The following is a 105,462-nucleotide window of genomic DNA, read 5'->3' as shown; positions in this document are numbered from 1 at the left end:
TCGTGAAACTCCAACGCTCCATCGTCAAGCACCGGGCCGCGATCCTTGCATCGATCGAGCACGGCCTCTCCAACGGCCGCATCGAATCCGTCAATACCAAGATCCGACTCATTACCCGCATCGCGTTCGGCTTCAAATCACCCGACGCCCTCATCGCCCTCGCCATGCTCAGCCTCGGCGGCCACAAACCCGCACTCCCCGGCCGGGTTTAACCCACAGAAGCAGCAGGAGAGCCAAAATCTCCGTCGAATCGGTTCGACGACGGGAGCCAAACGGGGCGCGGCGCGAGCGGGGGACCGGTGCGGCTAGTTGCCGGTCCAGGTCTCCACGAGGAAGATCTCGACGGCGATTTCCTTGCCGGTGGGCGTCACGTACGACGTTGTCGCTCCGACGGCGAGGCCGATGATCGCGGTGCCGAGCGGGCTCTGCTCGCTGAAGACGTCGAGGTCGCTGTCCCCGGCGATCTCGCGGCTGCCGATCAGGAAGCGGGTCTCATCGCCGGCGATCGTGGCCGTGATCACGGTTCCCGGCTCGACGACCCCCCGGCTTTTCGGCGCATGGCCGACCTCGGCGTTGCGCAGCAGTAGAACGAGGGTGCGGATGCGGGCCTCCATCTTCCCCTGCTCATCCTTGGCCGCGTGGTAGCCCGAGTTCTCCTTGAGGTCGCCCTCCTCGCGAGCCGATTCGATCTTCTTCGCGATCTCGACGCGCCCGACGGTGCTGAGCGTGTTCAGCTCCGCGGCGAGGCGGTCGTGGGCCTCCTGCGTCAGCCAGGTGACCGTGGTTTCGGTAGTCATGGGTGGAATCTCCTCATGCTTGTTCGTGCTCGTTCGATGCCCGTGCGGGTGAACCCGCAGATATACAACGGACGCCCCGACGATCACGTCAGGGCGAAGTCATCAGTCTAGGTCAGCCAGCAGCGGTAAATCAATCCGGTGTTGCTCTGCTCGGTGGTGCGCACATCCGTCGTCGTCGACCGCGAATACACGATGCTCGCGGGCAGGTTGACGACTTTCCAGCCAACCACCGTGAAACTCTCGTTGAGCGCCTGAACCGCGCAGCTGGCGGTGCGGCCGACCGGGATGGACGCCTCGAACGTGACGCTCACAGTGTTCTCGTCGATGATGCTGTGACGGATGTCCCGGGTCTCGATCAAAGGCTGCGACGCCCCCAGTCCCACCCAGACCACGAAGCCCAGGAGGATTGCCGCGAGGGAGCCGGCTGAGACGAACAGAACGCGGCGGTCTCTCGTGCCCCGGTTCGGGGCGCGCCCGTACCGGGTGTCGAGGTTGCTGCTCAGGGCCACTCAGACTCCATACTCACGGATCAACGATTAGTCTTGGTATCAAGGTTATCTGGCATTTCTGAGGAGTTTCATGGCGCTGCGACTCTTGGCTGTGCACGCCCATCCCGACGACGAGTCGAGCAAGGGCGCTGCGACCTATGCCCACTACCGGGGTCTCGGCGCCGAAGTGATGATCCTGAGCTGCACGGGCGGCGAGCGGGGGAGCATCCTGAATGAGGCTCTGCTCGGCCATCCGCTGGCCGAGCGCGACCTGCCGGGACTGCGCCGTCTGGAAATGGCCGAGGCCCAGCGGGCCCTCGGCGTGCAGCACCGCTGGCTCGGCTACGAGGACTCCGGCATGAACGAAGACGGTTCGGTGCCCCCGAACTCGTTCGCGGACATCCCGGTGGCGATCTCCGCCGAACCGGTCGTCCGGCTGATCCGCGAATTTCGGCCGCAGGTCCTGGTGACCTACGACGAGAAGGGCGGCTACCCGCATCCCGACCACATCCGCTGCCACGACGTGTCGATGGAGGCCTACCGTGCGGCCGCCGACCCGACCCGGTACCCGGATGCCGGTGAGCCCTGGCAGGTCGAGAAGCTCTATTACGATCGGATTTTCAACCTTGAACGCGTCGACGCCATGTTCCTGGAACTGAGCGTCACGGAGCCGGACTCGCCCCTGCTGGAGCCGCTCGGAGCGGCCAGGGAATGGATGAAAGACTACCCGAAGCTGGCCACGACCCATGTGCCCGTCGGTGACTTCCTCGAGGTGCGGGACGCGGCGCTTCGAGCCCACGCGAGTCAGGTTGCTCCCACCAGCAGTTTCTTCTTCTGGCCGAACGACCTCATCCGCGAAGCGTGGCCCTATGAAGACTTCCAGCTCGTCGAATCGAAAGTGGACACCGTGATACCTGAATCCGACCTCTTTACCGGAATCCGGGACGACTCGTGAGCGGCCTAATCCTGGCTCCCCTCGTGAGCATCGTCTTGGCCGCCACCCCACCGCCGGAGTTCGACCCGAACACGGTGACGCCGGGCCCGGAAGGCTTTGTGGCGATTGCTCTGGTCGCCGTGGGAGCGGTGCTGCTGGCGATGGACATGGCCCGCCGAGTGCGCCGCAACACCTACCGCGCCGAGATTCAGGAACGTCTGCAGGCGGAGATGGCCGCACAGAAGACCGCAGAGGCCGGAATCGCCGACAAGGACTAGCGAACTACGGTTGGATCGGGTTCGTCGCGATGATCATGATCGCCGCCCAGTGGCAGAGGAAGGCCACCACGGTCAGGGTATGGAAGATCTCGTGGAAGCCGAATACGCCCGGCAGCGGGTTCGGCCGCTTCATGCCGTAGATGACGGCGCCGACCGAGTAGCAGAGCCCGCCGACCATGATCAGTGTCATCATCGCTGCGTTGGCCTGGAAGAATTCCACGATGAACATCAGCGCTCCCCAGCCGAGTGCCAGGTACAGCGGAACGTAGAGCCAGCGTGGGGCGTGGATCCAGAACACCCGGAATGCGATTCCGAGGATGGCGCCGCCCCAGACCAGCGACAGAAGCAGCGTGGACTTGGCGGGCGGCAGGGCCAGCACGGCGATGGGCGTGTAAGAGCCCGCGATCAGCAGGAAGATGTTGGCGTGGTCGATCCGTTTGAGGATGACCTTCGTGCGCGGACTCCAGTCGAACCGGTGGTACAGCGCCGAATTGCCGAACAGCAGCATCGAGCTGAGCACGAACACGAGCGAACTCAACCGGGCCGCGCTGCCCTCGGCCGACAGGAGCAGCACGATCCCGGCCACGATCGTGACCGGGAACGTGCCGGCGTGGATCCATCCTCGCCAGGTGGGCTTGACGTCCACCTGCGGGGGCAGGTCGTCCTCGAACAACGGCAGGTTGGGGATGTCATCCGCTGAGGCCATGCTGCAAGAATAGGACAGTGTGCATGCCGCGCGCGGTACGCGACGCTCCCGAGTGGGCTAGCGTAACTGTGTGCAGAAACGGGAAGTTCCTTGGGCGCGCGGCATTCTCTACGGGGTTTATCAGCGTCGGCTTCGTCGCGGGCTGACGCCGGATGTGCTTCCAAACCACGTCGCCATGATCATCGACGGCAACCGGCGCTGGGCCAAACAGCTCGGGTTCGACTCCGCCGCCCACGGGCATCGGGCCGGTGCCGCCAAGATGCGGGAGTTTCTCAAGTGGTGTGACGACCTCGGCATCTCCGTCGTCACGCTCTACCTGTTGTCGTCCGACAACCTCACCAACCGGCCCAGCGAAGAACTCGCGGAGCTCACGAAGATCATCGCCAAGCTCGCGGAGGAGTTGTCCCGGTACCGCGACTGGCGGGTGCAGCAGGTCGGCTCGAAGACCGGACTGCCCGAGCCGCTGGTGGCCGCACTGAACGCCGCGGAAGCGCGCACGGCCCGCAAGAAGGGGCTGCACGTCAACCTTGCCGTCGGCTACGGCGGGCGCACCGAGATCACCGACGCCATGCGCAGCATCGTGGGAGCACACCTTGCCAGCGGCGGCGTGCTCGAGGACCTTGCGGAGACGCTGACCCCGGATCTGATCGGCGCGCACCTGTACACGGGCGGCCAGCCCGATCCGGACCTGGTCATCCGCACGTCGGGGGAGCAGCGCATCAGCGATTTCATGCTCTGGCAGAGCGCACACAGCGAGTTTTACTTCGTGGAGGCGCTCGGGCCTGACCTCCGCCAGGTCGATTTTCTGCGCGCCCTGCGCGATTTTGCTCGGCGCCAGCGCCGCTTCGGAGGGTAGGGGCACCTCATGACGGCTCTCGAACGGTTCCTTGACGGGTTCATCGCGGAACCCGGTTACCTCGACTATGCCCGGATCGGCCCGCTGTCGGCGGGTGTGGTCGCCGAAACCCTCGGCCAGACCGAGGTGCTCTCGCGGGCCCGGTTCGGCAGCCTGGACCACTTCCAAGCCCAGGACGAGCGGCTGCGCACCGCCGTGGCCCGAGCGACCGGATTCCGCGCCGACCAGGTCGTTTCCGAGCCCAACACCACCACCGGCGTGATGCAGGCCATGTTCGGCCTGACGGGGGCGGTGCTGCTGTCGTCGGGCGACTTTCCCACGGTCCCGTTCGCGGCCGTGCGCGCCGCGGAAGCGCTGCAGGTAGTCACCCCGCTCTGGCTGGCGACCGACCACGGCCGCGTCACCCCTGGTCAGATCCGGGAGCAGCTCACCCCGGCCACTGCCGCAGTGGCGGTCTGCCTCGTCGATTCCCGCACCGGCCATCGCGTGGACCTCGAGGGCATCCGTCAGGTCATCGGCGACCGTTTGCTCATCGTCGACGCCATCCAGGGTTTCGGCGCAGTGGATGTCCCCTACGAGGTGGCAGACGTCGTCGCGTCGGGCGGGCAGAAATGGTCCAGGGCCGGCTGGGGCACCGGGTTCCTGGCTCTCAGCGACCGTGCGGTGGAACGCCTGGTCCCCGTGTTCTCCGGTTTCGCCGGCACCGACGTCCCCGAGCCGTGGGACGAAGTGTTGCCGCCGAGCCGCAGCGCAAACGCGTTCCGGGTGAGCAATGGCGACGCCATCGCCCAGGCCCGGTTCGCGGCCGCCCTCGAGGAGGTGGCCGAGGTCGGTATCCGTGCCATTGAAGATGCGATCGCCGTGAACGTGTCGCTTCTGATCGATCTGGCGGACGAGTTCGCTGTGCCCGTGGTTTCCTCCCGAGACGACCGGGAGCGGGCCGGCATCCTGGTGCTCGAGCCACCGGCGAGCCAGCTCACGCTGCTGAGCATCGCGCTGCACAACCACGGGGTGACGGCGACGACCCGCAGCGGGACCGTGCGGCTGAGCACCCATGCTGCGCTCAGCCCGGACACGGTCGACATGCTGCGCGGGGCGTTCACCTCGTATGCGACCGCCGTGACCTACTGACGACGGCTCGGTGAACATTGTTTCGAATGGGCGTGTCGCTCTTCCCCTGGAGCGTGCGGGTAAGTAGCGTCATGCTTATCAGGTATGGCGCCTGATCGAGACGGCCACATAAGTACGGCTCGAGAACCCTGTGGCCGCTCGCCAACACAATCTGTGCCTCACGGGGCACGGGGTGGGAGTGGTTGTGACCGCTAATCAGATCGATAACAAGGGTTCTAACCAGAGTGCGTCGGCGACGGGGCAGACCGAATGCACGTACGTTCTTGACACCTCGGTTCTGCTCTCCGATCCCAAAGCGATCTTCCGTTTCGCGGAGCACGCCGTCGTGCTCCCCGTCGTGGTGATTGCGGAGCTCGAGGCCAAACGCAACGACCCGGAGATCGGCTACTTCGCTCGCCAGTCACTGCGGTTCCTTGACGAACTGCGGGTGAAGCACGAACGGTTGGACTTCCCGATCCCGGTCGGTGACGGCGGCAGCCTCCGCGTGGAGCTCAACCACTCGAACATGTCGGTGCTTCCGTCCGGACTGCAACTCGGTGACAACGACTCCCGCATCCTGGCCGTGGCCCTGAATCTCGCCCACGACGGCTTGAATGTGACCGTCGTCTCCAAGGACCTGCCCCTGCGGGTCAAGGCGGCCTCGCTCGGCCTCACCGCAGAAGAGTACCGTCATGAACTTGCCGTGGATTCCGGCTGGACCGGCATCGACGAGATCACCCTGGGCTCGAACCTGATCGACGAGCTCTACGACAAGGAGGTCGTGCACACCCGTCTCGTGCAGGACATGCCCGTGAACACGGGCCTGGTCATCCACTCCGACCGCGGTTCGGCGCTCGGCCGGGTGACCGGCAACGGCGCGATGAAGCTCGTGCGCGGCGACCGGGACGTCTTCGGGCTGAAGGGACGCTCGGCGGAGCAGCGGCTCGCCATCGACCTGCTGCTCGACCCGGAGATCGGTATCCTGTCACTGGGAGGTCGGGCCGGCACGGGGAAGTCGGCGCTCGCCCTCTGCGCCGGGCTCGAGGCCGTGCTGGAACGCCAGCAGCACCGCAAGATCATGGTCTTCCGACCGCTCTACGCGGTCGGCGGCCAGGAGCTGGGGTACCTGCCCGGCGACGCCGCCGAGAAGATGAGCCCGTGGGCCCAGGCGGTCTTCGACACACTCGGGGCCATCGTCTCCGAGAACGTGCTGGAGGAGGTCATCGAGCGCGGCATCCTCGAAGTCCTGCCGCTGACGCACATCCGCGGCCGGTCCCTGCACGACGCTTTCGTGATCGTCGATGAGGCTCAGTCGCTCGAACGCAACGTGCTACTCACGGTGCTCAGCCGGATCGGGCAGAACTCGCGGGTGGTCCTCACCCACGATGTGGCGCAGCGGGACAACCTGCGGGTCGGCCGCTTCGACGGGGTGGCGTCGGTGATCGAGACGCTCAAGGGACATCCGCTCTTCGCCCACATGACGCTCACCCGCTCGGAGCGGAGCGCGATCGCCGCCCTCGTGACCGAGATGCTCGAGGGCAACGAGGTGCGCTAGCGCCCTGACGAATTCGACGGAGATTTTGCCCCAGAAGCCGCTTTCGGTACGAAAACAGGCAACTGGGAGCAAAATCTCCGTCGAATTGGTGAGCGCTGAACGGACAAGGAGCTGCGCAAGTGAGAAAGCGCGGGGCTACTTCGCCTGAGGCGGGCGGGTCATGCTCAGCACGTCGAGGGCGGTGTCGAGCAGTTCGAGGGTGACCTCGCCGCGCTCAACGAAACCGAGCGCGATGACGGAATCGCGCACGGTCATCCCTTCGGCCACCGAGTACTTTGCCACCCTGGCCGCGGCCTCGTAGCCGATGACCCGGTTTAGAGGAGTGACGATGGCGGGGGAGGACTCGGCCAGCGCGCGCGCGCGCTCGACATTCGCTGTGAGGCCGTCGACGGTCTTGTCTGCGAGCACGCGGGCCGCGTTCGAGAGCAGGCGGATCGACTCGAGCAGGGCGGTGCCCATCACCGGGATCGCGACGTTGAGCTCGAACGAGCCCGACGCGCCCGACCAGGCGATGGTGGCGTCGTTGCCGATCACGCGGGAGCAGACCATCAGCACGGCCTCGGGGATCACCGGGTTCACCTTGCCCGGCATGATCGAGGAGCCCGGCTGCAGGTCGGGGATGTTCAGCTCTCCGAAGCCCGTGTTGGGTCCCGAGCCCATCCAGCGCAGGTCATTGCAGATCTTGGTGAGGCTCACCGCGATGGTGCGAAGGGCGCCGGATGCGTCCACCAGGCCGTCCCGGTTGGCCTGCGCCTCGAAGTGGTCGCGTGCCTCGGTGACCGGCAGTTCGGTCTCCTCGACGAGCAGCTCGATCACGAGCTGCGGGAACCCTGCGGGCGTGTTGATGCCGGTTCCGACCGCAGTGCCGCCGAGGGGGACCTCCGCGACGCGGGGAAGCGCGGTGCGCACGCGCTCGATGCCGAGGCGCATCTGCCGCGCGTATCCGCCGAACTCCTGGCCGAGGGTGACCGGGGTGGCATCCATCAGGTGGGTGCGGCCGGCCTTGACCGCGCCGGCCCACAGCTCGGCCTTGGCTTCTAAGGCCACAGCCAGGTGGTCGAGTGCGGGGACGAGCTCGTCGATGAGCGCGCTCGTCACGGCGAGGTGCACGGATGTCGGGAACACGTCGTTGGAGGACTGAGACGCGTTCACGTGGTCGTTCGGGTGCACCGGGCGCCCGAGGCTGCGGGTCGCCAGGGTCGCGAGGACCTCGTTCATGTTCATGTTCGAGGAGGTGCCGCTGCCGGTTTGGTAGACGTCGATCGGGAACTCGGAGTCGTAGCGACCGGTGGAGACCTCGTCGGCGGCGGTGGCGATCGCGTTGGCGATGTCGACGTCTAGTACCCCTAGTTTCGCGTTCGCCAGGGCGGCGGACTTTTTGATGCGTGCCAGGGCGGCGATCTGGGCGGGCTCCAGTACCGAGCCGGAGATCGGGAAATTCTCGACGGCCCGCTGCGTCTGCGCCCCGTAGAGGGCGGCGACCGGAACCCGGACCTCGCCCATCGTGTCGTGTTCGATCCGGTACTCGGCTTCAGCGGTCTTGTCCACCACGGTGTGTATTACCTTTCGGTTGGGAATCTCTTCGGTACGGGAACGCGCGGCGACGGCCTGGGCGGCTCGCCGCGTGCGGGCTGCTCGGCTAAACCACGCCGACAACGATGTCGGGCACGGCACGGCCTTCGAGCAGCCGGTAGTTCGCCCCGACGATAGCCAATGTACCTTCTGCCACGGCCGCCCTGATCATCTCAGAGCGCTCGAGCAGTTCGGACACCGTGTCGCGAAGGTGTTCGCGGCCGACGGCGAGGGCGTCGACCAGCTCGGGATCGATCGACGTCGCATCCTTGGACTCCGCCACCCGGCGGACGGCCGGCACGATCTTCTCGATGATCCGGCTGATGTGCGCGGGCAGAGGTTGCGCGTCGGCGGCCTGGGAATCGATGGCGGCGCGCACGGCCCCGCAGCCGTCGTGGCCGAGCACCAGGATGAGCGGCACACGGAGCACGGCGACCGCGTATTCGAGTGAGCCGAGCACCGAATCGGAGATGACCTGACCGGCATTGCGCACGACGAAGAGGTCGCCGAGGCCCTTGTCGAAGATGATCTCGGCGGCCAGCCGCGAGTCGCTGCAGCCGAACAGGGCCGCGTCGGGGGTCTGTACGAAGGCGAGTTCGGCTCGGCGGTCCACATCCTGCCGCGGATGCCGCGGCTCGCCGCTCACGAAGCGGTCGTTTCCGCGCTGCAGGTCGGTCCAGACGTCTGCCGGTGTTGCTGCCTCGCCCATTACTGTCCCTCGGTGCTGTTGGAACTGATCTGTTCGGCCAGCACTGCGGCCAGGACGGCGAGTTCCTCGTCATCGGCGGTGCCGACGAGGAGGTAGGTACTGTCGCCGGCCGTGGTCACCAGAGCGGATTCGAAATTGCCGCGGTCATCTTCCGGTGCGGTGTTGCGGTAGACGTCCCAGGTGACTCCGGCGATCATGACGGTGCCGGCGACCGGAGCATCCTGCAGCTCGTCGGCGAGCCAGCTCGGGTTGGCGCCGAGCGCTTGGGTGAGGCCGATGAACTCGGTCTTGGCCGTGATCAGACCGATGTACCAGGACGGGATCTTGTCGCTTCCGCCCAGGCGCCACTGCGCGGCGTTGGCCGTCCACCCACTCGGCAACTCCGGAACCAGCAGGGGATCGGTGAGGCCGGGTTGCACCTGCGCGGCGACGGCGGCGAAATCGACGTCGCGGTTCTGCGGGGCGTCGCTGCGCGGCACCAGCAGCACGAGCACCAGGACTGTGCCCAGTGTGGCCAGCAGGGACAGGACCAGATTGTTCACGGTCTTGTGGGAGCGGTACTTGCGGGAGTTCTCGGCCAGCCGGGTGCGGGTTTCATCCGGCGTCTCCGGGCGACCCAGCTCTGCGACGATTCGGGGCGCGCGCTTGGCGGGGCTCATCCGGCTGTCGCGGCGGAGTCGACTTGGCCTGCCCTGGCGGCATCCAGCCTGGCTTTCGCGCCGATCAGCCACTCTTCGCAGCGGCGGGCGAGAGCCTCACCTCGTTCCCACAGCGCGAGCGATTCCTCCAGCGACGAGGCTCCCTGCTCGAGGGCGTTCACCACGCGCACGAGTTCATCCCGGGCCTGTTCGTAGCTCAGTGCGTTGATTTCGTCTGGTGCCGAGGTCATGGTGTCCATTCTAATTTCTCATTCGACGGTGTCGGGTCGGAGGTTGCCACGTCCGCGGTGGCCGCCAGAGCGCCCTCGGCGAGCGTGATCAGGAGTTTCGTTTGCGACGGTGCCTGCCCGGGCGAGCGCACCACCTGGCCGCCCTGCAACTGCACGATCGAGTAGCCGCGGTCGAGGGTGCCCTGGGGGGAGAGGGCGCGCAACTGGGAACGCAGGTCGACGATCACCGCTCCGGCCCGCTCGACCGCCCGGTCGATTAGCTCGGCGCCGCGGGCGACGTAGCGGGTGAGGTCCTCGGATCGGGAATCGATGATCCACTCGGGGGTGCTCAACACCGGGCGTGAGCGAAGCTGACCGATCCGGTCGACCTCGTGCGCGAGGATACCGGTCAGCCGGTTGCTGAGGCGGGCCCGGGCCTGCTGTACCCGGTTGAGTTCGTCGGAGACGTCCGGCACGACGCGTTTGGCGGCATCCGTCGGCGTCGACGCGCGAAGGTCGGCCACGTCGTCGAGCAGCGGCCGGTCGGCCTCGTGGCCGATCGCGCTGACCAGCGGGGTCGTGCAGGCCGCCGCAGCCCGGATCAGCGTCTCGTCGCTGAAGCCGAGCAGGTTCTGGAAGTCGCCGCCGCCGCGGGCGACGATGATCACGTCGACCTCCGGGTCGGCGTCCAGCCGCTGGATGGCCGCGGTCACCTCGGACACCATGCGATCACCCTGCACGGCGGCGTAGGCCAGGTCGAAAGTGACGGCCGGCCAGCGCAGCTGGGCGTTGCGGATGACGTCTTTCTCAGCGTCGGAGTCTTTGCCGGTGACCAGGCCGATGCAATGGGGGAGGAAGGGCAGCGGCTTCTTGCGGGACGCGTCGAACAGACCCTCGCTGGCCAGCCGATTGCGCAGTCGTTCGAGCCGTTCCAGCATGTCGCCGAGGCCCACGTGGCGCATCTCGAGCATCTGCATGGTGAGAGTGCCACCCTTGACCCAGTAGTTGGGTTTGACGAGGGCGATGACCCGGTCGCCCTGCTTGAAGTCGTTGGTCAGCTTCGCGCGCACCGACGACCAGATCGTGAAGCCGACCGTGGCGTCTTCGGTGAGGTCCTTGAGCTTGCCGTAAACGTTGCCGCCGCTGGCGCCCCACTGGGTGATCTCGCCCTCGACCCAGGCCGTGCCGAGGCGCTCGATGTAGCCGCGGATCTTGTTGGCCAGCAGCCCGACCGGCCAGGGGGTCTCGAGGGTGGGTGGTGCGTCCGTCATCAATCGTTCCTCCCACGGACTGCACAGTCGGCCCCCATAAGATGAGGAGGTGACTATCAGTACGGATTCGCCTGTGATCGGCCTTGGCATGCCACGGATTCCCCGCGCACGCAACAGGCTCAAGGATACCCCGGTGCTCGGACGCAAACGGGTGCTGCTGGCCGCCCCGCGAGGCTACTGCGCCGGCGTGGACCGTGCCGTCATCGCCGTCGAGAAGGCCCTCGAACTGTATGGCTCCCCCGTGTATGTGCGCAAGCAGATCGTGCACAACATCCACGTGGTCTCCGAGCTGGAGAAGAAGGGGGCGATCTTCGTCGAGGAAGTAGACGAGGTGCCCACCGGCTCCCACATCGTTTTCAGCGCCCACGGCGTGTCACCGGCCGTCGTCACTGCGGCGGCGGACCGCGGCCTGCTGGCAATCGACGCCACCTGCCCACTGGTCACGAAGGTGCACCGTGAGGCCGTGCGCTTCGCCCGGGACGACTTCCAGATCCTGCTGATCGGCCACGAAGGCCACGAAGAGGTCGAGGGAACCGCGGGGGAGGCACCCGAGCACACCACGCTCGTCGGGAGCCCTGACGACGCCGACACCATCGAGGTGCGCGACCCCGACAAGGTGGTCTGGCTGTCCCAGACCACGCTGAGCGTGGACGAGACCATGGAAACCGTGCGTCGCCTGCGTGCCCGTTTTCCAAATCTGCAGGATCCCCCCAGCGACGACATCTGCTACGCCACCCAGAATCGCCAGGTGGCGATCAAGAAGGTGGCCCGTGATTCGGACCTCGTCATTGTGGTCGGCTCGGCGAACTCGTCCAACTCGGTGCGACTGGTCGAGGTGGCGCTGGAGTACGGTGCCCGGGCTGCCTACCGCGTGGACTTCGCCAGCGAGATCCAGCAGGAGTGGCTCGACGGGGTTGTCACCGTGGGCGTGACCAGCGGGGCATCCGTGCCCGACGAACTCGTGCATGAGGTGCTCGCCGATCTGGCCGAGGCCGGCTACGGCGACATCGAAGAGATCAAGACGGCCGAGGAGGACCTGTTGTTCTCGCTGCCGAAGGAACTGCGCAAGGACCTGGCCGGCAACGCGGATGCCCGCGGTCTCGGCGGACGGGTCAGCAGCTAGGAACCGGCCAACTGCGTTCACCACGAAGGCCCCCGTCGATCAGATCCAGGATCTGACCGACGGGGGCCTTCGTGCACGCCGGACCCGGCAGAATGGCGTCGTCTACAGCTGGCCGTAGACGTCCATCAGGTTCGGGTCGTTGAGAAGCGTCGGGTCGGTGGCCAAAACCGCGGTGGTGAAGGCGATGAACACGAACGCGGACAGGACCACACCGATCAGCGGCACGTAGAACGCGCGCTTGCCTCGGACCAGCAACAGGATCACGCCTGCCGCCGTGGCCAGCCAGACCAGGGACACACCGATGATCCCGGCCGTGACCAGCCCGGCCGCGGAGGGATCTGGCTCATACGCGGCGAGATCCAGCTGGGTATGGAGCAACTGAATGGACTCGGTGATCATCGTGAGCATGCTGACCGCGAAGAACGTGGACAGGAGCCCGAGGACGAGCAGGCTCAGAGTCACCGGCCGGTCCCAGGCCGGCGCGGTTCCGGCCGGGCGCACAGCCCGCTCGGGGGCCGCGGACGGCCCCGGAGCCGGCGGTGTGGCGAGCCTGGGCTCATCCGTGCTAGGAGCCCAGCTCCAACCCTCGGGCGCAAGCTCACCGTACTGGGGACGGGGCCGGGAATCCTCCGGAGGGGTTCCCGAAGGAGTCGACGAAGAATTCTCGGCCATCGTCATCCGGTGCTAGCTGTTCGAGTGGCCGGCGGAGCCGAGCTGGCGGGTGGCGTCGGCGACGCGAGCGGCCATGCCCGTCTCGGCAACCTTGCCCCAGGCGCGCGGGTCGTAGACCTTCTTGTTGCCGACTTCGCCGTCAACCTTGAGCACGCTGTCATAGTTGCTCAGCATGTAGCCGGCGACCGCGCGGGTGAACGCGTACTGGGTGTCGGTGTCGATGTTCATTTTGACGACACCGTTCGCGACGGCCTCGGCGATCTCGGCGTCGGTCGAGCCTGACCCACCGTGGAAGACCAGGTCGAGCGGCTTCGGGCCGGTACCCAGCTTGGCGGCGACGCCGTCCTGGATCTCCTTGAGGAGCTCCGGGCGCAGCTTGACGTTGCCGGGCTTGTACACGCCGTGCACGTTGCCGAAGGTGAGGGCAGCCATGTAGCGGCCGTTCTCGCCCATGCCGAGGGAATCGATCATCGAGAGCGCGTCGTCGAGTGTCGTGTACAGGTTCTCGTTGATGTCGCCCTCGACGCCGTCTTCTTCGCCGCCGACGGCGCCGATCTCGACCTCGAGGATGGTGTTGATCGCCTGGGTGCGCTTCAAAATGTCCTTGGCGATGTCCAGGTTCTCTGCCAGCGGGATTGCGGAGCCGTCCCACATGTGCGACTGGAAGATCGGGTTGCGGCCGGCCTTCACCTCGTCTTCGGAAGCGGAGATGAGCGGGAGGACGAAGTCCTCGAGCGCGCCCTTGGGGCAGTGGTCCGTGTGAAGCGCAACGGTAATGGGGTAATTGTCGGCGACGGACTGCACGAAGCGCGCCATCGCGACCGCACCGGATGCGCGGTTCTTGACCGTGTGGCCGGCGAAGTAATCTGCGCCACCAGTGGTGACCTGGATGATGCCGTCAGAGCCGGCTTCGGTCAGGCCCTGAAGAACGGCATTAATGCTTTGAGAAGACGAAACGTTGAACGCCGGGTAGGCGAACCCCTTCGTCTTGGCCTTGTTGAGCATCTCGGCGTACTGGTCTGGGGTTGCGATGGGCATTGTTGAGTCTCCTCGATTGAACCGTTTCGGTCTTCTCATCCTACCGAGGTGGGTCTCCGGCCGTGCCAGCGAGCGAACGCCCCCGCGACGAAGAGCGGGCGCTAGGCTGAACGAGGCAGCACCGACACCGGTGCCGGCCCAAAGATGGGTCTTGCCACTGCCGCACTCTTCGTCCGGGAAGGACCATCTGTGAACAGCCCCGAAGTCGCCCCCAATTTCATGCACCCCGACCGCAACCTTGCGATGGAATTGGTGCGGGCCACCGAGGCCGCAGCGATTCGTGCGGTCCCGTTCATCGGCCGCGGCGACAAGAATGCCGCAGACAAGGCAGCCGTCGACGCCATGCGCGTCTTCCTCGGCACCGTGAACTTCGACGGACTCATCGTCATCGGTGAGGGTGAGAAAGACGAAGCCCCGATGCTCTTCAACGGTGAGCGCGTCGGCAACGGAACCGGACCCGCCTGCGACATCGCGGTCGACCCGATCGACGGCACCAGCCTCACCGCCGCCGGACGCCAGAATGCCCTCTCCGTGATCGCGGTCTCCTCCCGCGGCACCATGCTCGACGCGTCATCCGTGTTCTACATGGACAAGATCGTCACGGGCGCCGCCGGGCGCGGAGTCGTCAGCCTCGACGCCCCGATCGGCGACAACATCCGTGAGCTGTCGAAGGCGACGGGCAAGCCGGTCGGCGAAATGGTCCTCGCCGTGCTCGACCGTCCCCGCCACGCCGAACTTATCGACGCCATTCGCAGCGCCGGAGCGGGCACGCGGCTGATGAGCGACGGCGACGTCGCCGGCGGCATCAACGCGGCCCGCTGGGAAACGCGCATCGACATGTGCGTCGGCACGGGTGGCAGCCCGGAAGGCATCACCACGGCCTGCGCGCTCAAGGCCATCGGCGGCTACATGCAGGGACGCCTGGCACCGAAGGACGACGCCGAGCGTGCGGGTGCCGTCGCGGCCGGCCTCGACGTCGACAAGCTGCTCGAGCTGGACGACATGGTCAGCGGCGACAACACCTTCTTCGTCGCCACGGGCGTGACGGATGGCGGACTCGTCGACGGCGTGCGCCGCCAGGGCCCGATCATCCGCACCGAGAGCATCGTGCTGCGCTCGAAGTCCGGCACCACGCGTCGGGTGATCGCCGAGCACCTCGCCTCGAAGTGGCTCTAGGCGCTCGGCTTTAGCTGCCTGTAAGGCCGAAAATCGCTGCTCCGACGGCGATTTTCGGCGTTATCGGCGATTCTCGGAGTCAGTCAGTGCGGCGGCCTCGAGTGCGGCGGCATCGAGTGCGGCGGCATCGAGTGCGGCGCTTTCGAGTACCGCGGCCTCCAGCTCCGACACGAACTCCCAGGCGGCCAGTTCGCGCGGTGTGTCCTCGATGCCCGCCAGCGGCGCCAGCACCTTGGACTCGTCGAGGGCATTGAGCTTGCGTGCGGTGGGCAGTACCTGGCGTTCCATCGAGCCGACGAAGCCGTTGTAGTCCTTCACCGTGCGCTCGATCGACCGGCCCAGTTTCTCGATGTGCGTGGCCGTGGTGGCCAAACGGCCGTATAGCTCCCGACTGAGGTCGAACAAGACTTTTGCGTCATGCGTGAGCACGTCCTGCTGCCAGGTGAAGGCCACCGTCTTGAGCACTGACCACAGGGTCACCGGGGAGGCGAGGGCCACCCGTTTCGAGAACGCGAATTCCATGATCGAGGGGTCGGCCTCCAGCGCCGAGGAGACCAGGGACTCGCTCGGGATGAAGGCGATCACGATCTCCGGGGAGGCCTCCAAGCCCTGCCAGTAGGCCTTGCTGCCGAGGGCGGTGATGTGGTCGCGCACGGCCTTGACGTGAGCTTTCATGTAGACGGCCCGCTGGGCTTCCAGGGCACCGGTGGCGGTGACCGGGATCTGGCTGGCTTCGAGGAACGCCGTGAACGGCACCTTCGCGTCGACGGCGATGTTCTTGCCGCCGGGCAGGTGCACGACCATGTCGGGGCGGCCGGCGCCGGCGTCGGAGGTGATGCTCGACTGCACATCGAAGTCGACCCGCTCGATCAGGCCGGCGGCCTCGACCACGCTGCGCAGCTGGGTTTCGCCCCAGACCCCGCGCGTGTTGTTGGCGCGCAGGGCCGACGCGAGCGACTCGGCGGTGCTCCGTAGGCGCTCCTCCGACTCGGTCGCCGACCGCAGCTGCTGGCTGAGCTCGCCGTGTTGCAGGCTGCGCTGGGCCTCGAGCTCGGCGACCTTCTGCTGCATGTCCTGCAGGCTCTCCTTGACCGGAGCGAGGGCCTGGAGCACCTTGCTTTCCTGATTCTGTTGCTCGGTGCGCGCGTCCTGGTCGTTGCGCTGGCGGTCGCTCAGTTCGCGGTATTGCCGCCCCGCGTCGACGACCTGTCCGCGCAGGGCGTCGGCGGTGGCCTGGACTGAGGCCAGCTCTTCGCGCAGGATGGACTGGATGCCGGCCTCCCGGGCATACACCTCGGCCAAGGCCACCTGGTGCCGGGCCTCGATGACGAGGGGATCGGTGCCGGACGAGCCTTCGTTGCGGCGCTCGGCGGAACGCGCCGTGAGGACCACCGTGAGCAGGGTGCCGAGCAGGGCGCCGACGACAAGGCCGAGAAGAAGACTGAACCAGGAATCCATGGTTCTACTCTGCCAGTGGCCACCGACATTGCCCGAGCCGGTGCCCCAAGGATGCCTAGTTCAGCGCCATCGGGCCGTGCGTGGCGGACTTCTCCTTCGTGGCGAACGGCCCGATGGCGCCGATCTTTACGCCGGTGATCTGCGCCAGCTCCTCGAGAGTGTCGGCCCCGTGCCGGTCGGCGGCGTGGATCATGATGGCCGCGCAGGCCTCCGCGTCGGCCAGGGCGTCGTGGTGGGCGAAACCCTCGAAGCCCGCGGCCATCGCGGCCACCGGGAGCCGGTACGAGTCGAGGTGGTAGGTGCGGCGGGCCACCTGGAGGCTGCAGACGTAGTTGAAGTCGGGCACGACCAGCCCGGCGACCGTGGAGGACGTCTTGATGACCCCCAGGTCGAACCCGGCGTTGTGCGCCACGAGGTGGTCGTCGCCGGCGAAGGCGACCAGGTCGGGAAGCTGCTGCGCCCAGGTGGCCGCACCGGCGACATCCGTCGGCCGGATGCCGTGGATCTTGATGTTCCAGGCCAGGAAGACGTCGTGCCCGACGGCCGGCTTGATGAACCAGGCGATGCGGTCGACGACCTTGCCGTCACGGACCTTCACCAGCCCCACCGAGCAGGCCGAAGCGCTGGAGGAGTTGGCGGTCTCGAAGTCGATGGCGGTGAAGTTGACTGGCACCGCTTCATCCTGTCACGGGCCGCCGACAGCGCGTCGCCGCTGTGCCGACCGGCCTCGGGTCGCAGACGGTACGATTGACTTTCGTGGCTCTTACTATTGCAATCGTCGGACTGCCCAATGTTGGCAAGTCCACCCTCTTCAACGCGTTGACCAAGAACAACGTGCTCGCGGCGAACTACCCGTTCGCCACCATCGAGCCCAACGTCGGCATCGTCAACCTGCCCGACCACCGCCTGGCCAAGCTGGCCGCGGTCTTCGGTAGCGAGCGTCTGCTGCCTGCCCCGGTGTCGTTCGTCGACATCGCCGGCATCGTGCGCGGCGCCAGCGAGGGGGAGGGGCTCGGCAACAAGTTCCTTGCCAACATTCGGGAGGCCGACGCCATCGCGCAGGTCATCCGCGGCTTCGCCGACCCCGACGTGGTGCATGTCGACGGCGCCGTCGACCCGGCCGGCGACATGGAGACGATCAACACCGAACTCATCCTCGCCGACCTGCAGACCCTCGAGAAGGCGGTCTCCCGCTTCGAGAAAGAGGTCAAAGGGCGCAAGCTTCCCCCCATCGTGCTGGAGACCGCGCTCAAGGCGCAGGCCATCCTCGACGCCGGAGCGCCGCTGTCATCGGCCACGCTCGACATCGAGCCCATCCGCGAGCTGGGCCTGCTGACGGCCAAGCCGTTCATCTACGTGTTCAACGTCGACGAGGCGGTGCTGCAGGATGCCGGGAAGCTCGCTGTTCTGGCCGCGCTGGTGGCCCCGGCCAACGCCGTGTTCCTCGACGCGAAGCTCGAATCCGAGCTCAGTGAACTCGACGCCGAGGACGCCGCCGAGATGCTGGCCTCCACCGGCCAGGCCGAGAGCGGACTCGACCAGCTCGCCCGCATCGGCTTCGACACCCTCGGCCTGCAGACCTACCTCACGGCCGGCCCCAAGGAAACACGCGCCTGGACCATCCGAAAGGGCTGGACCGCTCCGCAGGCCGCCGGCGTCATTCACACCGACTTTCAGAAGGGCTTCATCAAGGCGGAGATCTTCTCCTTCGACGACCTGATGGAGGCCGGTTCCGTGGCGGAGGCCCGCTCCAGGGGCAAGGCCCGCATCGAGGGCAAGGAATACATCATGCAGGACGGCGACGTGGTGGAGTTTAGGTTCAATGTATAGGCTCTAGCTCCTCGCGTTAGTCATCGAAGCAGCAGCAATCGAAGGAGACCATCGTGCCTGTCATCGCCATCATCGGAGCCGGACCGGGACTCGGAGCAGCAGTTGCGCGAAGGTTCGGGCGCGAGGGCTTCTCAATTGCCCTGATCGCCAGAAACCAGTCGAAAATAGACGCTATGGCAGCCGAGCTCACCGCTGCCGGCTTCACCGCGAGTGCTTACGCTGCTGATGTCCGCACGCCGGCGTCGCTCGAAGCTGCCCTTAAGCGCGCCGCGGCAGAGCTCGGGCCCATCACCGCGCTGCAGTACAGTCCGCTCCCATCGCGCGACTACCTGAAGCCGGTGCTTGAGATGACTCCCGAGCTGGCGCTAGAGGCCCTGCAGTTCTCGACCCTCGGGCTCATCCACGCGGTGCGTGCAGTGCTCCCGGCGATGCGGCAGGCAGGAAGCGGCAGCATTATCATGATCAACGGCGGAACCTCGGTGAAGGCCCGCGCTGACTTCGCAGGTACATCGGTCGCCTTCCCGGCTGAGAGCGCCTACGGCGAGATGCTCCACGATGCCCTCGCGGGTGAGGGCGTCCGTGTCAACCAACTCGTGATCCCAGGAGGCATTCCTCAGCTTCAGCTTGCCAACGGCATCGACGGCGTCGCCGATCGGATTTGGGACTTCCACGACGTTGTCGGACCATTTCGAACGATGCTCATCCCGCTTGAGGAAGGCAGAGAGTAGGGGGCACTACGCTGCTGGCAGCGACGATGCGGAGATAGCCAGGAGGGCGCGAAACGTGGCTCTAAAGGTTGCTCCGCGATGCCACTCCGTGGATTTCGCTTCAACGTGTAGCCCGCTCCGGGTTGGGCATGACAACGGTCGAGAGTCTGTATCCGTCCGACCTGGTGCGGGAAGTGGGACACAACGTCATGTCTGCGGCGTGCGTCGAGGACGAGGCAGGTGAGTTGATCCAGCTCGTTCCGACGTTTGAGGGCGCGGCTATGTTAGCGAGAACAAGTCGGTGGGGGCGAGGATTTTTTCGATGATGCCGGTGTCTCGGCCGGTGAAACCGATCACGCCGTAGGTCATTGGCAGTCCGTAATCCGGAATCGCGCCTGAGAATGACGACGGCATGTCGAGGGTGACAGAGTCGATCCCGAAGGTTTCGTCATAATGCACTTGATCGGCAGGCTTGCCGTCAGCTGTTGACTCGAAGTCCTGCCCGGTCTGGTTGCCGTTGACATCCTCAATGGCGACACCGTTGGTGGCCATGGTTCCGGATGCCCTGACCTGAAAGGCGGGGATGTACGGGCCCGGCGCGGATTGAAGTCTGCGTCAGGACGGTTCACCCCAATCGTGAAGCAGTCCCATTCCGTGAGTTCGGCCCTTGGGTAGTGGGAGGACTCCTGCACCGATTCTGACGTCGGCTCGCCGAGAAGGCCCCTGAGTACGGCCACAGCTGCATCCCCATCGCTCTGATAGTTCAGCGATGCGAGGACCGTGCCGTCGGCTGTGACGATATCGGTGGCTTCGGCGCCGATGATTATGGTTGCCGGCAGCGCGGCAGGTGTCGCCGATGGAGTGGGTTCCGGTGTGGGTGTTACCGTGGCGGTCGCGACCGGTGTCGGTGACGATGCGGCGACATCGCCGTCGACCTGGTCGGTGCTGCATGCGGTAAGGGTGAGCAAAGCGGCGGCCACAATGGCGGTCAGAGCCAGCGGCCGGCGCATTACAAAGTCCTCCAGGTGTTGATGTTGGGGCCTGGTCGGAGCCTACTTCTTACCCGCGCGGCTTCGGTCGATTCAGGGCTCCGGGGCATAGCCTCCGTTCATTCACGCTTCCCCAGAAGAGGTCACTCGCAGTGGCCGGAACGTTTCATACAGAGTCTCTGGCTCCCGGATCCTCACCGCGAGATACTGTGTCCTCTCACCAAGAGTGAAAACCTCACACGCCCCAGTTAGGTGAGGGAGAGCGGAATTCGGTGATAGGGCCGAGTGGGTCGGCGGCGATGAGCCAGACTGAAAACGTCAGTTCTGACAGGGAGTCCAAGGGTGGGAGCGGTACGAGTCCAACGAAGATGTCGCGTCTGCTGCCTTGTGGGCGCGCGGTGTCGGGGTGTCGTGCCGCGATCTCGGCGGCATCATCTCCAACAGCGATTCCGTCGACGGTGCTGATCTGAACACCGTTCACGGCGGACGAGGAAACCTTCACCCAGGTGTTCGGTTCATGTGGTGACGTCCCGCCTGGCACACCATCCACGAGGACGAAATCGCCGTCCCATGGAGTAGGCGACTCAGAGCCCTTAGGCAGGATATCGCCCCAGATGTAATTGGTTCCCGGAGGCACCTCGCTGCCGCCCTCGAAGTGCTTTGAGGTAGGTGCGCTTCCGAAAGCCGTGGACAGACCGGCAACCAACTCGCCGGCAGGTTGAAAATAATCGAACGTGGACAGGGTCGTGCCGGACGCGTCTCGAAGTTCGATCGACGTTGCAGTGATGAGGAGGTCCGTCACAGGGGCCGGAGCTGACGGATGCGCCGCTTCAGTGCGGCCCGGCGTTGGCGTTGCTGTCGCCGTCGGCGTTGCTGTTGCCGTCGGGCTTGCGCCGCCGAGGACGGGACCCGGTGGGCCGGAACATCCGGTCAGAAACAGAGCTGCAATCAGAAACAGAGCTGCCAGCGCTCTGTCGAACTTATCCGGCACCCCGTAAACGATCATACTTCCCCCGATGTCGCCTTGGATCTGACTGCAGTCGGGACATCGTTGCACAGATTACGTGTCGGCGGCCTTCGTGGGCGGGGCCATGTCTATCGGTGACGGAACGTGGTGAAGTTCCGCTTCAACGTCTAGCCGAGTTCCGGCCGCAACTGTTTCCGTTTCGGACAATTGTGGCCGGTGCACGGGGCGCAGTTGTCCGTTCCGGCATCAGTTGCGATGGCGAAGCTCGCGGCACTCGAGCGAGTCGTGATGGTCTTCCTTGGCTTGGCCGGCTGAGTTATCTGGTACTCGTAATGTGTTTTCGTGCGGTGATGCGGTGGAGTTCCGCTTCAACGTCCAGCGCGTTGCATGTGGCGTGTCGATCGACCGTGCCCGCGGTCGCGGTCGCCGAGACCGACAGGTCCGGTCGAGTTTCCCCGGTGTTGTGGGGCGATCTCGACCGCAGCCGACGAACTCCGCTGCCAGCGCTCTCAGCGGGGCATCCGGCGCGTGAGAATTCGCGGTAGGCCTCGCTCGACGGAGCCGGCACGGTGGGGTGTGGCTAAATCAGGAGATCTGTCGCCCGGGGATGCCCCAGACTGGTCTTTCAATGTGGATACAGCCGCGGGCCGGACAATTCTCCTGAATTAGCCACCGCGCGGGGCTCCCCGCTTCAGCAAATCGTGTTGCAGGGAACGGGGAGATCCCTCGGCCGACACCTCGACTTCTCCGCGGACGAGCAACAGAATCGGGATCGGGGCCACGCTCGATGAACTCAAAACCGCGTACCCCGACGCTCACGGACCAGAGCGACTGCTTCCGTCCCCTCAACCTTCCGCCCCCTCAACCGCCCGCGACGCACAGGATGACGTTGCCTTTCTTATGGCCGGCCTCGACGAAACGGTGCGCCAGAGCGATGTCGGTCAGGTCGTACGTCCAATCGATGACCGCCAGGAACAGACCCGACTCGGCAAGGTCGACTGGGTGCGCGAGGGCATCCGCGGTGCTGTCGATGTTGCCCGCGACGACCCTACTCCCGCTCCTCCTGGTGTGCCAGGCGGCCAGAGGCAGCCCCCGGAGATCGGAAACGACGAGCAACAGGGCGCCGCCCGGAGTGAGGCACGCCGCAGCGCGTTCAAAGGAGGCGTTCCCGACGCAATCCATGATGACGTCGTAGGTTTGCCCCTCGAGCAGGAAATCCTCCGTTGTATAGTCGATCACCCGGTCGGCGCCGAGCGCGGTGACCAGCTCGCGGTTGGCGCCGCTGCACACACCGGTGACTCGCGCGCTTATCTGCTTGGCGAGCTGCACCGCCGCCGTGCACACGGCACCGGATGCGCCGTTCACGAGCACGGTGCTGCCCAATTTGATCGCGGTGCGACTGAAAAAAGCATGGGCGGTGGTCCCGCCGAAGACGAGAGTCACGGCATCCGTGAAGGTCATGTTCCGTGGCTTCGCCGTGATCGCGCCATCCTGCGGGATGCAGACGTATTCCGCGTGCCCGCCGAATCGGCTGCCGAGCATCGCGATCGCCTCCCACCCGGCAACCTGCCCGGCAGAGGCGCCGAACTCGCTTGCAGTCGTCGAACTCGGCGCACAGACCCGCTGCACCCGACCGGGTGACTGCGCTCACACGGCAGTTGGCAACGGGAACGTAGCGAGCACCGTGCGGCCGCTCGCCGCCGATCGGGGCGCCATGTCCACGAGGGCGATCTGGGTGAGAGCGAGCCGCTGGCCCTCGTGCACCCGGGCGCCGTTCTTGATCGTGATGTGGGCCCGGAAGCCGGGACCCGTGAACGCGGGCTCGTCGGGGATGGAGGCAAGCGGCCGCACAGCCTCGATGAGGGCGCGGTGCAACCGGGTCAGGCGTGGATCGTCCCCGACGAGCGTCACCGGCACGTCCTCGCGCCGGCCGAAGAGCGCGTCGGCACCCGCGACCGCCGTGAGGGCGGTGCGGCCGGATGCCGTGGCGGCGACGACGCCGGAAATGACATCCGCGATGACGGATGCCGCGACATCCGTGTGAAAAGGGGGCAGCACGGTGATGTGCAATGGCCATTCCGACACCGGGAAGCTGTCGCCGGTGCTGAGCGCCGTGAGCGGGAGGACGACGACGAGGCGGGACATCCGCCGAGTCTAGGGGAGTCCCGCCGGCGCGCCGCCGGTGGCACAATGGGCGCATGATTCTGTACCTCACCGGCGACGACGCCGCCGACGCCCTGCTCAGTGATGACCCCTTCGCGCTCCTCCTCGGGATGCTGCTGGATCAGCAGATCGCGATGGAGACCGCGTTCGCCGGTCCGGCCAAGATCCGCGACCGGATCGGCACGCTCAATCCGGCGACCATCGCCGGCTTCGACGCCGACGCACTCGTCGAGGTGTTCCGGGCCACGCCGGCCGTGCACCGCTATCCGGGCTCGATGGCCGCTCGCACGCAGACCCTCGCGGGTGTGATCGCCTCAGACTGGAGGGGTGATGCGTCCGCCCTGTGGACCGCCGACTCCCCGGACGGCGCCGAGATCCTGCGGCGCCTGAAAGCGCTCCCGGGATTCGGCGAGCAGAAGGCGAAGATCTTCCTTGCCCTGCTCGGCAAGCGTCAGGGGCTCGTCGCGGAGGGCTGGCGCGAGGCCTCCGAGCCCTATGGCGAGAACGGCTCGTTCCGGTCCGTCGCCGACATTGTCGACCCCGAATCGCTGACCCGGGTGCGGGAAACCAAGCGCGCGGCAAAGGCCGCGGTCAAGAAGGGGTAGTCATGGTGCGTCTGCTGATTCGCACGGCCATCTTCATCGGCTTGGGCGCGGCCGGCCTGGTGTCGACCAGGTCACCGAGCGTGTAGCGGCTGCGCGCCCTCCGCAACCACCTGCTCAAGCACCACGCTGTCAGGCGAGGGGTGTTCACCGACGTGGCGCGTACCGGATCGGCCGACCCCCTGCCGGAGAACCCGCTCTTCCGTGCTCCGAGGGGCCGTCATCTGTCTTCCTGCTATTGACCTTTTGACTGGGGGCATACTCTATGCAAAGATTCAGGAAACTCGTACTAAATTTTTAGACAGCAGTCAGCTAGGCAGTTAAATGACTGATCAATCAATAAACACAGCAAAGCTCTACAGCACGGCTCTTTCCTGTTCTTTCTCGCTTATTCGGAGGACAACGTGATTCCCGATTCCCTCACCCAGATTCAATACGACACCGTCTACAACGTGTTCTCGCTCGTCATCGCGTCACAGCTGTTCACGTCGATCTTCATCATCATCTCGCTCAAGCGGGTCCTGCCCCGGTACCGTCAGGCGATGACCGTCGCGGCCATCGTCTGTGCGATTGCCGCCTACCACTACTTCCGCATTTTCGACTCCTTCAAGGCGGCCTTCGTCACCGAGGCCATCGGCGGGGCGGGCAACTATGTGCAGGTCGCCGGGGAGTCCTTCAATGAGGGCTACCGCTACGTCGACTGGCTGCTCACGGTTCCCCTGCTGCTGCTCGAACTGATCGCGGTTCTCGCCCTGGCCCGCAAGGTGCAGACCAGTCTCCTGTACCGGCTCATTCCGGCTTCGGCCCTGATGATCATCCTCGGGTACCCCGGCGAGCTCAGCGGGGACAACGGGGTGCGCGGAATCTTCGGTCTGCTCTCCACCATCCCGTTCGCATACATCCTCTATGTTCTCTTCATCGAACTGACCAAGTCCCTCGACCGCCAGCCGCGGAGTGTGCGCCGCACGATCAGCCAGCTGCGTCTGCTTCTGCTGCTGACCTGGGGTGTCTACCCGATCGCCTACCTACTGCCCATGCTTGGTATCGACGGCTCGGATGCCTGGGTCGGCAAACAGATCGGATACTCGGTCGCCGACATCCTCGCCAAAGCCCTCTACGGTCTGATCATCTACCGGATCGCGCGGATGAAATCGTTCGCGGATGACCCGGCGTTCGCACACCTCGAACTATCGGTCGATGAGGCCGAGGAGATCGCCGCCCCGGTGCACGTGCGGAACAAGTAGGCCTACCCGGCCACCTGCTCACCGCCAGCGGGCCTGGGCCGATCGCGATCATTTTGATCGTGACCGGCCCAGGCCCGTTTCGCTTTCTGCTGCCCCTCAGGCAGGGTCTAAAATCAAGTGTGCTCATCGCTCTGAATGACGGAACCGCGGATGCCGTGGTGCGGCGCCATCTGCACCACCTGGTCGACGACGAGGTGCGGGCGAGCCCGAGCATCCGGGGTGGCCAGACCAGCGCCGACCGTGCCCTCGCGGCATTCTCGGTCGCGGGCTATGCGGCCAGGCGCAGCCAGGTGCTGCCGGAAATCGATCGCGGGGCATCCCGGCTATCACCGTACATTCGGCACTCCCTGGTGCCGCTTAGCCGGGCTTGGGAGCACGTCGCAGACGGACCTGCCCGAGATACCCGCAAATTCCGGGACGAGTTGCTCTGGCAGGAATACGCCCGACATCTCTATGCGCGTGTGGGTGTGGCCCTGCACCGAAACCTGCGCTTTGCGGCACCCTGGGCCGGAGAATTCGAACCCCAGGCCTGGCCGCACCGGATGCACTGCATCGACTCGGTCGTGTCGGAACTGGAAACCGACGGCTGGCTGGTCAACCAGACCCGGATGTGGCTGGCCTCCCAGTACACGGTCCGGTCTGGCGCGGGGTGGCATGCCGGCCAGGAAGAATTCTACCGGCACCTGCTCGACGGCTCCCGCGCGGCCAACCTCCTGGGCTGGCAGTGGACCGTGGGTGCCGGCACCGGCTCCGCCTACGGCTTCGCCCGCTGGCAGGTTGAGAAACGAGCGCCGCAGCTCTGCCGGGACTGTCCGCTCGCCCGGGCCTGCCCGATCGAGCAGTTTCCGGTGGGGGCAGCGCCAGTGCCGGTGACGGATGCGCCGGCGAACCTCACGCACGATCCGCACCTGTCCGACACGCAGGGGCCTACCGACGTCGTGCGCCGCCGCGCACCCCGGTCGGTGCTGCTGACGGTGGATTCCCTGGGCGACGCCGATCCGGCCCTTGCGGCGCATCCCGCACTCCCGGCCGCCTTCGTCTTCGACGAGCCGGCCCTGGCCAGGCTGCGGCTCTCAAGCAAAAGACTGATCTTCACCGTGGAAACCCTTCAGGATCTGGCCCGGCGTCGCGAGGTGGTCGTGTACCTGGGTGACCCGCGAGTGATCGTTCCGGACCTCGACGCAGCAGTCACGTTTGCGCCGGTACCCAGCTTTGCGCGGTACGCGGAGGGCGCGGCCGTGCTGCATCCGTGGCCGTGGCTGGTGCCGCCGCATAGCGGATCGGTGGCCAGTTTCTCGGCCTGGCGCCGTGCCTCGGCCGGCGTCTAGAGTCCGAAGTCGAGCGTGCGGGCTAGCGGCCCTGGCGGCGCTTGCCGGGACGCGGCTGGCCCTTCACCTCGGGCGCGCGGCCCTTGCCCTTCGCCGCCTTGGCCTTTCCGCCCGCCGGAAGCGGCGGCTTCCAGGACTCATCCGAGGCGGCCAGCTCGGTGCGGGCATCCGTGAGAAATAGGTTGCCCGCCGCGGTCAGCCGGGTGGTCTCCGTGGTGCGGTCGATCAGCACGACGCCGATGTTCGCCTCGAGTTTTGCGATCGAGGAGCGCAATTTCGGGGTGGAGATATTGAGGTTCATCGCGGCGCGCGGGAAGTGCAACTCCTCGGCGACGGCGATGAAATGCCGGAGGAGTGTGATGTCCACGGAACGCCTTTCTGTGTGGGCCGCACGAATCGCGGGCGAAGTGACAAGGGTACGCGTTCCCGCTGGAGGTGTCGCCGGGAGGCAACGGAAGCGGCCGCACCGCGCTGCCGGGCCCGCACGCGCTAGGCTCGGAGCGCACACCCTCAAGTGAATATAGGGCCATCAAGGTCGATGCGGGAGAGTTCGGCGCCCTCAGGCAGTCGAACACCGAAGGAGCAATCCTCCCCGACAATCTCTCAGGTACTCGTACCGCATCGAACTGGCCACTCTGAAAAGTAGTCGCGGCTCTACAGCGGCTCGCCCACGGTGAAAATCGCGCCCGACGAACGGCTGCGGTGAAGCTCTCAGGCCTGACGACAGAGGGGGAGTTCCCAGGGGTACGATCGATCGATCGCGCCCCGGAGATTCTTGCTCGGCCCCCAACCGGCGACAACCTGGAGAACTCATGACCTCGGACACTGAAGCCCACACCGATTCAACCCCCACGGTGGAGCGGTTCTCCCCGCTGCACCTGGCGCACGTGGATGCCGGCGCCAGTTTCACGGACTTCGCCGGGTGGCAGATGCCGGTGCGCTACTCGAGCGATCTCGCCGAGCACCACGCCGTGCGCACCAGCGCGGGCATTTTCGACCTCTCGCACATGGCCGAGATCCTGGTGGCCGGGCCGGACGCCGGAGCGTTCCTCGACTATGCCCTCGCCGGCCAACTCTCCACGATCGACCTGCTGCAGGCCAAGTACAGCCTCATCCTCAACCGCGCCGGCGGCATCATCGACGACATCGTCGTCTACCGCACGGCCGAGAACGAGTACCTCGTCATCGCCAACGCGGGCAACCGTTTCCCGGCGGTCAAGGCGCTCACGGCCCGGGCCACCCGCTTCGACGTCACCGTCACCGATCAGAGTGACGACGTCGCCCTGATCGCCGTGCAGGGGCCGAATTCGCGCGCCATCCTCGAGGCCACGGCGGACCTCACGGTCGACGGCGACCTGTCAGCGCTGAAGTACTACCGCGCCTTGGGTGGTACCTTCCAGGCCGGCCGCGTTCTCATTGCCCGCACCGGCTACACCGGTGAAGACGGCTTCGAACTCTATGTCGATGTGCCGGATGCCGCGGCGCTCTGGGACGCGCTCCGCGCGGCGGGCGCCTCTTTCCACCTCGTGCCGGCGGGGCTCGCCAGCCGCGACACCCTCCGTCTTGAGGCCGGCATGCCGCTCTACGGCCACGAACTGAGCACCTCGACCTACCCGGCGCAGGCCGGACTCGGCCGCGTTGTGAACCTCGCCAAGGAGGTCGATTTCATCGGTCGCGAGGCCAGCGAAGAGGGTCCCAGCGCGGAGGCGCGCGTACTCGTGGGACTGGAATCTGCCGGCAAGCGTGCCGGGCGCGCCGACTACCCGGTGTATCGCAGTGCCGACGCGACCGTGGCCGACGGCGTGATCACGAGCGGGGCGCTGTCGCCGACGCTCGGACATCCGATCGCCATGGCCTACGTGGCTCCCGGCCTGGCGCGACTCGGCACCCAGGTCTTCGTCGATGTGCGCGGCACCCGCATCCCCGCAACTGTGACCGCCCTTCCGTTCTACAAGCGTCAGAAATAGTCCACCCCTCGAGAGGAACACCCCCATGGCCGAACAGTCTGAACTCCAGTACACCGCCGAGCACGAGTGGGTTCTCGTCGACGGCGACACCGCCACCGTCGGCATCACCGCCTACGCCGCCGACAAGCTCGGCGACGTCGTCTTCGTCGAGTTGCCAGCCGTCGGCAGCGATGTCGCCGGCGGCACCGTCGTCGGCGAGATCGAGTCCACCAAGTCGGTCGGCGAGCTCTTCGCCCCCGTCACGGGCACCGTCGCCGAGACCAACGACGCCGTCGTCGAGAGCCCCGAGCTCGTCAACAGCGACCCGTTCGGCGCCGGCTGGCTGCTCAAGGTCACGTTCGCGGAGTTGCCTCCTCTCCTCAGTTACGCCGACTACTCCGCCCTCATCGGCGAGTAACGAAAACGAAAAGCCAGGTTCCGCACACATGTCACAGCCCTTCACTCAGCGCCACATCGGCACGGATGCCGACGCGCAGTCCCGCATGCTGTCGATCCTCGGTTACGACTCGGTCGACGCCCTCGTCAACGCGGCCGTGCCCGAATCGATCCAGGTGGACCAGTTCCGCACCATCGGTGATAGCACCCTGCCGCCCGCCGCCACCGAGCGGGAGGCCATCGCGGAGTTGCGGGACCTCGCCGGCCGCAACACCGTGAAGCGGTCCATGATTGGTCTCGGCTACTACGACACCGTCACCCCGGCCGTGATCAAGCGCAATGTGTTCGAGAATCCCAGCTGGTACACGGCCTACACTCCGTACCAACCCGAAATCTCCCAGGGCCGTCTTGAAGCGCTGATCAACTTCCAGACCATGATCGCCGACCTGACCGGACTCTCCACGGCCAACGCGTCCATGCTCGACGAGTCGACCGCCGTGGTGGAGGGCATGCTCCTCACCCGTCGGGCGTCGAAGTCGAAGTCGACCCGTTTCCTCGTCGACGCCGACGCGCTGCCGCAGACGAAGGCCTTGCTGGGCAATCGCGCGGCCGCCGTCGGGATCGACCTCGTGGAGGTCGACCTGGCTGGGTCCGCTGAGGACCTCGGCGAGTACTTCGGTCTCTTCGTGCAGTACCCCGGCGCATCCGGCCGGGTCTGGAACCCGGCCGGCGTTATCGCCGCCGCCCAGGCGCAGGGGGCGCTCGTCGTCGTCGCCGCCGACCTGCTCGCCCTGACCCTGATCACCTCGCCCGGCGAGCTCGGCGCCGACGTGGCCGTGGGCACCAGCCAGCGCTTCGGCGTGCCGATGGGCTTCGGCGGTCCGCACGCGGGTTACATGGCCGTGCGCAGTGGCCTCGAGCGTCAGCTTCCCGGCCGCCTGGTCGGCGTCAGCGTTGACGCGGCCGGCCACCCGGCCTACCGCCTGTCGCTGCAAGTGCGTGAGCAGCACATCCGTCGGGACAAGGCCACCTCGAACATCTGCACCGCCCAGGTGCTGCTGGCCGTCATGGCCGGCATGTACGCGGTCTACCACGGGCCCGACGGCCTGCGGAAGATCGCCGCCCAGGTGCACGAGCGCGCCGGGCAACTCGTCGTCGCTCTCCTCGCCGCCGGTGTCGACGTTGTCACCGCGACGTTCTTCGACACGGTCCGTGCCTCCGTTCCGGGCCGCGCCGCCGAGATCACCCAGGCCGCCTCCGCCAGCGGGGTCAACCTCTACCTGGTCGACGCGGACACCGTCGGCATCGCCGTCGACGAGACGACGACTCTCGCGGATCTCGCCCTGGTCGTCGGCGCGTTCGGCGGGCGGGATGCCTTCGGCCTGGTGGACTTCAGCATGGTCGAGGCCGGCCTTCCGCCCGAACTTCATCGCACCAGCGAGTTCCTCACCCACCCGGTGTTCAACACGCACCGCTCGGAGACGAGCATGATGCGCTATCTCAAGCGCCTCGGCGACTTCGACTACGCGCTCGACCGCGGCATGATCCCGCTCGGCTCCTGCACCATGAAGCTGAACGCGGCCACCGAGATGGAGGCCGTCAGCTGGCCCGAGTTCGGCGGGCTGCACCCGTTCGCGCCGCGTGCCGACATCGAGGGCTACCTGGAACTGATCCGGCAGCTCGAATCCTGGCTGACGGATGTCACCGGCTACGACTCCGTGTCCCTCCAGCCCAACGCCGGCAGCCAGGGTGAACTCGCCGGGCTCCTCGCGATCCGCGGCTACCACCTCTCCACCGGGGATACCCAGCGCACGGTTTGCCTGATCCCGTCCAGCGCGCACGGCACCAACGCGGCATCCGCCGTGCTGGCCGGCATGAAGGTCGTCGTCGTCGCCTGCGACGAGCTCGGCAACGTCGACCTGGAGGACCTGCGCGCCAAGATCGCGAAGCACGCCGAGAACCTCGCCGCGTTGATGATCACCTACCCGTCGACGCACGGCGTCTACGAGCACGAGGTCGGCGCCATCTGCACGGCCGTGCACGACGCCGGCGGCCAGGTCTACGTCGACGGCGCCAACCTGAACGCCCTGCTCGGTTTCGCCCGTTACGGCGACTTCGGCGGCGACGTGTCGCACCTGAACCTGCACAAGACGTTCTGCATCCCGCACGGCGGCGGCGGGCCGGGCGTCGGTCCGGTCGGGGCCAAGGCGCACCTCGCTCCGTTCCTGCCGGGGCATCCCCTCGCTCAGAGCGACGAGCACTACCTCCTCGCCTCCGGCGATGCGGCGGCGGTCGACGGCGGTGTCGATGAAAGTGGCGGCACGGTCGGCGGCACGGTGGGCGGCACGGTGGGCGGCACGGTCGTGCACTCCGGCGGGCCGGTCTCGGCGGCGCCGTACGGCAGCCCGAGCATTTTACCGATCTCCTGGGCCTATGTGCGCATGATGGGGGCCGAGGGTCTGCACGCGGCCACCGGCGCCGCGGTTCTCGCGGCCAACTATGTGGCCAAGCGCCTCGAGGCTCACTACCCGGTGCTGTATTCCGGTGACAACGGCTTGGTCGCACATGAGTGCATCCTCGATCTACGCCCGCTCACCGAGGCCACCGGGGTCAGCGTCGATGATGTGGCCAAGCGCCTCGTCGACTACGGCTTCCACGCGCCGACCATGAGCTTTCCGGTGTCCGGTACGCTCATGATCGAGCCCACCGAGAGTGAAGACCTGGGCGAGATCGACCGGTTCGTCGAGGCCATGATCGCGATCAAGGCCGAAGCGGATGCCGTAGCCGCCGGCCGCTGGCCTGCCGAGGACAACCCGCTGCACAATGCCCCGCACACTGCACAGTCGGTGATCGAGGGGGAGTGGACGCACGCCTACGACCGTGAGACCGCGGTCTACCCGGTGCGCAGTCTCATCCGTGGCAAGTACTGGCCGCCGGTGCGCCGCATCGACAACGCCTTCGGTGACCGCAACCTCGTCTGCGCCTGCCCGCCCCCCGAGGCCTTCGAGTAGACCGCCACTCCCTAACGAATTCGACGGAGATTTCGCCTGTCCGGCCAGGTTTTGGCCCGATTCGCGCCATTCTCGGCAAAATCTCCGTCGAATTCGCAGGCCGGCCGGCCGGCAGGTCAGGCAGCGGGGGCGAGGAGCCCCGGCCACCAGGTGAGGGCGAGCGGGTACCCGACGAAGGAGACGATGTCGAGGATCCAGTGCGCAATCACGAGCGGCATTGTGCGTCCCCAACGCAGATAGCACCAGCCGAACAGCACCCCCATGGCCGCATTGCCGAAGAACGGCCCGATGCCCTGGTAGAGATGGTAGCTGCCGCGCAGAAGCGCCGAGGACACGATGATGGTCCAGGTGGACCAACCCAGCTCGCGCAGCCGGGTAAACAGGTAGCCGACCACAATCAGCTCCTCGACCAGTGCCGAGCGCAACGCCGAGAGCACCAGGATCGGGATCGTCCACCAGAACGTGTCGAGCGGCGACGGCACGATCGCCACGGTGAAGCCGAGGGACCGCCCGGCGAGGTAGAGCCCCAGTCCGGGGATACCGATCACGAGCACCAGCCCGAAACCGCGCATTAGGTCGCACCCCGGCTGCGTGAAGTTGAAGCCCAGCCGCCGGAACGGACTCTGCCCCGGCAGCCACAGCAGGTAGAGCACCAGGGCCACGGCGAACAGGGCGAAGAAGATGCTCAGGAACTGATAGCTGAAGTCGAGCCATTCCCGCGGCGACTGCGACCCGTTCAGGGTCGCCGACTGCTCCGAGAGCGGCCGGGCGTCGGTCAGCCGGGCGATGATCGAAATGATCGAGTAGAGCGCGGATGCCCCGAGCGACATTCCGAGGACGATCCCCACCTCCCAGCGGAGCCCGGTTCGATTGCCGCGCAGAGTCACGCGCCCGGCTTCATCCGGCAGGCCGGTGTTCCCCCGGGCAGCCGGTGGCGGTACCGCGCCACGAGCCGGTAGCCCACTTCGGCCGCCCACGACCACGGCGGCACGGTGCCGAGCCAGCCCAAGACGCGCATGAGCACATTCGGCTGGTGCCGAAGCAGGGCGGCCACGGCCGCGGCGCCGCCGAACCGGTGGTCGTCGACGATCAGCCAAACCCGGGACTGGGCATCCTTCGTCGTCAGCGCATAGGACGTCAGGTCGGTCCACTGGTAGGGAGCGGAAGCCGGCATGCCGGGAATCAGACGCTTCATGGTGTTCACGGAGGTCGTGCAGAACGCGCAGTCGCCGTCGAAGATCAACAGCGGAGGGCGTGCGTGGGCGGTCACGATCATCCTCCCATCTTCCCACTGCCCGGAACGTGCAGGTTGCTGAATTCGGTGGACGGATTGCGCGCAAGAACCTGCTGTGGCGCAACTATCCTGCGCAGTTTGTTTCGCATCTGTAACGTTTCCCCAATAGATTATGCGAAGTCCGCGCCCACTCTTTAAGGTCGGTATATCCGAGATGTCTGCTCGCCTGAGGGTCACGCGGCATTTCCCTGTGCACTGGAGGAAAATTGAAAATCAGGAGACTGGGCATACCTGCCATCGCCTTGGCTGCCGCGGGAGCCCTCGTGCTCTCCGGTTGCGCCAGCGGAGACGCCCCGGCAGAGAGTGACACCGCGGCGATCATCACCACGAACGGATCCGAGCCGCAGAACCCGCTGGTCCCGACGAACACCACCGAGACCGGAGGCGGCAAGATCACCACCTCGATCTTCGCCGGGCTCGTCTCGTACAACGCCAAAGGCGAGATCGAGAACGAGGTCGCCAAGTCGATCGAGTCCGACGACGCCCAGAACTGGACCGTCACGCTCAACGACGGCTGGGAGTTCACCGACGGCGAGGCCGTCACGGCTGACTCCTTCGTGGACGCCTGGAACTTCGGAGCGAAGTTCAGCAACGCTCAGAGCGCCTCTTACTTCTTTGACAACATCGCCGGCTTCAGCTACGACGCTGACGCCGAACTGACCGGTCTGAAGGTTGTCGACGAATCCACCTTCACGGTCGAGCTGGCCTCGCCCGAGGCCGACTGGCCGCTGCGCCTGGGCTACACGGCGTTCATGCCGCTGCCCTCCGCCGCGTATGAGGACATGGAAGCCTTCGGCGAGAACCCGATCGGCAACGGCCCGTACATGCTGGCCAAAGAGGGCGCCTGGGAGCACGAGGTCGGAATCGACCTCGTCACCAACCCCGAGTACGACGGCGTGCGCAAGCCCGCCAATGGTGGCCTGAACATCGTCTTCTACGCCTCGATGGACGCCGCGTACGCGGATGTCCAGGGTGGCAACCTCGACGTGCTCGACGCCGTCCCGGACGCCGCGTTCGAGTCCTACGAGTCGGACTTCCCGGACCGCTTCGTGAACCAGCCGGCCGCCATCTTCCAGGGCTTCAACATGCCGTACTACCTCGAGCACTGGAGTGGTGAGGAGGGCAAGCTGCGACGCGCCGCCATCTCGATGTCGATCGACCGCAAGGAAATCACGGACGTCATCTTCCAGGGCACGCGCACCCCTGCGACCGACTTCACTTCGCCGGTCATCGACGGTTACTCCGATTCCCTCAAGGGTGCCGAAGTCCTCGAATACAACCCGAAAGAAGCCAAGGCCAAGTGGGCCGAAGCCGACGCGATCGCACCTTACACCGGCACGTTCGACCTCGCCTACAACTCCGACGGCGGCCATGCCGCCTGGGTCGACGCGGTGACCAACAGCATCAAGAACACGTTGGGCATCGAAGCCATCGGCAAGCCGTACCCGACGTTCGCTGCGGCGCTCGACGACCGTTCCGCCGACAAGCTGACCGGTGGAACCCGCGCCGGCTGGCAGGGTGACTACCCGTCGCTGTACAACTTCCTCGCTCCGCTGTACCAGACCGGTGCCGGCTCGAACTACGAGGACTACACCAGCGAAGAGTTCGACGCGCTGCTCAAGGAAGGCGCAGCCGCGTCCTCCGTCGAGGACGCCACCGCGAAGTACCAGGAAGCACAGGAAGTCCTCCTCGCCGACCTTCCCACGATCCCGCTCTGGTACTCCAACGTCAGTGGCGTCTGGTCCGAGTCGGTCGAGAACGTCGTCTTCGGCTGGGACTCCGTGCCGATGTACACCGACATCACCAAGAGCGAGTAGCTCTCGTTCAACCAGCTCGTCAGCAGTAAACAGATAACACGTGTGGGGTTCGGGGCATACAGCCCCGGACCCCACACGTGACTAGACTCAACCAGTGATTGTGAATTTCATGTACATACGTTCCGGCTTGGGGACCTGATGATCTGGTATACCGGCAAACGCCTGCTCCAGATGATCCCGGTGTTTTTCGGTGCGACACTCCTGATCTACTTCATGGTGTTCTCTCTTCCCGGAGACCCCATCGCGGCCCTGTACGGCGATCGGCCCCCGGCTCCTGGAGTGATCGAGCAGATCCGCGCCCAGTACAACCTGGACAAGCCATTCATCGTGCAGTACTTCATCTACATCGGCAACTTCTTTCAGGGTGACCTTGGCACCACCTACTCCGGCCGCCCGGTCAGCGACGTGATGGCGAAGGCCTTCCCGATCACCGCCCGTCTGGCCCTGCTCGCGCTGGCCATAGAAGCCATCTTCGGCATCCTCGTCGGTCTCGTCGCTGGGCTCCGCAAGGGCAAGCTCTTCGACACCAGCGCCCTCGTGGTCAGCCTCCTCCTGATCAGCGTCCCCACGTTCGTGATCGGTTTCGTGCTGCAATACGTCTTCGCGGTGAAGCTCGGCTGGGCGCGCACCACGGTGAGCAGCGAAGCTCCCCTGAGTGAACTGCTGCTGCCGGCCCTTGTTCTGGCCTCCGTCTCCTTCGCCTACATTGTGCGGCTCACCCGGGCCAGTGTCTCCGACAACCTCAGTGCGGATTTCGTGCGCACCGCCACAGCAAAGGGGCTCTCCCGCCGCCGGGTGGTGGGCGTGCACGTGTTGCGCAACTCCCTGGTCCCGGTCGTCACCTTCCTCGGCGTCGACCTCGGCTCACTGATGGTCGGTGCCATCGTCACCGAGGGCATCTTCAACATCAACGGCGTCGGCGGCACCGTCTATAAGGCGATCAAGCTCGGCGAAGGACCCACCGTGGTGTCGTTCATCGCGGTGATGGTCGTGATCTTCGTGCTGGCCAACCTGCTCGTCGACCTCCTCTACGCAGCTCTGGACCCGAGGATTCGTTATGCCAAATAAGAACCCGAACGCGCAGACCCACTACGTGGCCGCGCTCGAAGAAACCCCGGTCGAAGTCGTCGACCGCCTCGATGAATCGCAGAAGGCCCGCAGCACCTGGGCGGATGCCTGGGACGCCATGCGCGTACGGCCCACCTTCTGGATCTCTTCGGCCCTGATCCTCCTGATCGTTATCGTCGCACTGTTCCCGAGCCTGTTCGCCCAGGTGTCGCCCACCGAGTGCGACCTCGGCGACAGCCACGCTGGTCCGGGAGACGGACATCCGCTCGGCTACACCCGTCAGGGCTGCGACATCTACGCGCGAATCATCTTCGGCACGCAGGCCTCGGTCACCGTCGGCCTGCTCGCCACGATCCTGGTGACCTTCACGGGAATCATCGTCGGCGCGCTCGCCGGTTACTACGGTGGCGTGCTCGACTCAATCGTCTCCCGCATCGGCGACATCTTCTTCGCCGTCCCCACCGTGCTGGGCGCGATCGTGCTCATGTCGGTCCTGCCGGAGCGAACCCCCGTCACCATCGCACTCGTGCTGTCGCTTTTCGCCTGGCCGCAGATCGCGAGAATCATGCGCGGCGCGGTACTCTCCGCCCGCAACTCGGACTACGTCACGGCGTCCGTCGCCCTGGGCGTCAGCAAATTCCGGATTCTGCTGCGCCACGTCGTGCCGAACTCGATCGCCCCCGTGATCGTGATCGCCACCGTCTCGCTGGGCACGTTCATCGTGGCCGAGGCCACCCTGTCGTTCCTCGGCATCGGCCTCCCGCCGGGCATCATGTCCTGGGGTAACGACATCGACGCGGCGAAGAGTTCGCTCCGCACCAACCCGCAGGTGCTGCTCTACCCTGCGGCGGCACTGTCCGTGACCGTCCTCGCGTTCCTCATGCTGGGCGACGTCGTGCGCGACGCCCTCGACCCCGAAGCGAGGGCCCGCCGATGAGCCAGACCGTCATCGAATCCATCGGCGAGAGCGCCGTCGTTTCCACCGAGCCTCTGCTCCAGATCCGCGACCTCGAGGTCGGTTTTCAGACCCAGCACGGCCTCGTCCCCGCCGTGCGGGGGGTCAGCCTCACCCTGTATGCCGGTCAGACGCTGGCGATCGTGGGGGAGTCCGGCTCGGGCAAGACCACGACCGCACAGGCCATCATCAAGCTCCTCGCCGGTACCGGCAAGATTACGGCCGGACAGATCCTGTTCGAGGGCCGCGACCTCGCCGGGCTGTCGGACAAACAGATGCAGGATGTGCGCGGTCGCCTGATCGGCTACGTGCCGCAGGACCCGATGAGCAACCTGAACCCCGTCTGGAACATCGGCTTCCAGGTTGAGGAGGCCATCAGGGCAAACAACGTGGCTCAGGGCAAGGCGGCGCGTCAGCGCACCATCCAGGTGCTGCAGGAGGCGGGCCTCAGCGACGCGGAGGACCGCCTCAAGCAGTTCCCGCACCAGTTCTCCGGCGGCATGCGCCAGCGTGTTCTGATCGGCATCGGCCTGTCCGCCCGGCCGAAGCTCCTGATCGCCGACGAGCCCACCTCGGCGCTCGACGTCACGGTGCAGCGTCAGATCCTGGACCACCTCGGCACCCTCACCCGCGACTACGGCACCTCGGTGCTGTTCATCACCCACGACCTCGGCCTCGCGGCCGAGCGGGCCGAGCAGCTCGTCGTGATGTACAAGGGCAAGGTCGTCGAATCCGGGCCGTCGCTGGAGATCCTCGCCAACCCGCAGCATCCCTATACCCAGCGCCTTGTGGCCGCGGCTCCGAGCCTCGCGTCGCGCCGCATCCAGTCGGCCAAGAGCCAGGATGCGGACGACGTGGAGATCTTCTCCGGTGGATCGCTCGACACGACCCTCGTGGCCCGTGCGGCCGAGCGGGAGCAGGCGGCGGCGACGCAGGACCTGATCAAGGTGCAGAACATCTCCAAGATGTACCGCATCCGCACCAAGGGTCTGAGGTACAACGAGCTGCTGGCCGTCAACGACGTCTCCTTCGCCATCAAGAAGGGCACCACCACGGCGCTCGTCGGCGAATCCGGGTCGGGCAAGTCGACGGTGGCCAAGCTCATCCTGCAGTTGGAGAGCATCACCAGCGGGCAGATCGAATTCGACGGCCAGGATGTCGCCGGGCTCAAGGGTGCGGCGCTGCTCAAGTTCCGGCGTCGCGTTCAGCCGGTCTTCCAGGACCCGTACGGTTCCCTGGACCCGCAGTACAACGTGGGCAACACGATCGCGGAGCCCCTGCTGGCCCACAAGTTCGGCAACGCCGCGGAGCGGCAGGCCCGCGTGCGCGAGTTGCTTGACCAGGTCTCCCTTCCCTGGGCCACCCGGTACCGGTACCCGAGCGAACTGTCCGGTGGGCAGCGCCAGCGCATCGCCGTGGCGCGCGCCCTGGCGCTCAAGCCGGACGTGCTCGTGCTCGACGAGGCGGTCTCCGCCCTCGACGTGCTCGTGCAGGGACAGATCCTCAACCTGCTCACCGAGCTGCAGACTGAACTGGGCCTGACCTACCTGTTCATCACGCATGACCTCGCGGTCGTGCGGCTCGTCGCCGACAACGTCTGCGTCATGCAGAAGGGCAAGATCGTCGAGACCGCGTCCACGGACGAGGTCTTCGACAGTCCTCGCGAGGCCTACACCCAGGAGCTGCTCGCGGCCATTCCCGGTGGCAACTTCCAGTTTGGCCGCTGACCGGGTTCCGGGTGCTTCGGCACCAGTCGTCGTGGTGACCCGATCGGGCGAACGCCTCGTGTGCTGGGGTGCACCGTCCGCTGTCCGGTCGTCGGTGGCGACTTCGCCGGAGACCTCTCGGGCGGCCGGGCAGGTGCGGGAGGCCAGCGGGCGGATCACCGGGTCGTCCGCGCACCGGGCCATCCGCGGCTTCTGGGACCGGCACGAGGCTCCGCAGCGCGCCGGGGAGCGAGTGGTGCGCCGCTGGCATCGACGGTCGTTCCTGGTCGGCGCCGTGCTCGTCCTCGGGCCGGCCGTTCAGCTGGCGTGGTCGTCGCTGGCCTGAATTTTCTGGTTGCGCCTGAGCTTTGCTCCAGGACAGATCGTGTTCTTGCGCATTGTGCCCTCAAAGTGTCAAAACTGTTACATTTTCCGTCTTAAAGTGCCCCAGACTGGCATCTGGGGCAGAGTCGCTTCACGCAGGCATAGGCTCTCCCCTCAAGCACACGAGAGCAGTTCCTTCCCCCGGTATCCCGGCGGGGGGAACGATGGGGGAGTCTTCATGGTTTCGCATCGTTGTACGCAGATCGTCGCCGTTCCCGGCACCCTGGTCTGATCCGAGCTCAACCCGGCCGCGGTCTGGGAAGAGCGCACTCCGATCACGTACAAGGACTACGTGGCCACCTGGACGGCCATGAACGGCACCAACGAGAAGTATTCCCTAGCCTCCACGGCCATCTTCGACCAGATCAGCGCGATCGAATCCACCGGAACCGAATTCGATTTCACGGTCACGTTCGACTCGATCAACGCCGACTGGGCGTCGATCTTCACGAGCGTGCTGCCGGCCAGCGGCGCATCGGCAGCCACGTCGTTCGGCAACTCCGAAACCGACCTGCTCCACATCTCGTCGAACGCCGATGCCGACCAGAGGGCTGAGAAGCGCGCGGATGCCGAGATCCAGGCATTCGGTGGCCTCACCTGGACCCACGTCACCATGAACGGCTCGAAGGGCCCGCTCGCGGACGTCGAACTGCGGCGCGCCATCGGCCACGCCGTCAACCGCGGTCTCATCTCCGAGTCGGTCAACACGCCGGTAGGCGTCGACGCCACCACCCAGGGCAGCTTCATCTTTATGCCGGGTCAAAAGGGATATGAAGACAACGTGGGCGACGCAATCGGCTACGACGTGGCCAACACGGAGCTCGACACAGACAAGCGCATCGTCATCGCCGACGAGATCAACACGGTCCTCGCCGCGTACGTGCCCATCATCCCGATCGTGCCGCTGCCGAACGTGTACGCCGTGAAGTCCGGCCTCGTCAACCACAGGGCCACCCAGTGGCGGACACACCCGCAACACAGCACGGAGGACGGGACGGGGACTTGAGCCCTCCGCCCCGTTTTTCGTGCTCCGAGTCGGGATCCGAGGGACTCTCAGCCCCCGGACGGGGAGAGTGCGGTAGGATTGTCCGTTGGGTCGGACTTTGACCACACACATCCATTCTTCGTCGCATGCGGTACTTTGCGGCATCCATTCTTCGTAAGGATTTACTTCATGGCGATTGCCACGCGCAATAACCTCCGAAATGTCGCGATCGTAGCCCACGTTGACCACGGCAAGACCACGCTGGTCGACGCGATGCTCCAGCAGACCAACTCGTTCGCCGAGCACTCACACACCGAAGAGCGCGCCATGGACTCGAATGAACTCGAGCGCGAAAAGGGCATCACCATCCTCGCCAAGAACACGGCGATCTCCTACAAGGGCATCCACGCCAAGGATGGCCCCATCACCATCAACGTGATCGACACCCCCGGCCACGCCGACTTCGGCGGTGAGGTCGAGCGCGGCCTCTCCATGGTCGACGGTGTTGTGCTTCTCGTCGACGCCAGTGAGGGTCCGCTGCCGCAGACCCGCTTCGTGCTGCGCAAGGCGCTCGAGGCCCACCTGCCCGTCATTCTCCTGGTGAACAAAACTGACCGTCCCGATGCTCGCATCGACGAGGTCGTCGAGGAAAGCCAGGACCTGCTCCTCGGCCTCGCCAGCGACATGGCCGACGATGTGCCCGACCTCGACCTCGACCTGGTTCTCAACGTGCCCGTCGTCTACGCGTCCGGCCGTAACGGGTCCGCCAGCCTCAACCGTCCCGAGAACGGCCAGCTGCCCGACAACGAAGACCTCGAGCCGCTCTTCGCAGCGATCCTCGAGCACATTCCGGCGCCGGTCTACGACGACCAGCACCCGCTGCAGGCCTGGGTAACCAACCTCGACTCCTCGCCGTTCCTCGGCCGTCTCGCACTGTTGCGCATCTTCCAGGGCACCATCAAGAAGGGTCAGACGGTCGCCTGGATCAAGCACGACGGCACCATCGCAAATGTGCGTGTCACCGAGCTCATGATCACCAAGGCGCTCGACCGCTACCCAACCGAGAGCGCCGGCCCCGGCGACATCGTCGCTGTCGCCGGATTCGCCGACATCACCATCGGTGAGACCCTGGCCGACCCAGAGGACCCGCGCCCGCTGCCGACCATCACGGTCGACGACCCGGCCATCTCGATGACGATCGGCACCAACACCTCGCCGCTCATCGGCAAGGTCAAGGGCCACAAGCTCACCGCCCGCATGGTCAAGGACCGTCTCGACAAGGAGCTCGTCGGCAACGTCTCGCTCCGCGTTATCGACATCGGACGCCCGGATGCCTGGGAGGTCCAGGGCCGAGGCGAACTCGCCCTCGCCATCCTGGTGGAGCAGATGCGACGCGAAGGCTTCGAGCTCACCGTCGGCAAGCCGCAGGTCGTCGTCAAGCGCGTCGACGGCAAAATTCACGAGCCGTACGAGCACCTCACTATCGACTCGCCGGAAGAGTACCTCGGCGCGATCACCCAGCTGCTCGCCGCCCGCAAGGGACGCATGGAGAACATGGCGAACCACGGCACCGGCTGGGTCCGGATGGAATTCATCGTTCCGTCGCGTGGCCTGATCGGATTCCGCACCGAGTTCCTCACGGACACCCGCGGCACCGGTATCGCCAACGCCATCTTCCACGGCTACGAGGCCTGGGCCGGCACGATCACCACTCGTACCAACGGCTCGATCGTCGCCGACCGGTCCGGCGTGGTCACGCCGTTCGCGATCATCGCTCTGCAGGAGCGCATGTCGTTCTTTGTCAACCCGACCGAAGAGGTCTATGAGGGCATGGTCATCGGCGAGAACTCGCGCGCCGACGACATGGACGTGAACATCACCAAGGAAAAGAAACTGACCAATATGCGTCAGTCCACCTCCGACACGTTCGAATCGATGACCCCGTCCAAGCAGCTCACGCTCGAGCAGTGCCTCGAGTTCGCCCGTGAAGACGAATGCGTCGAGGTCACCCCGGCCGTCGTGCGCATCCGCAAGGTCGAGTTGGCCGCCTCGGCACGTCAGCGCAACGTCTCGCGTCTGAAAAAGCAGGACGCGAACTAACCGTCGCCACCGTGCGGCTGAGCGGCCGCGACGAGCGAAACCGTAGGGGTGCGGTTATGGTTTTCCATAGTGCTGCCCCTGCGGTTTCGCGCTTTTAAGCACGTGAACGATCGAACCGAAGGATGGGATCCCTGATGCAGTTGAACCGAGTACGTGTGCTCGTCGTGACCTTGGCCGTCGCGGGCGTGGCCCTGCTGTCCGGATGCTCCGGCGAGGCCGTCGGCTCCGCGGTCGACGGCGCGGTGAACGGGGCAACCGGAGGCGATGTCAGCCTGGGCGGGCAGTTGCCCGAGGGCTGGCCGGAAGAGATCCCCGTGATCGACGGGGATCTCGGTTTCGGGGCAGCGAACACCGCGGACGCCGGCCGGGGCTGGGTCGTCACCGTCACCACCAGCGCCGCGGACCCGCTGGCCGACGCCACGGCGATGCTCGAGGTTGCCGGTTTCAGCGCCGACAACGCCGCCACCGCGAACGTCGGCGATGCCGGCGTCGCGGCCCTGACGAACGAGACCTGGTCGGTGGTCGTCGCCGGCACTCCCGAGGGTGTGCTCTACACGGTGTCCCCGGCCGCCTAGCTGAGAACCAATTCGACGGAGATTCTTTCGAAAAACGACTGTTTTGTCGTGTTTGGGAGTGGTTCGGGCAAAATCTCCGTCGAATTCGTTCGGGCCGGAGTTGCTGCACCGGGTCAGGCCGACCGAAAGGCAGGCTCACTCAGCCGCGGGGGATCAGGCGAAGAGGGCGGCACCCGCGTAGGAGCCGCGGGCGGCCCCAAGCGGCCCCGGGCGGGACGGCGCAGAGGGCTGACCCGACGTGACGGATGTACTCGTTCGGAGCGTCGTGCCGGGCCAGGCGCACGTGCGCTGCCGCGCCGATCAGCGGCAGGTCTGCCCGGCCGGTGAGGGCGAAGTCCGGAGCGGTGAGGGCGAAGCCCGGAGCGGTGAAATCCCTGCCGCCCGACAACGGGGCACCCTCGCCTTCTTGCGGCCGAACACGGCCTCCTGCTCGCGCAGGATGGTGCGGTCCCAGGACTCGATGGTCATCCGGATGCGCCGGGCCACCAGATAGGAGCCGCCGGCCAGCCAGGCGGGCCCGTCTTCGGCGCCGATCCAGACATGGTCGGCGGCGGCATCCGGCTCCTCTGCCGTGATAATGGATGTGCCGTCCTTGAAACCGAAGTGGTTGCGCGGCGTGGCCTGCGCCGTACTCGTCGAGGAAGTGGGTCCGAACCCCAATTGAGACCAGCGGAAGGCCGCGCGCCCGAAGGCGATGCGGGAGAGGTTGCGGCTGGCGTGCACGGCCACCTGCGGGTCGTCCACGCAGGCCTGGATGCCGAGGTCGCCGCCACTCCGTCCCGGCTCGAGCCTGTCCCCGGGGAAGTGCGGCATTCGACCAGCTCGACCGGGCTCCGACTCCCGATGCCGAAACGGTCGGCGCCGTCGATGCTCTCGAACAGGCTCGGGCCGAACCCGAACGTGATCGTCAGCCCGGAGGCCGGCAGGCCGAGCGCCTCGCCGGTGTCCTCCGGGGTGCGTCGTAAGGGCCGCTGACGGCCCCGAAATCGCCGATGTCACGCCCCATAGCCATGGCGGCGGCGGCATCGGTCCGGTCGCGGAGCAGTCGACCAACCCGGACCTGATGGTGCCCGCGGAAACGTCGAACGCCGAGGCCGAGCAGCCCGCGACGTGACAGGCCGCGCGACTGCTGTTGCCCGGTCACCTAGAGCACCAGGGTTGCGGTCCGCTGGTTGAGCGGTTCGCCGAGGGCGTCCACCTGGTCGGCGAGGGCCTTGATCTCGGCCTCGCTCAGCTCGGTGTACGGGGTGAAGCCGTCGCCGACGCGCTGGGCGTCCAGCAGTGTCTGCAGCGCGGCGAACTCGGTGCCGAGGCTATCGGCGCGGGCGGCATCCTTGTCGCCCAGGATGTCCCGCACGCCGGCGTAGAGCACCGCGGCACCGTCGACGTTGGCCTGGAAGTCCCAGAGGTCGGTGTGCGATCAGAACTGCTCCTCGCCGGTGACCTTGCCGGTGGCGACCTTGCCGGTGGCGACCTCGTCGAGAAGGTCGATCGCGCCGTTGGTCTGCTGCGACAGCGTGCAGGAGAGGGTCTGCACTTCCTCGTTCAGGGTCGCGGTGTCCTGCATCAGGCGGTCGGCGAGGCGTCGGCGCTCCGCGGCCGGATAGGCGAGAAAACCGGCCTCGGCGTCGGCCGGCCAGAGGTCCTTCTCGATTGCGTGCCAGTCGGTGCCGGTGACCAGCTGGGCCACCTGATCGCGCACAGAGGAGGCGTCGTTGACGTTGGCGGTCTCGATCTGCGCCTCGAGGTCGTCGTCGACCGCGACGATCTGGTCGGAGGCGGTGACGATGAAGCCGGCCTTGCCGATCCCGTCACCGGTCATGCCGGGCTTGCAGGCGGTGACGTATTCGCCCGCGGCCAGCTGCATGACCAGGTCGCGGGTGAGTCCCTGACCGATGTTCTCGGCCTCGCCGTCGATGCGCAGGCCGTCATCGGCGAGCAGGTAGAACTCCGTGACCTGGTCGCCCGAGTTGGTGATGCTGAAGCTGAGGTTTCCGGCGGGGGCGGTCGATGCTGCACCGGAGTTGGCCGGACAGGTTGCGGGCTCGCGCCAGCATCCAGAACACCATCCAGGTCACGAGGCCCGTCGCCACGATCGACAGCACGCCGCCGATGGCCTCCTGGGACGTGAACGACAGGCCGTAGGTGCCGTTGGTGAGCTGCGCGCCGATGCCGAGCGCCAGCAGCACGGCGAGGCTGCATCCGGTCCGGATACGCCGGAGCACGTCCCGGCGGCCGACCTTCACGACGTAGGCCACGAGGATGGTCACGATGAGGGCGACTTCGAGGCCTTTACGGAGGCGGATCAGGTCATTGCGCGAGCACAAGGCTTCCTGGGTTTGTGGGAGAAGTTTGGTGAGGCTAACCTCAGTATCCTGACTCCAGCTTCGGTTCTGCGATCGTGTCCAGCTATCATTCATGCGCGGGTGTCCGCCCGTCCCAACTCCGTGGAGCTCAGCAATGGTCATGTCCGGCAGCGCAGAACGAGTCGTGTTCGTGCACGACCGGCCCGGTCAGGAATCCCTTTTGACCGGCGGAACCATCGCCCGGCTGCGGTCAGACGACGCCGAGGTCGTCGTTCTGTTCGGCTCCACGGACTCCCACTCCGCGGACGACTCCGACGTGCGCGCAGCCATGGCGGCGCTCGACGTAAGCGACTGGCGGATGCTGCCCGCGGCATCCGGGGCGCAGTCACTGGCCGAGGCCGTCGCCGACGTGCTCGCGGACGTGCACGCCACCGCGGTCGTGATCGGCGCCGACGACGACACCCTCCGCCGGGCGGCCGCCGGGGCCGCCGACAGCCTGAATGTGCCGGTCTTCGAGCACCGCCAGGTGACGGATGCCGTCGGCCAGCGGCTCGTCGCGATCGATGTGAGCGGCCAGGTCGACCAGAAGCTGCGCGCCCTCGCCGCGTATGCGCGCCGCTGGAGCGTTACCGACCACACCGTCGTGCCGGTCGAGTCGGTGGCCGCAGCCGACCCGGCCGACCCGGCCGACCCGGCGGACCGCCCGGTCACGATCGGTGGCACCGAGACCTTCCTGCGGCTGCCCCTGGCGCACGCTCCCGACCCGGACGCGACCCCCGGGCTGCTCAGCCGCGGCCTGGCCGCGGTCGTCGCCGTCCTGACCGGGGCCGCCTTCGGCGTGCTCGGCACGATCGCGCACCAGGCCACCCTCCCAATCGGGCCCGTGACGATCCCGATCGGGCTGATCCTGGCCCTGGCCGGAATCATGACGCTCCTGGCAGGTCTCCGGCTGATGCTGGGGGACCGCCTGGTCGTCTTTTCCTGCGCGATCGGCCTCCTCGGCACGATCTTCATCCTGTCTCTGCGCAGCACCGGCGGCTCTGTCCTGGTCCCCGAGGGGATTCCGGGTTTGCTCTGGACCGTCGTGCCGACCCTGGTGGCCACGATCGTGCTGGCCTGGCCACGAATCCCGGCCCGTCCGCGTTCGGCATAGACTAGATATTCGCTTGTGAAGGGAGCCCTCCAACGTGACATACGTCATTGCTCTGCCGTGCGTCGACGTGAAGGACCGCGCCTGCGTCGACGAGTGCCCGGTCGACTGCATCTACGAGGGTGACCGCTCGCTCTACATCCACCCCGACGAGTGCGTCGACTGCGGTGCCTGCGAACCGGTCTGCCCGGTCGAGGCCATCTACTACGAGGACGATGTGCCCGAGCAGTGGGCCGAGTACTACAAAGCCAACGTCGAGTTCTTCGACGACATCGGCTCGCCCGGCGGGGCGGCCAAGGTCGGCGTGATCCATAAGGACCACCCCATCATTGCCGTGCTGCCTCCCCAGGTCTGATTCAGCCATGCTGAAGCCGCTCCCCGACTACCCGTGGGACCAGATGGTCCCCTTCGCCGCCCGGGCCCGGGCCCATGCGGGCGGCATCGTCGATCTGTCGATCGGTTCGCCGGTGGACCCGACGCCCGAGGTCATCCGCCGAGCGCTGGCCCAGGCCACCGACGCCCACTCTTACCCGCAGACCGCCGGCACGCCGGAGCTGCGGCGGGCGATCATCGACTGGTACGAGCGCCGGCGCGGCGTCACCGGCCTCACCGAGAAGAACGTGCTGCCGACCATCGGGTCGAAGGAGATAGTGGCCCTGCTGCCCTTCATGCTCGGGTTCGGCGAGGGTGACATCATTGTGCATCCGCTTGCCGCGTACCCGACGTACAGCATCGGCGCGGCCATGGCCGGAGCGGACGCCCTCGCCGCCGACGACCCCGCCGACTGGCCCGAGACGACGAAGCTGGTGTGGCTGAACAGCCCGGGCAACCCGGATGGCCGGGTTCTCTCGGTCGACGCGCTGCGCACGGCCGTCGCGCGCGCCCGGGAACTCGGCGCGGTGATCGTCTCCGACGAGTGCTACGCCGAGCTCGGCTGGACCGACGGGTGGGATGCCCGGCCGACCCCGAGCATCCTGGACCCCCGCGTCATCGGGCAGGACCGGCACGATGTGCTCGCGCTCTACTCCTTGAGCAAGCAGTCGAACATGGCCGGCTACCGCGGCGCGTTCGCGGCCGGCTGCGCGGACCTGCTCGCCCGGGTGCTGACCGTGCGCAAGCATGCCGGCCTCATGCTTCCCGCGCCGCTGCAAGCCGCCATGGTGGCCGCGCTCGGCGACGACGAACACGTCATCGTGCAGCGTCGGCGCTACCAGGCGCGACGCGAGGTGCTGCTGCCCGCACTGGTGGCGGCGGGCTTCCGCATCACCCGCAGTGAGGCCGGGCTTTACCTCTGGGCGACCGAGGGGCGCCCCGCCTGGGAATCGATCGGGCGGCTCGCCGAGCGGGGTATCCTCGCCGGACCCGGTCCGTTCTACGGCGACGGCTACCCGAGACACGTGCGCTTCTCCCTCACCGCCACGGACGAACGCATCGCGGCGGCTGCGACTCGGTTGCACGCTGGCTAATGCCCCACTGTCGGGAAATGTCAACTCTCTCCAATGAAGAGTGGACATTCTTGGTGGATGCAACAGTAGGCGGTTGCGGCCATTAGGCTGTATCCGCGTTGACGTCTCCAGACACACCGGTGTGCTGTGGCCCATCGCCACAGACGGTCAGCCACCAGACGGTTAGGTAGTGATATCCAGTGACACTCAGTCAGACCCAGGGAGCCGCCGTGAGCGACATCGCCGAGCGAACGCCATCCATCGAACCCAAGCAGGCGACACTGTCGTTCCCCGGCGGATCCGCCGAGTTCCCGATCGTGCGCGGCACGGCCGGCGCCTCCGGCATCGATATCTCGACGCTGACCCGCAAATCGGGTCTGATCACCCTCGACTCCGGGTTTGTGAATACCGCGGCCACGCGGTCGGCGATCACGTTCATCGACGGCGAGAAGGGCATCCTGCGCTACCGGGGCTATCCGATCGAGCAGATCGCCCAGAACTCCAACTTCCTCGAGACCGCCTGGCTGTTGATTTACGGTTCCCTTCCTAGCGCGAGCGAACTCGAGGCCTTCGACACGCGCATCCGTCGACACACCCTGCTGCACGAAGACCTGCGCCGCCTCTTCGACGTGCTGCCGTACAACGCGCACCCGATGGCTGTGCTCTCCGCCGGCACCTCGGCGCTGGCCGCGTACTACCAGGATGCGCTCGAGCCCAACGATCCGGAGCAGGTCGAGCTGGCCACCGTGCACCTGCTCGCCAAGCTGCCCGTGATGGCGGCGTACGCCTACAAGAAGAGCATCGGCCAGGCATTCCTGTATCCCGACAACTCGCTCGGCTACGTGGACAACTTCCTTCGGCTGATCTTCGGCACACTCGCCGAGCCCTACGAGGTGAACCCGGTCGTCAGTAAGGCCCTCGAGCGCCTGCTGATGCTGCACGAGGACCACGAGCAGAACGCGTCGACCTCGACCGTTCGCCTGGTCGGCTCCACTGAGGCGAACCTGTTCGCGTCGGTCTCCGCGGGCATCAACGCGCTTTCCGGGCCTCTGCACGGCGGCGCCAACGAGGCCGTGCTCAAGATGCTGGGCGAGATCAAAGCATCCGGCGAAGGCGTCGAGAAGTTCGTTGAACGGGTCAAGAACAAAGAACAGGGCGTTCGCCTGATGGGCTTCGGCCACCGGGTGTACAAGAACTACGACCCGCGGGCGACCCTGGTCAAGGAGAGCGCCGACGAGGTGCTGGCCGCACTGGGCGTCAAGGACGACCTGCTGGACATCGCCAAGGAACTCGAACACATCGCGCTCAACGACGACTACTTCCGGGAGCGCAAGCTCTACCCGAACGTGGACTTCTACACCGGCGTCATTTACAAGGCGATGGGCTTCCCGACCAGCATGTTCACGGTGCTCTTCGCGATCGGCCGGTTGCCCGGCTGGGTGGCGCACTGGCGCGAGATGAACGAGGACCCCACGACCAAGATCGGTCGCCCGCAACAGCTCTACATCGGGTCGCCGGCCCGCGACTTTCCGCGCCGCTAGCCGCCGCGAGGCACCGCGCGCCCGCGCTGCCGGGATCGAACCAATTCGACGGAGATTCTGCCGAAAATGCCGGTTTCCGGCCTGTTTAGGGCGATTTCGAGCAGAATCTCCGTCGAATTCGTCAGGGACCTGGGGCTGTAGGCGGGCGGCGCCTCGGCGATGATGGTCGGGTGCGTCGTTCCCACGCCACTCTCTTGCGACTGGCAGCGTACTCAGCGGAGGCGCCGCCGTGCGGGTTGTTTCGGTCGCGCTCGAGCGTCGGACCGGCCGCCCGGCGTCAGGCGTGCAGCTGGGCGTTCAGCACGATGCCGGTGCCGGTGCGCGCCAGCACCTCGACCGCGCCCGAGACCGAGTTGCGGCGGAAAAGCAGGTTCGCGACCCCGGAGAGTTCGACGGCCTTCACCGACGGCGTCGTGCCGTCGGCAGTGCGCGGCTGGCCCGGCAGCAGCACCTTGGTGCCGGCGGTCACATAGAGCCCCGCCTCGACGACGCTGTCGGCGCCGATCGAGATGCCCACCCCGGAATTGGCCCCGAGCAGGGCCCGTTCGCCGATGGACACCCGTTCGGTACCGCCGCCGGAGAGCGTGCCCATGATGGAGGCACCGCCGCCGATGTCGGCGCCGTCACCCACGACGACACCCTGAGAGATCCTGCCCTCGACCATCGAGGTGCCGAGGGTACCGGCGTTGAAGTTGACGAAACCCTCGTGCATCACCGTGGTGCCGGGGGAGAGGTACGCCCCGAGACGCACCCGGGACGCGTCCGCGATCCGCACCCGGTCGGGCGTGACGTAGTTCAGTAGCGGTGGGAACTTGTCGATTCCGGTCGTCTGGATGCCGTGGCGCTGCAGGGCCGGCCGCAGTCGGGTGAAGTCGGCGGGCAGCATCGGGCCGGCATTCGTCCAGACCACGGCGGGCAGGTGGCCGAAGATGCCGTCGAGGTTGAGGGTGTTCGGGCGCACCAGCAGGTGCGACAGCAGGTGCAGGCGCAGGTAGGCATCCGACGTTCCGGCAGGCGCAGCGGTGAGGTCGATCTCGATCGTCACGGCCTCGATTCGCACCATTCGCCTCGGGTCCGCCCCGGCGAATTCCTCGAGTTCAGACGGCACGATCCAGCGGTCGCGGCCGGCCGGCAGGGTTCCGAGCCGAGGTTCGGGGAACCAGGTGTCCAGCACCGTGCCGTCGCCGGCGACGGTGGCGAGGCCGTAGCCCCACGCGTTCGAGGGGGAAACGGATGTCGGGGGCACGGCGGAGGTCATGGCTCTAGGTTAGTAGAGTGCCCCAAAACACCGTGAACCTGGACCTGTCCGCGACCTCGATCGAGCTCACCCGGGCGCTCTGCGACCTCGAGTCGGTGTCCGGTAACGAGGCCGCCATCGCAGACGCGGTGGAACGCGCGCTGGCCGGGTACCCGCACCTCGACATCTTCCGCGACGGCGACACCGTCGTCGCCCGCACCAACCTGGGTCGGGCCCAGCGCGTGATCATTGCCGGCCATCTCGACACGGTCCCGCTGAACGACAACCTGCCGACCCGGTTCGAGACCATCGATGGCGTCGACTATCTCTGGGGCCGCGGCACCGTCGACATGAAGGCCGGCGTGGCCGTGCAGCTGAAGCTGGCCGCCGAACTGACCGCGTCCAGCGTCGACGTAACGTGGATGTGGTACGACCACGAGGAGGTTTCCGACGACCTCAACGGCCTCGGCCGCGTCGCCCTCAACCGGCCCGACCTCTTCGCGGGGGACTTCGCTATCCTCGGCGAGCCCACAAACAGCCAGATCGAGGGTGGCTGCAACGGAAACGTGCGCGTGGAGATCCGCACCTTCGGGCTGCGCGCCCACTCCGCCCGCAGCTGGGTCGGCGACAATGCCATCCACAAGATCGGGCCCGTCATCGACATCCTGGCGGCCTACGAGCCGCGGCAGGTCGAGGTCGAAGGCCTCGTCTACCGCGAAGGCCTCAACGCCGTCGGCATCGGCGGCGGCATCGCCGGCAACGTCATCCCCGATGAGTGCATGGTGCACATCAATTATCGGTTCGCCCCCAGCCGCACCTCGGCGGAGGCCATCGTGCACCTGGAGGAGCTCTTCGCGGGCTACGAGATCACCGTCGTCGACCGGGCCGAGGGTGCCCGGCCGGGCCTGGATGCCCCGCTGGCCCTGCAGTTCCTGACCGCGGTCGGCGGCGAGGCCAAGCCCAAGTACGGCTGGACGGATGTCGCCCGCTTCTCCGCCCTGGGCATTCCCGCCGTCAACTACGGCCCCGGCGACCCACTGAAGGCCCACGCCGACGACGAACGCGTCGCCCTGGCGCAGATCACGGACTGCGAGGACGGCCTTCGCGCGTGGCTGACCACAAGCGTCGGGTAGCCGTGGCGTCGTCCGGCTGGAAGGCCGGCTACCGGCTCACGCCGTGGTGGGCCCTGGTCGCCCTGATCTGGGCCGCGTCCCGGCTCGTCACGACCACCCTGGTGCTACTGCTTGCGAATGTGCAGGGCGCCAACCCGTGGACGGGCGTGTCACCCGGCTACGCGGAGTTCGCGAACATGTGGGACGCCCGCTGGTACAACATCGTCGCCGTCGCGGGCTACCCGTCGACACTGCCGCTCACCGCCGGCGGGGAGATCGCGGAGAACGCCTGGGCCTTTATGCCCGGCTACCCGGTGGTCGTGCGCCTGCTGATGGTGCTCCTCGGGCAGCCGTGGGCACCCGTGGCCGTATTCGTGTCCCTGGCCGCCAGCCTCGGCGCCGCCCTGCTGTTCTACCGGCTGATGCGCACTGTACAGGCCTCCGGGACGGCGTTGTTCGCGGTGGTGCTGTTCTGTGTGGCCCCGCTGTCGCCCGTGCTGCAGTTCGGTTATGCCGAGTCGCTGTACCTCTTCCTGCTCACGTTGGCTCTTCTCCTGCTGCTCGAGCGGCGGTATGTGCTGCTGTTCCCGGTGATCGCCGTGATGGCGCTGACCCGGCCCAGCGGCCTGGCCTTCGCGCTCGCCCTGGGGCTGCACGTCGTGCACCGCTGGCTTGCCCGGACACAAGACCCGTTTTCGGTGCGCGAACGGTTGCTGGCGTCATCCGTTGCCGTGTTCAGCGGCATTTCCGGCCTGGCCTGGCCGGCCATCGCCTGGATCGCCACGGGGTCGATCACCGCCTACACCGACACCGAGCTGGCCTGGCGGTCGGCCTACATCGGCTACCAGGAACTCGTTCCGTTCACCGCCTGGTTCCAGGGCGGTGTCTGGTGGCTCGGGATGCCGCTGGGCATCATCGTTGTCTCGGGGCTCATCCTGGCGTTCGGCCTGACCCTGTTGCTGCCGGCGGTGCGCCGACTGGGCACTGACCTGCGGTTCTGGCTCGCCAGCTACGGCCTCTACCTGCTAGCGGTGTTTTTCCCGCAGTCGAGCACCTTCCGCCTGCTGATGCCGATGTTTCCGTTGTTGGGTGCCGTGGCGCAGCCGCGGAGCGCCGTCTACCGGGTGGGCATCGTGCTGCTGTTCATCGCCGGACAGTGGGGCTGGCTCCTGCTGTGCTGGGGGGTCGACGGAGCGGACTGGACACCTCCCTAATTACAGTCTCAGCCCGTAATGGCAGATAATAGAAGTTCAGACGAATGAATGGAAGGGGAGTTCATGGCGGCCATGAAGCCAAGGACCGGAGACGGGCCAATGGAGGCTGTAAAAGAGGGGCGCCTTATCATCGTGCGTGTTCCGCTCGAAGGTGGAGGTCGACTTGTCGTCTCTGTGAACGACGCTGAAGCCAAAGAGCTTCACGATGCCCTCGCCGGTGTAGTCCAGCCGACCGTATAGTTCCAGGATCGGCCGCGCAGCTCAGGTTGTGCGGCCGATCTTTTTTGCCGACCTGGAGCGGATGGGTTTCCCGCGGACAGCCGTCGCACCGCCCGTCGGAGGTACCCGTCACCGGGCCCGCCACCCGCATCCGTCGGCACGTAAACGCTGAGAATCTTAGGAAACGCCGGTTTGGGCGCCATCAGTTCCGGCGTGTCGCGTATTTCTCCGAGTTGACGTCACGACGGATGCCCCGGGCTGGCTGCGCTCGCCGCCGGTGGTTGAGCGTGCCAAAACCCGGCAGTCCAGCCTGCAAACCCGCGCCGCACCATCCGTGCCCCGCGCCGCCACCTCCTCCTGTCACCGAATCAATTAGAACAGGAAAACGAAACTCAACAGTTATATTCCCTCAGCTATTGACTCCAACTTGGAACGTGTATACGATATAGGTATGGCTGGAGCCCCCACTCCGCACCACTCCACCGCCTCACCGCAGGGGGTGCCGTCCCTCGCGCAGGCACCCCTCGCGCAGGCACCCCGTGCACAGTCACCCCTCGTGCAGCAGCTGCAGCAGGCCCGTGATCTGGCCGCGGCCGCGCTCGACTCGGTGTCTTTCTCCCTCCTGGGCGAGGCGGACGCGATGATGGTGCTGGGCACGGTTGAAGACCTCGGCCGTCGGGTCGATGCGGCCAGGGTCGCCTCCGCCGCTGACATTTCGGTGCGGTCCCGGCGCATCCTCGGCCACGAGTCCCTCGCGTATACGAACGGGGCCAGCAGCGGCATCGATCTGATCACCCGTCTGACCCGCGTCTCTTCCCGTGAGGCGAACCGGCGGGTGCGCCTGGGCGAGAACGTCACGCCGCGCCGGGCGGGCACCAGCATGTTGCCGCCCTACTACCCGGCCGTGGCGGACGCCCTCACCGCCGGGGACCTCGGCGTGGACGCGGCCGAGAACATCGTCACCGCCCTCGACCAGGTCGCGGCCCGGGTCGCGCCCGACGACCTCGGCACTGCCGAACGTGCCCTGGTGGCCAGTGCCACCGGCGCCGTCACCGACGAAACCCGCGGCCTGCCCGGGGAGGGGTTCGCGTTCCCCGCGGACCTGGTGCGGGGCATGGCCAGCCAGTGGCAGGCTCGCCTCGATCCCGACGGCACCGCCCCCAACGAGCCCGTCGCCGAGGCCCGCAGCACTGTCGGGTTCGGGCTCTTCCGCGACGGTCTCTACCCGCTCCGCGGCGGAGTCACCCCGGAGCTCCGCGGCATCATGAACGCCATCTTCGACACGTATCTCTCCGCTCACGCGGCGCCCAAGTTTCCGACCGAAGAAGAACAAGCGCGCATGGCGGCCGGGCAGCTGATCCCGGGCGCGGAGGCCGCGGCCCTCAGCGACGACCGTAACGGGGGTCAGAAACGCGCCGACATCCTCCGCGGTGTGTTCGAAGCCGCCACCCGTGACCCGGGGACCCCAACCATGGGCGGCGCCGCCCCCACCGTCATGATCCACGTCAACCAGGCCGACCTGACCGCCGACCATGGGGTGGGCTGGATCGACGGCGTCGAAGCGCCGATCTCGCTGACAAGTGTGAAGCAGGCGCTCTGCGCCGGCGGATTTCAGGAGATCCGGTTCGGGCCGCACAACAAGGTCCTCAGCCTCAGCACCGAGAATCGTTTCTTCAACCGGGCCCAACGCCGCGCCATCGCCGCCCGCGACGGCGGCTGCACCATCCCCGGCTGCACCGTGCCCGCCGCCTGGTGCGAAGTACACCACGTCACCCCCTGGCACCGCGGCGGAAAAACCGAAATCGACAACGGGGTCCTGCTGTGTTGGTACCACCACCACAGCATCGACACCTCCGGCTGGAACATCCGCATGATCCGCGGCACACCCGAAGTCCGGGCACCCTACTGCTACGACCCCACCCGCACCTGGCGGGCCGCGGAAGGGAACCCGGCCAACCGGGCACGGGCACGGGCACGGTCTCGGCCTCGGCAGGCTCGACCAACGTCAGGGTGAGTCCCCGGGATCGGGTCACCGGTCTCGTCCGACTCGACCGACGTCAGCTTAAATCCCCGGCCGCGAGCGACCTGAGCCCGGTGGTCGAGGTCGTCGAAACCAGGCGGGCCATCTTCCGAACCCGGCCCGGGGCATCCGTTAGCGCGGGCGGCGACAACGGATGCCGGTGTGTGGGCCTCCGGAGCCGGCGCACCGGGTCTCGACAGGCTCGACGACCGACAGGCTCGACGACCGACAGACTCGACCACCGATCGGCTCGACCACCGATCGGCTCGACCACCGGAGGGTGTGCTCGACCGTCTAGGCGCGGAGCTTGGTGATCTGCAGCAGGCCGTCGCCCACAGGGGAGAGGGCACTGATGACTGCGGTGGACGAGGCGATGACGGTCAACAGGGTGCGGAAGCCGGTCGCCACATCGTCGCGCTGGGCCGGGTTGGCCACGCGGCCGCGCCAGAGCGCGTGGGCCACGAGCACGGTTCCGCCCGGGCGGGCCAGGCGCAGAGCATGCTCGACATACTCGATCACACACTGCGGATCGGCGTCGACGAACACAATGTCGTAGGAGTTCTCGTTCATGCGCGGCAGTACATCCGCTGCCCGGCCCGTGATCAGGCGTACCCGGTTCGCGGGGATGCCGGCTTCGGCGAAGTTGGCTTTGGCGTGCTGCTGGTGGTCGACCTCGGTGTCGATCGAGGTGAGGGTGGCGCCGGGGGCGCCGGTGAGCAGCCAGATGCCGGAGACGCCGGCACCGGTGCCGACCTCGAGAATGCTCCGGGCCCCGGTGGCGGCCGCGATCACGGCCGATTGAGCGCCGACCGCCGGAGAAATCGCGTCGATTCCGAGTTCGAGGGACTGCTGTCTGGCCCGCGCCACAGCGTCGGACTCCACGACTGAGTCGTCGGAGAATTTCCAGTTCAGATCTTTGTCAGACACAGCGCAACTCCAGTAGATGAATGGGTCAAGCCTAAGGGGGGCCGGGCATGGTCCGGGGAGGCCTCGCCGGGGGTTATTCTGGGGGAATGTTCGGTTTGACCTTCGAGAAGATATTACTGATCGGGATTGTCGCCGTCTTCCTGCTCGGACCCGAACGGCTTCCCCACTATGCCGCCCAGCTCGCCCGTCTCGTGAAGCAGCTCCGCAACCTGGCCAACGGGGCCAAAGACCGGATGCGGGACGAGATGGGCCCGGATTTCGACGACGTCGACTGGAAGAAACTCGACCCGCGTCAGTATGACCCGCGCCGCATCATCCGTGAAGCTCTCACCGACGAAGACGAGCTGAAAGGCCAATCGGCGACCGTGTCGCGGGCGGTGCCGAACCCCGACGGCGCCTATCTGCAACGCAAGCGCGCCAGGGAGGCCGCCACGCTGCCGGCGCCCTTCGACTCCGAAGCCACTTAGCCACTTTGCCACGCAGCCACGAAGCCACGCGGCCAAACGAACCAGGTGACGAGCACACCGGACGCGGCGTATTCGAGCTGGCGGACGTCGGGAACGGGTACGTTGGGCAGGTTGGTCAGGTTGGGCAGGCCGGGCACGTCGGGCACGTCGGGCACGTCGGGCACGTCGGGCACGTAGACCCGCGACACGGGCCGAGTGCGCTCGGATCGTGTTCCCGACCGCTGCGATGACCTCGCCGGACAGCCCGAATGACGAGAAGTCCTCGTCGACCACGATCAGGCGCCCGGCCGGAAGGAGCGATGCGCGGAAGGTCCCCTGGTTGGCCGCACCCTCGCCGGTGTCCGCCACGGCCGCTCGGTCGTCGCCCAGCCGGGAAAGGGCGACGGCCTGTCCGACGGCGGGCGGTAGATCGTCGGCGATGATTCTCGAGCAGGAGAAATGCGTGCCGGGGTCGAACAGGTGTATGTGCCACTCGAGGCTGAGGCCGAGGGCCGGGCGGTGAGCGGCGCAGTGCGCACCAGAATATGCAGGCCGGGCCATACGGGCGATGCGTGCACGCTACGCTGAACCCACGTATCTGAGGAGTGTGACCGTGTCGAAGCCGTCGAACACCCACGCGAAGCCCAAGCGGGTGCCGCTGCCCGTCTACTCCGCCGAGTTGCGCAATCTGCAGACCGAGTTGGTCGCCATGCAGGAATGGGTCAAGGAGTCCGGGGCCCGCATCGTCGTGATCTTCGAGGGCCGGGACGCGGCCGGCAAGGGGTCCGCGATCAAGCGGGTCAGCGAGTTCCTCAATCCCCGCGTCGCCCGGATCGTCGCCCTGCCGGTGCCGACCGAGCGCGAGCGCGGCCAGTGGTACTTCCAGCGGTACATCGAACACCTGCCCTCCACGGGTGAGATCGTGCTGATGGACCGCTCCTGGTACAACCGCGCCGGCGTCGAACACGTGATGGGGTACTGCACCCCCGACGAGTACCGCCGGTTCCTGCACCAGGCGCCCCTCTTCGAACGGATGCTGGTCGAAGACGGCATTCTGCTCGTCAAGTACTGGTTCTCGGTGTCCGACACCGAGCAGGAGAGGCGGTTCCGGTCACGGCTGAACGACCCGATGCGCCGCTGGAAGCTGTCCGGGACCGACCTTTTCTCGATCACGAAGTGGGTCGATTATTCCCGCGCCAAAGACGAGATGTTCGTGCACACCGATCTGCCGGAGGCCCCATGGTGGGTCGTCGAGAGCGAGGACAAGCGGGCCGCGCGCCTCAACATGATCAGCCACCTGCTGTCGATCGTCCCCTACACGCATCGCGAGCCGCCCCAGGTGACCATTCCGACTCGCCCCGCCGGCTCGGAGTACGAGCGCCCGCCGCGCGAGCTGAACCGGCCAGTGCCGGACATCACGACCACGCTGGGAAAGCCCACGGTGAAGCCGAAGGGCAAGGCCAAGATCAAGAAGAACGCGAAGAAGGCGACCAAGGCGGAGGCGGCGAAGCTGGCGCCGGAGAAGGCGGCCCAGCAGGCGGCCCAGCAGGCGGCGGCGTCGGCCAAGCTGTTCGTCTGAGCCGGGTTCGCGGAGCCGGGTCACGGCTCTGCTGCCCGGGGTCAGCGGCGGCGGATGCCCTTCAGCACGGCCGCCAGCAGCAGCATCGGCCCGGCCAGCCGCTCGAAGTCGTGGCCGGTGCGCGGCAGCTGCACGAGACCCGTCGGACGCGCGATGGTGACGGCGTCCACGAACCTGAGCAGTCCCTCCGGGCCGTTGCGTCGGCCGAGACCGGACTGCTTCAGGCCGCCCATCGGGGCCGCCACCGAGGAGAACGACCCGCGATAGCCCTCGTTGATGTTCACGCTGCCGGCCTCGAGGGCCCCGCCCACGCGCAGAGCCCGCCGCACGGAACCGGAGAACACCGACGCGTTCAGCCCGTAGTCGCTGTCGTTGGCGGCCAGGATGGCCTCCTGCTCCGAGTCGATCACGGTGACCGCGACCACAGGGCCGAACGTTTCGCCGGCGAAGCACTCCATCGCCGGGGTGACCCCGGTCAGCACGGTGGGTTCGTAGAAGAACGGTCCCAGGTCGGGGCGGGCGCGGCCCCCGACCTCGACCGTGGCGCCGTGGGCGACCGCGTCGGCCACCTGCGCGCTCACCCGGTCCAGCTGGGCCTGCGAGGTGAGGGAACCGACGTCCGTCGTGTAGTCGTAGTCGGCGCCGAGCCGGAGCGACCGGGTGACGGCCACGAATTCGTGCAGGAACGCGTCGGCCACACCTCGCTGCACGAAGATGCGCTCAATCGACACGCAGAGCTGGCCCATCGCCGTGAAGCAGGCCGGGGCCGCGTCGGCGGCCGCGCGGGCCGGGTCGGCGTCGTCAAGCACGATCAGCGGGTTCTTGCCGCCCAGCTCGAGCGAGACGCCGGTGAGGTTGCCGGCCGCCTGCGCCGCCACCCGCTTGCCCGTCGCGGTCGACCCGGTGAAGCAGACGTAGTCGGCCTCCGCGGTGACCGCCCCGCCGATCTCCGCGCCGTCGCCGACGACCACGGCCCAGAGCTGCTCGGGCACGCCGGCGTCGATGAATGCCTGACGCAACGAGAGGATGCTCAGCGCACCCTGGTCGTCGGCCTTCTGCACCACGCCGCAGCCGGCGGCGAGGGCCGGCACGACATCCATGGCGGCGAGGCTGAGCGGGTAGTTCCACGGGGTGATCACGCCCGCGATGCCCTTGGGCCGGTAGCGCACAGTGGCCGTGATGACGAGCGGGATCGCGGAGTGGCGGCGCCCGCCGCGCAGCACGCGCGGCGCGGCGAGGGCATTGAAGCGGGTGACGCCGGCGGCCTGGAAGACCTCCTCGAAGGCCTGGCCGCGGGTTTTTCCGGTCTCCGCCTGCACGGTGTCCTGCAGCAGCCCGCGTCGCTCGAGGATCAGGTCGTGCGCGCGCAACAGGATCGCTCGGCGCCGTGCGAACCCGGCCCGCACCCAGGCCAGCTGGGCCAGGCGTGCCTGCGCGTAGGCCGCCTGCACGTCGGGCAGCCCGCTGACGGGCAGCTCGTGCAGTACCTCCCCGGTGAAGGGCGCGATCACGGTGACCGTGGCTCCCGTCGTGGAACGTATGGAGCGGGTGAGAGTCGTGATCCCGGCAGGGTCGAGGGGGGAGGCAGGCATGCCGAAAGTCTAGGTGGGGGCGGCGCGTGCGCTCCGCCGCGGCGCCGGTGCGGCGACGCTACTTTGGGGTGATGCCGAGGCTCAATCCGGAGAGGCCGCGCGCCCGGGTGGCGAGGCGGTCGGCAACCAAACGGATGGCCACGGCCGCGGGGTCGGTCGGGTCGCCGTGCACCACGGGCACCCCGGTGTCCCCGCCACTGCGGAGCGGCACGCTGAGGGGAACCTGGGCGAGCAACGGTACGGGGAACTCGTGCCCGGCGCCGAGCCGGCGCGCGACCTCGGCGCCACCCCCGGAACCGAACAGCTCCAGCACCGTGCCGTCGGGCTGCACGATCCCGGCCATGTTCTCGATCACGCCGTAGATGGTCTGGCCGGTCTGCCGGGCCACGACACCGCTGCGTTCGGCGATGTCGGCGGCGGCCGGTTGCGGGGTGGTGACGACGATGACCTCGGCCTGGGGCAAAAGCTGCCCGACCGAGATGGCCACGTCGCCGGTGCCCGGCGGCAGGTCCAGCAGCAGGATGTCCAGGTCGCCGAAGTAAACGTCGGTGAGGAACTGGGTGATCGTGCGGTGCAGCATCGGCCCGCGCCAGGCGACCGCGACGGAACCGTCCTCCACGAACATGCCGATCGAGATGACCTTCACGTCGAAGGCGATCGGCGGCAGGATCATCTCGCCGACCTGGGTCGGCTTGACCGCGGCTGACTTGCCCGTCTCGGGGGAAGGCGGGGTGACCAGGCCGAGGAGTCCGGGGATGGAGAACCCGTAGACATCCGCGTCGACGATGCCGACCCGCAGGCCGCGCTCGGCCAGGGCCACGGCCAAATTCGCGGTGATTGTGGACTTGCCGACCCCGCCCTTGCCGCTGGTGATGGCGTAGACCCGGGTGAGCGAGTCCGGGCCGAATTGGTTGCTGCGGGCTTCCTTGCCGCCGCGCAGCTTCTCCGTCATCGCTCGGCGCTGCTCGCGCGTCATCACGCTCACATCCACGGTCACGTTGCCGGGGCCGGCCACGGACTCCACGGCGCGCAACACATCGCGCTCGATCTGCCGGGCCGCCGGGCAGCCGGCGATGGTGAGACGGATGCCCACGAGGGCGCGGCCGTCGACGATCCGCACCCCGGAGACCATGTCGAGGTCGGTGATCGGCTTGCGGATCTCCGGGTCGATCACCCGGGCCAGGGCGGTGAGCACCTGGTCGGCGGAAAAGAGGGGCTCAGGCACTGGGCGATCGCTCCTCGCGGTCGCGGTCTCGCTCGCGGTCGCCCTTGCGGAGGCGTTTCCGGGTCTGCTTGTCCGGGTCTTCGCGCTCTTCCAGGTTGTCGAGAAGGGCGCGCAGCTCGGAGCGGAGGAAATCGCGGGAGGCGAGGTCCTTCATGCCGAGGCGTAGCGCCACCACCTCCCGGGCGAGGTATTCGGTGTCGGCCAGGTTGCGTTCGGCGCGCTGCCGGTCCTGTTCGAACTGCACCCGGTCTCGGTCGTCCTGGCGGTTCTGCGCCAGCAGGATCATCGGGGCCGCGTAGGAGGCCTGCATCGACAAGACCAGGGTCAGTGCGATGAAGCCGAGCGACACGGAGTCGAAGCGCCACTGCACCGGTGCGAGCGTGTTCCAGGCGATCCAGCTGACGGCGAAGAACGTCAGCCCGAGCAGGAACCACGGCGTGCCCATGCCGCGGGCGATGGCCTCGGTGAACCGGCCGAAGCGGTCGCGGCTGGGGCGGTCGCGGCTACGCCGGCGCTTGCGGCCGAGGGCGGGCGTGCGCACACCCTTGGGGGAGTCGAGGCGGAGATCCGCTCGGTTAGCTCGGGCCATTGCCGGTCCTCCGTCCGTGGTGCAGCGGGATGCTTCCCGTGGTCAGTTCGGTGCGGGCCTCGGCCCGGCGGCGCACGTCGTCGTTGCCATCGTGGCTGCGCCAGTCGTCGGGCAGCAGATAGTCGAGGACGTCGTCAATCGTCACCACCCCGACGAGTCGGTGGTTCTCGTCGACCACGGGCACGGAGACGAGGTCATAGCTGGCGAGGATGCGGGTGACCTCCGCGGCCGAGGTGTCGGCGGTGACGGGATCAAGACCCTGGTCGAGCAGTGTGCCGAGGCGTTCGTGGGGCGGGTAGCGCAGCATCCGTTGGAAATGCACCATGCCGAGGAAGCGGCCGGTGGGCGGCTCGTAGGGCGGGAGGGTGACGCAGATGGCCGCACCGAGGGCCGGCGCCAGGTCGTGGCGACGGATGAGCGCGAGCCCCTCCGCGACCGTGGCATCGGCCGAGACGATGATCGGTTCGGTCGTCATCAGGCCGCCGGCGGTGTCGGGGGCGTAGGTGAGCAGGAAGCGCACGTCGTCCGCTTCCTCCGGCTCCATCAGGTCGAGCAGCTGTTCGCCGAGCTCTTCCGGCAGCTGCGCGATCAGGTCGGCGGCGTCGTCGGGCTGCATGTGGTCGAGCACGTCGGCGGCGCGGGCGTCGCCGAGCCGGGTCAGGATGCTGACCTGCTCACTTTCCGGCATCTCCTCGAGGGCGTCGGCGAGACGGCCGTCCGGTAGCTCGCCGGCAACCTCGTGCATGCGCTCCGGCGGGAGGTCGAGCAGGGTATTCGCGAGGTCGGCGGGCTTGAGGTCGGAGTAGGTGGCGATGAGCTGCTCGGCCGACTGGGCCTGGCCCTCGGTGGTCTGCTCGCGCACCTCGGCCCAGTCCGTGAAGGTCGTGGCGCCCTTCGCGAAGAGGGACAGGCTGGTCTTGGGGCGGCGCACGAAGAGCTGGCTGATCGCCCAACCGCCCTGGGGGAGCTCCTCGATCGAGACGTCTTCGATGGTCGCCTCACCGGAACCGTCGTTGAAGACCACCGTGCGCCCGAGCATCTCGGCAATGACGCGCACCTCTCCGCCGCGCTGCTCGAAGCGGCGCACGTTGATCAGACCGGTGGTGATGATCTGACCCGAACCGATGCTGGTGACGCGCCCAATGGACACGAAAACGCGGCGTTTGCCCGGGATCTCCACGATCAGGCCGACGACGAGGGGCGGGTCGTTTTTTCGGTAGACCACCAGCACGTCCCTGACCTTGCCCACACGGTCTCCCGCGGGGTCGAAAACGGTACACCCGGCCAAACGGGCAACGAAGACTCTGGTGGCAGACACAGATCAAATCTAGGCCACCTTCAGGGCAGATCGGTCCTGTGAAAGAATGGACTCATGAGCAATCAGAACCCCTTCGGCGGGCGCAGGGCCGCATTGTTCCCCGTTTTACCCAAGGGGGAGGTGCTCGCGACATACGCCACCTATGGCGAGGCTCAGGAAGCTGTGGACACTCTGGCGAAGTCCGACTTCCCGGTGAAGCAGGTCTCCATCCTCGGCAACGACCTCAAAACCGTCGAGCGGGTCACCGGCAAACTCACTTGGGGGCGCGTCGCTCTCGCCGGTGCGGCCTCCGGCGCCTGGCTGGGCGTGTTCTTCGGGCTGCTGTTCTTCATCTTCTCGCCGGATGGCGCGGGCCTGCCGTTCGTATTCGCCGCGGTGATGATCGGCGCCGGGTTCGGCATGCTGTTCGGGGTCGTCAGTGCCGCGCTCAATCGACGTCGCCGCGACTTCACATCGACCATGCAGGTGATTGCCAGTACCTATCAGGTGATCGTCGACGGCACCCTGGTCAATCGGGCCCGGAACCTACTCGCCGGGCTCGCTGAGGCCGAGCAGACGGTGCCGGCCCCGCCGCATCCGTCGGAGCCCCCTCGCGTCGAAGAGCCGCCCGCGGCTCCGCAGCATCCGCTGCCCTGACAGTCCGCGGTCAGGTTTAGGTGGTGAGGGCGGCGATCCAGGCCTCGACCTCCTCGACGGTGCGGGGGATGCCGGCCGACAGGTTCTCCGGGCCGTCCGCGGTGACCAGGATGTCGTCTTCGATCCGCACGCCGATGCCGCGGTACTCCGCAGGCACCGTCAGGTCGTCGGGCTGAAAGTAGAGGCCGGGTTCGATCGTGAACACCATTCCGGGCTCGATCACGCCGTCCATGTACATCTCGCGGCGCGCCTGCGCGCAGTCGTGCACGTCGAGGCCGAGGTGGTGGCTGGTGCCGTGCACCATATAGCGGCGGTGGTGGCCGTTGTCGGGCAGCAGGGCTTCCTCGGCGGTGACGGGCAGCATGCCCCATTCGGCCGTGCGGCGCGCGATGACCGCCATCGCCGCGGCGTGCACGTCGCGGAACACGGCGCCGGGACGCGCCATGGCGAACGCGGCATCCGCTGCCTCGCGCACGGCGTCGTAGACACGGCGCTGCACGTCGGTGAAGGTGCCGTTCACCGGGAGGGTGCGGGTGATGTCGGCGGTGTAGTAGCTGTCGACCTCGACGCCGGCGTCGATCAGGATCAGGTCGCCGGGCACGACGGCGCCATCGTTGCGGGTCCAGTGCAGGATGCAGGCGTGAGGGCCGGACGCGGCGATCGTGTCGTAGCCGACCGCGTTGCCGTCGGACCGGGCCCGGGTGTTGAACACGCCCTCAACGAGCCGTTCGCCGCGGTGGTGGGTGCTCGAGCGGGGCAGGTCCCGGATAATGTCCTCGAAGCCGCGGGCCGTGGCGGCGACGGCGAGGCGCATCTGGGCGATCTCGTAGGAGTCCTTGACCAGGCGCAGCTCCGACAGGCCGCGGGCGAACTGCTCGTCGGCGGCATGGTCGCCGTTGATCTCGAGGCTGAACGGCGAGTCGGAGGCGTCGGTCGTGAGCACCTTCTCCGCCGCGAATCGGAGGCGGGCTTCGTCGACCTCGGTGGTGAAGAGCGGGTCGGCCTCCCGCAGCACGAGGCTCTCGGTGTCGATCGTGTTCATGACCAGGGCAAGGTCGGCGATGCCGCGCACCGGCACGCCGAGGTCGGCGGCAACCTGGGCGACCCCGGGGCGTGGGCCGATCCAGAATTCGCCGATATCGGGGTTTGCGTAGAACTCGTCCGAGTCGCGGCCGGCCCGCTCTCGGAAGTAGAGGGTGGCGTCGTGACCGGTCGCTGTGGGTTCGAGCACCAACACGGCGCCGGGCTCGGCGTCGCTGCCCCAGCCGGTGAGGTGCGCAAAGGCCGAGTGCGCGCGGAACGCGTAGTCGGTGTCGTTGGAGCGTTGCTTGAGACGACCGGCGGGGATGATCAAACGCTGTCCGGGGTGCATTGCGGAAAGGAGTTCGCGGCGGGCGGCCGCGAAGCGCGCCTGCTCGCGGGCGAGCGGTAGCTCTTCGGTGCGCTCGGCCCAGTCGTTGGAGATGTACGCCTTGAACCCGGCCGAACCGGGGGTGGTGGAGCGGTTCTCGTTCGATCGGGGAGCAGGGGTGATCGCGGTTTCGCTGGAAGTGGCCATGGCCCATTGTCCCATTGAGCTAGGAGGTTGGGCGAGGGTGGCCACGATCGGGCGGTGATCGCTGCCTGCGCCGTCTTCCGCCTTGATCACGCGCAGGCCCTGCACCTGCCAGTTCGCGGTGGCCAACGCGTGGTCGATCGGCGAGCCGAGCAGGGCCGGCGCGAAAGTCGGCCAGGTGCCGACGGCGCCCGCACCGGTCGCCGGTCCGGCCTCGTCGCTGACCGTGTAGTCGCCCAGGTCGGAGCTGATCATTAGGGTCGTGGAGCGGGCCTTGGAGATCTGGTCGAAGGCGATGGTGTCTACCCACATCGGACGTCCGCCCTCGCGCATGGCTTCGGCGACGGCCTCACCGGTGGCCTCGGTGGTTTCCGGCAGGGTGACGATGTCGGCGTTCTGGCCGAGGGCGAGTCGGCGATGGCGGCGGCTGGGAACCCCGCGGGACGGTCCGGGTCCGTCGCACAACTAGCATGGGGGAATGCTTGGTGCTCGACGATTCCGCGGTCCGATCGACCTGCACACGCATTCGAGCGTGTCGGATGGCACGGAGACCCCGTCGCAGCTCGTGCGGGCCGCCGCCGCGGCCGGCCTGGGCACGGTCGCACTGACCGACCACGATTCGACCGCCGGCTGGGCCGAGGCCGGTGTTGCCGCCCGCACCGCCGGACTCACACTCATCCCCGGCATGGAATTCAGCACCCGGGTGGGCTTCTCCAGCGTGCACCTGCTCGCGTACCTGTTCGACCCCTCCAACGCCGGCATCGTGGCCGAAACCGCCCGGGTGCGGCAGGCCCGGCTGGTGCGCGCCGAGCAGATGGTGGAGCGCATCGGCGTCGACTACGCCCTGACCTGGGAAGACGTGCTCGCACAGACCACGCCGGATGCGACGGTCGGCCGCCCGCATATCGCCGACGCACTGGTGGCCCGCGGGTTCGCGCTCACGCGGAGCGAGGCCTTCGCGGGAATCCTGCACTGGGAGGCCGGCTACTACCAGCCCCACTACGCGCCGGACCCGCTGCGGGCCATCACCCTCGTGCGCGCGGCCGGTGGGGTGCCGGTCATCGCACACCCGGCGACGCGCGGGGCGGTCGACGTCATCCCTGAAGCGAAACTGGCCCGGTTGGCCGAGGCCGGCCTTTTCGGGCTCGAACTCGAGCACCGTGAGAACAGGCCCGAGGCGAAGGCCCACCTCTACGCGCTCGCCGAGAAGTACGGACTCTTCGTCACCGGGTCCAGCGACTACCACGGCGAGGGCAAGCCGAACCGCCTGGGCGAGAACACGACGACGCCCGAGGTGCTCGAGCGCATCATCGGACAGGGAACGGGCTCGCCGCCCGTCTACGGCTGACGCCGCCCACCCTAGGGAACCGGGCGCGCGGTCTACCATGCGCCGCGAGCCCTATCGTGAGCCACCGCGGAGTCAAACGAAAAGCGCCCCCGCCGAAGCGGAGGCGCTTACGGCCGAAACTGCCGTGCAGGGGGTGCCTAGCTGGGGGTGCCGGCCTGCGGGGCGTGGCGACGCGTGCGGCTTCGACGCCGCGGGGCGCTGTTGCCGTCGTGGTGCTCGGCGCCGCCGCCGTCGTGAGTGCCGGCGGCCGGGGTGATGACCGGGGCATCCGGGTTGGTGGTCGCGCTGACCCGGGTGCGCGAGCGCGGCGGGCGGCTGCCGGCCAGTTCGCCGGAGTGGCTCGCGCCCGAGCGTGCGGCGTCGGTGTGACCGGCGCCGGAGCGACCGGCGCCCGAGCGCGAGGAGTCGCCACCGGTGCGGCCCCCGCCGGAACGGCCGAAGTCAGAGCGGCCCGAGTCGGAGCGGCCGGCGCCGCCGGTGCGGCCTGCGCCACCCGTGCGTGCGGCCGAGGCGGCGGTCTCTCGGATGGGCGAGGCGCGGAGGCGACCCTTCGACCCGGCCGGGATGTTCAGGTCGGCGTAGAGGTGCGGCGACGACGAGTAGGTCTCCATCGGAACCGGCGTGCCGAAGTCGAGCGCGTTGTTGATCAGCGTCCACTTGTGCATGTCGTCCCAGTCGACGAACGTGACCGCAATGCCGGTCTTGCCCGCACGGCCGGTGCGTCCTACGCGATGCAGGTAGGCCTTCTCGTCCTCGGGGATGGTGTGGTTGATCACGTGAGTGACGTCGTCCACGTCGATGCCGCGTGCGGCGACATCCGTGGCGATCAGGATGTCCTTCTTGCCGGCCTTGAAGGAGGCCATGGCGCGTTCACGCTGTTCCTGGTTGAGGTCACCGTGCACGGCCGTGGCGTTGAAGCCGCGATCTCCGAGCTCCTCGACCAGTTTGGCGGCGGCGCGCTTGGTGCGGGTGAAGATCACGGTCTTGCCGCGGCCCTCGGCCATCAGGATGCGGCCGATCACCTCGTCCTTGTCCATGTTGTGTGCGCGGTAGACCAGGTGCTCGATGTTGGCCTGCATCAGGCCCTCGTCGGGGTCGGACGCACGGATGTGGATCGGGCGGTTCATGAACCGGCGCGCCAGAGCGACGATCGGGCCCGGCATCGTGGCCGAGAACAGCATCGTGTGGCGGGTGGACGGCGTCTGCGAGAACAGCTTCTCGATGTCGGCGAGGAAGCCGAGGTCGAGCATCTTGTCGGCCTCGTCGAGCACCATCTCGCTTACGTTGGCGAGGCTGAGCAGGCGCTGGCTGGCGAGGTCGAGGAGCCGGCCGGGGGTGCCGACGACGATCTGCGCGCCGGCCTTGAGCGCCTCGATCTGACCTTCGTACGCCTTGCCGCCGTAGATGGAGACAACCTTGGTGTTGCGGTTGCTGGAAGCCATCTCGAGGTCTTCGGAGACCTGCACGCACAGCTCGCGGGTCGGGACGACGACGAGTACCTGCACGCCGGGTGCGGGGTCGAGCCCGAGTCGCTGAATGATCGGAAGGCCGAAGCCGAGGGTCTTGCCGGTGCCGGTCTTGGCCTGGCCGATGATGTCCTGGCCGCTCAGGGCGAGGGGGATGGTCTGCACCTGGATGGGGAAGGGCTCGATGATGCCTTTATCAGCGAGAGCCTGAACCATGTCCTGGTCGATGTTGAGTTCGGAGAAAATCACGAATTATTGCCTGTCATTAGCTGGAAGCGGGATGCGCCCGTCTTTTGCTTCGGGCACCTGGCCATCGATCCATGCCGATAGCGTGGTCCCAGCCTATCGGGCGGCCCTGTGAAGTCTCTTATACCGGACCCGGACGCGCCGATTCGCCCAGCATGGGCCGGAACCCGCGGTGGCGGCACGACACTGTTCTAAGCTGGGCCTGTGATCATGTGGACCGATGGGCGCAAGAAGCGCGTGGAGGCACCCCGGCAACCGGCGCGGCGGGCACGTCAGTCGACCACGAAAATGGACATCGCCGGTTTCACACCGGAGTTGCTGCCCTACTTCGGCCAGGCGGCGTACTTCCAACTCGGCATGTTCGAGAACCTCGCCCTGGCCATCGCGATCGCTCCGGACCTCACCGCGAAGGAGGCGCTGAGCGTCGCCGCCGGCCGGGCCCTCGCCAAGCACCAGGGGCTCGTGGCCGAGATCCGCCGCCGCGGCGGTGAGCCGTCCGAGGTGATGGCCCCGTTCGCGCCCCACCTCGACGCGTTCCGCGAGCAGACGGCCGGCGCCGACTGGAACGAACTGCTGCTCAGCTGCTATCTCGCCGGGGGACTGCTCGACGACTTCTTCATCCGGCTGTCCGACGGGCTGCCCGGCGATGTGGGCCCGCGGGTGGCGCACCTGCTTGGCCAGGACGCCGGCACGGAGGTTCTCGTCACCCACCTGAAGGCCGCCATCGGCGCCGCCCCGGCGCTCGGGTCGCACCTGGCCCTGTGGGGACGACGCCTGGTCGGGGACACCCTGCTGGTCGCCCGCTCGGCTCTGCCGATGGAGGGCATCACCGCAGCGGAGTCCCGGATCGAACCCGTGTTCACTGAGCTCATCGCCGCGCACACGCGGCGCATGGACGGACTCGGCCTGACCGCCTGACCGCCGGCCGCACGGGGAGCCTTCGTCACGCGCGGGCCGGGTGCCCGTCGCGCATCAGGGTGTGCAGCATCCGCTCGTCGCCGGCGGTGCGCGTGCGCACCAGGGCCAGGTCGGCTGCGACGGATGCCAGTGCGGTCACCCCGAGGGTGACCCACCAGATCCAGCCACCGTCCAAGGGCGCGCCGAGCCAGCTCAGCGCCACCCAGACGACGGACGCGACCATGGTGCCGATCGCCGGGACGAGGACTGCACCGTGTGCGCGGCGCCCCGGAATGGCATACCGTGCGGCAATCCCCAGAACCGCACCGCCGAGGGCGATGAAGAGCAGTTCCACGGTTGGTCAGGCGACGAAGCCGACGCGGCGGGACTCCTCGGAGCCCAGCTCCACGTACGCGAGCCCGACGGTCGGAACGATGTAGACCTTGCCCTTGCTGTCGGAGAGCTTCAGGTACCCGGTCTGCCCGGCGAGGGCGGCAGCGACCGTTTCCTCGACCTCGTTCGCGGGCTGTGAGGTCTCGAAGCCAATCTCACGGGGAGAATTGAAGATGCCAATGCGGATATCCACCAGATGCGCCTTTCGTTGCCTAAGCGCCCAGATTACGACAGAACCGCGCACCGGGCCGACATCGTTCACTGTCGGCGCAACCCGTTACGTTTGAAAACGTGACAACCCTGGGACTCCCGCTCCGTACCGAGCAAGAAACGGTCGTTCTCGACGACTCGCAACGCGCCGTTCTTGCGCTGGTAGCGCAGCCTGCCCTGCCCGGTGGTCGACGCCACACCTCGGGAGTCAGCGCCTCCGTGATCGGCGCACCCGGCACCGGCAAGACCACCACGCTGGTCGAACTCGTCGCCGAGTGCGTGCGGGGCCACGGGTATTCGCCCAGCGAGGTGCTTGTGCTGGTGCCCACTCGCACGGGAGCGACGGCCCTGCGTGACCGGCTTGCGCTGCGCCTCGGCGTGCCCACCAACGGCCCGCTGGCCCGCACCGCGAACTCGGTCGCGTTCCAGATCGTGCGGGATGCCCTGGCCCGGGCGGGAGGCGCGGCTCCCACCCTGCTCACCGGCGGCGAACAAGACCAGATCATCGCGGAGCTGCTCGAGGGGCACCGGCAGGACCACGCCGAAGCGCAGCAGGCCGAAGCGCAGGGCGGGTCGCAGCACATCGAGTCACACCCTGAGTCGCGGCACGCCGCACCGGACTGGCCCGACAGCCTCGGCGCCGACGTGCGCAGCCTGCGCGGGTTCCGCACGCAGCTGCGCGACCTGATGATGCGCGCCGTCGAATACGGCGTCACCCCGGAGGCGCTCGCGGCTCTCGGCCGCAGCGAGCAGCGCCCGGAGTGGGTGGCCGCGGCCGAGTTCATCCGCGGCTACGACGACGTGAAAGACCAGTCCCGCCCCGGCCAGTACGACTCCACCGAACTGGCCCAGTTCGCCGCGGCCATCGTGGCCCGGGCCCCGGCCGGTTCCGCGGCGCTCGGCTCGCTCGGCAGCCTGCGCCTGATCCTGCTCGACGATGCGCAAGAACTTACCCAGGCCAACCTGACCCTCCTCGCCCAGTTCGCGGCGCGCGGCGTGGGCGTCATTGCGTTCGGCGACCCCGATATCAGCACCGGTTCCTTCCACGGCGCCCACCCGGATGCCCTCGGCCGGCTGGGCGCGTACCTGTCCGGCGCCGTGCTGCCGACCCTGGTTCTCAGCACGGTGTACCGGCACGACGCGGCCATCCGCGGGGTGGTGCGGGGTCTCACGCACCGGATCGGCGCGGCCTCGGCCGGCAGGCAACGGTTCGCCGTCAGCGTGGCTGACCCGGCCGCGCAGGCAGTCCAGCCCGAAGGGCAGGCGGACCAGGCCGAGCCTGCCGGGGAGCCGAACCCCGTGCAGACCATGCTCGCGGACAGCCCCGCCGACCAGCTCGCCGTGATCGCCCGCCGGCTGCGGGAGCGGCACGTGCTCGGCGGCATTCCGTGGGGTCAGATGGCGGTCGTCGTGCGCAGCGGCTCGCTCGTGCCCGCCCTGTCCAAGGGGCTCGCCGCGCTCGAGGTGCCCACCCAGGTGTCGTCGGCGCAGACCGCGCTCCGCGACGATTACGCCGTGCGGGCCTTCATCCTTGCGCTCGAAGTGACCCTGGGCCGCACACCCCTGGGGCCCGAGGAGGCGACCCTGCTGCTCCGCGGCCCGCTCGGCGGCCTCGACCCGATCACCCTGCGGCGCCTGCGTGCCGCGCTGCGCCAACAGGAACTCAGCAGTGACCGGAACCGCTCCGCCGACGAGCTCCTGGTGGAGGCCCTCGGCGACCCCGGCCTGTTCGCCGCCATCGACAACCGCACGGCCCGCCGGGCCGCCAGCTGCGGGGAGAGCCTTCGGGCGGCCGCCGTGGAATACGCTGCCGGCGCCACGATCGAGGAACTGCTCTGGGGTCTCTGGCAACGAAGCGGCCTCGCCCGGGAGTGGAAGGACCAGTCCACCGGCACGGGCATCGTCGCCGACGAGGCCAACCACAACCTCGACGCCGTGGTGGAGCTCTTCTCCGCCGCGCAGCGCTACGTGGAGCGCACCCCGGCCGCCCCGCCGGTTTTGTTCCTCGAACACCTTGTCGACACCGACGTGCCCGAAGACACCCTCGCCCCGCGCGCGCTGGGCGACGCGGTCATCGTGTCCACCCCGAGCGGCCTGATCGGCCGCGAATTCGACGTCGTCGTCATCGCCGGAGTGCAGGAGAACGTCTGGCCCGACCTGCGCATCCGTGGTTCGCTGCTCGGAGCCGACGACCTGGCCGCGCTCGCCGCCGGCCGGCGCCCGGAGGAGGCCGGCGCCCGCACCACCGTGCTGCACGACGAGCTGCGCATGTTCGCCCAGGCGACCAGCCGCGCCCGCAGCGAACTGCTGGTGACTGCCATCGACAACGAGGAAAACCAGCCGTCGGTCTTTTTACGGCTGCTGCCGAAGCCCGCACCGCGCACGGCTCCGGAGCCCGGCGACATCAGCCGCTACCCGCTCTCCCTGCGCGGCCTGGTGGGCCGGCTCCGCCGGGATTTGACCCGGGGCACTGCGGCCCACGGCGACGAGGCCGCGAGCCGGGCCACGGATGCCGCAGCGACCCTGGCCCGGCTGGCCCGGGAGAACGTGGTCGGTGCCGCCCCCGACCAGTGGTACGGCCTGAACGAGCCCAGCACCGTGCGCCCGCTCAACGACCCGGAGGCCGGCGATGCCCCGGTGCGCGTCTCGCCGTCGCGGATGGCGGCCTTCGAGACCTGCCCGCTGCACTGGGTGATCGGGCAGGTCGGCGGCGGCACGTCCAACACCGCCGCGAACCTCGGCACGATCATCCACAAGGTGATGGAGGACTCCACCACTCATAGCCCCGACGCGCTCTGGAAGGGCGTCGAGGCGCGCTGGGGTGAGCTTCAGTTCGACGCCGACTGGCAGTCCCGGGTGCAGAAAGTCGAGGCGCGCGCGCTGACCGACCGGCTCGCCTCCTACCTGCTCGACTTCGAACACGGCGGTGGCAGCCTGCTCAGCGCGGAGGGCACCTTCCAGCTCGACGTCGACGGCGCCGTGCTGTCCGGCACGGTCGACCGGGTCGAGCGGCTCGGCGACGGGCGGGCGGTCATCGTCGACCTGAAGACGGGCCGCGGCGACCCGATCAGCGACGCCGGGGTGGCCCTGCATCCGCAGCTCGGCGCCTACCAGCTCGCGTTCAGCGAGGGTGCCATCGAGGGCATCCCCGCCGGAATGCCGCTCGCCGGCGCTCGCCTCCTGATCGTGTCCAGCGGCACGGTCAAGCAGAATTACCGCAATCCCACCCAGTCCACCTTCACCCCTGAGGAGCTTGCGGCCTTCCGCAGTCGGGTCGGTTGGGACGCCGCCGGCATGGGCGGCGCCACCTTCCTCGCCGAAATCAGTTCCCACTGCCTCGACCCGCGCTCGCACGGGTCCTGCCGAATCCACGTCATCAAGCAGGTCAGCTCATGAACCAGTCCGTCACCCCGCCGCCCATCTCGGCCCGCCAGATCGCTGCGACGCTGGGCATGTTCCCCCCCACGGATGAACAGCAGGCCGTGATCGAGGCGCCGTTGACGCCCACCCTCGTGGTGGCTGGGGCCGGCAGCGGCAAGACCGAGACCATGGCCAACCGGGTGCTCTGGCTGCTCGCCAACGGGCACGCCCGGCCCGACCAGATCCTCGGCCTCACCTTCACCCGCAAGGCCGCCGGCGAACTGTCCGAGCGCATCCGCGACCGCATCGACCAGCTCGACGCGCAGGGGCTGCTGCCGAAGCCGCCGGCGCCCGCGGCGGGGGTGGTCACGATCGATTCCTCCGACCTGTTCAACATGCCCACGGTGTCGACGTACAACTCGTTCGCCAGCCGCCTGTTCACCGACAACGCCCTGCTCCTCGGGCGCGAACCCGAGTCGGTGCTTCTCAGCGAGACCAGCGCCTGGCTGCTGGCCCGCCGAGTGGTGATCGAGCACGGCGACAGCCGGCTCGTACCCTTCGGCAAGAAGCTCGACGCGGTGACGGATGCCGTGCTCGCCTTCAGCCGTTCCCTCGCCGAGAACCCCCCGCCCGTTGTTCCAGGCGTTCCGGCCGCGCCGCACGACTTGACCGGCCTCTCCGCCGGCTTCGGCTATCTGCGAGACCTGCCCTACGGCAACCCGCGCAAAAAGATCCCGTATGCCTCGGTCGCCGAGTCACTCGCGGCGGTGGAGCCGCTGCCGGTTCTGTTCGAGCTCGCCGAACGCTTCGCAGTGGAGAAGCGCCGGCTCGGGCTGATCGAGTTCTCCGACCAGGTGGCTCTCGCCCTGCAGGTCTGCCAGAAGACCCTGCAGGTCGTCGCTCGCTACCGCGACCAGTACCGGGTGGTGCTGCTCGACGAATACCAGGACACCTCGGTGCTGCAGACCGAGCTGCTGCACACCCTCTTCAGCCGGCATCCGGTGATGGCCGTCGGTGACCCGCACCAGTCCATTTACGGCTGGCGCGGGGCCAGCTCGGCGAACCTGCTGGGTTTCTCGCAGAGCTTCGCCGGACTCTCCAACCGCCAGTCGCCGTCGATGAGCCTCTCCGTCACCTGGCGCAACCCGGTCACGGTGCTCGACACCGCGAACGCGCTGGTGGCGCCGCTGAGCGAGGCGCTCCGGGCCCGGCCCGACGGCATCCAGGTCGACACCCTCGCGGTGCCGGCCGGTAAGGCGAACGGGCGGGTCGAGGCGTCGATGCTGGAGACCATCGCCGACGAGGCCCGGGTCGTGGCGGACTGGTTCGCCACGCGCCTCACCAGCGGCACTGACAAGTCCGGCGCGATGCTCTTCCGGGCCCGGCGCGAGATGGAGTTCTTCGCCGAGGTGCTGCGGGAGCAAGGCGTCCGCGCCCACGTGCTCGGCCTCGGCGGCCTGCTCTCCACCCCGGAGGTCACCGACGTCATCTGCGTGCTGCGGGTCGTGCACGATCCCGCCGCCGGCAGCGAACTGGTGCGACTGCTCGCCAGCGGTCGCTACCGGGTCGGCCCCCGCGACCTGCAGCACCTCGCGGCCGTGGCGCGCTGGCTGGCGGCACACGACTGGGCCCAGCAGGCGGTGACACAGGAACTCAAAGACAAGATGCGGGCATCCGTCGCCGTCGACGAGGGCGCGTCGCTCGTCGACGCCCTCGACTTCGTGGCTGCCGCCCCCGAGACCCACGGGCAGCTCGCGGGCTTCAGCGACACCGGCCGGGCCCGGGTGCGGGCCGCCGGCCGCCAGCTGGCCTGGCTGCGCGCGCGGGCCGGCCTGCCGCTGCTGGACTTCGTGCGGCTGATCGAGCAGGAGCTCCTGCTCGACGTGGAACTTGTCGCCAACGAGGCCAACGGCCTGGGCCTCGCGAACCTCTACGCTTTCCACGACACGGTCTCCGCCTTCCTTGCCAGCGACGAGGTCGGCAGCCTCGCCGGTTTCCTGCGCTGGCTGGGCAGGGCCGCCGCCTTCGACGACCTGGGCCCGCGGATCGAGCCGGGCGAGAGCGGCACCGTGCAACTGCTCACCATCCACGGGGCCAAGGGGCTCGAGTGGGACTATGTGGCCATCCCCAACCTGACCGAGAAGAGCCTACCGGCTCAGACCCGGGACGGGGCCGGCTGGCTGAAGTTCGGCGAGCTGCCCTACCCGTTCCGCGGCGACCGGGCCGAGCTGCCCGAGCTCGCCTGGCAGGAGCATGAGACCCAGCTGTCGTTCGACACAGAATTTCAAGCCTACAAAGAGCAGCTCGCCGCCCGCCACGACGACGAGGAGCGGCGCCTGATCTATGTGGCCACGACCCGCGCCCAGGAGGAGCTGCTGCTCACCGGATCGTACTGGGGCGGCGGCAGCACCGTGCGCGCCCCCAGTCGGTACCTCGAAGAGCTCGCCGAGGCCGGGCTGATCGCCGCGCTGCCGGAGGGCAGCGAGCACGACGAGAAACCCGACACCGGGGAGGGCGTCGACGAGCACTGGCCCTTCGACCCGCTCGGCACGCGGCGGCCCCTCGTCGAGGCCGCGGCCGCCCGGGTGCGCGCCGAAGCGCAGAGCGAACGCGACACACGGTGGTCCCACGCGGTCACCCTGCTGCTCGAGGAACGGATGCTGCGCCTCGCCGGCGCGGGCGCCGTCCCGCTGCCCACGCGCATTCCGGCTTCCCGGTTCAAGGACTACATCGACGACCCGGTGGGGGTGGCCGCCGCCCTGCGCCGCCCCATGCCCGAGCGACCGTACCGGGCCACCCGGCTGGGCACCCTGTTCCACTCCTGGGTGGAACAGCGCGCCGGCGGGGCGTCGGGCGGCGACCTGATCGACGCGGACGAGAGCGAACTGGACCTCGGTGACCAGGGCAGCGACGACCTCGACCTCGACCTCGACCTCGACCAGAACCAGCCGCTGGAGCAGGCCCAGCTCGAACGGCTGCAGCGCACCTTCGAGCACTCGCCGTGGGCGTCGGTGCAGCCCGAAGAGGTCGAGATCGAGATCCACCACGTGCTGGCCGGGCAGGTCTTCGTGTGCAAGCTCGACGCGGTCTACCGCACCGAGACGGGCTACCAGGTCGTCGACTGGAAGACCGGCCGGGCGCCTTCGAGCGCCGCGGACCTCGAGCTAAAGCAGACCCAGCTGGCCCTGTACCGGCTCGCCTATGCGCGCTGGAAGGGCATCGACCCGGAGATCGTCGACGCGGTGTTCTACTTCGTCGCGGACGACACGATCGTCGCCCCGGACCGGCTCTACTCCGAGGAGGACCTGGTGCGGGCCTGGTCGTCCGTTCGATTGAAGGCGGTATCGCCCACGGTGTCGAGCGCGCCGGTGGTGGCATCGTCGGCCGATGACGATGACGACGAGCCTGGACCCGAACCGGAGCCGGCCTCGTCGTCGTCCTCGAACTCGCCGCCGAACTCCGACAGGTTGTAGGCGTCGGTGTGCATGGAACCACCCAGGTCGCGGCGGGGGATGCCGCGCGGTGTGGACTTGAGCATGCTCTCCACCCCGGCAACATCGAGGATCGGGCCGGTGGCCGGTGACAACGGATGCGACGTAGCCTGGTGCACGTTGTCCACCAGACCGTCGAGCATGGCCACGGCGTCGTCTACGATCCCCTGGCTGCGCGTGTCCGTGCCGTGCAGCAGCCAGCGGGCCAGCTCCAGCTCGGCGTAGAGCATCGCGCGCTGCGTGATCCTCGGGTCGTTGCCCTGGCGGGCCGACGCGTACGACGCGACGGCGGTCTCGCCGGCCGCCCCGCGGGAGGAAAGCAGCCAGTGCAGGTCGCGGGCCGGGTCGCCCACGCTCAGGGCGGACCAGCCGAGAACCCCGGAGACGGAGTCGTCGGTGATCAGGAACGAGTCGGCCGACAACGACCCGTGCACCACGCAGGGCGCGAACTGCCAGAGCCCGTCGTCGTCGGTGGCCTGTTCCCAGCGGCGCAGGATCGCGGCGGGCAGGTAGCCGGTGGTGGCCGCCCGGTCGATCAAGGCGATGGTTCCGGTACGGCATTCCTGAGCGCTCTGCTGAGACAACCCGGCGGTGCCGACGAAGGCCGTCGGCAGTGAGTGCACCGCGGCGATGGCGCGGCCGATCGAACCGGACACGCCCGCGTGGCCGGTGAGGGCATCCGCGTCGAAGGAATCGCCCTCCAAAAACTCGTAGACGACGGCCCGGGTGCCGCTGAGCGGCGCCTGGCCCACGAACTGCGGCACGTCGAAGGGGAGCCGGCTGCGGTTGCCGACGGTGAGCGCGCGCAGGGCTACCAGATCGGCGGACTGCTCGGTTTCGGCGGCCTGCGAGGCGGGGACCCGGATGATGAGGGCACGGTCGTCGCGGTCGATCAGCAGTGCGGATTCGAACGCGCCGCTGGCTCCTCGAGAACGCGCGACGGTGCCGTGCAGACGCACCTGGACGACGTCGAGACCGGGGACGGCGGCAGTGGCCAGCGCGGCTAGAGTGAGAGGTGATCTGACCATACTTCTAGGTTAGGTCGACTTCCCCTCGGCGCGGTTGTTCGCCACGCCTCGACACAACTTCGGCAGTCTGTCCGAGACCGAGGAGCACCATGTCGTTTGCGTTCACCTCCCGTCTGCCGCTTTCCCGTCACGCGGTCGACCGTGACGGCGAGGCGCGCGCCACCCCTGGGTTGCTCAACACGCTGCAGACGGATGCCGGCACGCGCCTGCTCGTGCTGTGGCGAGGCTCCGCGCTGATGGAGGCCGCCGCCCCCGCCCGACTGCGCCTGCTGGCTCCCGACCGAGTTCCCGCCGGCGAGTTTCGGCTCTACCTCGGCCGTTCCCTGGCCGAAGATGCGCCGGAGCCCGTGGGCACCCCGCTGGTCGCGGCCGTGCTGACCGACGAGGAGGCCCTGGCGCTCGAACCCGACGAGTCCCTCTGGGTGTCCCTGCGCCCTGTGGCGACCACCCTGTCCGACCGCGACGCGGGACTGTTCACCGAGACGCTCGGCGTCGTGAACTGGCACGACTCCCACGCCCACTGCCCGCGCTGCGGCACGGCCACCCTGATCGAGAACGCCGGTTGGACGAGGCGCTGCCCCGACTGCGGCGGCCAGGTGTTCCCGCGCACCGACCCGGCCGTGATCGTGCTGATCACCGACGCCGACGACCGCATCCTGCTCGGCTCGAACGCCCTCTGGGAGGGCAACCGCTACTCGCTCCTGGCCGGTTTCGTCGAACCGGGCGAGTCGCTCGAGGCGGCCGTCATCCGGGAGATGTTCGAGGAATCCGGCCTGCGCGTGGCCGACCCGGTCTACCTCGGCTCCCAGCCGTGGCCGTTCCCGGCCTCGATCATGTTCGGCTTCACGGCCCGGCTCGCCGACGGCCAGGCTCCGGCGGCCCTGCTCCCCGACGGGGAGGAGATCCTCGACCTGCGCTGGTTCAGCCGCGACGAGCTACGGGCCTCCGGCGACGTCATCATCCTGCCCGGCCGTTCCTCGATCGCCCGGGCGATCATCGAGCACTGGCTCGGCGAACCTCTCGACTTCGGCCCCGACAAGGTGCACGGATGGCGCTGACCGCCGGTTCCCTGCTGGCCGGCCTCGACGACCAGCAGCGGGTGGCGGCCGAGGCGCTCGTGGGTCCGGTGTGCATGCTCGCCGGCGCCGGCACCGGCAAGACCCGGGCCATCACCCACCGCATCGCCTACGGCGTGATGACCGGCGCGTACTCGCCGAACCGGGTGATGGCCCTCACCTTCACGGCGCGCGCCGCCGCGGAGCTGCGCGGCCGGCTGCGCCAACTCGGCGCCGGGGGCGTCGCCGCCCGCACGTTCCACTCGGCGGCCCTGTCGCAGCTGAACTATTTCTGGCCGCACGTCGTCGGCGGCCAGGCGCCCCGCATCCTCGACGGCAAGGGCCGTCTGCTCGGGCACGCCGCCGAAACCCTGAAGCTCAAGCTGGACACGGCCACCCTGCGCGACCTGGCCGCGGAGATCGAGTGGCGAAAGACCTCCGGAATCGGCATTGAGGCGTATGGGGCCGGCATCGCCAAGCGCAGCCTGCCCGGCCGGCTCGACGTGGACCAGGTGCTGGCCATGATGGAGTCCTACGAGCGCCTCAAGGACGACCGCAAGCAGATCGACTTCGAGGATGTGCTCCTGGCGATGGCCGGGATGATCGAGGCCGAGCCATCCGTCGCCCTACAGGTGCGCGAGCAGTACCGTTTCTTCGTCGTCGACGAATACCAGGACGTCTCCCCGCTTCAGCACGACCTGCTCTCGCTCTGGCTGGGCCAGCGCCGCGACCTCTGCGTCGTCGGGGACGCCAGCCAGACCATCTACTCCTTCGCGGGCGCCCGCAGCGACTACCTGCTCGACTTCCCCAAGCGGTGGGAGGACGCCACCGTCGTGCGCCTCGAGCAGAACTACCGGTCGACGGGGTCGATCGTCGCCACGGCCAACCAGCTCATGCGCGGGCGGACCGGCGCCCTCACCCTGCGCGCCCACGCCAGCGAAATCGGCACCGAGCCGGGTGTGCGCGAGTACCCGAACGACATGGCCGAGGCCCGCGGCGTCGCCCAGAACATCGTCGAGCTGATCGAGGGCGGCACCCGCCCGGAGGACATCGCTGTGCTGTTCCGGGTGAACGTGCAGGCCGCCTTCCTCGAAACTGCCCTCGGCGACGTCGGGGTGAGCTATCAGATCCGCGGGTCGAAGCGCTTCTTCGACCTGGCCGAGGTCAAGCAGGCGGTGATGCAGCTGCGCGCGGCATCCGTCTCGATCATCGGCGAACCGCTGTTCAAATCCGTCAGTGACGTGCTGCGCTCCCTCGGCTGGAGCCAGAGTGCGCCGGAGGCCCAGGGCGCGGTGCGCGACCGGTGGGAGTCGCTTAACGCGATCATGGGCCTCGTCGACCAGGCAGCCCCGGAGACCACATTCCGCCAGTTCACCGACGAGCTGATGGAGCGCCAGGCCGGCCAGCACGAACCCACGGTGTCCGCGGTGACCCTGGCGACGCTGCACTCGGCGAAGGGCCTCGAATGGGACGCCGTCTTCCTGATCGGTCTGTCCGAGGGACTCGTGCCGATCAGCTACGCAGGCACTTTCGAGCAGATCGACGAGGAACGCCGGCTGCTCTACGTGGGCATCACCCGTGCACGCAAACGGCTGTCCCTGAGCTGGTCTGCTGCGGGCCACCAGCAGCGCAGCCCCAGAGAGCGTTCCCGGTTCCTGTCCGAGATCGGCGCCCGCGGCGTGCGTGCGCCCGCCGCCCGCGGCTCCTGAGACCGGCGCGGGGTAGCCTCGGGGCGTGCCCACTTTTCCGTTCACCCGACTGGCTGCGGTGCCCTACGCGCCGTTACTGGTGACGCAGGCACGCCGGCTGCGCCGCGACACGCCCCGGTTGCCCGACGCCGCCCTCCCGTGGACCGGTTCCCGGCCCGGCCCAGACCCGCTGCGCATCCTCGTGCTCGGCGACTCGACCGCCGCCGGCGTGGGCGCCGAGACCCAAAGCGAGGCCCTGCCGGGCTGGATCGCCCACGAGGTGGCCGAGCGCTGGGGCCGCGGCAGCACCTGGCGGGCGATCGGTGAGAACGGCGCCACGGCCCGGGACGTGCGCGAGCGCTTCCTGACGGACGCCGCCGCCGTGCCCTTCGACCTGGCCCTGCTGACCATCGGCGCGAACGATGCGCTGGGGCTGCGCTCCCGAAACGCCTTCACGAACGATGTGCGTCGAATCGTGCTCGCCCTGCGGGCCGCGGCGCCGCAGGCGGCCGTGCTCGTGTCGCTGATGCCGCGCTTCGACCGCTTCGCGCTGCTGCCCGAACCCCTGCGCGCCACCCTCGCGCGGCACGCCGCGAGCCTCTACACCGGCGCCCGCCTGGCCGTCGAGGATCTCGACGGGGTCGTCGCGATCCCGACCCCGCCGCCCTACGTCGAGGGTTTCTTCGCCAGCGACGAGTTCCACCCGAGCGCGCTCGGCTACCGCCTCTGGGCCCGGTTCGTCTTCGACGCCGCGCCCGGCCTCCGACTCGACCGCCCGGTCGGCTGAGAGCACCTGATGGCCCTGCTCCGTAGCCTGGACGAGGTTGTCGCGGTCGTCCGGGCGGTCGAACGCGAACGCACCCGGCAGGCGACGGATGCCGGCTCGCGCACCCTCGTCGGCCTGGCCGGCGCCCCGGGATCGGAAAGTCGACCGTGGGGGAGGCGCTGGTCGCCCGGCTGAACGCCGGCGCCTCGTGGTGGTGGAGGGCAACTACCTGCTGCACGGCGAGGGCGGCGGGGCCGAAGCCCGGCCGCTGCTCGACCTGACCCTGGTCGTGGGGCTGGAGCGGGGCATCCGGCTCGCCCGAGCCTGATCTGGGCCCCGGTCTGCGACCGGGTCTGACCTGGACCTGTCCGGTCAGTCGCGGACGGGGCGCCCGGCCCCGGGCAGCGCGGTCACGTTCCCGGGAACGGTGCGGCAGCCGCACGACTCATGCGGCCGGTAGCCACGACGTTTGAGGGTGGCGGACGCCACGTCGAAGACGAGCGCGGTCTCCGTGAGGGTGGACCGCCCGAGGACCAGCCAGTCGTGGCCGATCCCGGCGACGAGGGCGGCCACATCGATGCCGGCCCGCGGGGTCTCCGTGGGTGCCCGGCGGCTGAGCAGCTGGCAGGCCAGGGCGGCCCACGACGGGTCGGAATCCATGTGCGCCAGCTCCAGGCAGTACAGGCAGGGGCCGACCCCCGGCTCGACCAGGGGTCCGATCCGCACCTCGCTGTCGCTGAAGACCACGGGCAGGTGCGGGATGTCCCGGCGCAGCCAGCGCCCGTGCCGCTCCGGTTCCAGGGCGTAGTGACCCAGGACCACGGCCAGCCCGGTGCCGGGGTCGTCGGTCTTGGCCAGGGTCAGACCCAGGGTGCCGATCAGGGTGCGGATCAGGTCCGCCGTGAGCCCGCACCCGTCGACGCAGATTCTGGGCGGCGGTGCCACGGCGACCGGTTCGGGCATCCGGGCCGGTCCCGGAACATTCTCGGCGGTGACCAGAAGAGCCGGCCGCAGGGCGCGGAGCAGCGCCAGGATGGCCTCGTCGGAGGCCCCGCCCTCCCGCCCGATCATCAGTGCTCCGGAGCGGGGCACCCCCACGAACAGGGCCGCGAGCACCCGCTCGAGTCCCGGGCTCAGGGCGGTGATCACGACCAACGGGTGGTCGACGCCGACCTGGATGATGTCGGGCGAGCGCCAGACGACCGGATACCGGGGATCGAGTCGGAGTGTCATTCGGCGATGATGCCGCACTCTGCGCGCGCCCGCGCGAGTCATCCACAGCCCTGGCCCACAGCCGCAGCTCGGCACGGCGCGGCCGTTTGCCCGATCCTCGGCGTCAGTCCAGCATCCGCCCCTAGGCTTTCGCTATGACGACGCAACGACGTGTACTTGTGACCGGCGCTACCGGGTATATCGGCGGCCGGCTCGTTCCCCTGCTGCTGGAAGCCGGCTACGCCGTGCGCGTGCTCGTGCGCACACCCCAGAAGCTGAAGGATGTCCCGTGGGTCGAACAGGTGGAGGTCGCCGAGGGTGACCTCGGGGACCTGGCCAGTGTGCGATCCGCCGTCACCGGGGTCGATGTGCTCTACTACCTGGTGCACTCGATGGGCACTCGCGGCGACTTCGAGAGCACGGAACGCCTCGCGGCCACGAATGTGGCTACGGCCGCCGCCGCGGCCGGCGTCTCCCGCATCGTCTACCTGGGCGGGCTGCACCCGGACACCGAGGAGCTGTCCCAGCACCTGCGCTCCCGGGCAGAGGTCGGCCGCATCCTGGTGGAGTCCGGTGTGCCGACAGCAGCCCTCCAGGCCGGGGTGGTCATCGGGTCCGGCTCCACGTCGTTCGAGATGATCCGGCACCTGACCGACGTTTTGCCGTACATGCCGGCGCCGCAGTGGGTGCGCAACAAGATCCAGCCGATCGCCGTGCGTGACGTGCTCTACTACCTCGTCGCGTCGGCGGAGCTTCCCGCCGACGTCAACCGCACCTTCGACATCGGCGGCCCCGACGTGCTGCGTTACGGCCAGATGATGAACGGGTACGCCCTCGAGGCCGGCCTGCGCCAGCGCCCCATCGCGTCCCTGCCCGTGTTCACGCCCTGGCTCGCATCGCAGTGGGTCAATTTGGTCACGCCCATCCCGCGCAGCCTTGCCGTGCCGATCATCGCAAGTCTGCAGAACGACTGTGTGGTTCACGAGCGCGACATCGACCAGTACATTCCCCAGCCGAAAGAGGGCCTCACCGGGTATCGCACCGCCGTGCGCCTGGCCCTCGGTCGCATGCGCGACGGCGACGTCGAGACCAGCTGGCGGAACGCGTCGATCGCGGGCGCTTCGAGCAACCCGCTGCCCAGCGACCCCGAATGGGCCGGGCACCTCGTCTACACCGACCTCAAGGAAAAGCACACCGCCGCGAAGCCGGAAGCCCTGTGGCGCGTCATCGAGAGCATCGGCGGTGACAACGGCTGGTACTCATTCCCGCTGGCCTGGGCCATCCGCGGCTGGATGGACAAGCTCGTCGGCGGGGTCGGCCTGCGCCGCGGCCGTCGTAACCCCGACCACCTGCATACGGGCGACGTGCTGGACTTCTGGCGGGTCGAACGCATCGACACCGGCCGGTTCCTGCGTCTCCGTGCCGAGATGCGCGTTCCCGGCCGGGCGTGGCTGGAGATGACGGCGGATCCGGCGCCGGGCGGCGGCTCCGTGTACCGTCAGCGCGCCGTCTTCTTCCCACGGGGACTGGGCGGTCGGCTGTACTGGTTCGCGATCCTGCCCTTCCACGGCGTCATCTTCACCGGCATGGCCAATCGGATCACGGCGGCCGCCGTAGGGGAGGCTGCCGTGGAGGTGGCCGTGACGAACGCGAACGCCACGACTGCCCCGGATGCCCCCGGATCGGGCCGGCCGGTCGCCGAGCGCGCCGCCTGAGCGGTGAGTTCACCAAGGTTGACCTGACCGGGCTCTGACCTGACCGGGCTCTGACCTGACCGGGCTCTGACCTGACCGGGCTCTGACCCGACCGGGCCCTGACCTGACCCGGCCCTCGACGCGGTATGAAACCGCGTTCCAACCGCCCGGTTTTCCGAGTCCGAGGCCCTGAGCCACTCAGCCCGAACGGAGTCGACGGCGATTCTGGCGCCCCGAACGCTTTCCTCGGTCAGGCCCGGCTGAGCCCGCGCGTGTGGCCAACTCAGGACATCCGCCGCCTGGGTCCGCCAGCCGCCGCAGACTAGTGCGGAACCAGCGCGGATGCCCGGCATGCCCCGAGCGGATCTCCTGAGTTGGCCACACCATCTGCCGGATACCAAACGGTGATCGCTGGAGGCGCCGCATGACTCGTGCGGCTCGGGCCTTGACCAGGGCACTCGCCGCCTCGCCGGTGATGACCCGCGTGCACGCGGTGCCGTCGGACCCGATCGTGGGCGCGCGACGCCGCGAAGCGATGAGGACTCACCAAGGGGCCGGTGCGGTCACGGCGAGGCACTATGGAAGAGTTGCGAGCAACGCGATGCCGATCCAGCAGATCTGATGTGGGGCGAGTCTGCGCGATGGCTCGTGCGCAGTGGCTAGTGCGTGGGAAGGTGCGCAGAGATCTGCTCGTCGGGCTCGAGTTCCAGCTGGCGCTCACGGAAGAGATTGAGCTGGCGCTGGCGGTATTCGCCGACCAGATTCGTGATGTCGTGGTGTTCGGTGTGGCCGGGAAGGTTCGGCAGGGATGCAGATTCTGAAGTCAATGGGAAAACCAATTCGTCTCGGGGGAACGACCGATGCCCGGATTTGGAGCATTCAGAGACGCTAATTGATTCCACCGGTGATGTCAACGCGGCGGGTGCCGCCGGCTTCAGCCTCGGTTGTTGTTGAGTTCGAAGACCTTGAGCAGCTCCGCGATGGCGGTCCCCCGAGCCTCGCCCCCGGCCTCGAACATCTCGGTCACGTGGGTTTGCAGGTGATTGTCCACCAGGAGCTTGTTGAGCGAGCCGAGCGACTTCTGGATTGACAGGGACTGCGTGAGGATGTCGATGCAGTAATCCTCGTTCTCGATCATCTTCTCCAAACCACGCATCTGACCCTCGAGGATGCGGGCACGGTGCAGGGCACGCCGTTTGATGTCGTCAATCATGGGTCTACAGTACCGCGATTTCACATACCCCGGAGGGGTATTCTGTCGTCTGCAAGCGACGTCACCATCGTGTGCGACCACCTGGCACCATGCCCGACGTCATCCGGCTGTCCCGACGCACCCTGCGCGTGATCAGGGGTACCCTGATTTGCACCTTCTGCTACGGCCGGGCGGTGCTGCCGCTGGCCGTGTTCAACCTGATCAACCCGTTGATCTCCGCCGCATTGATGGTGTTCTCCAGCCTGTTCGTGGTGCGCAACAGCCCGCGCCGGTGACGATCGCCACCGATGTCTTCGTGCATGGCGCGCAGACCTATGTCATCACCTGCGAACAGGTCGACGTCACGCTCGACGTCACCGCCGGGGCACTCGGCCCGGCCGAGGGGCTCACTCTGTCCGTCGGGTTCGAACCTGGCACCTTCGTGCCCCGCGACCAGTCGTTCACGGCGAACCCTTTCCCGGGTATCGGCCTCGCAGCGGCCCTGATCGGCCTGCTCGGCGCCGGTCTCGCCGTCGCCTCCCGGGCCACCCGCTGGCGGAACGCACCGGGTCGGCCGACCGTCGTCGCCGAGTACCTGCGGCCGCAGGGCGTCAACCTGCGGCCGCAGGGCGTCAACCTGCTCATGGCGGGAAACGTGATGCGCACGAGCGCCAAGGCCATGACCGCCCAGTTGCTCAGCTTCGCTGTGCGTGGCAATGTGCGGGTCCTGGAGGGGGAGGGCACAAAGCACTACCTGCTCGAGCTGTTGCACACCAGAGACCTCGACCCGGCCGAGCAGGCGGTGTTCCGGCTGCTGTTCCCGGGGCTGCACGCGGGCACGAGCCGCGACCTCAAGACGAAGGACACCAAGCTGGGCGCCGGGCTGGCCAAGCAGCTCCAGGCGGTCACCGAGCAGGTGCTGACCGACGGGCTGCGGGAGAGGAAGGGTGGCCGGCTGCCCCGTTGGCTGCTCGTCGGCGCTGTGCTCACCGGCATTCTGACTCTGGTCGGTGTGAAGCTGTACATCGATATAGCCCCGGCCGAACGCCTGCGAGTGCTGCAGAGCCCCGAGGGAGCGCTGAGGTCGCCCTACCGGCCGGACCCGGCATCCGTTCGCGGCCTGCCCGATCCGGGGCAGCCGGGGCAGGTGCTGAAGCTCTATGAGCACCTGCTGCCGTTCGCGGTGCTGTTCGGTCAGGAGAAGGAGTGGGCCCAGGTTCTCGGTGACCACTACGCCCGGAGTGACGCGCAGCCGGACTGGTACGCTGGGTTCGCACCGTTCAACCCGGTCTGGTTCGCCGCCGGGTTGAGCTCGTTCACGAGTTCCACCTCGGCCTCCTGGTCGGGAAGCGCGTCGAGTTCCTCCAGTTCCGGTTCGGGTGGAGGTGGCTCGGTCGGCGGCGGTGGAGACGGCGGCGGAGGAGGAGGCGTCTGATGGGCACCCCGGTCGAACCCACAGTCACACGTTCCGCTCTGGCCCCCGGTCTGCTCGGGGCGGTCATCCTGCTCGGCGGGCTCGCGCTGCTGGACTCCGAAAGCTTTATCATCATCCGTTACGCGGTCAGCATCCTCGCGATGATCCTCTGCGTCTTCGCTATCCAGGCGAAGGCCTGGCTGTGGTTGATCGGTCTCGTGCCGATCGCGGTGCTCTGGAACCCGATCGTGGTCATCGACCTGTCCGGCCGGGGCTGGGTGTCCGCCCAGTTCATCGCCGCGCTGGTCTTCATCCTCGTCGGGGTCGTCACCAAGGTGCCGGTGCATCGGGATTGACCAGCGGGCGTAGACTATACCCGCGTCGAAAAAGCCCGATTACCGTCTTGACCGTGCCGCTGCATCCCAAATGCCGGTGGCGCAAATAGGGTTGGCACGTTGCTCGATTCAGGCTTCGACGTATCGATCGCACCGGTGTCCACGGATGCCGCACCACGTCGAGCACGGCCTTTGTCTGCTGTGCTGCTGTGAAGTTGGAGAAGAATGGCTTACACCCGCCACCAGGCCGCCGGTTCGAACAACCGTGTTGCCGCGGAAGGTCGCGCTCGGCAGCGACCTCGTTCCCGCGACGATGACGCCCCCATCATTCCCATCCTCGCCCGCAAGGTGCGCGAGGTGGAGGCGAAGGCGCAGGTCGGCGCCAAGCTGGGCCCGACCAACCGCACCAAGTACCAGGTCATCGCGCTGCTCATGCGCGAGGAACGTGCCCGGGTCAAGGGCGACAAGGACCTCACCGACGCGAACCGCGCGGAACTGCTGAAACGCCTTGACGGCATCGCCCAGATCCTGGCGAAGACCGCGGCCCGCGACACCAGCCTGATCACCCTGCTGGAACCGGATGCCGGCGTGTCCACGGTCGCGCAGCGGTTCCGCCGCGACTGGCTGCTTGAGTCCGGCGCCGAACTCACCCCCGACGAACTGATCATCACCCGCGAGGCCGAGGCCAAGCCGGAAATTCCGGTCAACCAGGTCATCCCTCAGTCGGTCAAGGCTCGCCAGCTCGCCAACCCGTTCCTCGCGCCCGATTTCAGCGCCGCGACGGCCCAGCCGGTCGTCTCCGGCCGTCGCCTGGCCAACTGGGAACTCATCGGCCCGCTGTTCAAATCCTTCGAGTATGGTTCCGGCGGTCAGGCCGCCAGCATGGACCTGCCCGAGGCACCCCGCGTCGACCGGCTCTCGCCTCGCGGCATGGAGCTGATGCGCCACCAGGCCCGGTTCGTCGAAAGCGCGCGCCTGGGCCACCGCAGCTACCTGCTTGCCGACGAGCCGGGGCTCGGGAAGACGGCGCAGAGCCTGCTCGCGGCATCCGTCAGCGGGGCCTACCCGCTGTTGGCCATCGTTCCCAACGTCGTCAAGATGAACTGGGTGCGCGAGGTCGCACTGTGGACGCCGAACCGCCGGGCCACCGTCATCCACGGCGACGGCGACACGCTCGACGCCTTCGCCGATGTGGTCATCGTCAACTACGACGTGCTCGACCGGCACCGCACCTGGCTGGGCACCCTGGGCTTCAAGGGCATGGTCGTCGACGAGGCGCACTTCATCAAGAACCTGCAGTCGCAGCGCTCCAAGCACGTGCTGGCCCTGGCTGAGCAGATCCGGCGCCGCACGCCCGGCGGCAACCCGCTGCTGATGGCTCTGACCGGAACCCCGCTGATCAACGACGTCGACGACTTCCGGGCGATCTGGCAGTTCCTCGGTTGGCTCGACGGCGACAAGCCGGCCCCCAGACTCATGCAGAAGCTCGAAGCGATCGGGCTGACCCCGGCCGACTCCGGGTTCTACAGCGCCGCGCGTGCCGCGGTGATCGACCTTGGCATCGTGCGCCGCCGCAAGGTCGACGTCGCCGCCGACCTGCCGGCCAAGCGCATCGCCGACATCCCGGTCGAGCTGGACGACGACCTCGGCCGCTCCATCCGCCAGGCCGAGCGGGAGCTCGCCGCCCGCCTGGTCACCCGGTACCACTCCCTCGTCGCCGCCCGCCATCCGGGCCAGACGCCGCCGGTTCTCGAGGGAGAGCAGCGAGCCGCGTTCATCCGCGCGGTTGCCCACGCCGAACTCGAGGAGTCGAAGGGGCAGACGACCGGTGAGAACGTCTTCACCATGGTGCGCAAGATCGGCCAGGCCAAGGCCGCCCTCGCGGCAGACTACGCCGTGCAGCTGGCGCACTCGGTGGGCAAGGTCGTCTTCTTCGCCAAGCACATCGACGTGATGGATGCCGCCGAGGACATCTTCGCCAAGCGCGGCCTGCGCACGGTCTCCCTGCGCGGCGACCAAAGCGCACTGGCCCGCCAGGCCGCCATCGACTCCTTCAACGATGACCAGGGGGTGGCCGTGGCGGTCTGTTCCCTCTCTGCCGCCGGAGTCGGCGTCAACCTCCAGGCCGCCTCCAACGTCGTGCTCGCCGAGCTCAGCTGGACTGCCGCCGAGCAGACACAGGCCATCGACCGGGTGCACCGCATCGGCCAGGACGAGCCGGTCACCGCGTGGCGGATCATCGCCGCCCACACCATTGACGCGCGCATCGCCGAACTCATCGGCAGCAAGCAGGGCCTCGCGGCCCGCGCCCTGGACGGCGCCGTCGACGAGATCTCGTCCGCCGATTCCGTGCAGGCCAGCGCCCTGATCTACCTGCTGACCCTGGCACTCGACGGGGAGTTGTAGAACGCGCCCCTCACCGGCGTGGATTTGAACCGGGCCTCGTTTGGGGTCCATCATTGAGTGGCGGCGGTGTGGGCGCCAATCTGATCACTTGTGCAACAAGGAGCAACGACAAATGAAAATTGGTATCCTCACCAGCGGCGGAGACTGCCCCGGCCTGAACGCGGTTATTCGCGGTTCCGTCCTTAAAGGCATCCGCGTACTCGATGCCGAATTCGTCGGCATTCGCAACGGCTGGAAAGGCCTGGTCGAGGGCGACTTTATGACTCTGGACCGGCACAGCGTGCGCGGTCTCTCCCGTCAGGGTGGCACCATCCTCGGTAGCTCCCGCACGAACCCGTTCGAGGGTGAAAACGGCGGCCCCATTAACATTCAGAAGACGATGGACGCGGAAGGAATCGACGCGATTATCGCCATCGGCGGCGAGGGCACCCTCACCGCGGCACGCCGACTGACGGATGCCGGACTTCAGATCGTCGGCGTTCCCAAGACCATCGACAACGACCTCGAAGCCACCGATTACTCATTCGGCTTCAACACCGCCGTCGAGATCGCCACCGAGGCCATCGACCGACTGCGCACCACAGCCGAATCCCACGGCCGCTGCATGATCGTCGAGGTCATGGGCCGCCACGTGGGCTGGATCGCCCTGCACTCCGGCATGGCCGGCGGCGCCCACGCCATCCTGATCCCGGAGCAGCCCCAGACCATCGAGCAGATCTGCGACTGGGTCATGCACGTGCGCGACCGCGGCCGCGCACCCGTGCTCGTCGTCTCCGAGGGCTTCAAGCTCGCCGGCATGGAGGAGGCGCTCTCAACCAAGGGCCTCGACGCGTTCAACCGCCCCCGCCTCGGCGGCATCAGCGAGATGATCGCCCCGATGATCGAGGAGCGCACGGGCATCGAATCCCGCGCCACCGTCCTCGGCCACACCCAGCGCGGCGGCGCTCCGTCGGCCTATGACCGGGTGCTCGCCACCCGCCTCGGCATGGCGGCCGTTGACGCCGTCTACGCCGACAAGTGGGGCTCCATGGTTTCCCTGCGAGGCACCGACATGGAAATCGTCAGCATCGCGGAAGCGACCATCGGTCTAAAGACCGTGCCGCAGGCGCGCTACGACGAGGCCGCGGTGCTGTTCGGCTAAACCCGCACCAGGCGCTGAGGGGATCCGGATCGATTTCCGCCGATTGGCGGAGGTTCGACCGGGACCCCTTCGTGCGTTCCGGGACCGACTCAGGCGAGTTTGGCCTGAACCTGCGCCAGCGACGGGTTCGTCGCGCTGGAGCCGTCCGGAAAAAGGACTGTCGGGACCGTGCGGTTGCCGTTGTTCAGGCTCATCACCAGCTCGGACGTGCCGTCGACCTCCTCCACGTTGATCTCGGTGTAGGCGATGCCGGCCTTGACCAGCTGGGTCTTCAGGCGGGTGCAATAGCCGCACCAGGTCGTCGTGAACATGGTTATGGTTCCGGATTCCGGCACAAAGTTCATACTTGGATCCTAACAAACCGGCCTGAACGGGAGCAGGACCGTACCTCGTTACCATTGGTTCATGTCTCTTCCTCAGGTCTGCGTGGGCTACCTCACCCGGCGTTCTCCATCGGGGGACCTGCAGGTGCTGCTCGGCCGCAAGAAGAAAGGACTGGGCCGGGGCAACATCGTCGGCCTCGGCGGCAAGCTCGAGCCGGGGGAGTCGGCCGTGGAGGCGATGGTGCGGGAGATCGAGGAGGAGTCCGGCCTGGTCGTGGCGGCATCCGCCCTGACCCCGTTGGGTCTGCTGACCTACCTGTTTCCGCACCGGGAGGCCTGGAGCCAGGAATCGAGCGTGTTCGTCTGCACGCAGTGGAGCGGCACCCCGCGCGAGTCCGACGAGCTGAACCCGGTCTGGTTCGACGTGGCCGCGCTACCGGTGGACGAGATGTGGGACGACGCCCGGCACTGGCTGCCGGGGGTGCTCGCCGGCATTCCGGTGCGGGCCACCTACACCTTCGGCCCCGACTTGGCCACGGTGGTCGACCCGGTTTGAATTGACCTACTTCCCCGGGAGTGTCAGGCTTATCACAGCGGTGCAGCTTGAGATAACCCCGGCTGTCGTACACTCAGAGGAAGACGCCGGTGGATTTCACCCTGATCGTTGCGCTTGTGATTGCGCTCGCACTGATTTTCGACTTCACCAACGGCTTCCACGACACCGCGAACGCGATGGCAACCCCCATCGCGACCGGCGCCATGCGCCCGAAGGTCGCGGTGGGACTCGCCGCCATTCTGAACCTGGTCGGGGCTTTCCTCTCCACCGAGGTCGCCAGGACCATTTCCGGCGGCATCATCAACAAGGATGACGCCGGAGTTCAGATCACTCCCGAGATCATCTTTGCGGGCCTGATCGGCGCCATCGTTTGGAACCTCATCACCTGGCTGCGTGGCCTGCCGTCCAGCTCGAGCCACGCCCTGTTCGGCGGACTCATCGGCGCGACGATCATCGGCGTCGGCTCGCAGGCGGTCGCCTACGACGTCGTGCTGGCCAAGGTCATCCTGCCGGCACTGATCGCCCCGCTCACGGTGGGCATCGTCGCCTACCTCGCCACCAGGCTCGCCTACTTCATCACCCGGCGGGATTCCGGCAAGGCGGATGGCCGGGGCGGCTTCCGCTACGCGCAGATCATCTCCTCGTCGCTCGTTGCCCTCGCACACGGCACCAATGACGCCCAGAAGACCATGGGCGTCATCACCCTCACCCTGATCGCCGGCGGGATGCAGGACGTGGGCACCGGCCCGCAGCTGTGGGTCATCACCACCTGCGCGATCGCGATCGCGATCGGCACGTACACCGGCGGCTGGCGAATCATCCGGACCATGGGTCGCGGCCTCACCGACATCAAGCCGGCCCAGGGCTTCGCCGCGGAGACCAGCACCGCGGCCACCATCCTCGCGTCCAGCCAACTCGGCTTCGCGCTCTCCACCACGCAGGTCGCGTCCGGGTCGGTGATCGGCTCGGGCCTGGGCCGCCGCGGCTCGACCGTGCGCTGGGGGATGGCCGGCCAGATCGCGCTCGGCTGGGTGCTCACCCTGCCGGCGGCGGCCATCATGGGTGCCTTCGCGGCCGGACTCGCCCTGATCGGACCGATGGGCATCGTGCTCGACCTGGTGATCGGTTCCCTCGTCATCGCCGTGCTGTTTCGCCGGTCCCGCCAGAGCCGGGTCACGCACGACAACCTGCACGACATCGACGACGCCGGGCGGGTCGTGAAGATCCGGAAGACCCCCCGCAAGGCCTCCCGCACGGCCTCTCGCAAGGATCAGAAGAAGGTCGCGCTGTGATCGATTGGTCTGCGTTCCTCGTCGTCGCGCTCGCTTCGCTCCTCTCGTCCGCGGTCGTGGTGGGCCTGTATTCGCTCGGGCTGCGGTTGCTCACCACCTCCGGCCGTGTACCCGTGGTCGAACCGGCCGAATTCACGGGAGCCATCACCGTGCTCACCCCCAAGCGTGCGGCCAAGGAGGCCAAGCGCGCGCGCAAGGCCGCCGCCGGCCCACTGAGCCCTCTGCAGAAGCAGGTCGCCCTGATGGGCGCCTACGCCTGTTTCGTGCTCTGTAGCGCGGCCGTGCTCTACGGTGTCTACCTGATTGTGCCGGCCCTGCACCGCTGACCCGCTGCGTCCCTGTTCCGCTTCCCTCGCAGCGTTCCGTGCCGTAACGGGCGCTCTCGGTTGCCGCGCGGTAGCTGCGCCGCTGCGCTGGTGGCACGCCACGTGCGGAACGGCGCTGCACGCTCGCAACGCCGGATGACTGCGCGACCTGGTCCGTCAGGCTGGCGGTGCACCCTGTGGAGCTGGGTGCACGGTAGACCGTGCGCCGCGAGCCAGGACATGCGCCGCGAGCCACTACCTGCGGCGCTGCGGAGGGCCGCGGATGCTACCGTGCGGTGCCGCGCACCCGGGCCACCCACGTCATCAGGTGGTAGATCACGATGGCGGCGACCGTGCCGAGCGCGATGCCGTTGAAGCTGAGGCTGCCGGCCGAGAAGGTATAGTCGGCGATGCCGATGATCAGCGCGGTGGCCGCGGTGAACTGGTTGACCGGCTTGCTGAAGTCGACCTTGTTGTCGAGCCAGATCTTCACGCCGATGATGCCGATCAGGCCGTAGAGGGCCGTGGTGACGCCGCCGAGCACCCCCGCCGGGATCGTGTTGATGACCGCACCGATCTTGGGGGAGAGTCCGAGCAGCACCGCGGTGATGCCCGCGACCCAGTAGGCGGCCGTGGAGTAGATGCGGGTGGCCGCCATGACGCCGATGTTCTCGCCATAGGTGGTGGTGCCCGATCCGCCGCTGAAGCCGGCGAGCATCGTGGCCAGGCCGTCGGCCATCAGGGCGCGACCCGTGAAGCGGTTCACCGTCACATTCGTCATCTGGGCAACGCCCTTGATGTGGCCCACATTCTCGGCCACCAGCACGAGCACGACCGGCAGGAACGCCGGGAGCACGCCGAGGGCGGCGGACGGATCCGCGAACGGGTTCATCGCCGCGGTGAACTGGGGCAGGCCGATCCAGGCAGCCTCGCCCACCCCGCTGAAGTCGACCTCGCCGGCCACCACGGCGGCCACATAGCCCACGATCACGCCGATGAAGATGGACAGCCGGCCCAGGATGCCGCGGAACACCACGGTCGAGAGGATCACGGCGAGCAGGGTGATCAGCGCGGTGAGCGGGGCCAGCTCGAAGTTCGACTTGGCGACGGGCGCCAGGTTGAGGCCGATCAGGGCGACGATGGCCCCGGAGACGACGGGCGGCATCAATGCGTCGATCCAGCCGGTGCCGGTGAGCTGCACGATCACGCCGATCAGGGCCAGGAGTAAGCCGACGACGATGATGCCGAACAGGGCGCTGCCCATGCCCGCGCTCGCGGTCGCGGCGGTGATCGGCGCGATGAAGGCGAACGAGGAGCCGAGGTAGCTGGGCAGCTTGTTGCGCGTGATGACCAGGAAAAGCAGGGTGCCGATGCCCGAGAAGAGCAGCGTCGTGCTGGGTGGGAAGCCCGTGAGCAGCGGTACCAGGAACGTGGCACCGAACATGGCGATGACGTGCTGGGTGCCGATTCCGATGGTCAGCGGCCAGTTCAGGCGCTCGCCGGGGCCGACGACATCCGTGGCTCCGACCGTTTTTCCGTCACCGTGCAGGGTCCAGGGCAGAGCCATGTGTTTCTCGTTTCCGTGTCGTACGTAATCCCGATGGTAGTGAACAATTAAGATCGGACGGTGAGACCATCCGTTCAGCCTGCCCAAGCAGAGCCACTCTCGGTGAGGATTGAAACCGGCTTGCTGCACGGAATCCGGGTGCGCGGGGTGCGCCAGTGGCGCGGGATTCCCTACGCGGCCGCCCCCGTGGACGAGCTCCGATTCCGCGCTCCGCAGCCGGCCGCGCCTTGGCCGGGCGAACGGGATGCAAGCTCCTTCGGCCCGGTCGCCACGCAGAGCCACCGCGGCCAGTTCATCGGCGCGAAACCGACGATCCCGCAAAGCGAGGACTGCCTCAACCTCAACGTGATCGCTCCCGATGAACCGGTCGACCCGCGGATGCTGCGGCCCGTCATGGTCTTCATCCACGGCGGCGCCTACAGCGTCGGGTCCTCGCGGGAGGTGCCCCGGCAGGGTGAGGGGCTCGTGCGGCGCGGCGGCATCGTCTATGTCAGCCTCAACTACCGGTTGGGGGCGCTTGGCTACATCGACTTCAGCCGTTACTCGACCGCGGAGCATGCGTTCGAGAGCAACCTCGGGCTGCGCGACCAGGTGGCTGCGCTCGGCTGGGTGCGGCGCAACATTCGCGCGTTCGGCGGCAACCCGGATGCCGTCACCCTCTTCGGCGAATCGGCCGGAGCCAACGCCGTGACCACCCTGATGACCGTCCCGGCCGCCGCCGGACTCTTCCAGCGCGCGATCGCGCAGAGCGCCCCGCCGAACGCCGTCTATGCCCCCGATGTCACCGCCGAGTGGGCCACGGACTTTGTGCGGCTCCTGGCCCGGCGCACCGGGCAGGCCGACCCGACGAACTCGCCCACCACGGTGACGAATGCCGCTGCCCTGCTTCTGCAGGCCGACCCGGCACATCTGGCCGAGGCCACGAGCGACCTGACCCGGCGCGCCCCGGACCGGTACCCCGGCACGATCCCGCTCTCGCCCGTGATCGACGGCGACTTCCTGCCCGAACGACCTCTCGACGCCTTCCGCGACGGCCGCGCCCACCGGATTCCGCTGATCATCGGCACCAACTCGCGGGAAGGTTCGCTGTTCAGTGGGCGCATCGACATCCTCGCCACGACGCCCGGGCGCATCCGCGCCGTGTTCGCGAACACCAAGAAGAAGGCTCGCACGCGCCTGCGGGCGCAGTACCCCGGGATACCCGCGCTGCGGCCCGCCCTCGATTTCGGTGGTGATTTTTCTTTCTGGTACCCGAGCGTGCGCGTGGGCGAACGGCACTCCCGGTATGCCCCGGTACGCTTCTACCGCTTCGATGCCGCGCCGCGTCTGGTGCGTTTGATGGGGCTCGACGCCACGCACGGCCTCGAGCTGTTCCCGCTGTTCGACCGGCTCGACGGCTGGTTCGGCCGCGGCATGACCGCGCTCGGCGGTCGCCGCGACTTCCAGCGGATCGGTGCCCGGATGCAGGGTTGGTGGCTCAGTTTCGCCGCCTCCGGCGTGCCGGATACGGCCTGGCCGCTCTACGACGAGGCCGAGCGCCTGACCCTGGTCATCGACGCCGTCGACCGTGTCGAGTCCGATCCGCGCGGGGACCGCCGCCGGGCCTGGGACGCCTTCGTGCCGCACATCTGAGCTCGGCGTGCCACAGCCCGGAAGCCCGACCGGTTGCCTCCGCGGGCCGTCCTCGCCCAGCCCCGCGGAATCGGCCCGCGCTCCGGGGCCGTAAACTGAGGAACTGAGAATCAGCTGAGTCGGACACCAGGAGCACCCCATTTCTGAAACAGAGACCCACACGTCATCCACGCCTGCCCCCAAGCCGGACGCCCCGGCGGGCACGAACCCGGGGCTCAAGGCCCGCATCGATCGGTACTTCGAAATAACCCGGCGCGGCTCCACCTACGGCCGAGAAATCCGCGGCGGTCTGGTGACGTTCGTCACGATGGCCTACATCGTGATCCTCAACCCGCTCATCCTCGGCGGCTTCAGCGCCGACCAGGCCGCGGTCGACGTGGCCGGCGGATGGCTGCCCAACGGCCAGGTTGCCGCGGTCACCGCCCTCACCGCCGGCGTCATGACCATCCTGTTCGGCGCCGTCGCCCGGCTTCCCTTCGGTTTCGCCGCGGGCCTCGGCATCAACTCCTTCCTGGCCGTGAGCGTCGTCGGCCAGGTGACCTGGCCGGAGGCCATGGGCCTCGTGGTCATCAACGGGCTCATCATCGTGCTGCTCGCCTCCACCGGCCTACGCGAGCTCATTTTCAACGCCGTGCCGCGCCAGCTGAAGATCGCCATCACGGTCGGCATCGGCCTGTTCATCGCCTTCATCGGCCTGGTCGACTCCGGCTTCGTGCGCGCGAGCGGCGCCGCGTCGCCGCCCGTGCAGCTCGGCGACAACGGCTCCGTCGTGAGCCTGCCGACCGCCGTGTTCGTGCTCGGCCTGATCATTCTCGGCATCCTGGTCGCCCGCAAGGTGAAGGCGGCCCTCCTGATCGGAATCGTCGCCACCACGCTGATCGCGGTGGTCCTCGAGGCGATTTTCAAGGTCGGGCCGTCATTCGGGCAGAACCCCGACGGTTGGAACCTGAACGCGCCGGTACTGCCGACCTCCATCGTCTCGCTGCCCGACCTGAGCCTCGTCGGACAGGTCAGCTTCGGCGCCTTCGACCGGATCGGCATTCTGGCCGCGTCGATGCTCGTTTTCACGCTCGTCTTCACGAACTTCTTCGACGCCATGGGCACCATGACCGGCCTGGCCAGCGAGGCCGATGTGGCCGACGAGAAGGGCAACTTCCCGCGCCTGAAATCCGCCCTGATCGTCGAGGGCGTCGGCGCCGTCGTCGGCGGCGCCACCTCTGCCTCGTCGAACACGGTGTTCATCGAGTCCGGTGCCGGCATCGGCGAGGGTGCTCGCACGGGGCTGGCCAACATCGTCACGGGACTGCTGTTCCTCGCGGCCATGTTCTTCACCCCGCTCACCCAGATCGTGCCGCTCGAGGTGGCCGCGGCCGCCCTCGTGATCGTCGGCGCGATGATGGTGTCCCAGATCCGGTTCATCGACTTCACGGAGTTCTCCATCGTGCTACCGGTATTCCTCACGATCATCGTGATGCCGCTGACCTACTCGATCGCCAACGGAATCGGGGCCGGCTTCATCACCTGGGTGCTGGTGCGTTCGTTCTCGGGGAAGGCGCGCGGGATCAGCCCGTTGCTCTGGGTGGTCGCGGCCGGCTTCCTGGTCTTCTTCGTGCGCGGCCCGATCGAGGTTCTGTTCGGCGCGTGACCGCGTGGCCGCCCCCGGCCCGATTCGGGGGCTAACCCCATGGGTGCCAGAACGGATGCTCCGTAGTGTCGTTGGGAGAGCGGCATCCGTCGCTCCCCATCGAAACGGAGAACCGCCCATGTCAACCATCGCTCCCGACCAGGCCCCGGTCTACACTGCCGAGCCCGTACCCCCGCGGAGCAGCACTCTGGCCGTGTCGAGCCTCGTGCTCGGCCTTGTGTCGATCGTCGCCGGCTGGACCTTCCTCGTGCCCATTGCCGGCCTGGTCGTCGGCATCCTCGCCCTCGGACGGGAACCGCAGGCGCGCACCCTGGCGATCTGGGGCATCGTGCTCAACGCGGTGCTGCTGGCCGGCTCGCTGCTGCTCGTGCTGCTGGCGCTGGCCCTCGGCCTGCTGGCGCTGCCGTTCGCGTTCTTGATCTGACCTCGGTCTGGCCCGGCGCGGCCTCGCGCTACTCCAGGAAGCCGCGCAGGAGCAGGGCGGTGCCGGCCAGATGCTCGGCCATCGCCTGCGCGGCGGCGTCGGGCCGACCGGTCAGGATCGCGGTCACGATCTGCTCGTGCTGCCGGTCCGAGTGTGCGATGTTCGGGCCGAGTGACGGGATGTTGTCGAGCAGTTCGTTGATCCGCATCCGCACTTCGGCCAGCAGCGGCACGAGCGACGGTGAGCCGGCCAGCTCGCCGATGGTGAGGTGCAGCCTGGAGTCCAGTCGGCGGTAGTCCTCGCCGGTGGCGCCGATCGAGTCGGCCAGGCTGTTCCACAGCACTTCCCGTTCGCCGGGCGACAGGGTGCGCGCGGCGGCATGCCGGGCGGCGCCCTCCTCCAAGATTTCCCGGAGCGCGAGCGCGTCCTCGATCTCGGCCACGGAGATGTCCCGGCGCGCCGGCAATCCACGCTCGTGGCCTCGGCCGGGCGTCTGCTGGGGCAACGAATCGTTGACGAAGGTGCCGCCGTAGCGGCCGCGTCGGGAGACCAGATAGCCGGCCTCGGCCAGGGATGCGATCGCATCCCGCAGCGTGTCCCGACTCACGGCGAGCATGGCGGAGAGTTCGCGTTCGGCCGGCAGTCGTTCGCCGGGCGCGACGAGTCCCAGCCGCACGGTCTGCAGCAGCCGCTGCACGGTCTCCTCGAAGGCGTTGCCACTGTGCACGGGACGCAGCAGCAGGCCACTGTCGAGCCCGGGCTGTTCGTCGTCGATCACTGTTCTGGTCCTGGCTCCTGGTCGAACTTCCAGTCCATCACGGTTTCCGCACCCTCCCGCACCGCTACATCGGCGTCACGTAGGCCGAGCTGATGCCGCCGTCGACCAGGAACGTGGAGCCCGTGATGAACGAGGAGTCATCGCTGGCCAGGAACGCGACCGCGGCCGCGAGCTCCTCGGGTTCCGCGAACCGGCCGACTGGGATGTGCACCAGCCGCCGGGCCGCGCGCTCCGGGTCCTTCGCGAATAGCTCTTGAAGTAGCGGGGTGTTCACCGGGCCGGGGCAAAGGGCGTTGACCCGGATGCCCTGGCGCGCGAACTGCACGCCCAGCTCGCGGCTGAGCGCGAGCACGCCGCCCTTCGAGGCGGTGTAGGAGATCTGACTGGTCGCGGAGCCGAGCACGGCCACGAACGAGGCCGTGTTGATGATCGACCCGCGGCCCTGCTTCACCATGTAGCGCAGGGCGGACCGGCAGCACAGGTACACCGACTTCAGGTTGACGTCCTGCACCCGTTGCCAGGCCGGCAGCTCGGTCGTCTCGATCGAGTCGTCGTCGGGCGGGGAGATCCCGGCATTGTTGAACGCGATGTCGACGGAGCCGTAGGTGAGATAGGCGGTGTCGAAGAGGTTGTTGACCTCGTCCTCGTCGGTGACATCCACCTTGACGAAGAGGCAGTCGAGCTGGTCGGCCGCCGCGAGCCCCGCCGCCTCGTCGAGGTCGCCGATCACGACCATTGCTCCTTCCGCGGCGAACCGTTTCGCCGTGGCCAGGCCGATGCCGCTGGCGCCGCCTGTGATCACGGCGACCCGGCCCGCGAGCCGCTGGGTGAGGTCGATGGGGGTGAGGGTGCTCATGCTGGCTCCTTGGGGTTCGTCTGAGGGTGTGGCGTCTAGTCGACGGCGATGAAGACGTTCTTGGTCTCGGTGAACGACAACGGGGCGTCCGGGCCCAGTTCCCGGCCGAGGCCCGACTGCTTGAAGCCGCCGAATGGAGTCGAGTAGCGCACGGAGGAGTGCGAGTTGACGGACAGATTTCCGGATTCCACGGCCCGCGACACTCGGATCGCCCGGCCCACGTCGCGGGTCCAGATCGATCCCGAGAGGCCGTAGTCGGTGTCATTGGCGAGGTTCACGGCGTCGTCCTCACCGTCGAACGGCAGCACGGTGACGACGGGTCCGAAGATCTCGTCGGTGACGCAACGGTCCGTGCGGGAGTCCGGGGTGAGCACGGTCGGCGGGAACCAGAAACCCGGTCCGGTCGGGGCGCTGCCCCGGAAGGCCACGGGGGAGCCCTCCGGCACATAGGCCGAGACCGCGGCGTGGTGCGCGGCCGAGACGAGCGGGCCCATCTCGGTGCTCTCGTCGGCGGGATCACCCACCCGCACACCGGCGACGGCCGGCTCGAGCAGCTCGAGAAATCGGTCGTAGACGCTCCGCTCCACCAGGATGCGGCTACGGGCGCAGCAGTCCTGGCCGGCGTTCTCGAACACCCCGGAGGGTGCGGTGGCGGCGGCCTTCTCCAGGTTGGAGTCGGCGAACACGATGTTGGCGCTCTTGCCGCCGAGTTCCAGGGTGACCCGTTTGACCTGGGCGGCGCAGCCGGCCATGATCCGCTTGCCGACATCCGTCGACCCGGTGAAGACGACCTTCCGCACTTGGGGGTGCGTCACGAACCGTTCGCCGACCACCGATCCGCGGCCCGGCAGCACCTGGAACAGCCCCTCGGGCAGGCCGGCCTCCCGGGCGAGTACGCCCAGATGGATGCTGGAGAGCGGCGTCCACTCCGCCGGCTTCAGCAACACCGCGTTGCCAGCCGCGAGGGCGGGAGCGAAACCCCAGGCCGCGATCGTCATCGGGAAGTTCCACGGGGTGATGATGCCGACCACACCCAGCGGTTCCTGGAAGGTCATGTCGAGACCGCCGGACACCGGGATCTGCCGCCCGAAGAGTCGCTCGGGGGCGGCCGAGTAGTAAGTCAGCACGTCGCGCACATGGCCGGCCTCCCAGCGCGCCTGCATGATCGGATGCCCCGAGTTGGCCATCTCGATGCGGGCCAGGTTCTCCCGGTCCCCGTCCACGGCCTCCGCGAAGCGGCGCAGAACGGCAGCCTTGTCGGCCGGCGCCACCCGGGACCAGAGCCCCTGCGCGGCCACCGCCCGGGAGACGGCCTCATCGGTCGCATCCGTGTCGAGGTGTTCGACCACGGTGACTGTGGTCTCGTCGGCCGGGTTGATCACGGTGTAGCTGCTCACAGGGTGTCCCTTTCCTGATCGTGGTCGTGGTTGTGGTTGTGGTCGTTCTCGTGGTCACGGGCCGCTCGGTAGCGGGCGGCCGCGTCGACGAGGCCCGCGAAGAGACGTAGGTCATCGTGCTGTTCCGGATGCCACTGCACGGCCAGCCCGAACGGGACGTCGGTGAGTTCCACGGCCTGCACGACCCCGTCGTGAGTGCGTGCGGACACGGTGAGGCCGGCGCCGATCCGGTCGATGGACTGGTGGTGGTAGACGGGAACGGGAAGCGGCACGTCCAGGGCGTCGAGCAGCCCGTGCAGCCGCGACTCGGGTTCCACGTGCACGTCCACGATGTTGAAGACGCCGCCGCCGGCCTGGTAGCCGCCGTGGCCCACGACGTCGGGCAGGTGCTGGTGCAGGGTGCCGCCCTGTGCGATGTTGAGCATCTGGGCGCCGCGGCAGATGCCGAGCAGCGGCAGCTCCCGGTCGATGGCCCGGTGGATCAGCTCATGCTCCCAGGCGTCACGGTCCCGCCGCGGCTCGTCGGTTTTTGTGTGGGCGGCCTGACCGTAACGCGCCGGATCGACGTCCTTGCCGCCGGTGATGACCAGGCCGTCGAGGCCGTCGAGCACCCGGTCGGCAATGGCCGCGTCCACGGGCTGCGGCGGCAGCAGCACGGCGATGCCGCCCGCGCGGATGACCGAGTCGAAATAGGCCTGGGGCAGGAAGGCGGCCGGCACGTCCCAGACACCGGTCTGGGACTGCTCGAGATAGGTGGTCAGGCCGATCACGGGGCGCGGGTCGGCACCGGGGCGCGGTGCGGTGCCGGGGTCAGAGGCGCTCAAAGCCGCGCACCCGCTCCCAGTCGGTCACCGCCGCGTCATAGGCTTCCAGCTCGATCCGCGCGTTGTTGAGGTAGTGATTGACGACCTCGTCGCCGAATGCCTCCCGGGCGACCGTGGATGTCGCGAACAGCGCGGTGGCCTCCCGCAGCGAGGCCGGCACTCGCTCGGCGCCGCTCTCGTAGGCGTTGCCGACGAAGGCATCGTCGAGTTCGAGTTCGTTCTCGATGCCGTAGAGGCCGGCCGCGATCAGCGCGGCCACGGCCAGGTACTGGTTCACGTCGCCGCCGGGCACTCGGTTCTCCACCCGCAGGCCGAGGCCGGCCCCCACCACGCGCAGGGCGCACGTGCGGTTATCGAGCCCCCAGGCGATCGCTGTCGGCGCGAAGCTGCCGCTGACATAGCGCTTGTAGGAGTTGATGTTCGGCGCCGAGAACAGGGTCAGCTCGCGCATCACCGCGAGCTGGCCGGCGAGAAAGTGACGGAACAGCGTCGACATGCCATGATCGGCATCCTTGTCGGCGAAGACCGCGGATCCGTCGGTGCCGCGCAGGCTGATGTGGATGTGGCAGCTGTTGCCCTCCCGCTCGTTGAACTTGGCCATGAAGGTCAGGCTCTTGCCGTGGGCATCCGCGATCTCCTTGGCGCCGTTCTTGTAGATGGAGTGGTTGTCGCAGGTGGCCAGGGCGTCGGTGTAGCGGAACGCGATCTCCTGCTGGCCCAGGTTGCACTCACCCTTGACGCCCTCGCAGTACATGCCGGCGCCGTCCATGGCGTTACGGATGTCCCGCAGTAACGGTTCCATCCGGGTGGATGCGAGCAGCGCATAGTCGATGTTGTAATCGCTGGCGGGGGTCAGGTCGCGGTAGCCCTTCTTCCACGCCTCCCGGTAGCCGTCGTCGAAGACGATGAACTCCAGCTCGGTGCCGACATAGGGCACCAGCCCGCGGTCGGCCAGCCGGGCCAGCTGGGTTTTCAGGATCTGGCGGGGTGACGCCACAACGGGTGACTCGTCGAGCCACCGCAGGTCCGCGGTGACGAGGGCGGCCCCGGGCAGCCAGGGCGCGCGTCGCAGTGTGGCAAGGTCGGGGATCATGGCCATGTCGCCGTAGCCGCGTCGCCAGCTCGACATCTCATAGCCGTCCACCGTGTTCATCTCCACGTCGACGGCCAGCAGATAGTTGCAGCACTCCGCGCCGTGACCGGCCACGTCTTCCAGGAAGAGCCGCGCGGAAACCCGCTTGCCCACCAGCCGCCCCTGCATATCGGTGAATGCGACGACGACGGTGTCGATGTCGCCGCCGCGAACCAGGGAGGTGAGGTCCTCAATCGAGAGATTTCCGGAGCGGGGTGTCATCAACTTCTCCTCATCGAGCCGGTCAAAGGGTGAACATTCGACCATTAGACCACAGATCGAGCGTTGTGTGACGGCCAATTTTTGTTCCGCTCGACTCAGGAATCGGGCACGTAAAGGTATGTACAAGCCACCATTGGAGCCCTATAGTCATGCCAACGTAAACTCCCGGAGTTGCCGCTCGATCGCTGAGTTGCGCAACCAGAGCGCAAAGGAATCCAGGATGTCCAAAGACACCTTGAACGTCTCGGGCGTGACCTACACGACGGCAGAGGCAGGGTACTTCGAGAAACGCAAGCTCCGCCGCAGCGCCGGGATCTGGGGGCTGTGGGGACTCGCCGTCGCCGCGGTCATCTCCGGTGATTTCTCGGGCTGGAACTTCGGCATCGATTTCGCTGGATTCGGCGGAATGCTGATCGCCTTCGCCCTCTTGATCGTCATGTACTACGGCATGATCTTCGCGATCGGGGAGATGGCGTCGGCCATGCCGCACACGGGCGGCGCCTATTCCTTCGCCCGGGCGGCGCTCGGGCCCTGGGGCGGTTTCGTCACCGGCCTGGCCGAGACCATCGAGTATGTCGCGACCACCGCGGTGATCGTGTACTTCTCGGCGTCCTACGCCGACGGCATCACGAGTGAGCTGCTCGGAGTCTCACTGCCCGCCTGGGCGTGGTGGGCCATCCTCTACGCCGTATTCATCGGCCTGAACTCGGCTGGCGCCGCGATCTCGTTCAAATTCGCGATCGTGGTCTCGATCATCTCCATCGGCATCCTGCTGGTGTTCTCGGCAATGGCGGCCTTCTCCGGGCTCTTCAGTGTGGACAACCTCTTCGATATCGCCCCGGAGGCCGGCCAGTCCGAGTTCCTGCCCTTCGGCGTGGTGCCGATCCTGTTCGCCCTGCCCTACGCCATGTGGTTCTTCCTCGGAATTGAGGAGCTGCCGCTGGCCGCGGAGGAATCCCACGACCCGGTGCGGGACATCCCGCGAGCCGGTCTGATCGCCCGCACGACCCTGATCGTGACCGGGCTCCTGGTGCTGGTGCTCAACACCGGGATAGTCGGGGCCTCGAACATCGCCACCGCCGGGGAGCCACTGCTCGACGGCTTTCGGGCGATGGTCGGCGACGAGGCGGCCGCTGTGCTGGCCCTGTTCGCCCTGGTCGGACTGCTGGCCTCCCTGCAGGGCATCATGTTCGCGTACGGGCGCAACATGTACTCCCTGTCGCGGGCCGGCTATTATCCGAAATTCCTCTCCCTGACCGGCCGCCGCCAGACTCCGGCGGTGGCGCTGCTCGTGGGGGCCCTGATCGGCTTCGTGGCCCTGATCCTCGTCGACTCGCTCGGCGGCGCCGGCGGCGTGGCCGGGGCGATCGTGCTCAACATCGCCGTTTGGGGAGCCGTGATCGCCTACATCCTGCAGATGATCTCGTTCGTCGTGTTGCGCCGAAAGTACCCGAATGCGAACCGGCCCTACCGCAGCCCGTGGGGCGTACCCGGGGCGGTGATCGCGGGCATCCTCTCGCTGGCGATCTTCTTCGGGTTCTTCATCAACGAGCCGGCCCGCCCGGCCATCGCGGCCATCGCCGTGGTCTACGTGGTCATGCTGCTGATCTTCGCGCTCTACGGGCGCAAGCGCCTCGTGCTCTCCCCGGAGGAAGAATACGCGGTGTCCGGCGGCCTGCACGGCGACCCGCAGAAGGAAGGCTACGGCGGCGCCGTGGAGGAGCAACTGCTCGCGCTCGACGGCCGGGACGACCAGCGCGCGCCGTAGCCGAACGAGTTTCGATCGATTGGTTGGGTCGCCCTCCGCGGGTCAGAGCTGACGCACCCGCGTGGACGCTGTTCAGCACAGGCGGAGCGACCTGCCGGTGTTGAACCAATTCGACGGAGATTCTCGAGGAAAACGGCCATTTCGACGTGGTGAGGTCCGTTTTGGGCAGAATCTCCGTCGAATTCGTTCGGGCTGCGGGGCGGGAGCGCTACCGTGACGCCATGTGCGTCTGGGAGCGGCGTTCCCGCGGCCGACCGGGTTCCGCGCCGGCCGCTCGGCCGGCAGGGAACCCGGCCGATGTGATGGTGCTGCGCGACCACACCCTCCCCGACCGGGACTGGACGGTGCTGCCCGCAGGCAGCCGCGCCTTCTGGTTCCCGGCGCCGAGCGGGAACCTCGCCGCCTTCGAGCTGGGCGACCCCGGCCGCTCCGAGAATCGTGCTGCTGCCCGGCGCGACCGGCTCCAAGGAAGACTTCGTGCTGTTGGCCCCGCTGCTGGCCGATGCCGGCTACTTCGTGCAGAGCCACGACCTGGCCGGGCACTACCAGGCGTGCGCGGCCGGGCCCGGCGGCACCGAGCCCTGGGACTACGCCCCGTTCGTGGCCGACC

98 protein-coding genes, 3 pseudogenes and 2 riboswitches (1 of these 103 cut by a window edge) are annotated in these 105,462 nt (G+C 67.8%); of the genes and pseudogenes, 57 read left to right on the top strand and 44 right to left on the bottom strand.

Features of this window, described 5'->3' with window-relative positions; translation table 11 throughout:
• Positions 1-212, top strand: a 212-nt coding sequence (locus tag E3T25_RS13305; protein WP_166786014.1) for a transposase, incomplete at its 5' end; no start/stop codon positions are given.
• Between the two features lie 93 nt (positions 213-305).
• On the opposite strand, the gene greA is transcribed toward E3T25_RS13305, so the two are convergent.
• Positions 306-797, bottom strand: a complete 492-nt coding sequence (gene greA / locus E3T25_RS13300; RefSeq protein WP_134374740.1) for a transcription elongation factor GreA — start codon at positions 795-797, stop codon at positions 306-308.
• 107 nt (positions 798-904) lie between these two features.
• The gene (locus tag E3T25_RS13295; protein WP_134342317.1) at positions 905-1,306 is read right to left on the bottom strand and encodes a DUF4307 domain-containing protein; all 402 of its coding nucleotides are present in this window, start codon (positions 1,304-1,306) and stop codon (positions 905-907) included.
• Positions 1,307-1,376: 70 nt separating this feature from the next.
• On the opposite strand from E3T25_RS13295, the gene mca reads away from it, so the two are divergent.
• Positions 1,377-2,240: a mycothiol conjugate amidase Mca gene (mca, locus tag E3T25_RS13290; protein WP_174843947.1), complete on the top strand. Its 864-nt coding sequence runs from the start codon at positions 1,377-1,379 to the stop codon at positions 2,238-2,240.
• The gene (locus E3T25_RS13285) at positions 2,237-2,497 is read left to right on the top strand and encodes a hypothetical protein (RefSeq protein ID WP_241980873.1); all 261 of its coding nucleotides are present in this window, start codon (positions 2,237-2,239) and stop codon (positions 2,495-2,497) included. The genes mca and E3T25_RS13285 overlap by 4 nt, the downstream gene beginning before the upstream one ends.
• Before the next feature lie 4 nt (positions 2,498-2,501).
• Here E3T25_RS13285 and trhA read toward each other — a convergent pair whose 3' ends face one another.
• Entirely contained in the window at positions 2,502-3,203 is a 702-nt protein-coding gene (gene trhA / locus E3T25_RS13280; RefSeq protein WP_134374738.1) for a PAQR family membrane homeostasis protein TrhA, read from the bottom strand.
• Between the two features lie 70 nt (positions 3,204-3,273).
• Here trhA and E3T25_RS13275 point away from each other — a divergent pair, with 70 nt between their 5' ends.
• From E3T25_RS13275 to E3T25_RS13265, 3 genes are all read left to right on the top strand, one after another.
• Positions 3,274-4,059, top strand: coding sequence for an isoprenyl transferase (locus tag E3T25_RS13275; protein WP_104100852.1), 786 nt, complete (start codon positions 3,274-3,276; stop codon positions 4,057-4,059).
• A gap of 9 nt (positions 4,060-4,068) precedes the next feature.
• Positions 4,069-5,190 carry an aminotransferase class V-fold PLP-dependent enzyme gene (locus tag E3T25_RS13270; RefSeq protein WP_104100853.1) on the top strand — a complete coding sequence of 374 codons (1,122 nt, stop codon included), beginning with the start codon at positions 4,069-4,071 and terminating at the stop codon, positions 5,188-5,190.
• A gap of 199 nt (positions 5,191-5,389) precedes the next feature.
• Positions 5,390-6,724 carry a PhoH family protein gene (locus tag E3T25_RS13265; protein WP_233191395.1) on the top strand — a complete coding sequence of 445 codons (1,335 nt, stop codon included), beginning with the start codon at positions 5,390-5,392 and terminating at the stop codon, positions 6,722-6,724.
• A gap of 135 nt (positions 6,725-6,859) precedes the next feature.
• Here the strand turns inward: E3T25_RS13265 and E3T25_RS13260 are convergent, their stop codons facing one another.
• The 5 genes from E3T25_RS13260 to xseA all read right to left on the bottom strand — a co-directional run bounded on the left by E3T25_RS13260 (position 6,860) and on the right by xseA (position 11,144).
• Entirely contained in the window at positions 6,860-8,275 is a 1,416-nt protein-coding gene (locus tag E3T25_RS13260) for a class II fumarate hydratase (RefSeq protein WP_134374736.1), read from the bottom strand.
• Positions 8,276-8,363: 88 nt separating this feature from the next.
• Positions 8,364-9,005 carry a carbonic anhydrase gene (locus tag E3T25_RS13255; RefSeq protein ID WP_104100856.1) on the bottom strand — a complete coding sequence of 214 codons (642 nt, stop codon included), beginning with the start codon at positions 9,003-9,005 and terminating at the stop codon, positions 8,364-8,366.
• Positions 9,005-9,664, bottom strand: coding sequence for a DUF4245 domain-containing protein (locus E3T25_RS13250; RefSeq protein WP_104100857.1), 660 nt, complete (start codon positions 9,662-9,664; stop codon positions 9,005-9,007). The genes E3T25_RS13255 and E3T25_RS13250 overlap by 1 nt, the downstream gene beginning before the upstream one ends.
• Entirely contained in the window at positions 9,661-9,894 is a 234-nt protein-coding gene (locus E3T25_RS13245) for an exodeoxyribonuclease VII small subunit (protein ID WP_347232351.1), read from the bottom strand. Before E3T25_RS13245 ends, E3T25_RS13250 begins: the two co-directional genes overlap by 4 nt.
• Complete coding sequence (gene xseA, locus E3T25_RS13240) at positions 9,891-11,144, bottom strand: exodeoxyribonuclease VII large subunit (protein ID WP_104100859.1); 1,254 nt, start codon at positions 11,142-11,144, stop codon at positions 9,891-9,893. Before xseA ends, E3T25_RS13245 begins: the two co-directional genes overlap by 4 nt.
• 88 nt (positions 11,145-11,232) lie before the next feature.
• Between xseA and E3T25_RS13235 the strand changes: the two genes are divergently transcribed.
• A complete protein-coding gene (locus E3T25_RS13235; RefSeq protein ID WP_104170888.1) occupies positions 11,233-12,267 on the top strand; it encodes a 4-hydroxy-3-methylbut-2-enyl diphosphate reductase in 1,035 nt (344 codons plus the stop codon).
• Positions 12,268-12,369: 102 nt separating this feature from the next.
• Here the strand turns inward: E3T25_RS13235 and E3T25_RS17545 are convergent, their stop codons facing one another.
• Together E3T25_RS17545 and fbaA are read right to left on the bottom strand one after the other, a co-directional pair.
• Positions 12,370-12,939, bottom strand: a complete 570-nt coding sequence (locus tag E3T25_RS17545) for a DUF6264 family protein (protein WP_241980871.1) — start codon at positions 12,937-12,939, stop codon at positions 12,370-12,372.
• A 12-nt stretch (positions 12,940-12,951) separates the two neighbouring features.
• Entirely contained in the window at positions 12,952-13,977 is a 1,026-nt protein-coding gene (gene fbaA, locus E3T25_RS13225; protein ID WP_134374732.1) for a class II fructose-bisphosphate aldolase, read from the bottom strand.
• A gap of 219 nt (positions 13,978-14,196) precedes the next feature.
• Here fbaA and glpX point away from each other — a divergent pair, with 219 nt between their 5' ends.
• Positions 14,197-15,153 carry a class II fructose-bisphosphatase gene (glpX, locus tag E3T25_RS13220; RefSeq protein WP_233191397.1) on the top strand — a complete coding sequence of 319 codons (957 nt, stop codon included), beginning with the start codon at positions 14,197-14,199 and terminating at the stop codon, positions 15,151-15,153.
• Between the two features lie 60 nt (positions 15,154-15,213).
• On the opposite strand, the gene E3T25_RS13215 is transcribed toward glpX, so the two are convergent.
• Together E3T25_RS13215 and E3T25_RS13210 are read right to left on the bottom strand one after the other, a co-directional pair.
• Positions 15,214-16,611 carry a DNA recombination protein RmuC gene (locus E3T25_RS13215; protein ID WP_134374730.1) on the bottom strand — a complete coding sequence of 466 codons (1,398 nt, stop codon included), beginning with the start codon at positions 16,609-16,611 and terminating at the stop codon, positions 15,214-15,216.
• 55 nt (positions 16,612-16,666) lie between these two features.
• Positions 16,667-17,284, bottom strand: coding sequence for an exonuclease domain-containing protein (locus E3T25_RS13210; protein WP_104100864.1), 618 nt, complete (start codon positions 17,282-17,284; stop codon positions 16,667-16,669).
• Between the two features lie 83 nt (positions 17,285-17,367).
• Here E3T25_RS13210 and ychF point away from each other — a divergent pair, with 83 nt between their 5' ends.
• Together ychF and E3T25_RS13200 are read left to right on the top strand one after the other, a co-directional pair.
• Positions 17,368-18,441, top strand: coding sequence for a redox-regulated ATPase YchF (ychF, locus tag E3T25_RS13205; RefSeq protein WP_104100896.1), 1,074 nt, complete (start codon positions 17,368-17,370; stop codon positions 18,439-18,441).
• Between the two features lie 53 nt (positions 18,442-18,494).
• On the top strand, positions 18,495-19,169 hold the full coding sequence (locus E3T25_RS13200; protein WP_134374728.1) for an SDR family NAD(P)-dependent oxidoreductase: 675 nt from the start codon (positions 18,495-18,497) through the stop codon (positions 19,167-19,169).
• Positions 19,170-19,427: 258 nt separating this feature from the next.
• Here the strand turns inward: E3T25_RS13200 and E3T25_RS13195 are convergent, their stop codons facing one another.
• The 4 genes from E3T25_RS13195 to E3T25_RS13180 all read right to left on the bottom strand — a co-directional run bounded on the left by E3T25_RS13195 (position 19,428) and on the right by E3T25_RS13180 (position 23,249).
• Positions 19,428-19,700 (bottom strand): hypothetical protein, encoded by a 273-nt coding sequence (locus E3T25_RS13195; RefSeq protein WP_134374726.1) that lies wholly within the window; start codon positions 19,698-19,700, stop codon positions 19,428-19,430.
• A gap of 672 nt (positions 19,701-20,372) precedes the next feature.
• The gene (locus E3T25_RS13190) at positions 20,373-21,128 is read right to left on the bottom strand and encodes a hypothetical protein (RefSeq protein WP_134374724.1); all 756 of its coding nucleotides are present in this window, start codon (positions 21,126-21,128) and stop codon (positions 20,373-20,375) included.
• Between the two features lie 837 nt (positions 21,129-21,965).
• Complete coding sequence (locus E3T25_RS13185; RefSeq protein WP_134374722.1) at positions 21,966-22,646, bottom strand: NAD(P)-dependent alcohol dehydrogenase; 681 nt, start codon at positions 22,644-22,646, stop codon at positions 21,966-21,968.
• 105 nt (positions 22,647-22,751) lie between these two features.
• Entirely contained in the window at positions 22,752-23,249 is a 498-nt protein-coding gene (locus E3T25_RS13180) for a 2'-5' RNA ligase family protein (protein ID WP_134374720.1), read from the bottom strand.
• A gap of 53 nt (positions 23,250-23,302) precedes the next feature.
• Between E3T25_RS13180 and E3T25_RS13175 the strand changes: the two genes are divergently transcribed.
• The 3 genes from E3T25_RS13175 (at position 23,303) to E3T25_RS13165 (ending at position 26,441) form a co-directional block, all read left to right on the top strand.
• Positions 23,303-23,872, top strand: a complete 570-nt coding sequence (locus tag E3T25_RS13175; RefSeq protein WP_134374718.1) for an HhH-GPD-type base excision DNA repair protein — start codon at positions 23,303-23,305, stop codon at positions 23,870-23,872.
• 401 nt (positions 23,873-24,273) lie between these two features.
• Positions 24,274-25,113, top strand: coding sequence for a bacteriorhodopsin (locus E3T25_RS13170; protein ID WP_104100872.1), 840 nt, complete (start codon positions 24,274-24,276; stop codon positions 25,111-25,113).
• A gap of 119 nt (positions 25,114-25,232) precedes the next feature.
• Positions 25,233-26,441 carry an FAD-binding domain-containing protein gene (locus E3T25_RS13165; protein ID WP_198415665.1) on the top strand — a complete coding sequence of 403 codons (1,209 nt, stop codon included), beginning with the start codon at positions 25,233-25,235 and terminating at the stop codon, positions 26,439-26,441.
• Between the two features lie 22 nt (positions 26,442-26,463).
• Here the strand turns inward: E3T25_RS13165 and E3T25_RS13160 are convergent, their stop codons facing one another.
• Positions 26,464-26,808: a LysR family transcriptional regulator gene (locus E3T25_RS13160; RefSeq protein WP_134374716.1), complete on the bottom strand. Its 345-nt coding sequence runs from the start codon at positions 26,806-26,808 to the stop codon at positions 26,464-26,466.
• Between the two features lie 164 nt (positions 26,809-26,972).
• Positions 26,973-27,070, top strand: a riboswitch (glycine riboswitch).
• A 1-nt stretch (position 27,071) separates the two neighbouring features.
• Positions 27,072-27,175, top strand: a riboswitch (glycine riboswitch).
• Positions 27,176-27,253: 78 nt separating this feature from the next.
• Here E3T25_RS13160 and gcvT point away from each other — a divergent pair.
• From gcvT to gcvP, 3 genes are read left to right on the top strand one after another with little or no spacing between them, the layout of a single operon-like run.
• Complete coding sequence (gcvT, locus tag E3T25_RS13155; protein WP_134374714.1) at positions 27,254-28,408, top strand: glycine cleavage system aminomethyltransferase GcvT; 1,155 nt, start codon at positions 27,254-27,256, stop codon at positions 28,406-28,408.
• Positions 28,409-28,433: 25 nt separating this feature from the next.
• Positions 28,434-28,805: a glycine cleavage system protein GcvH gene (gene gcvH / locus E3T25_RS17090; RefSeq protein ID WP_104100875.1), complete on the top strand. Its 372-nt coding sequence runs from the start codon at positions 28,434-28,436 to the stop codon at positions 28,803-28,805.
• Between the two features lie 28 nt (positions 28,806-28,833).
• Positions 28,834-31,794 (top strand): aminomethyl-transferring glycine dehydrogenase, encoded by a 2,961-nt coding sequence (gene gcvP / locus E3T25_RS13145; protein WP_134374712.1) that lies wholly within the window; start codon positions 28,834-28,836, stop codon positions 31,792-31,794.
• Positions 31,795-31,910: 116 nt separating this feature from the next.
• Here gcvP and E3T25_RS13140 read toward each other — a convergent pair whose 3' ends face one another.
• Positions 31,911-32,624: a CPBP family intramembrane glutamic endopeptidase gene (locus E3T25_RS13140; protein ID WP_134374760.1), complete on the bottom strand. Its 714-nt coding sequence runs from the start codon at positions 32,622-32,624 to the stop codon at positions 31,911-31,913.
• Between the two features lie 53 nt (positions 32,625-32,677).
• Positions 32,678-33,064 (bottom strand): thiol-disulfide oxidoreductase DCC family protein, encoded by a 387-nt coding sequence (locus tag E3T25_RS13135; RefSeq protein ID WP_241977339.1) that lies wholly within the window; start codon positions 33,062-33,064, stop codon positions 32,678-32,680.
• A 230-nt stretch (positions 33,065-33,294) separates the two neighbouring features.
• Between E3T25_RS13135 and E3T25_RS13130 the strand changes: the two genes are divergently transcribed.
• The 8 genes from E3T25_RS13130 (at position 33,295) to E3T25_RS13095 (ending at position 42,678) form a co-directional block, all read left to right on the top strand.
• Positions 33,295-34,905 (top strand): peptide ABC transporter substrate-binding protein, encoded by a 1,611-nt coding sequence (locus E3T25_RS13130; RefSeq protein ID WP_104100878.1) that lies wholly within the window; start codon positions 33,295-33,297, stop codon positions 34,903-34,905.
• A gap of 138 nt (positions 34,906-35,043) precedes the next feature.
• Entirely contained in the window at positions 35,044-35,973 is a 930-nt protein-coding gene (locus E3T25_RS13125; RefSeq protein WP_104100879.1) for an ABC transporter permease, read from the top strand.
• The gene (locus tag E3T25_RS13120; protein ID WP_104100880.1) at positions 35,963-36,910 is read left to right on the top strand and encodes an ABC transporter permease; all 948 of its coding nucleotides are present in this window, start codon (positions 35,963-35,965) and stop codon (positions 36,908-36,910) included. The genes E3T25_RS13125 and E3T25_RS13120 overlap by 11 nt, the downstream gene beginning before the upstream one ends.
• Positions 36,907-38,655: a dipeptide ABC transporter ATP-binding protein gene (locus E3T25_RS13115; protein ID WP_134374710.1), complete on the top strand. Its 1,749-nt coding sequence runs from the start codon at positions 36,907-36,909 to the stop codon at positions 38,653-38,655. The genes E3T25_RS13120 and E3T25_RS13115 overlap by 4 nt, the downstream gene beginning before the upstream one ends.
• A 94-nt stretch (positions 38,656-38,749) precedes the next feature.
• Positions 38,750-38,980 carry a hypothetical protein gene (locus E3T25_RS13110; protein ID WP_134342332.1) on the top strand — a complete coding sequence of 77 codons (231 nt, stop codon included), beginning with the start codon at positions 38,750-38,752 and terminating at the stop codon, positions 38,978-38,980.
• 330 nt (positions 38,981-39,310) lie between these two features.
• Complete coding sequence (locus tag E3T25_RS13105; RefSeq protein ID WP_134374708.1) at positions 39,311-40,024, top strand: ABC transporter substrate-binding protein; 714 nt, start codon at positions 39,311-39,313, stop codon at positions 40,022-40,024.
• Between the two features lie 168 nt (positions 40,025-40,192).
• On the top strand, positions 40,193-42,103 hold the full coding sequence (typA, locus tag E3T25_RS13100; RefSeq protein WP_134342334.1) for a translational GTPase TypA: 1,911 nt from the start codon (positions 40,193-40,195) through the stop codon (positions 42,101-42,103).
• Positions 42,104-42,237: 134 nt separating this feature from the next.
• On the top strand, positions 42,238-42,678 hold the full coding sequence (locus tag E3T25_RS13095) for a hypothetical protein (protein WP_134374706.1): 441 nt from the start codon (positions 42,238-42,240) through the stop codon (positions 42,676-42,678).
• A gap of 300 nt (positions 42,679-42,978) precedes the next feature.
• On the opposite strand, the pseudogene E3T25_RS13090 reads toward E3T25_RS13095, so the two are convergent.
• From E3T25_RS13090 to E3T25_RS13080, 3 genes and pseudogenes are all read right to left on the bottom strand, one after another.
• Positions 42,979-43,583: pseudogene (locus E3T25_RS13090) on the bottom strand (Dyp-type peroxidase).
• Between the two features lie 239 nt (positions 43,584-43,822).
• Positions 43,823-44,500: pseudogene (locus tag E3T25_RS13085) on the bottom strand (imelysin family protein).
• A gap of 106 nt (positions 44,501-44,606) precedes the next feature.
• Positions 44,607-45,005 carry an FTR1 family protein gene (locus tag E3T25_RS13080; RefSeq protein WP_338145481.1) on the bottom strand — a complete coding sequence of 133 codons (399 nt, stop codon included), beginning with the start codon at positions 45,003-45,005 and terminating at the stop codon, positions 44,607-44,609.
• Positions 45,006-45,144: 139 nt separating this feature from the next.
• On the opposite strand from E3T25_RS13080, the gene E3T25_RS13075 reads away from it, so the two are divergent.
• The 4 genes from E3T25_RS13075 to E3T25_RS13060 all read left to right on the top strand — a co-directional run bounded on the left by E3T25_RS13075 (position 45,145) and on the right by E3T25_RS13060 (position 49,120).
• Positions 45,145-46,137 (top strand): PIG-L deacetylase family protein, encoded by a 993-nt coding sequence (locus E3T25_RS13075; RefSeq protein ID WP_134374702.1) that lies wholly within the window; start codon positions 45,145-45,147, stop codon positions 46,135-46,137.
• 34 nt (positions 46,138-46,171) lie between these two features.
• Positions 46,172-46,489 carry a ferredoxin gene (gene fdxA / locus E3T25_RS13070; RefSeq protein ID WP_104099174.1) on the top strand — a complete coding sequence of 106 codons (318 nt, stop codon included), beginning with the start codon at positions 46,172-46,174 and terminating at the stop codon, positions 46,487-46,489.
• 7 nt (positions 46,490-46,496) lie between these two features.
• Complete coding sequence (gene dapC, locus E3T25_RS13065; RefSeq protein ID WP_134374700.1) at positions 46,497-47,600, top strand: succinyldiaminopimelate transaminase; 1,104 nt, start codon at positions 46,497-46,499, stop codon at positions 47,598-47,600.
• A gap of 239 nt (positions 47,601-47,839) precedes the next feature.
• A complete protein-coding gene (locus E3T25_RS13060; protein ID WP_369827911.1) occupies positions 47,840-49,120 on the top strand; it encodes a citrate synthase in 1,281 nt (426 codons plus the stop codon).
• A 277-nt stretch (positions 49,121-49,397) separates the two neighbouring features.
• Here the strand turns inward: E3T25_RS13060 and dapD are convergent, their stop codons facing one another.
• Positions 49,398-50,378 carry a 2,3,4,5-tetrahydropyridine-2,6-dicarboxylate N-succinyltransferase gene (gene dapD / locus E3T25_RS13055; RefSeq protein WP_134342338.1) on the bottom strand — a complete coding sequence of 327 codons (981 nt, stop codon included), beginning with the start codon at positions 50,376-50,378 and terminating at the stop codon, positions 49,398-49,400.
• Between the two features lie 17 nt (positions 50,379-50,395).
• Here dapD and dapE point away from each other — a divergent pair, with 17 nt between their 5' ends.
• The 4 genes from dapE (at position 50,396) to E3T25_RS13035 (ending at position 54,916) form a co-directional block, all read left to right on the top strand.
• Positions 50,396-51,490: a succinyl-diaminopimelate desuccinylase gene (gene dapE, locus E3T25_RS13050; protein ID WP_134374698.1), complete on the top strand. Its 1,095-nt coding sequence runs from the start codon at positions 50,396-50,398 to the stop codon at positions 51,488-51,490.
• The gene (locus E3T25_RS13045; RefSeq protein WP_241980869.1) at positions 51,466-52,683 is read left to right on the top strand and encodes a hypothetical protein; all 1,218 of its coding nucleotides are present in this window, start codon (positions 51,466-51,468) and stop codon (positions 52,681-52,683) included. Before dapE ends, E3T25_RS13045 begins: the two co-directional genes overlap by 25 nt.
• Positions 52,684-52,746: 63 nt before the next feature.
• Entirely contained in the window at positions 52,747-52,923 is a 177-nt protein-coding gene (locus E3T25_RS13040; protein ID WP_104099180.1) for a DUF3117 domain-containing protein, read from the top strand.
• Positions 52,924-53,353: 430 nt separating this feature from the next.
• Positions 53,354-54,916, top strand: coding sequence for an HNH endonuclease signature motif containing protein (locus tag E3T25_RS13035; protein ID WP_134374696.1), 1,563 nt, complete (start codon positions 53,354-53,356; stop codon positions 54,914-54,916).
• 300 nt (positions 54,917-55,216) lie between these two features.
• Here the strand turns inward: E3T25_RS13035 and E3T25_RS13030 are convergent, their stop codons facing one another.
• Positions 55,217-55,849, bottom strand: coding sequence for an O-methyltransferase (locus E3T25_RS13030; protein WP_104101036.1), 633 nt, complete (start codon positions 55,847-55,849; stop codon positions 55,217-55,219).
• An 86-nt stretch (positions 55,850-55,935) separates the two neighbouring features.
• On the opposite strand from E3T25_RS13030, the gene E3T25_RS13025 reads away from it, so the two are divergent.
• Entirely contained in the window at positions 55,936-56,316 is a 381-nt protein-coding gene (locus E3T25_RS13025; RefSeq protein WP_104101037.1) for a twin-arginine translocase TatA/TatE family subunit, read from the top strand.
• Here E3T25_RS13025 and E3T25_RS13020 read toward each other — a convergent pair.
• On the bottom strand, positions 56,313-56,504 hold the full coding sequence (locus tag E3T25_RS13020; protein ID WP_134374694.1) for a hypothetical protein: 192 nt from the start codon (positions 56,502-56,504) through the stop codon (positions 56,313-56,315). The two genes, E3T25_RS13025 and E3T25_RS13020, sit on opposite strands and share 4 nt — an antisense overlap.
• Before the next feature lie 404 nt (positions 56,505-56,908).
• On the opposite strand from E3T25_RS13020, the gene ppk2 reads away from it, so the two are divergent.
• A complete protein-coding gene (gene ppk2, locus E3T25_RS13010) occupies positions 56,909-57,874 on the top strand; it encodes a polyphosphate kinase 2 (RefSeq protein ID WP_241980867.1) in 966 nt (321 codons plus the stop codon).
• A 41-nt stretch (positions 57,875-57,915) separates the two neighbouring features.
• Here the strand turns inward: ppk2 and E3T25_RS13005 are convergent, their stop codons facing one another.
• The 4 genes from E3T25_RS13005 to E3T25_RS12990 are packed head-to-tail and all read right to left on the bottom strand — an operon-like array spanning position 57,916 to position 62,598.
• Positions 57,916-59,466 (bottom strand): succinic semialdehyde dehydrogenase, encoded by a 1,551-nt coding sequence (locus tag E3T25_RS13005; RefSeq protein WP_104101039.1) that lies wholly within the window; start codon positions 59,464-59,466, stop codon positions 57,916-57,918.
• A 58-nt stretch (positions 59,467-59,524) separates the two neighbouring features.
• On the bottom strand, positions 59,525-60,691 hold the full coding sequence (locus tag E3T25_RS13000) for an Mrp/NBP35 family ATP-binding protein (RefSeq protein WP_134374690.1): 1,167 nt from the start codon (positions 60,689-60,691) through the stop codon (positions 59,525-59,527).
• The gene (locus E3T25_RS12995) at positions 60,684-61,280 is read right to left on the bottom strand and encodes a DUF1003 domain-containing protein (protein WP_104101041.1); all 597 of its coding nucleotides are present in this window, start codon (positions 61,278-61,280) and stop codon (positions 60,684-60,686) included. Before E3T25_RS12995 ends, E3T25_RS13000 begins: the two co-directional genes overlap by 8 nt.
• A complete protein-coding gene (locus E3T25_RS12990; RefSeq protein ID WP_104101042.1) occupies positions 61,267-62,598 on the bottom strand; it encodes a magnesium transporter MgtE N-terminal domain-containing protein in 1,332 nt (443 codons plus the stop codon). Before E3T25_RS12990 ends, E3T25_RS12995 begins: the two co-directional genes overlap by 14 nt.
• Positions 62,599-62,652: 54 nt before the next feature.
• On the opposite strand from E3T25_RS12990, the gene E3T25_RS12985 reads away from it, so the two are divergent.
• On the top strand, positions 62,653-63,234 hold the full coding sequence (locus E3T25_RS12985; RefSeq protein ID WP_104101043.1) for a YflT domain-containing protein: 582 nt from the start codon (positions 62,653-62,655) through the stop codon (positions 63,232-63,234).
• A 16-nt stretch (positions 63,235-63,250) separates the two neighbouring features.
• Here the strand turns inward: E3T25_RS12985 and E3T25_RS12980 are convergent, their stop codons facing one another.
• Positions 63,251-64,807 carry an aminopeptidase P family protein gene (locus E3T25_RS12980; protein ID WP_166784986.1) on the bottom strand — a complete coding sequence of 519 codons (1,557 nt, stop codon included), beginning with the start codon at positions 64,805-64,807 and terminating at the stop codon, positions 63,251-63,253.
• A 460-nt stretch (positions 64,808-65,267) separates the two neighbouring features.
• On the opposite strand from E3T25_RS12980, the gene E3T25_RS12975 reads away from it, so the two are divergent.
• On the top strand, positions 65,268-66,137 hold the full coding sequence (locus E3T25_RS12975) for a PHP domain-containing protein (RefSeq protein WP_104101046.1): 870 nt from the start codon (positions 65,268-65,270) through the stop codon (positions 66,135-66,137).
• A 137-nt stretch (positions 66,138-66,274) separates the two neighbouring features.
• On the opposite strand, the gene E3T25_RS12970 is transcribed toward E3T25_RS12975, so the two are convergent.
• The gene (locus E3T25_RS12970; protein ID WP_134374688.1) at positions 66,275-67,852 is read right to left on the bottom strand and encodes a DEAD/DEAH box helicase; all 1,578 of its coding nucleotides are present in this window, start codon (positions 67,850-67,852) and stop codon (positions 66,275-66,277) included.
• A 207-nt stretch (positions 67,853-68,059) separates the two neighbouring features.
• Here E3T25_RS12970 and E3T25_RS12965 point away from each other — a divergent pair, with 207 nt between their 5' ends.
• The gene (locus E3T25_RS12965; protein WP_241976719.1) at positions 68,060-68,767 is read left to right on the top strand and encodes a ferritin-like fold-containing protein; all 708 of its coding nucleotides are present in this window, start codon (positions 68,060-68,062) and stop codon (positions 68,765-68,767) included.
• 25 nt (positions 68,768-68,792) lie between these two features.
• On the opposite strand, the gene E3T25_RS12960 is transcribed toward E3T25_RS12965, so the two are convergent.
• Together E3T25_RS12960 and E3T25_RS12955 are read right to left on the bottom strand one after the other, a co-directional pair.
• Positions 68,793-69,101 (bottom strand): hypothetical protein, encoded by a 309-nt coding sequence (locus E3T25_RS12960; protein WP_104101049.1) that lies wholly within the window; start codon positions 69,099-69,101, stop codon positions 68,793-68,795.
• Between the two features lie 6 nt (positions 69,102-69,107).
• Positions 69,108-69,332, bottom strand: a complete 225-nt coding sequence (locus tag E3T25_RS12955) for a DUF3107 domain-containing protein (RefSeq protein ID WP_104101050.1) — start codon at positions 69,330-69,332, stop codon at positions 69,108-69,110.
• 98 nt (positions 69,333-69,430) lie between these two features.
• Between E3T25_RS12955 and E3T25_RS12950 the strand changes: the two genes are divergently transcribed.
• Positions 69,431-72,745 carry an ATP-dependent helicase gene (locus E3T25_RS12950; RefSeq protein ID WP_134374686.1) on the top strand — a complete coding sequence of 1,105 codons (3,315 nt, stop codon included), beginning with the start codon at positions 69,431-69,433 and terminating at the stop codon, positions 72,743-72,745.
• Positions 72,742-76,182 (top strand): ATP-dependent DNA helicase, encoded by a 3,441-nt coding sequence (locus tag E3T25_RS12945; RefSeq protein WP_134374684.1) that lies wholly within the window; start codon positions 72,742-72,744, stop codon positions 76,180-76,182. The genes E3T25_RS12950 and E3T25_RS12945 overlap by 4 nt, the downstream gene beginning before the upstream one ends.
• A gap of 284 nt (positions 76,183-76,466) precedes the next feature.
• Here the strand turns inward: E3T25_RS12945 and E3T25_RS17540 are convergent.
• A pseudogene (locus E3T25_RS17540) lies at positions 76,467-77,228 on the bottom strand (phosphotransferase); the annotation flags it as partial.
• A gap of 89 nt (positions 77,229-77,317) precedes the next feature.
• Here E3T25_RS17540 and nudC point away from each other — a divergent pair.
• The 4 genes from nudC to E3T25_RS16885 are packed head-to-tail and all read left to right on the top strand — an operon-like array spanning position 77,318 to position 80,932.
• Positions 77,318-78,286 carry an NAD(+) diphosphatase gene (gene nudC / locus E3T25_RS12935; RefSeq protein ID WP_134342085.1) on the top strand — a complete coding sequence of 323 codons (969 nt, stop codon included), beginning with the start codon at positions 77,318-77,320 and terminating at the stop codon, positions 78,284-78,286.
• The gene (locus tag E3T25_RS12930) at positions 78,277-79,992 is read left to right on the top strand and encodes an ATP-dependent helicase (RefSeq protein ID WP_104101055.1); all 1,716 of its coding nucleotides are present in this window, start codon (positions 78,277-78,279) and stop codon (positions 79,990-79,992) included. The genes nudC and E3T25_RS12930 overlap by 10 nt, the downstream gene beginning before the upstream one ends.
• 25 nt (positions 79,993-80,017) lie before the next feature.
• Complete coding sequence (locus E3T25_RS12925) at positions 80,018-80,758, top strand: SGNH/GDSL hydrolase family protein (RefSeq protein ID WP_134374680.1); 741 nt, start codon at positions 80,018-80,020, stop codon at positions 80,756-80,758.
• Positions 80,759-80,767: 9 nt separating this feature from the next.
• A complete protein-coding gene (locus tag E3T25_RS16885; RefSeq protein ID WP_166786012.1) occupies positions 80,768-80,932 on the top strand; it encodes a hypothetical protein in 165 nt (54 codons plus the stop codon).
• A gap of 177 nt (positions 80,933-81,109) precedes the next feature.
• On the opposite strand, the gene E3T25_RS12920 is transcribed toward E3T25_RS16885, so the two are convergent.
• Positions 81,110-81,970 carry a TOMM precursor leader peptide-binding protein gene (locus E3T25_RS12920; RefSeq protein WP_166786011.1) on the bottom strand — a complete coding sequence of 287 codons (861 nt, stop codon included), beginning with the start codon at positions 81,968-81,970 and terminating at the stop codon, positions 81,110-81,112.
• Between the two features lie 134 nt (positions 81,971-82,104).
• Between E3T25_RS12920 and E3T25_RS12915 the strand changes: the two genes are divergently transcribed.
• Positions 82,105-83,664 carry an SDR family oxidoreductase gene (locus tag E3T25_RS12915; RefSeq protein WP_134374676.1) on the top strand — a complete coding sequence of 520 codons (1,560 nt, stop codon included), beginning with the start codon at positions 82,105-82,107 and terminating at the stop codon, positions 83,662-83,664.
• A 638-nt stretch (positions 83,665-84,302) separates the two neighbouring features.
• Here E3T25_RS12915 and E3T25_RS16880 read toward each other — a convergent pair.
• Together E3T25_RS16880 and E3T25_RS12910 are read right to left on the bottom strand one after the other, a co-directional pair.
• Entirely contained in the window at positions 84,303-84,470 is a 168-nt protein-coding gene (locus E3T25_RS16880) for a hypothetical protein (RefSeq protein WP_158252085.1), read from the bottom strand.
• 107 nt (positions 84,471-84,577) lie between these two features.
• The gene (locus E3T25_RS12910) at positions 84,578-84,856 is read right to left on the bottom strand and encodes a metal-sensitive transcriptional regulator (protein WP_104101060.1); all 279 of its coding nucleotides are present in this window, start codon (positions 84,854-84,856) and stop codon (positions 84,578-84,580) included.
• Positions 84,857-84,945: 89 nt separating this feature from the next.
• Here E3T25_RS12910 and E3T25_RS16875 point away from each other — a divergent pair, with 89 nt between their 5' ends.
• The 5 genes from E3T25_RS16875 (at position 84,946) to E3T25_RS12890 (ending at position 90,131) form a co-directional block, all read left to right on the top strand.
• Complete coding sequence (locus tag E3T25_RS16875; protein WP_166786010.1) at positions 84,946-85,131, top strand: hypothetical protein; 186 nt, start codon at positions 84,946-84,948, stop codon at positions 85,129-85,131.
• Positions 85,128-86,270: a DUF2207 domain-containing protein gene (locus E3T25_RS12905; RefSeq protein ID WP_166786009.1), complete on the top strand. Its 1,143-nt coding sequence runs from the start codon at positions 85,128-85,130 to the stop codon at positions 86,268-86,270. The genes E3T25_RS16875 and E3T25_RS12905 overlap by 4 nt, the downstream gene beginning before the upstream one ends.
• Positions 86,270-86,605 (top strand): DUF6804 family protein, encoded by a 336-nt coding sequence (locus E3T25_RS12900; RefSeq protein WP_104169961.1) that lies wholly within the window; start codon positions 86,270-86,272, stop codon positions 86,603-86,605. Before E3T25_RS12905 ends, E3T25_RS12900 begins: the two co-directional genes overlap by 1 nt.
• Positions 86,606-86,809: 204 nt before the next feature.
• Positions 86,810-88,990 (top strand): DEAD/DEAH box helicase, encoded by a 2,181-nt coding sequence (locus E3T25_RS12895; RefSeq protein WP_134374672.1) that lies wholly within the window; start codon positions 86,810-86,812, stop codon positions 88,988-88,990.
• A gap of 112 nt (positions 88,991-89,102) precedes the next feature.
• Complete coding sequence (locus E3T25_RS12890) at positions 89,103-90,131, top strand: 6-phosphofructokinase (protein WP_134374670.1); 1,029 nt, start codon at positions 89,103-89,105, stop codon at positions 90,129-90,131.
• An 89-nt stretch (positions 90,132-90,220) separates the two neighbouring features.
• Here E3T25_RS12890 and E3T25_RS12885 read toward each other — a convergent pair whose 3' ends face one another.
• Positions 90,221-90,475 carry a mycoredoxin gene (locus E3T25_RS12885; RefSeq protein ID WP_104101065.1) on the bottom strand — a complete coding sequence of 85 codons (255 nt, stop codon included), beginning with the start codon at positions 90,473-90,475 and terminating at the stop codon, positions 90,221-90,223.
• Between the two features lie 61 nt (positions 90,476-90,536).
• On the opposite strand from E3T25_RS12885, the gene E3T25_RS12880 reads away from it, so the two are divergent.
• The 3 genes from E3T25_RS12880 (at position 90,537) to E3T25_RS12870 (ending at position 92,628) form a co-directional block, all read left to right on the top strand.
• A complete protein-coding gene (locus E3T25_RS12880) occupies positions 90,537-91,010 on the top strand; it encodes an 8-oxo-dGTP diphosphatase (RefSeq protein WP_104101066.1) in 474 nt (157 codons plus the stop codon).
• Between the two features lie 89 nt (positions 91,011-91,099).
• On the top strand, positions 91,100-92,302 hold the full coding sequence (locus E3T25_RS12875; protein WP_134374668.1) for an inorganic phosphate transporter: 1,203 nt from the start codon (positions 91,100-91,102) through the stop codon (positions 92,300-92,302).
• A complete protein-coding gene (locus E3T25_RS12870; RefSeq protein ID WP_134374666.1) occupies positions 92,299-92,628 on the top strand; it encodes a peptidase in 330 nt (109 codons plus the stop codon). Before E3T25_RS12875 ends, E3T25_RS12870 begins: the two co-directional genes overlap by 4 nt.
• A gap of 265 nt (positions 92,629-92,893) precedes the next feature.
• Here the strand turns inward: E3T25_RS12870 and E3T25_RS12865 are convergent, their stop codons facing one another.
• Positions 92,894-94,174 (bottom strand): uracil-xanthine permease family protein, encoded by a 1,281-nt coding sequence (locus E3T25_RS12865; RefSeq protein ID WP_104101069.1) that lies wholly within the window; start codon positions 94,172-94,174, stop codon positions 92,894-92,896.
• Positions 94,175-94,276: 102 nt separating this feature from the next.
• On the opposite strand from E3T25_RS12865, the gene E3T25_RS12860 reads away from it, so the two are divergent.
• The 3 genes from E3T25_RS12860 (at position 94,277) to E3T25_RS12850 (ending at position 97,875) form a co-directional block, all read left to right on the top strand.
• Positions 94,277-95,806 carry a carboxylesterase/lipase family protein gene (locus E3T25_RS12860; RefSeq protein ID WP_241980865.1) on the top strand — a complete coding sequence of 510 codons (1,530 nt, stop codon included), beginning with the start codon at positions 94,277-94,279 and terminating at the stop codon, positions 95,804-95,806.
• A gap of 139 nt (positions 95,807-95,945) precedes the next feature.
• The gene (locus tag E3T25_RS12855; RefSeq protein ID WP_134374662.1) at positions 95,946-97,451 is read left to right on the top strand and encodes an NCS2 family permease; all 1,506 of its coding nucleotides are present in this window, start codon (positions 95,946-95,948) and stop codon (positions 97,449-97,451) included.
• 118 nt (positions 97,452-97,569) lie between these two features.
• Entirely contained in the window at positions 97,570-97,875 is a 306-nt protein-coding gene (locus E3T25_RS12850) for a hypothetical protein (RefSeq protein WP_233191409.1), read from the top strand.
• Positions 97,876-97,903: 28 nt separating this feature from the next.
• On the opposite strand, the gene E3T25_RS12845 is transcribed toward E3T25_RS12850, so the two are convergent.
• The 5 genes from E3T25_RS12845 to E3T25_RS12825 all read right to left on the bottom strand — a co-directional run bounded on the left by E3T25_RS12845 (position 97,904) and on the right by E3T25_RS12825 (position 103,084).
• Positions 97,904-98,650: a FadR/GntR family transcriptional regulator gene (locus tag E3T25_RS12845; RefSeq protein WP_104101273.1), complete on the bottom strand. Its 747-nt coding sequence runs from the start codon at positions 98,648-98,650 to the stop codon at positions 97,904-97,906.
• A 67-nt stretch (positions 98,651-98,717) separates the two neighbouring features.
• Positions 98,718-99,509, bottom strand: a complete 792-nt coding sequence (locus E3T25_RS12840) for a 3-oxoacyl-ACP reductase (RefSeq protein WP_166784983.1) — start codon at positions 99,507-99,509, stop codon at positions 98,718-98,720.
• A gap of 35 nt (positions 99,510-99,544) precedes the next feature.
• A complete protein-coding gene (locus E3T25_RS12835) occupies positions 99,545-100,906 on the bottom strand; it encodes an aldehyde dehydrogenase family protein (RefSeq protein WP_134374660.1) in 1,362 nt (453 codons plus the stop codon).
• Entirely contained in the window at positions 100,903-101,730 is an 828-nt protein-coding gene (locus E3T25_RS12830; RefSeq protein ID WP_198411411.1) for a gamma-glutamyl-gamma-aminobutyrate hydrolase family protein, read from the bottom strand. Before E3T25_RS12830 ends, E3T25_RS12835 begins: the two co-directional genes overlap by 4 nt.
• Positions 101,717-103,084 carry a glutamine synthetase family protein gene (locus E3T25_RS12825; protein WP_134374658.1) on the bottom strand — a complete coding sequence of 456 codons (1,368 nt, stop codon included), beginning with the start codon at positions 103,082-103,084 and terminating at the stop codon, positions 101,717-101,719. The genes E3T25_RS12830 and E3T25_RS12825 overlap by 14 nt, the downstream gene beginning before the upstream one ends.
• 220 nt (positions 103,085-103,304) lie before the next feature.
• Between E3T25_RS12825 and E3T25_RS12820 the strand changes: the two genes are divergently transcribed.
• Both E3T25_RS12820 and E3T25_RS12815 read left to right on the top strand, forming a co-directional pair.
• Positions 103,305-104,852: an amino acid permease gene (locus E3T25_RS12820; protein WP_104101074.1), complete on the top strand. Its 1,548-nt coding sequence runs from the start codon at positions 103,305-103,307 to the stop codon at positions 104,850-104,852.
• A 438-nt stretch (positions 104,853-105,290) separates the two neighbouring features.
• Positions 105,291-105,462, top strand: partial view of an alpha/beta fold hydrolase gene (locus E3T25_RS12815; RefSeq protein WP_134342063.1) — the 5' portion only. The gene runs 110 nt beyond the window's last position; only the first 172 of its 282 coding nucleotides appear in the window; it begins with the start codon at positions 105,291-105,293; its stop codon lies beyond the right edge, outside the window.

The sequence above is a fragment of the Cryobacterium sandaracinum genome, assembly GCF_004403415.1.
Taxonomy (GTDB): Bacteria; Actinomycetota; Actinomycetes; order Actinomycetales; family Microbacteriaceae; genus Cryobacterium; species Cryobacterium sandaracinum.
The sequence above is the reverse complement of the archived record's forward strand: the minus strand, read 5'-3'. Positions and strand labels throughout refer to the sequence as shown.

Bases quoted from the DNA above. Each gene is read 5' to 3' on its own strand.
- greA (WP_134374740.1), bottom strand. From the start codon at position 797: ATGACTACCGAAACCACGGTCACCTGGCTGACGCAGGAGGCCCACGAC.
- mca (WP_174843947.1), top strand. From the start codon at position 1,377: ATGGCGCTGCGACTCTTGGCTGTGCACGCCCATCCCGACGACGAGTCG.
- trhA (WP_134374738.1), bottom strand. From the start codon at position 3,203: ATGGCCTCAGCGGATGACATCCCCAACCTGCCGTTGTTCGAGGACGAC.
- E3T25_RS13270 (WP_104100853.1), top strand. From the start codon at position 4,069: ATGACGGCTCTCGAACGGTTCCTTGACGGGTTCATCGCGGAACCCGGT.
- E3T25_RS13255 (WP_104100856.1), bottom strand. From the start codon at position 9,005: ATGGGCGAGGCAGCAACACCGGCAGACGTCTGGACCGACCTGCAGCGC.
- E3T25_RS13250 (WP_104100857.1), bottom strand. From the start codon at position 9,664: ATGAGCCCCGCCAAGCGCGCGCCCCGAATCGTCGCAGAGCTGGGTCGC.
- E3T25_RS13245 (WP_347232351.1), bottom strand. From the start codon at position 9,894: ATGACCTCGGCACCAGACGAAATCAACGCACTGAGCTACGAACAGGCC.
- xseA (WP_104100859.1), bottom strand. From the start codon at position 11,144: ATGACGGACGCACCACCCACCCTCGAGACCCCCTGGCCGGTCGGGCTG.
- E3T25_RS13235 (WP_104170888.1), top strand. From the start codon at position 11,233: ATGCCACGGATTCCCCGCGCACGCAACAGGCTCAAGGATACCCCGGTG.
- E3T25_RS17545 (WP_241980871.1), bottom strand. From the start codon at position 12,939: ATGGCCGAGAATTCTTCGTCGACTCCTTCGGGAACCCCTCCGGAGGAT.
- fbaA (WP_134374732.1), bottom strand. From the start codon at position 13,977: ATGCCCATCGCAACCCCAGACCAGTACGCCGAGATGCTCAACAAGGCC.
- glpX (WP_233191397.1), top strand. From the start codon at position 14,197: ATGCACCCCGACCGCAACCTTGCGATGGAATTGGTGCGGGCCACCGAG.
- E3T25_RS13215 (WP_134374730.1), bottom strand. From the start codon at position 16,611: ATGGATTCCTGGTTCAGTCTTCTTCTCGGCCTTGTCGTCGGCGCCCTG.
- E3T25_RS13195 (WP_134374726.1), bottom strand. From the start codon at position 19,700: ATGGCCACCAACGGTGTCGCCATTGAGGATGTCAACGGCAACCAGACC.
- E3T25_RS13185 (WP_134374722.1), bottom strand. From the start codon at position 22,646: ATGCTCGGCAGCCGATTCGGCGGGCACGCGGAATACGTCTGCATCCCG.
- E3T25_RS13180 (WP_134374720.1), bottom strand. From the start codon at position 23,249: ATGTCCCGCCTCGTCGTCGTCCTCCCGCTCACGGCGCTCAGCACCGGC.
- E3T25_RS13175 (WP_134374718.1), top strand. From the start codon at position 23,303: ATGATTCTGTACCTCACCGGCGACGACGCCGCCGACGCCCTGCTCAGT.
- gcvT (WP_134374714.1), top strand. From the start codon at position 27,254: ATGACCTCGGACACTGAAGCCCACACCGATTCAACCCCCACGGTGGAG.
- gcvH (WP_104100875.1), top strand. From the start codon at position 28,434: ATGGCCGAACAGTCTGAACTCCAGTACACCGCCGAGCACGAGTGGGTT.
- gcvP (WP_134374712.1), top strand. From the start codon at position 28,834: ATGTCACAGCCCTTCACTCAGCGCCACATCGGCACGGATGCCGACGCG.
- E3T25_RS13140 (WP_134374760.1), bottom strand. From the start codon at position 32,624: ATGTCGCTCGGGGCATCCGCGCTCTACTCGATCATTTCGATCATCGCC.
- E3T25_RS13125 (WP_104100879.1), top strand. From the start codon at position 35,044: ATGATCTGGTATACCGGCAAACGCCTGCTCCAGATGATCCCGGTGTTT.
- E3T25_RS13120 (WP_104100880.1), top strand. From the start codon at position 35,963: ATGCCAAATAAGAACCCGAACGCGCAGACCCACTACGTGGCCGCGCTC.
- E3T25_RS13115 (WP_134374710.1), top strand. From the start codon at position 36,907: ATGAGCCAGACCGTCATCGAATCCATCGGCGAGAGCGCCGTCGTTTCC.
- typA (WP_134342334.1), top strand. From the start codon at position 40,193: ATGGCGATTGCCACGCGCAATAACCTCCGAAATGTCGCGATCGTAGCC.
- E3T25_RS13095 (WP_134374706.1), top strand. From the start codon at position 42,238: ATGCAGTTGAACCGAGTACGTGTGCTCGTCGTGACCTTGGCCGTCGCG.
- E3T25_RS13075 (WP_134374702.1), top strand. From the start codon at position 45,145: ATGTCCGGCAGCGCAGAACGAGTCGTGTTCGTGCACGACCGGCCCGGT.
- dapC (WP_134374700.1), top strand. From the start codon at position 46,497: ATGCTGAAGCCGCTCCCCGACTACCCGTGGGACCAGATGGTCCCCTTC.
- dapD (WP_134342338.1), bottom strand. From the start codon at position 50,378: ATGACCTCCGCCGTGCCCCCGACATCCGTTTCCCCCTCGAACGCGTGG.
- E3T25_RS13040 (WP_104099180.1), top strand. From the start codon at position 52,747: ATGGCGGCCATGAAGCCAAGGACCGGAGACGGGCCAATGGAGGCTGTA.
- E3T25_RS13035 (WP_134374696.1), top strand. From the start codon at position 53,354: ATGGCTGGAGCCCCCACTCCGCACCACTCCACCGCCTCACCGCAGGGG.
- E3T25_RS13025 (WP_104101037.1), top strand. From the start codon at position 55,936: ATGTTCGGTTTGACCTTCGAGAAGATATTACTGATCGGGATTGTCGCC.
- E3T25_RS13005 (WP_104101039.1), bottom strand. From the start codon at position 59,466: ATGCCTGCCTCCCCCCTCGACCCTGCCGGGATCACGACTCTCACCCGC.
- E3T25_RS12995 (WP_104101041.1), bottom strand. From the start codon at position 61,280: ATGGCCCGAGCTAACCGAGCGGATCTCCGCCTCGACTCCCCCAAGGGT.
- E3T25_RS12985 (WP_104101043.1), top strand. From the start codon at position 62,653: ATGAGCAATCAGAACCCCTTCGGCGGGCGCAGGGCCGCATTGTTCCCC.
- E3T25_RS12980 (WP_166784986.1), bottom strand. From the start codon at position 64,807: ATGGGACAATGGGCCATGGCCACTTCCAGCGAAACCGCGATCACCCCT.
- E3T25_RS12975 (WP_104101046.1), top strand. From the start codon at position 65,268: ATGCTTGGTGCTCGACGATTCCGCGGTCCGATCGACCTGCACACGCAT.
- E3T25_RS12965 (WP_241976719.1), top strand. From the start codon at position 68,060: ATGTGGACCGATGGGCGCAAGAAGCGCGTGGAGGCACCCCGGCAACCG.
- E3T25_RS12945 (WP_134374684.1), top strand. From the start codon at position 72,742: ATGAACCAGTCCGTCACCCCGCCGCCCATCTCGGCCCGCCAGATCGCT.
- nudC (WP_134342085.1), top strand. From the start codon at position 77,318: ATGTCGTTTGCGTTCACCTCCCGTCTGCCGCTTTCCCGTCACGCGGTC.
- E3T25_RS12930 (WP_104101055.1), top strand. From the start codon at position 78,277: ATGGCGCTGACCGCCGGTTCCCTGCTGGCCGGCCTCGACGACCAGCAG.
- E3T25_RS16885 (WP_166786012.1), top strand. From the start codon at position 80,768: ATGGCCCTGCTCCGTAGCCTGGACGAGGTTGTCGCGGTCGTCCGGGCG.
- E3T25_RS12920 (WP_166786011.1), bottom strand. From the start codon at position 81,970: ATGACACTCCGACTCGATCCCCGGTATCCGGTCGTCTGGCGCTCGCCC.
- E3T25_RS12915 (WP_134374676.1), top strand. From the start codon at position 82,105: ATGACGACGCAACGACGTGTACTTGTGACCGGCGCTACCGGGTATATC.
- E3T25_RS12910 (WP_104101060.1), bottom strand. From the start codon at position 84,856: ATGATTGACGACATCAAACGGCGTGCCCTGCACCGTGCCCGCATCCTC.
- E3T25_RS16875 (WP_166786010.1), top strand. From the start codon at position 84,946: ATGCCCGACGTCATCCGGCTGTCCCGACGCACCCTGCGCGTGATCAGG.
- E3T25_RS12900 (WP_104169961.1), top strand. From the start codon at position 86,270: ATGGGCACCCCGGTCGAACCCACAGTCACACGTTCCGCTCTGGCCCCC.
- E3T25_RS12895 (WP_134374672.1), top strand. From the start codon at position 86,810: ATGGCTTACACCCGCCACCAGGCCGCCGGTTCGAACAACCGTGTTGCC.
- E3T25_RS12890 (WP_134374670.1), top strand. From the start codon at position 89,103: ATGAAAATTGGTATCCTCACCAGCGGCGGAGACTGCCCCGGCCTGAAC.
- E3T25_RS12885 (WP_104101065.1), bottom strand. From the start codon at position 90,475: ATGAACTTTGTGCCGGAATCCGGAACCATAACCATGTTCACGACGACC.
- E3T25_RS12880 (WP_104101066.1), top strand. From the start codon at position 90,537: ATGTCTCTTCCTCAGGTCTGCGTGGGCTACCTCACCCGGCGTTCTCCA.
- E3T25_RS12865 (WP_104101069.1), bottom strand. From the start codon at position 94,174: ATGGCTCTGCCCTGGACCCTGCACGGTGACGGAAAAACGGTCGGAGCC.
- E3T25_RS12850 (WP_233191409.1), top strand. From the start codon at position 97,570: ATGTCAACCATCGCTCCCGACCAGGCCCCGGTCTACACTGCCGAGCCC.
- E3T25_RS12840 (WP_166784983.1), bottom strand. From the start codon at position 99,509: ATGAGCACCCTCACCCCCATCGACCTCACCCAGCGGCTCGCGGGCCGG.
- E3T25_RS12825 (WP_134374658.1), bottom strand. From the start codon at position 103,084: ATGACACCCCGCTCCGGAAATCTCTCGATTGAGGACCTCACCTCCCTG.
- E3T25_RS12820 (WP_104101074.1), top strand. From the start codon at position 103,305: ATGTCCAAAGACACCTTGAACGTCTCGGGCGTGACCTACACGACGGCA.